Genomic DNA, 115,343 nt, shown 5'->3' with positions numbered 1-115,343 from the left:
AGCCATGACCTCCAAGTCAGCCCAGGTCGGAATGATGCGCTCCATGCCCATGAGCGAGATTTGCGTTTTCGGCACAGTGCTGACCATCCGCGCATTGCCCTCGTTTTCAAACAGGACGATGGAGCCTGACTCGGCGATGGCGAAGTTGACGCCCGTCATGCCGATGTCTGCTTCGAGGAACTTTTCGCGCAGCTTCCGGCGCACAAACCCGGCGAGCACGGCCGTATCGGGGGGCAGCGCCTCGCCTGCTTCTTTCGACAAAAGCTCCGCGATTTGCGTCCTGTTTTTGTGGATGGCGGGGATGATGATGTGCGACGGTCCTTCTTTCGCTAATTGAATGATGTATTCGCCGAGATCGGTTTCGATCGACTCGATGCCTTGTGCTTCCAGCGCTTCGTTGATGTGTACTTCTTCGGACACCATCGACTTTGACTTGACGACGGTGCGCGCTCCGCGTTTCTCGGCGATGGCGAGCGTGATCGCCGCCGCTTCTTCCGCCGTGTAGGCAAAATGAATCTGGGCGCCGTTCGCGCGGGCGTTGTCGATGAACTGATTGAGGTAATAGTCGAGGTGGGCGATCGTATGCAAGCGAATTTGCCGTCCGCGCTCGCGCCACTCCTCCCAGTTGCCTTGCTCTGACGCTGCTAGCTGCTTACCGTCCCGCAGCCGCTCGGTGGTGTATTTGACCGCATTGCGCAAAAATTCGTCCTGCAAAGCCGCCCTGGCCCTGTCTGCAACGGATGCTTCCTTAGCGCTTTTCACCGTTTTTCACTCCCTCGTACAGTAATTCAGCCAGATGCATCACGCGCACAGGCTCTCCGCGAAAGCGCAGGTTGCCCGAGATGTTGAGCAGACAGCCCAGATCAAGGCCAACGAGCACCTCTGCTTCTGTCTCCAGGACGTGATCGGCCTTTTCCGTCACCATCGCCCCTGATATTTCGCTCATTTTCACGGCAAAAGTACCGCCGAAGCCGCAGCAATCTTCGGCAAACGGAAGCGGAACCAAATCGAGTCCCCGAACTTGCTGTATCAGTTGCAGCGGCTCCTCGCTGACGCCGAGCAGGCGGCTCCCGTGACAGGAGGGATGGTAGGTAACCTTGTGCGGAAAAACAGCCCCCAAGTCCGTGATGCCCAACACGTTCACGACAAACTGGGTAAACTCGTACGTTTTGTCGCGCAATTGCTCCGCTTTTTGCCGCAACACAGGGTCGTGCTCGAACAGCTTCGGGTAGTAATGATGAATCATGCCCGTACAGGAGCCGGACGGAGAAATGACAAAGTCGCTGTCGTCAAAAGCCGCAAGCAATGTTTTGGCCGCAGCTCTGGCCTCGTCCCAGTATCCGCTGTTAAAGGCCGGCTGACCGCAGCACGTCTGTACATCGGGAAACTGCACTTGCACGCCGTATCCGGCAAGCAGGCGAACCATCGCTTCTCCCACCTGCGGATACAGGGCGTCACTCAAACAGGTAATGAACAGAGAGACTTTCACGCGATCACCTTCTCAAACCAATTTTTTACTTATCAGCTTATTATACATGTCGGGAGGTTAATAGTCTGAAAAATGAAACGATCGACGCGTAAAGCGGAAAAGCTGGCAGAAGCGTTCGTATTGGGCGTTGGGATGCGCACAGGACGTACCGGGGCAGGGGGCGACCAGGGGATTTTTTCCTGCCTGATTTTTGTGCTGCCGCAAGGGTTGAGCTTGGGTAGCAGCTTGTGTAAACTGTTCATAATTAAGCGGCAGGAAGCGACGAAAGCGGGAAGCCGTTCAGCGAAAAAAGCAGGCAAAGAAGGTGTTGCGCATGGCGAGACAAAAACTGCACATCGACGAGCTGTACGAAGTGTCGGGCAAGATACTCGTGGAAAAAGGCTACGCTGGCTTTCATTTCAAGCTGGTAGCCGATCAATTGAATGTGAGCCGCAGCACCATCTACGAGTATTTTTCCAACAAGGACGAGCTGATCGCCTCTTTGATGGTCCATTTGATGGAAAAAGTCATGAGCGAATACGAGCGACCAGACAGCGAGCCGGCTCCTTTGGCGAGATTGCGGAAGATGTTTGACTCGTTTATGAAGTACGCGGACATTCACCAGATTTTGCTGTTTGCTCCGTTTGTGAACGGCGAGTCGTCTCCCGGCGTGAACGAGGCGATGACGACACTGCGCCAGCAGCATCATTTGCTGAATCGGCGGCTGATCGAGCTGATTGACACCTGCAAGCAGGACGGAGCGATTCGGGGCGATATTCCGAGCGAGCTGATCGCCAGTCTGTTGTTTCAGGCCATCCAAATCCCCAAGCATCCGGGAGTGGCCGAGACAGAGTGGAATCGCCTGATTTTTCAGGTGATGCTGGAAGGCTACGGGGCAAAAGTCGGGCGCGATTTACACAAACGAGAGCAAAGCTCAACACTCTCTTAACACTTCCCTGCTATGCTTGTCTTAAAGTCACCAAGTGAATAACGTCTGTAAGTGGGCCGAGACGTGGAGAAAGCCCTCATGCAGCGACAGCTTTGGCAATGCGGACCGATGGTATCGGTTTGTTGTTTGCATGCTGTTGTCTTGCGTGAGGGCTTTTTGTGTTTCCCCAAAAAGAAAGGAGCGAGCAGGAGGCTTTGTTAGATACCGCTTTGTATGACGCGTATTTTTTTGATCTGGACGGGACGATCTTCATTGGGGATCGGCTGCTGCCCGGCGTGGGAAAAACGTTTGCCGCCTTGCGTGCGAACGAGAAGAAGATCATGTTTTTGACGAACACCACGGTGCAGACGAGAGCGGACTGCCAGGCGCGGCTGGAAAAGCTTGGCCTCTGCGTGGAGCGCGAGGAAATCATGACGGCAGCTTATGCGGCGGGCCTGTATTTTCAGCAGCAGGCAGACAGCGCGCGTGTGCTGGTTGTCGGGGAGCGCGCGCTTGCCGCAGAGCTGGCGAGTTTTCAGATCAGGCAGGTGCAAGCGCCGTCGCAAGCTACGCATGTGCTGGTCGGCATGGACAGAACGTTCACCTACGAAAAATTGCTGCTGGCGGCCGATGCGCTGCGAAACGGAGCCAAGCTGATTGTAGCCAACCCTGACCCGGTATGCCCCGTACCAGGCGGTGCGATTCCGGATACGGGAGCGCTGGCGCAGGCGATTGAAACCGCAGGCGGCGCGACTGTCTGGGCCATGACGGGAAAGCCGTCCCGCTTCTATGCGGAGCAAGTTTTTCAGCAGTTGAACGTCCGGCCGGAACAGTGCCTGATGGTAGGCGATCGGCTGGAGACGGATATTTTGCTCGGCAAAAACAGCGGAATGAAAACCGCGCTCGTGCTGACAGGGGTGACGACGTGCCATGAGCTGGAGCGTGCGGGCATCCGGCCGGATTTTGTCCTGCCTACGCTGGATGGCAGCGCGCACGACAGGCAAGAGCAGCAGCAATGTAGATAAAAGCTTTACATTTTCCAAATATTTGCTTATCAAGCGGTTGATATGATCGGGTGATGAAGCACCAACGCCAGAGGTTCAGGGGGGATTGTCGTGGCAGAAGTGGAATTGCGACGCATTTCCAAAATGTACGAGCGGCAAAAGGTCGTCAATGAAGTCAGCGCGCTCATTGCGCCGGGAGAGTTTTTTGTGCTGGTCGGTCCTTCGGGCTGCGGCAAATCGACGACGCTGCGCATGATTGCCGGACTGGAAGACATCAGCGAAGGAGAGCTGTTGATTGGCGGCAAGCGAGTCAACGAAGTCGCGCCGAGCGGGCGAAATATATCCATGGTCTTTCAAAATTACGCCTTGTATCCGCATTTGACGGTCAAAGATAACATTTTGTTCGGCTTGCAGGTTCGCAAAGTGGACAAGCAGGAGCAGGCCAAGCGGCTGGAGCGGGTGGCCGAGATGCTCGGGATCGCCCAGCTTTTGCACAGAAAGCCAAAAGAGCTGTCGGGCGGTCAGCGGCAGCGGGTGGCGCTCGGCCGGGCGATTGTCAGCCAGCATCCGATCTGTCTGATGGACGAGCCGCTGTCCAATCTCGATGCCAAGCTGCGCGGGCATATGCGGACGGAGATTCGGCAACTGCAACAGGAGCTGGGAATCACGATGATTTACGTCACGCACGACCAGGTCGAGGCGATGACAATGGGCGACCGGATGATGGTGCTGCGCGACGGCGAGGTGCAGCAGGTAGGCAGGCCGCTCGACGTGTACAACCGTCCGGCGAACCTGTTTGTGGCCGAATTTACCGGGGCGCCGCCGATGAATACGACAGAGGGCGTTTGGCGAAGCAATGGCGCGCAGTCCGGCGTCGAGCTGACGAATGACCCGAGTAGACGGTTTTTGCCGCTCGGTCTACAGGCAGGCATCAAGGGCGGGACGCCCGTTGTGCTCGGCGTGCGCCCCGAGGCGTTGCAGCCGCTGGAGGCAGGCAGCCCGCTCGATGAGAGCCGTTCGTTGCTTGTCAGCGTGCAGGGCGTGGAGATTCTCGGTTCCGAGACGATTGTGGAATTCAGGCTGGGCGACAAGCTGTGGAAGGCAAAATGGAACGGGCAATGGCCGTGCCGCCGGGGAGATGTGCTGCGCGTCGGCTTTGCCGCAGAGCAAGTCAGCCTGTTTGATTCGCAATCGGGAAAAAATTTGGCCATCACGGCCGGAACAGAAAAGGGAGAGATACTGCGATGCGTACAGTAGTGAAAAGTCTGTTTTCAGTCGCCATGAGTCTGGCGCTTATTACAGGGTGCTCCAGCGGGACTTCCACCACAAGCGGCAATTCGTCGGGGCAGACGGGACAAGCTGCGCAGACGGGGACGCCGGAGACAAAGCCCGCGGAAAATACCGAGCTGTCCTTCTTTTATCCGGTGGCAGTCGGCGGTCCCCTGACCAAAATCGTCGACGGGATGGCAGAAGAGTTCAACAAGGCGAACCCGGGCATTACCGTCAAGCCGGTCTACACAGGCAGCTACCAGGACACGACGACGAAAATCCAGGCGGCCGTGCAAGGAAAAACGCCACCTGACGTAGCTGTCATGCTCTCGACCGAGCTGCACACGATGATGGACATGGACGCCATCCTGCCGCTGGACGAATTTATTGCCAAAGACGGCGGCAGCGAGTACGTGAACGATTTCTTCCCCGGCTTCCTGGCCAACTCCCAGGTCGACGGCAAGACGTACAGCATTCCGTTCCAGCGCAGCACGATCGTTTTGTATTACAACAAGGAAGCGTTCAAGGAAGTGGGCCTCGATCCGGAAAAGCCGCCTGCGACGTGGGAGGAGTTGGCCGAGTACGCGAGCAAGCTGACCAAGGACGGACGCTGGGGTCTGGAAATCCCTTCCTCCGGCTTCACCTACTGGATGTATCAGGCGCTGGCCTTGCAAAACGGCAAAAACCTGATGACCGAGGACGGCAAAAAAGTGTTTTTCGACACGCCGGAAAATGTAGAAGCGCTGCAATACTGGGTCGACCTGGCGAAAAAGCATAAGGCGATGCCGGAGGGCGTGATCGAGTGGGCGACCGTTCCTTCCGACTTCCTCGAAGGCAAGACAGCGATGATGTTCCATACGACCGGAAACTTGACCAACGTGAAAAACAACGCCAAGTTTGACTTCGGCGTAGCGTTTTTGCCAGCGAAAAAGAACTTCGGCAGTCCGACGGGCGGCGGCAACTTCTACATGTTCAAAGGAACGGATACGAAGAAGCAGGAAGCGGCCTGGAAGTTCATCCGCTTCATGACCGAGCCGAAGCGCGCGGCACAGTGGAGCATCGACACGGGCTATGTCGCGACGCGCAAATCTGCCTATGAGGAAGAGATCATGAAGCAGTACGTCAAGGACTTCCCGGCAGCGGCAGTCGCGCGCGACCAGTTGGAGTACGGCCATGCCGAGTTTTCCACGCACAATAACGGCAAGGTGACAAAAGCGCTGAACGACAACTTGCAAGCGGTCATTACCGGAAAGGCGAGTGCTGCGGAAGCGCTGAAAAAGGCGCAGGAAGAGGCAGACAAAGTGCTTGCGCCATTCAACAAATAAGCGAAATCGAGCGAGGCATATGGAGGAGCGACGATGGGGGAACTACGAGCAAAATGGAAAGTGAATATGTACGCCTGGTTGCTGCTCCTTCCCTCCCTCATCTTCCTGCTGCTGTTTACCTTCTACCCTGTGTGGCAAACGGTCATTCTCAGCTTTCATCAAGCGGATCTGGGTTCCCCAGAGCCGTTTTTTAACGGGGTAGACAACTACAAGCAGATGCTGGAAGATGATGTGTTTTGGAAGGTGCTGACCAACAATCTCTGGTTTGCGTTGGGAACGGTTCCGACGAGCGTGGCTCTGGCGCTCGGCATGGCGCTGTTTGCCAACAAAGCGCTGCGGGGCAAAAGCTTCGTCCGCACCGCCTACTTTTACCCGACGGTGGTTCCGATGATTGCCGTCGCCAACATCTGGCTGTTTATTTACACGCCGGAGTACGGGGCGCTCAGCCACGTGATGGAGTGGTTCGGAAAAGGCGATATCAACTGGCTCGGCGATCAGGCGAACGTGATGTGGGCGATGATTTTCATGGTGATCTGGAAGGAAGCGGGCTACTTCATGATCTTTTACTTGGCGGGGCTGCAAAACATCTCTCAGGAGCTGTACGAGTCTGCCGCGATGGAAGGAGCATCGGCGTGGACGGTGTTTCGCCGCGTGACGTTTCCGCTGCTCATGCCGACGACGATGTTTGTCAGCATTATCGCGTTTACGAACTCGTTCAAGCTGGTCGATCACCTGGTCATCATGACAAAGGGCGGCCCGGACAATGCCAGCAACCTGCTGCTGTACTACATTTACGAAACGGCGTTCTCCTTCTGGGATCAAGGGATGGCGTCCGCTTTGACCATCGTGATGGTCGTGCTGCTGCTCGCGGTGGCTGCTGTGCAATTTTTTGGTCTGGATAAAAAAATTCACTACAACTGAGGGGGAGAGCAGATGGCCCGCAAAATTACAACCGTCGGCATGTACGTCCTGGCTGTACTCTGGCTGTTCCCTTTGCTCTGGGTGCTCTGGACGTCGCTTCGGCCGAGAGAGCTGGCGACTTCTTGGACACTCAGCGCCGACTTTACGCTGGCAAACTTCGCGAAGGTGTGGGACGCGGCTCCTTTTGCCCAGTATTACTTCAATACGTTTTTGATCGTCGCAGGCGTGTTGATCGCGCAAATGATTACGGCTACGCTGGCGGCGTATGCCTTTGCCAAGCTGCGCTTCTGGGGGCGGGATGTGCTGTTCGTGTTGTTTCTCGTGCAGCTCATGGTTCCGGCTGACATCCTTATTTTCCCGAACTACAACGTGCTGCGCGACTTGGCGTTGCTCGATACGAAAATCGGCATCATGCTGCCGTACTTCGCTTCCGCCTTTGGCGTGTTCCTGTTGCGGCAAACGTTCAGGACGATCCCGCACGAACTGGAGGAAGCCGCGCGCATGGAAGGCTGCTCCTGGCTGCAAATTTTGTGGCGGGTGTACGTTCCGCTGGCGCGGCCGACCTACATTGCGTTCGGCCTCGTTTCGGTCAGCTATCATTGGAACAACTTCATGTGGCCGCTGATTGTCACCAACTCGGTAGAAAACCGCCCGTTGACGGTAGGGCTGGCGATTTTTGCCCAGTCGTTTGAGACCGGGGCACAGTGGGCAGAGGTCAGCGCGGCTACGATGATGGTCATTTTTCCGTTGCTGCTCGCCTTTTTGCTGTTCCAACGCCAGTTCATCAACAGCTTCATCCATTCCGGGGTGAAATAAAGGAAAGGGGAACGATCCATGAAGGAGCAAAGTGCTTTTGCCATATCCAGCTACGCCTTGTTTGACCTGCCGCTGCGCGAAGCCGTCGCCAGGCTGATGGACGCGGGCTGGACTTCGATCGAGATCATGTGCGAAGCAGGCCATGCCGAGCTGTTGGCCTGGTCCCGGGAGCAGCTTGCCGAGCTGAAAAAGCAGGGAGAAAAGCGGGGCATCACCTGGTCGATTCACGCGCCGATCAGCGGCTGCAACCTCGCCGCCGGCACAGGCCCAAGCCGGGAAAAGACGTTGGAGACGATGAAGCGGTGTCTGGCGATTGCCCGCTTTTTGGACAGCACGCACGTAGTCATGCACGCAGGGGAAGTAGCCGACGCTCACGATGCGGACAGCCGTGCGCGCGGGGTCGAGCATGTCAGCGAGGCTGCTCGGCTGCTGACGGCGGAAGTCAGCGACGGCAGAACGACGCTGGCGTTGGAAAACGTGCCGCCTTATCCTCGCGTGCTGGGCTGGAATGTCGATGATTTGCTCGCGGTGTGTAAGGCCGTCGATTCTGCGCATCTGGGAATTGCCTATGACGTCGGACACGCCCACCTGATCCGCCCAGGGTACGCACTTGAAGCGCTGGAAACGGTATTTCCTTACGTCTCTGTCTTGCACATCAGCGACAACGGCGGCGAGACAGACGAGCATCTGGCGGTAGGGGAGGGGACGATTCCGTATGCGCAGGTGTGGTCGGCTTTGCAAGCCGGAAGCTTTGCGGGAAGCCGGGTGATCGAAACAAAGCAGCTCGCCTGCGCACGGCGCAGCGTGGAGCGAATCATTGCGCAGCTTTAAACGAACAGGAGGCTCCTATTATGGATATGGAGACGATTTTGAAAACGAATCGGATTATCGCTGCGACGGAGCAGGATCGGCTGGCAGAGGCGATGGATTCGGCGGCCTGCGCGATTTTGCTCATGTACGGGAAGCTGACTCGGCTGATGGCCGAAGCGGACGCGATCAGCCAGGCGAGCAAGCCGATTTTTTTGCACACAGACCTGATGAACGGCCTGTCCAATGACAAAGAGTCGTTCCGCTTCCTGTCTGCGTATATCAAACCGACCGGGATTGTCACGACGAAAGGCCCGATGATTCGCGCGGCAAAAAAAGAAGGGATGCTGACGATCCAGCGCGTGTTTTTAATTGATACGACCTCGCTTACGACGACGATCAAAAACGTGCTGGAAAACCAGCCGGACGCCATCGAAATCATGCCGGGCATCGCCCCGTCGATTATTGCGTACATCAAGGAGCATTTGCCGCAGCCGATCATTTTGGGCGGGCTGATCTGGAACAGGCAGCAGGTCGCGGAAGCGCTGGCGAATGGCGCGGATGCCGTTTCTTTGAGCAGGGCGGAGATGTGGAATGACATAACCGAGTAGGATGGGGGAAAGCCGCAGTTTTCCGGTACACATATGCACATTTGCGCATAGACACTTGCTGGCGGATCAGGTAAAATTGTTGATAATTGATAACAATAATCATTTTCAATAAATAACCAGTTTACTTTTTATGTGCGTCTTTCGCGGGGTGCTGCTTATGAATACGCTGGAAAAAATGGAAACCTTCATCGTGCTCGCGGAATGCGGCTCTTTTACCGAGTCTGCGAAGCGGCTTTTTTGCTCACAGCCAACCATCAGCCACCATATTCAACAACTGGAAGAGTTGTTTGAGTCGCCGCTCGTGCAACGGTCGGGGAAGCAGGTGCAACTGACGCGGCAGGGCGAGATTTTGCTCCGCTATGCCAAGCAGATTTCGCATCTGGTCGAGGAGGTGGCTGTGGAGCTGAAGCGCATCAGCGAGCAGGAGCGGGTACTGTCTGTCTACGTCAGCAACTACATTGCCGGGTACTTTTTCTCCGACATTCTCAATGAGTTTCATACGATTTTGCCGCACAAGCCGTTGGAGATCAATACGTACTGCTACAGCGACCTCATCCGCTGCTTTCAGGAGGGCCGGACGCACTACGCGTTAATGCCGATCTATCCCGAGGATGATTATATACGCAAAAACTTTGAGACTTCTGTTTTGTTCGAGGAGGAGCTTCTGCTCATCTTGCCTGTCGACCACCCTTTGGCCAAAAGAAGGCTGCTGTACGCGCGCGACTTGCACAACGAAACCGTGCTGCTTCCGAAAAGCGAGTATTTGCAGCAATACGTCATCAACCATTTGAGCAGCCGCCAGGTGAAAACGCGCTTTTTGCAAATGAGCAACTTCGAGACGATCAAGCAGGCGGTCAAGTCGCGCCACGGCATCGCCTTCCTTCCATCCGGGGCGGTAAAGGAAGAGCTGAAAAGAGGCGAGCTGGTCAATGTGCCCGTCTCGTCTTTGCAAATCAGACGGCAAAACGGCTTTGTGTTCCGCAAAAATGCCGAGTTGAGCCAGGCGGATCGCGCCTTTTGCCAAAACGTCGAGCAGTATTTGCGGACGGTTTAGGTTTAGTGGACATTGGCATTGCCATAAAAAAGACGGCCTGTTTCCCGCACGTATCGGTGTGGGGGACAGGCTGTTTTTCATAAGCGCAACATGGCGAGACTGCGAACGAAGCGAAAAAGCAAGGCTTGTGCTCTGTGGGCACCAAGGCTTTGCCAGTAGCTTGGCGCAGCCGGGTTTGCTAATGCGCGACGCTTGCGGGACAAGCGTTGGAAAGATTTATGCTATCAAGAAAATGAATAGATAGATTCAAAAATATTATGTGAGAACAGGCGCGGTTGAAGCGCGCGGATTTTCAAAAAGGGCCCCTCTTAAGTGGGATTGATATTCATTATCAATTAAATTAAGATGGACCTAGTTTTCGGATACAAACACATACAGTCAACAATGGAGGGGTTTTTTCATGTCTGTGATCTACGTACGGGATCGCAACGAAGTATTGGAACTCAGCTTTCAGGATGTGACGAAATACCACGGAAGTCTCGCCTTGATGGCCGTCGCGGTTGGATTCCGCACGTTGCAGGCTGCTTTTGCCGAGCTGTTTGGCGAGGAGGCGCCAGACCGCAAAGAGCTGTCCATTCTCTCCGGCCATGCCGGGCCAGGGTTTCGGGACGTGTTTGAATATGTGACCCGGGCGGTGACGCGGGGAGCCTACCGTGTAGATGTGGACTATCCCGTCGCGCAATACGATCCGCATCGCCCGCAGTCGTACGCGTTTGTCATCACTGCCGCAGACGGACGGGCTGTAGAAGTGTCGCTCTCCGCCAGCTTTTTGCCAGCGGAATTTTACGACTACTTGAAAAAAGGCCGGGAGCAAGCCATGACCGAGCAGGACGTCGAAGCTTTCGACAAACTGAAGCTGGCTTTATCCAGGCGGGCACTGGCTCTGCCGCAGGACGAGCTGTTGGCGATCAAACGAATCGCTTGATGGAACGGATCACAAATCAGGAATGTAGGAGGTTATTTCCTTGTTGAAGCGCAAGTCTTTCGGACTTTTTCTCAGTTATTTGCTAGTGCTGTCGACCTTCGTGCTTGGCTGCCAGTCCAATCAGGGCGCCGCACCGAGCCAGCCCCAGAACGACGCGGCCAAATCCGGCGAAGCCGCGAGCGCCGCACCGCAAACAGTGCCAGAGTTGAAAATCGGCTTGCCGAGCGACGCCGGCCCGCTGAACATCTACACCGGAAACATCGACTATTTGACAGAGCTTGTGTTTGACAAATTGTTCTCGCCGTCGCCTTACGTGGAAAAGCCGCAGCCGTGGCTGGCGGAATCGGCCCAGCAACTGGACGATGTGACCTGGGTGGTCAAAATCCGCTCCGGCATCAAGTGGCATGATGGGACGCCATTCACTGCGGAGGACGTCAAATTCACGTACGAATACTATCGCGACGGTCCAGCCAACCGCCACACGCACCACGTAAGCGAAGTGCCGCACATCTCCAAAATCGAGCTGGACGACCCTTCGACGGTCCGCTTCACTTGCGCCTACGCGTGCCCGACGCTGGAGCGGATTACTTTTGCCGACCTGCCGATCTTGCCCAAGCATATTTGGGAAAAGGTGCAAAACCCGCGCAAATATACAGATTTGCCGATCGGAACCGGGCCGTACAAGCTGGTCGAGTACAAAGCCGATCAATACTACAAGTTTGAAGCGAACAAAGACTACTTCATGGGCAGCCCGCTCGTCGACACGCTCGTGATGCCGGTCATCAAAGACCCGACCGCGATCTTCAACGCACTGCGTGCAGGAGAGATCGACATTTCCGCCAGACCTGTCCCGGCCGAGCTGGAAGCATCCTTCCAAAACCAGGCCAACATGAAAGTGGTACAAACCGCGCCGCTGTCGCTGGTCGAGCTGAAGCTCAACTACGAAAAGGCGCCATTCAACCAGGAAGCGTTCCGCAATGCCATGTCGCTCGCGGTGGACCGCCAGGCGATTACGGATACGGTCTTGCTTGGAAAAGGGCGTCCGGGCTTAAAAGGCTATCCTCACCCGGATTCGCCGTGGACCAACCCGAACTTGAGCACGCCGTATGACGCAGAAAAAGCAAAAGCCGTCATGGACGAATTGAAGCTGACAGACAAAAACAACGACGGCGTCCGCGAGATGGCAGACGGCAAGCCGCTCGCCTTTTCGCTGAAAGTGCCTTCCACAGAGCCGGCGTGGATTCGCGCGGCCGAGATGCTCAAGGAGCAGTACGCCAAAGTCGGGATCAAAATTACTGTCGAAGTGCTCGACTCCGGCACGATGGCGACCGTATCGCAAACCCGCGACTTTGACCTCGTGATCGGAACCATCGGGGCGCACGGGGTAGCAGACCCGGATCAGTTTGTCATGTCTCACCGTTCTTCTTACCTGTGGAACAAAACGATTCCGTATCCGGCGATGGACGAGCTGACCAAGCAGTGGATGGCGGAAACAAGCGTAGACAAGCGCAAGGAAATCGCGTTCAAAATGCAGGAGCTGTTCAACAAGCAACCGACCAGCATCGTGCTGTACTACCCGGAAGAGAAGTTCGCCTACAACGCGCAAAAGTTTGACAAATGGGTAGAGTCGCCCGGGTTTGGCGTCATCAACAAGTTTTCCATGCTGCCAGACGGCGCGAAAAAGGCTGTAGCCAAAGAGTAAGACGGGGGGAGCTGTGATGAGTGGGAGCGGGTTCTCCGCGGCATTCGGCAAGAAACTGATTCAATATGTGCTGGTGCTCGCCGTGGCGTTGACGATCAACTTCGCCCTGCCGCGGCTCGCACCCGGCGATCCGCTGGAATTTTTCTTTGGCGAAACGACAATCAACGAGCTGACGCCAGAGCAGCGCCAGCAAGTGGAGCGGGAGCTTGGGCTGGATCGCTCGCTCTGGCAGCAATACGCGGATTTTATGACAGGAGTGTTCCGGTTTGATCTCGGCAGCTCCATCAAATACGGAAAGCCAGTGACGGAAGTATTGGCAGACAGGCTGCCGTGGACTTTCCTGCTGGTAGCTCCCTCCCTCGTTCTGAGCGCGGTCATAGGCATTGCTATCGGTGCCTATGCCGCGTGGAGCCGGGGGAAGCGGCGCGACCTGCTTTTTTTGACGGGGATGCTCACGATTGAATCCATTCCCGGCTTCTGGATCGGCATGCTGCTGATTGCGGTGTTTTCCGTCAGCATGGGCTGGTTCCCGTCCTTTGGCGCGGTGCCGATCGCCTTTTCCGGAGGCGGTGCCGACTACGCGCTGGCCGTGCTCAAGCATATGACCCTGCCTGTGATGACGATTACCGTCGCTACCGTCGGAGGCAATTTTTTGCTGACCCGGTCGTCGATGCTCGACACGCTGGGCCAGGATTATGTGCTGATGGCGGAGGCAAAAGGGGCGAGCAAGCGCAGCCTGATTTTCAATCATGCCCTGCGAAACGCCCTCTTGCCCGTCTATACGCACATTACGATGAGCCTCGGTATTTTGGTGAGCGGCGCTGTTGTCGTGGAGACGGTCTTTTCCTATCCGGGCGTCGGCCGCTTGCTCTATGAGAGCGTGATCGCACGGGATTACCCGATGATGCAGGGGGTATTTTTAATCATTACGCTGGGTGTGATTGCGGCCAACCTGCTGGCGGATGTGACTTATCCGCTGTTTGACCCGCGCGCCCGCCAAAGAAAGCAGGTGGAGGAGTCCCCATGAGTCGGATTGGTTCCAAAATGATTGGCTGGCTTGGCGTTGTCTTGCTGGCAATCGTCCTGCTGCTCGCGCTCGTGGGACCTTACGCAGTTCCGTACGACGCCAGCGAGCAGTCTGGCGCCCCGTTCCAGCCGCCTGGCCGAGAGCATTGGCTTGGCACAAATGACATGGGGCAGGACATCCTGGCCGAGCTGGTAGTGGGCGCGAGGACCTCGCTTACGGTTGGGATTGTCGCCGCCTTGCTGGCTACGCTGATCGGCACGGTGGTCGGCCTGGTCTCCGGCTATTCGGGAGGTTGGCTGGACGCTGTTTTTATGAGAATCGTGGATATTTGCCTGACGCTGCCGTTTTTGCCCCTGATGATCGTGATTGGCGTGTACATCGGCCCGAGCCTGTTTACGCAGGTGCTAGTGATTACCTTGGTCATGTGGGCGGGAAAGGCGCGGAAAATCCGGGCGCAGACGTTGTCGCTGCGCACGCGAGGCCCGGTCCAGGCTGCGCGGTCGATGGGCGCAGGGCATCTCTACATTTTGCGTCGGCACGTTTTTCCCAGCATCCTGCCTTTGGTGATTCCGCAGTTCGTGCAGGCTGTCAACGTCTCGATCATGATGGAATCCTCGCTGAGCTTTTTGGGCATGGGCGATCCGTTGTCCAAAAGCTGGGGCAGCATTTTGTTTTACGCCAACTCGCGCAGCGCCTTTTTGACGGAGGCGTGGATGTGGTGGGTAATTCCGCCGGGGCTGTGCATTGTCGTGACGGTGCTCGCCTTTTCGTTGATCGGCTACTACTTGGAGGAGCGGGTAAATCCGCGGCTGCGCGCTTATCAGGCGACTTCTGCCAAGGGAGGCCAGACGACGCCGCAAAACGGACCGTCCGCGTCCGCTGCGAAGATCGCGACAGCAGAGGCGCTGCTGGAAGTCCAAAATCTGACTGTTCGCTATCCAAAAGAGAGCGGAGTGGTCAATGCGGTGGATCAGGTCAGCTTCACGGTGTCCAAGGGCGAGGTGCTCGGCCTGGTCGGAGAGTCGGGCAGCGGCAAGAGTACGGTAGCTTCGGCAGTCATGCAGTTGTTGAAGCCGCCAGCGCTCGTTTCGCACGGCGCGATTTATTTTGCGGGCCGTGATCTGACTGCGCTTTCCCCAGAAGAGATGAGGAAACTGCGGGGAAACCGGATTGCCTTGATTCCCCAGGCGGCTATGAACGCGCTCAACCCTGTGATGAGCGTGGGCGAGCAGTTGGCGGAAGCGGTCAGCTCGCATCAGCAAATGCCCAAGGACGAGTTGCAGAAACGAATCGACGAGGTGCTTGCGCAAGTCGGACTCGCTCCGAAGTGGGCGGCCGCTTTTCCGCATGAGCTGAGCGGCGGCATGCGCCAGCGGGTCGTCATCGCGATGGCGCTGATGAACAAGCCCGATCTGGTTATTGCCGACGAGCCGACGACGGGGCTCGACGTCATGGTTCAGGTGGAGATCATCAAGCTGCTGAAGGACTTGCAGCGCACGCTCGGGCTGTCCATGGTGTTCATTTCGCACGATCTTCCTGTCGTTTTGAGCCTGGCTGACCGCACGATCATCATGAATCAGGGCAAAATTGTCGATCAGGGCGACACGCTCGCCTTGGCGAAGACGTCCACCCATCCGTACACACGGCGGCTGATCGATTCGATCCCCAGGCTGACGCCTGCGCCGGAGCGTTCCTTGCAGGAGCAACGATAATCTCACGGAGGCATGAAGGATGGAAGCGCAAAAACAAGAGCGGGATATGCTGCGGCAAAAGGAACTGCTGCAGGTGTCCGGACTGTACAAGACCTACGAGGGCAAAAGCTCCGGCAAACAGGCAGCGCCTGTCATTAATGGGGCCAGCTTTTCCATACAGGCAAACGAAACGGTCGGGCTGGTCGGTTCGAGCGGCGCCGGAAAAAGCACCATCGGGCGAATCGTCGCGGGGATCGAGCAGGCTGACAGGGGAAAGCTCATCTACCAGGGGCAAGACCTGCTGTCGATGAAGCCCAAGGCGCGCAGGGAGGCCACGCGGTCTATCCAGATGATTTTTCAGGACCCGTACGAGTCGCTGTCCGCGCGCATGACGATTGCACAGTTGATCGCGGAACCGTTGGTCATCGCCCGGCTGTACAAAAATGACCCGGCAAGACGGACAGAGCTTGTTCGGGAAGCGTTGCAGGAAGTCGCGCTGCCGCCTGAGCGCTACATGCACCGCTATGCCCATGAGCTGTCTGGCGGGGAGCGGCAGCGTGTCGGCCTGGCGCGCGCTTTTGTCACCCGCCCGCAGTTGATCGTGGCGGACGAGCCGACCTCGATGCTGGACACGTCCCTGCGGCTTGATTTGCTGCGGCTCATGCGCGAGCTGAGCCTGCGTCACGGGATCGCCTATTTGTTCATCACCCACGACCTGGCGCTGACGCGGGGCTTTTGCGATCGGCTGCTTGTGCTCGACCAGGGCCAGATCGTGGAGACAGGCACGCCGGAGGAAGTGACGGAGAATCCGCAGCATCCTTTTACGCTGCGGCTGATCGGGGCATTGCGGGAGCTTGACCAGTTTTAACCGAAACGGCTGTACCGGATACAACGACGATCGAGGAGGCATACATGAATCAACCAACCGATTTTTTGATGCTCGATTCGGGCTGCTGCTTTGGCGAGCCGCGTCTGAAAGACCCGAATTATCAGGATTTTTTTACCTTCATTGATGTGTACGATTTGCCGGAGCACGACTTGTCGCCGTACAAATGCCTCGTGATTACCGGATTGATCGACCAGGAGCTTTTGTACAGGCAAAAAGACAAGATTCGCCGCTTTCTCGACGAGAAAAAGGTGCTCGTTTTCAGCGGCAACCTGTTTTTGCCCTGGCTGCCGGGCGGGTCTCGGTTCGTGCCGAAACAAATTCGCAGCCATGCCGACTACGAGGTGCGGATTGCCAAGGAACACCCGATTTTTGCCGGGGTAGAGACGTACGATATGACGTACAACAAAGGCGTTGCAGGCTTTTTCGCCAGAGGACACCACCCGCTCCCGGAAGGCGCCGAGGTGCTGCTGACCTTGCCAGGCGGCGAACCGATTACGTACATCGACCGGAACAGCACGCGGGGAACGATTCTCGTCCATGCCGGAAACGACCTGTTCGGCTACAACCACCCGGGAAAATCAACCGGACGCATCGCGGTCCAGCTCACGAAGTGGGTGCGGGATGAATACCGACAGCTTCAGCAACTTCAAGAAGGAGGCGCGTACGTATGAGAAAAATCGCAGCCCTGTACGGCGGCAGCTCGCAGCATTTTCGCAGCCTGAACGAACCAAAATACCGCCGCTATTACGAAAAGCTCATCTACCTGCCCGATTTGGAGCGTACGTCTCTCGATGAATTTGACGCATTAGTCGTCCCTTCGCAGTTGCACATGGGCCTGGTGATGAAATCGCGCGACAAAATCAGGGAGTTTTCCGAGCGGGACGGGATCGTCGTCGCATTCGGGCCGCAGCCGCGCGAATGGATTCCCGGACAAAACTGGGAGCTGCGCCCGACGAATTTCTGGTGGTGGCTGGACAAAAACGCGAAGAGCGGACTGGTGCTGCAAAAGCCGGACTACGACCTGTTTTCCTACATTACCTTAGAGGATGCGACCTGGCACCAGCACGGCGTCTACTGGCCGCCGGAAGGGGCGGAGGTGCTGATCTCGACCGAGGATGGCGGAGCTGTACTCTACGTCGACAAAGTCAGCACGGCGGGGACGTGGATCGTCACCACGCTCGACCCGGACTTCCACTTCGGCTCGTACTTCATGCCAGCGACAGAGCGGTTCCTCGACGGCTTCCTCCCGTGGCTGGCAGAGGGGAACGTCTGATGATTTTGCTAGAAAATGTGTACAAGAGCTATGGGAAAAGAGTGATTTTACAAGACCTTCACCTGCATTTGGAAGCAGGGGAGTTCGCCTTTTTGCAAGGGCGCTCCGGTTCGGGAAAAAGCACGCTGCTCAAGCTGTTGTACCGGGAGCAAACCGATTTTGCGGGACGCATCGAAATAGATGCCGTCCCGATCGGGCAAATTCCGAAATTCGAGCTGCGGCGCAAGATGGGCGTCATTTTTCAATCGTTTGAACTGCTCCCGCGAAAGACTGTCATGGAAAATGTCGCGCTTGCCGGAGAGGTCGTCGGCAAGACATGGGCGGAGATCGAGCCTGAGGCGAACCGGCTGCTGGAGCGGGTCGGGCTGTCCGACGTGAAGGATTGTTTTCCTGACCAGCTTTCCGGGGGCGAGCAGCAGCGCGTCGCCATCGTGCGGGCTTTGCTGAATCGCCCGCGCCTTCTGTTGGCAGACGAGCCGACAGGCAATCTGGACAACGAGACGGCTTTTGAAGTCTTGCAATTACTAAAGGAGCTGCACGTGGAGGAAAACATGGCGATGCTGATCGTTACGCATTCGGAGCGTCTGATTGAACAATTTCCGGCAAAGACGTGGATCATGGAGCAGGGGCGGGTACGTGTCGTATGAACAGACAGTCGTGCATGTACATGCTCAGGGATGCGCGCGAAGGCATTCAGCGAAACATCGGGGCTGCGGCGGCAGCAGCCGTCCTGATTTTTGTCGCAATGCTCATCGCGGGCATCCTGCTGCTCGGACGGTTCGGCGTCGGGGATTTGCTGGGCTATCTGGAGTCACAGGTAGCGATGAAGCTGTATGTAGACCCTGCCGCGGACACGAAGGCGATTGCCACCATTTTGCGGGAGAAAAGCTTCGTCCAGTCGGCTGAGATCGAGACGAAGGAGCAGATGCTGGACCGATTGGCGGCGTTTTTTACCGGGAGAGAGCACCTGCTCGTCTCGTTTCAGGAGAGCCAGATTCCCGACGCCATCCGGCTGGAGCTGCGAGACAAGACGCAGATGAAGCTCGTCGCGGAGCAGCTACAGGCGATGAACGGCATCACGAAGGTCGTCTATCCGCAGCAATTCGCCGAAACGATCCTGCACTGGTCGAGCGAGCTGAACCGCTATGGGCTGGGGCTTCTGCTCGGCATGGCGGCGCTGGCGTTCGGCATGGTGTTTATCGCGATGAATCTGGCCTTGTACCAGCGGCAGCAGGAGATTCGCGTCCGGCTGCTGCTCGGCGCGAATCCGTGGCACGTCAGGGGGCAGTTTTTGTTTGAGGGCTGGCTGATCGGCTTCGTCGGCAGCTTGCCCGCGGCGCTGGCTGTTTACGCGCTGTTTTCGAGCATACTGCTACCTTTGCAAAAAAGTTTTCCGCTGGTGTTCCACTTTTCGCAGGGCATGGTGTACGAAATGATGGGCGGCATGGCGGTCGCAGGCTCTCTCGTGGGACTGTCGGCCAGCTACGTGTCGACAAGGAAGCTGATCGATCATGCGTAAAAAGCTGTTCATACCAGCGGCAGTCGCGCTGCTTTTGTGCGCCACAGGGGCGTACGCTCATTTGACGGGGGCGTTTGCGAATTTTCTCGTCACGGTCAACGACGAGAGCACCACCGAACGGCTGAAAGAGGAAGTAGCCCAGACGAAAAAGCAGATTGCCGAGCTAATGCCGCAGATCGCGAAGCTGGAAGCAAGCTACAAGGCCGACCAGCAGGTAGCGGTCGACAAGCTGCAATTTTACAGCGAGCTGGGACTGGATACGTGGGTCACGCTGTTGCTGCAGGAGCAGGAGCCAGTCGATATTCTCGGCAGCCAATGGCTGATCGAGCGCAATCTGGACGCTTACATGGCGGAGCTGGACAAGCTGTACCTCGCTTACAAGCAACTGGTCGCGACCAAAGAGACGCTGGAAGGACACGAAAAGCTGCTCGCCGTCATCGAGGAGAATCTGCAAGCGAGAGGGGCGTTTCTCGCGGACAATCCGGAGCTGCCGATTGAGCAGTTGGCCAATTATTTGGACATCGACTGGATGGCCGAGGTCGAGCCGGCTTTGCTTGCGATATTGGCAAAAGACCGCGCCTTGACCGAACACGAGGCAGCCGCCTGGGCTTCTGCGCGAGCCGTTTCCGGGCCGAATCCGTATCGGCTGGACGAGAGCTGGCTTAACGAACGCAGCGAGCTGCGCTACTTTTTCCGCTCAGATCATGTGTACGTCGTGTTTCAAAAGCCGGACTTGCACGTCATTTTGATCGGGCAGGTGCTGGAAGAGTCGCCCGCTGCGGCTGCGCTTGTTTTTGAGGCGGGATTTTTCAACGGCTTTTTGATGCCGGAGACGTTGATCGAGGAGTTGCAAGGCTTCCGCATTCCGTACGCGCAGCTTGGGCAATTGCCGGACGCACAGGTGCCTTTGTACCTCCAGCAAACGAGCGGAGGGCTGATTGTACGGACAAAAGAGTAGCCGCAACGGGCACACCATCTGGATGGGAGAGAAAGACATGAGAAGGAGCTTGTGTTTGCTGGCGATGCTTTTGCTGCTGTTGCCAACGGTCGTATCGGCGCACATCGTCAACGAACAAAATTTGTACGACGACCTGCAATATTCCAAGGCCACGCCGCAGATCGTGCAATTGAGCGGGCTTGGGGTCATTGCCTACGATCACGGTTCCACGCTGTTTTCGCCACAGGAAAAGCTGACGCGCGAGGAACTGGCGCATTGGGCAGGAGCTTTTTGGAAGCTGAAGGAGAGCGGGGCTGCCCGCGAGCAAGTGACGGCGGCTGCGCTGGAAAAAGGGCTCGTGCCTTCGCTGGACGGCAATGCCACCTATGCGGATGTCAACCAGGCGTATTTTGCGGGCAAGCTCGCTGTACCTGAGCAGGATGCCGCGCGCGAGTTGACCAAAGAAGAATTTGCCGTGTTTGTCTTCGAGCACAGAAACGATGCCGTCGAGGGCAAGAGCCTGTACGACCGGGGCGGTTTTGTGGCCGGGCCGACAGGCAAAGTGGAAAAAGTCGCGGTCCGGGAAGAAAAAGATACGGCAGGCAAAACTTCCAAGGTGTACTCGCTGACTATCTCCGGCACCGTGCATGATCTCTCTGCGCATCCGCGCGTGCTGCAGGCTGCGGTCGATCCGGCGCAGTGGGAAGGAAAAACGGTTGAGGAAGCGTGGCTGATGAACGTGGCAGGCAAGCCACAGCTTCAACTGATCCTGTTTGCCAAAAGCGCAGACGCTTCCGGGCAATCCGCGCGACCAGAAAAGGCGCCGACAGCCGATCACGCGCACGCAGGCCATGCCGATCACGCAGCGGCAGCGAGCGGCGACGAGACAGGGGCGTCAATGGTTCCGCTGGTTGTGGCGGTCGTTTTGCTCGCCCTCGTCGGGGGCTGGCTTTTTGCGCGGAGACGAAAATAACGCCGCTGCTATGGTGTTGACGTAGTGAAAGCGAACGCGAACGGGAAACGGGCGGGCTTCGGAAAGCGAGGCCCCCCTGTTTTTTTCTGGCAGCCCTATGTCAAATTAAGCTGAGCTACTTTATGACATGCCAAGTGCGCCATAAAACAAAAAGCAACTTAATAGAGCTGGAATCAAAAATATATTTCCTTGTACTTCTTGCAATACTTATAGATGAATTTTTTGTGAACACAAGATTTTGACAATGTTATTTGGTTGAATTTTTGTTAAAAAATGTTATTATTGTAAGTATCTTCGTGAGATGGGTTGGCTAACCTTTACTATCCTGAAAAAATTCAATTATGGTAAAGGAGTTTCAAAATGAAAAAAGCGATATTTTTAGCATTGTCAATTTCTTTGTTTTCCAGCTCTCTTTATAGCGCTAGTTCCGCTCATGCTGCCACAGTAAAATCGTATAATCTCGATATTTCGAGCATAGACGTTTCTCAAATCAAAGACCCGCAAGAAAAAGCTGCTTTTGAGAAGTTTAAGCAAATGCTTGAATCTGAGGATGCGAAAAAATTAATCGATGGATAAAAAGCGTATCGCGATTATTATCAAGTTGACAGTAATGGATATCATTTTGTCAAAGAGGCAGATAAATATATTCCAGCCGATGTTTACAAACTTATGTCAGAAACTTTCGAATCGGCCAACGAGGAATTGAATAAACCCGAAGCAAAGAAAGTGAAACAGATATCGAGTTCTAAAGTAGAAGGACCTGTCTATTATCCTGATCCTGGGGAAACAACGAAATATTATGGATACCATTCAAAAACCTACTATTTTCAAGGAAGTAATTGGGATGTTGGAGATTGGCTGTATCTTAGTGACGAAGATACTAGATGGGTTGTCAATGTATTGATAGCTAGTACGGTTTTCTCTTACGTACTAGGAAAAGTGCTTTCTTTGTTCCCACAAACTAAAGGCCTTGCTTTGTCAGCAGATGTAATTACATTTATGTGTGGGGCAGGTGCTGCTTACCTAAGCAATAAAAATGAGGGAAAGGGCATTTACATTCGAGCCTACAGTGGAGGAATTTATTGCAGGGCTAGATAAACAGGGGTGATTTATTATTCAAGCCTACTTTACCTACATTATCTTTGGAATAATGATTGTGTCCACTTTAGTATCCATGGTAAAAAAAGAGAACTTGTTTGGGTACATTAATGGCGGAGTTCTCTCAATCATTATTTATGTGATTGATCCAGCGTATTGGTGGATTAGTATCTGTCTATTGTTAATAACGTATCTTTTCCAATTTATAGAAATCCAATTTCCTAAAAGGTGACCACGGTTGTGGGTTAACCCCCAATAGCCAGGATAAATCTGCAAGCACAGAAAGGATTGACAGCGAAGCGGGCTTTCCCTTACGATAAATCATAATTCACTACGGTTTTTCAAGGAGGCTCTTTTATGTACTCTGTACGCATGCGCTAATCAGGCACGGACGACTCGCCCGTTTTTCGATGGGTTATTTGTCATGCCTGCATAGTTAGCTTGCGTATGTACCTCCAAAGCTCCTCGCTGCCTGATTCTGATTCGTCAGGCAGTCGGTTTCATGTGCTTGGATTGAGCAAGCTTTTGCACGGATGGCATCCCCTCGGACGGGACGTTCTCCGTGCTTTTTTGCGTCCAAAAACGGATGTCGCACATGAATGTCCACATGAGGAGGATGTATATGAGTACGAAAAAAGAAAGCTGGAAGCAAACCTTTTACACGATTTTTGCCGGGCAGGCCTTTTCGCTATTGGGCAGTGCCGTTGTGCAATTCAGCATCATCTGGTGGCTGACAGAGAAGACGGGCTCGGCGCTGGTGTTGACCATCGCTTCGATGGCCGGCTTTTTGCCCCAGGCTTTGGTCGGCCCTTTTGCCGGAACGATTGTCGATCGGCTGGACCGCAAAAAAATCATGATTGCCGCCGATATGTTCATCGCCCTCGTCAGTCTCGCCCTGGCGATTCTGTTCCTGAGCGGGATCGAGCCGCCTGTTTGGGTCTTTTACGCCGTTCTTGGCTTGCGTTCGATTGGTACGGCGTTTCACATGCCGTCAATGCAGGCTTCGATTCCGTTGATCGCGCCGGAGGATCAGCTCATGAAGGTGCAGGGCTGGATTCAGACGCTGACTTCTGCTGTCAGCAGGGCTGGATTCAGACGCTGACTTCTGCTGTCAGCATGGCTGGCCCGATGCTCGGTGCGTTTTTGTTGGCTTATTTTTCGATGGAAACCGTGCTTTTGCTTGATGTCGCAGGGGCGCTGCTGGCAAGCGCCGCCTTGCTGCTCGTGCATATCCCGAATCCCGAGCGCAGCGTGCCGGAGGAAGGCGAGCGCGGCATGCGCAGCGAGATCAAGGCAGGGCTGCGGGAACTGATGAAGTCAAGAGGCTTGGTGGTCATCACGGCCGCCATCGGGTTCACGAGCTTCGTGTACGTGCCGGTAGGGGCGCTGTTTACGCTTATGGTGTTAAGCCACTTTGGCAAAGGGGCGTGGCATGCCGGAGTGGTCGAGTTTTCTTTTGCGGCAGGCATGCTCGTCGGCTCGATTTTGTTGGGTAGTTGGGGGGCCAGGCAAAATCGCGTGTACTTGCTGACGGGCGGAATAGCGCTGTTGGGGCTGGGACTGTTCTTCTCGGGGCTTTTGCCTGCGTCCGGTTTTGTCGGGTTTGTGCTGCTGTCGGGGCTGATGGGGATATCGGGGCCATTGTTTGGCGGCCCATTTGCCGTGCTGCTGCAAACGACGATTGACCCCGCTGCTCTGGGGCGAGTGATGTCGCTCGTCAACAGCTTGATGCTGATTGCCACGCCAATCGGCTTGCTGGTGGCAGGCCCGGTAGCTGAGGTGATCGGGGTCAACAACTGGTTTTGGCTCTCCGGTATTGCCATTGTGCTTATCGGAGTGTTCACCTCGCTCGTTCCAGCGGTGAGAGAGCTGAAGGCAGCCCAAGCAAACCAGTAGACGTCTGCATAGAAACAGCCAGGGTCACGTCAGGTGGTTCTGGCTGTTGTTGTTCACAAAGATGGCACGAGGTTTTACAGTTATGTGTCGAAACGCCTGGGAGATTGGTAATGCAAGTTGGGGAAAATTATAATGAAGGTACATACGCAGCGAGCAAGCGCCTTTTCAGCGGGAAAGAGGGTACTATGGAACCAAATCAATTGATGGAAGCAGCTCAACGTTTTATCCGCACCTGCTACAGCGAGTTGAACAAGACGGCGGCCGAGACAGAGCAGCGTTTGCAGGAAGTCCGGTACCAGATCGAGTCACAAGGCTATTACGAGCACACAGAGGAAGAACTGCGCCACGGGACGAAGATGGCCTGGCGCAATAGCAATAGATGTATTGGACGCTTTTTCTGGGAATCGCTCATTGTGATGGACGAGCGCCATGTCCAGACAGAGGAGGAGATGGCCCAGGCGTTGCTGCGGCACATCGAGTTCGCGACGAACGGCGGGAAAGTGCGTCCGACCATTACCGTTTTTGCCCCTGCCATACCAGGGCGGCCGCAGATGCGCATTTGGAACCATCAGTTGATTCGCTACGCCGGGTATGAGACGGAGTACGGCATTCTGGGCGATCCGGCTTCGCTTGAGCTGACGAAGCTCTGTTTGAGCCTGGGGTGGCAAGGGGCTGGCACGCACTACGACATATTGCCGCTCGTCGTGCAGATTGGGGATCGGCAGCCGCAATTTTTTGAGATACCGCCAGAGCTGGTCATCGAAGTGCCGATCACGCATCCGGAAATAGCGGGCTTTGCAGACCTTGGCCTGCAATGGTACGGCGTGCCTATCGTCGCGGACATGCGTCTGGAAATCGGCGGCCTGGATTATGTGGCGGCTCCTTTTAACGGGTGGTACATGGGGACCGAGATCGGGGCGCGCAATCTGGCGGACGAACAGCGCTACAACATGCTGCCAAAAGTCGCGGAGGTCATGGGCCTAGACACGAGCCGGGAAGCGACGCTCTGGAGAGACAAGGCGCTGGTGGAGCTGAACGTGGCCGTGCTGCATTCCTTCAAGGAAAAAGGCGTTTCGATTGTCGACCATCACACAGCCAGTCAACAGTTCAAGCGCTTTGAGGAAAGAGAAGCCAAAAACGGCCGGGAGATTACAGGGGACTGGACGTGGCTGATTCCGCCGATTTCTCCTGCGGCTACCCACATTTTTCACAGCACGTACGACAACAAGATGGAGTCGCCGAATTTCCACTATCAGGCGAAGCCGGATTTGCCCAAAAAATAAGGGAAACAACAGGCAAAATGTCGCGGACGACGGTTCGCGGCATTTTTTTGTACAGATAAATGGGCGCACAAGCTCCCGCCAGGAAGTTTGCGCAAAAGCAGGGCCTGTAAAGGATTTACAGTTATTTTCTTGCACAGAATAGGTGGCGAAATCGGCAAGATGTGATAAAATTAGTCGATAATGATTATCATTATTATAAAAATGTGGGGGAGATTCATTTTGCGCAAAACCGGATCTTTCAAAGTCATCTTACTGGCATTTATGCTGGTTCTCGTCGGGGTTCTGTCGGCATGCGGACAAGCTCCGGCCAATAATGCGGCCCAAACGGAGCAAGAGCAACCGGCTGCTCCAGCCAAAACCGAGAGCAGCGACGAATTTATCACCTATCAGGCACAAAACGGAGAGGTGAAAATCCCGAAAGACTTGAAACGGGTGGTCGTGCTGGCAGACAGCTACGTCGGTGATTTTCTCGCGTTGGGCATCAAGCCGATCGGGATTACCGATCATGTGATGAAAAACCCGTACATGAAAGGCAAGCTGGACGGCATTGAAAGCGTTGGCGACGGCTCTTCCGTAGAGAAGGTGCTCACCATGAATCCAGACTTGATCGTCGTGTTCGAAGGCGACAAAAATCTGGCGGAGCTCTCCAAAATCGCGCCGACCGTTGCGATTCCGTACGGCAAGAAAACGTTCCGCGAGCAGCTTCAAGAGTTCGGCAAAATGACGGGCAGAGAAGACAAAGCCAATGAGTGGATTGCTTCCTGGGACAAAAAGATCGCTGAGCTGAAGCCAAAAGTACAGGCGGCGGTAGGCGACAAAACGGTTGCCATCCTGCAGCCTTACGCGAAAGGCATCTATGCATTCGGACACAACTACGGCCGAGGCGGCGAAATCATTTACGGCGAATTTCAGTTGAAGGCTCCTGCTGCTACGCAAAAGGCTGCCATTGACAGCGGCACCGGTTGGGCGGAAGTCTCGCTGGAAACATTGCCGGACTTCGCTGGCGATTACATTTTCACAAGCGCATGGAGCGGAGATGACGCCGATCCGGAAGCTGTCTACGGCTCTAATGTCTGGAAGGGACTTCCCGCTGTGAAAAACAACAAAGTATTCCAGCTCGACCGCGATGGTTCTTACTTCAACGACCCGATTTCGCTGGAGGCCCAGCTTGATTTCATCGTAGAAAAACTGACGCAAAACTAAGCCGATCAATAGAAAACCCCCGAGTCAGAAACAGCACAATCGCTGTCTGACTCGGGGGTCTTTTGCTGTTAACGGCTGTAGTAGCTGCTGAGTGCTTGCAGCAGGCCCAGCGGATTCTTGCGCAAATCTTTGGCGCTGAAGAAGACGCTGCCCTGGACTTCAGGGATTGTCGCGTTGAAATTCAGTTGATTGATAATCTCCTGAGAGCTTTGCCAGCCTGCTTCGGCTGTGCCCAGCTTGTAAGGAGAATGGCCGATGAACAGCTTGACGTTGGTGCCGCGTACCTCGTTCGCCCACCAGGTGACGAGCTTGTCGTACTGGGCCGGGGCAAAGGAGAGGCTCCAGTAAATTTGCGGCGTGACATAGTCCATCCAGCCTTGCTTGATCCAGGTGCGGACGTCGGCGTACATATGGTCGTAGGCAGTGACGCCTGCTTTTGTATCGGAGCCTGTCTTGTCGACGGCGATGTTGCGCCAGACGCCAAACGGGCTGATGCCGAACTGGACATGCGGCTTGGCGCTTTTGATCGCCTGGTTGAGCTGCTGCACGAACTGGTTGATGTTGTCGCGGCGCCAGTCCGCTTTTGTCGCGATTTTTTTGCTGTTGTAGCTTTTGAAGGTCGCATCGTCGTTAAAGGTGCCGTTGGACGGATAGAAGTAATCGTCCAGATGCACGCCGTCGATGTCGTAGCGCTGCACGACTTCCATGATCTCGGCAATGATTTGCTGGCGGGCTTGCGGGATGCCCGGATTGATGTACAGCTTGTTGCTGGAATTGACGATCCATTCCGGATGTTTTTTCACGACGTGAGTGGCGGCGAGCTGGTCTGTTTTCGCGTCCACGTTGGCGCGGAACGGATTGAACCAGGCGTGGAACTGCATGCCGCGGCGATGTGTTTCCGCCACCATGAAGGCGAGCGGGTCGTAGCCGGGATTTTTCCCTTGGGTGCCCGTCAAATATTTGGACCACGGCACGAGGGAGGACGGGTACAAGGCGTCTGCCGAAGGGCGCACCTGCACGAACACGGCATTCATTCCCATCGCTTGCAGCTCGTCCAAAAGCTGTATGTATTCCTGCTGCTGCTTGGCCTGGTTTCCGTAGGAGCCAGTCGAAGGCCAGTCCAGATTGTACACGGTCGATACCCATACGCCGCGCAGCGAACCGCTATTGGAGACGGGAGGCGTTGGCGGAACGACGACGGAGCTGTCGTTTCCACCCGGAATGTCTTGCGGCGGCGGAGTGACGGCTACGGGGCTTCCCGTCGACAGCGTGATCGTTCTCGTTTCCTGCGTCCAGCCTACCTGCAGGCCAAGCTGCTCGGAGACAAAGCGGAGCGGAACCATGACCCGGCCCTGTTTATTTTGGACAGAGGCATCGAGAGGCACGGTGCTGTCGTTGACGAGCGCGTAATTTTGGTTGATCGTCATGGACAGCACGGTATCGCCTTTCAAAATCGTGGCCGTCTGCAAGTTTTGATCCCAGTAAACTTCTGCGCCAAGACTTTCGCTGATGACCCGCAGAGGGACCATCGTGACATTGACTTTGGGGATGATGTACGGAGCGACATCGCTTCTGACTTGCTGCCCGTCCAGAAAGATGCTGATCGCAGGAGATGCCTGCGCAGCCTGCACAGATGTCCCCATCGCTGGAATGCACAGCACGAACGTAAGCAAAAGCATAAACCACTTGCGTAACTTCATTTTGTGAATCCTCCGACACGTATTATTTGCTGCAAAACTCTCGCTAATCGTTAGACGTCTTATTATATCGTTTGTTACGGTGGTGTGGGAGGAGAATTGATTCGATTCTGTTCATTTCGACAAAAAAGCTGGCTGGAACCACCCAAGCCGACGGGGAATAGGCAAAGACATAGGCCGTTTTTTAGGGAGAGGAATAGCTGCATGAGTTCTTTTCTTTCGCAAAAGGTGCCGATTGTGTTTGTTCCGGGGCTGTTTGGGTCGATGAACGATCAGATTATACCGGGGACGGGGGACTGGAGCTTCGGTCTTGCGCGAACCGCATACGAGCCGTTCATTCGCATGCTGGAAAATATGGGGTACAGACTGAATGAACAGTTGTTTGTCGCTTTTTATGACTGGCGCAGGCCCATTGGCATTTCCGCGGAGCACTCTCTCGTGCCCGTCATCCAATGGGCGAAGCAGGTGACGGGTGCAAGCCATGTCAACCTCGTCTGCCACAGCATGGGCGGCCTGGTAGCCAGAGCGTACGTGCAAGGCGATACGTACCAAAACGACGTGGACCAACTGCTTGTTTTTGCCACGCCCAACGCAGGCTCGCCGATCAGCTATTGCTACTGGGCAGGAGGAAAGCTCCCGCGCCCGGTTCCGGGAAAAAGAAATGTGCTGGAAATTTACATGAACGTATATCTCGCTTATTTGGAGCAGGGCAGGCCGTTTAAACGCGTCCAGGCGATCCAGAGGCATTTTCCGAGCCTGCTTGACCTGGTGCCTGCCGCCGACTACGGGGACTACTTGCTGGAGAAGAAAAACGGGGCGGAGAGCTTTGTTCCGTACAGCAGCATGGTGGTCAAAAATCATTACATGGACCTGCTCAACAGCACGATGGGGCTGATTTACGAGCGCAACATCCGCATCACGGTTGTGGCAGGGATTGGGCAAGAAACGATTCATTACTTGCGCACGGTGCCGTCGCTTTCCCCGACCAAATGGGTCGACGGGAGAGTCGTTGGTTCCATCAGCAGCTCGGCAGGCGACGGCAGCGTCATGGCCAAAAGCGTGTTTACGCTGGAGGGAGACAAATATTACGTCGAAGCAACTCATTTGGATATTTTGTACAAGAGCGAGCCGCTGCTGAGACAGCTTCTGGGATCGTGAAGCGAATGTGGCAGGTGCTTTTCGACAAAAAAAGAGGATTGGGCCAGGGGGAACCGGGCACAAGTCCTCTTTTTCCAGTATAAGGGCAACCAAGGCTGCGTCAATGGCTTGGCGCAGCCAAGTTTTCTAATGCAGAGCAGAATGGATGCGAGGCGTAGCCAGTATTCGTGCAACGTAGGCTACGGTAATTTTTCGGCCCATACAAATTCTCAACATGTGTCTGGACAGCTTTGGCATCGGGGCGGACAGGCTGCGCACAGTAAAAAGGCCGGGCGAAGGAAATCTCCAGCCCGACCTGCTGTTTTCTTTTGACGAATGTGTGGTTCGTCTGCTCGCTGTCAGTAAGCGACGCTTTTGGAGACGAAGCCGACCAGGACATTTCCTTGCGCGTCCTGGGTGGAGCCGTAATACCAGTCGCCGTGCTCGCCGACGACCTGGACCAGCGCATGCTGTACGGCATAGCCTCTGCCGCGGCTTTCCGCAGAAGGCGTAGCGAAGAAGTAGCCTTTTTCTGCATGAATGCTGACCGTTTTAGGGGTGATGGGAGTATAGCTGGTAATGACTTTCTTGGAGACGAAGCCTTGTCCGATGGCGACGAATTCCGGGTGAGTGCCGGAGTCGACAAGCTCAAAGCCATACCAGAGCGTCGTGGTCACCGGCGAGTCGGCAGAGGGAGCGGCAAAAACATTCGCTTGCTCTACCGCTACAATGACTTTGGGTGCGACTGGCTTCGGCTGCTGCACTGGTTTGGCCGCTGGCGGCTTGGGTGTGGCGGGCTTCGCCTGGCTGTTGCCGGAAGAACGGCCGCCGGAAGAGTTGCTTCCTTTGTTGTGGTAGTGGTACTCGCCGTACTTCAAGCCCCATTTTTCGCAATTCGTTCTGCAAGTATGTCCGCCGTTTGCATCTGTGCGACCGGGATGCGCTTCCAGCGATTGAAGAGGGAATAAAATAACGGCAAGAATGAGAGCGAACAAAAATGCTGCTTTTTTCATGGCTATCCTCCAAAAGTATCATTTTGAATATTATACCAATTTTTCTGGCGTTTGGACGAGGACAGACGCAAAAAAACCGGGTAGTTTGCCCTACCCGGTGTAAGTCCGAAATGTATTTTGCCAATGACCGCAGTGGTCAAGGAGTAGCTTTGGCCCGCAGCAGGTTCAACCCCATCCCGATAAAGACGATCCCGGTCAATTTGTTCAGGATAGAGGAAAAATGCGGATTGTTGCGCAGCTTTTGCGTGACGAACGAAGCGAACAGTGCGACCAGGCTGAACCAGATTCCGCCCGTCAGCGTGAAAGTCAGGCCCAACAGGAGAAAAGGCAGCGGACCTGTGTGGGTCGCGTCGACGAATTGCGGCAAAAACGCGATGAAAAACAAAGCGACCTTCGGATTGGTAACGCTCGTGACAATCGCTTGCCCGTACACCTTCCCCGCTTTCCGGCCAGGCGAGGCCGTGGAGTCGAACGACAGCGCTTCCTTGGTCATGAACATGCGCACGCCCAGGTAGACGAGATAGGCGACGCCGAGAATTTTGACGATGTTAAAAAGCACGACCGATTGGGCCAGGATGAGCGACAGGCCGAAAGCAGCCAGCACGGTGTGAATGAGCGAGCCTGTCAGGATGCCGAGAACAGAGAGGATGCCAGCCTGACGTCCCTGCGAAATGCTGCGGCTGATAATGTACATCGTGTCGGTTCCGGGAATCAGGTTAAGCATGATCGCTGTCAGTACAAACGCTTCGTAATGAACAATGCCAAACATCTCTCTTCACACTCCATTCATCGTAAGACAGGACGGTCACCATGCCTGTCTGGGCGCGCGTTCCCCTATTTTTGCTTAAACAACTGCTCTTATTTTGCCAACACTGCAAAATCTGTGTCAATAACAACATGGTTTGCGAAACAGCCCGTAATTCAATCCGAGTACGAAAAAAAGCCCCTGACGACAAAATCGGTGACAGGAGCTTTTCTCATATCCGTGCCGACTGCCATGGCCGAAGCAGCGACAAGTTGCTTAGTGCGCTGATGGAACGCCTTACGGAGCGGTTTGCGGAGTGCGTATCCACCCCTCTTGTCCGTCCAGTGTAATCTGGGACCAGCCGTTCAGCTCTGCGCCGATGGCGAGAGACTCGTCTGCCACCACTTCGCCGATCACGTCATACTCTTCGCCTGGCCCCGCAAACACCTGCACGGTTTGCGGCTCGGCGGCAGGCTCCTCAGCGGCCGGGGCGTCAACGCCAGTGCCAGTGCCGGAGGAATCCGTATCCGTTTCAGCCTCGTCCGCGTCAGGCGCCATGTCGGCGACCTTTTCGACGTAGGCCAGCCCTTCGGAAGTGAGCTTGAACCGGGCGTACTCCTGCTTGCCTTTTCCTACCGCATTCTTAATGATGGCATGCTCGGCATCTTCTACCGCAAATTCGTCCGCTTCGATCGCAAAGCGCTGCTCCATCGTCTTTTGCGACAAGTCAGGCAGCAGGCCCGTGTAGGAAAACTCCCGCTCTTTGCCCGCCGCCTGCACGAGCATGACAGGCGCTTTGGCGCCGCCCAGAGCGTCCGCGATATGGACGCGCACCGATTTTATGTCAAGGCCGTCAAAGCTGTGCTCCAGATAGACGAGCGAATCATCCTGCAGCTTGGCTGCAACGTACAGACGCTGATCCTCTTCCACGAGGCCATACGCATACAGCTTGGCTCCCCATAGATCGGTACCGGAGAAGATTTCTGTAAAAATTTTGTCCGGGTATTTGACCGCAAGCAAACGGCCTGGGTCATAGTCGAGCCAGCGATTCTCCACTTCCGCTACGAGCGTCGCCGTGTCTTCCAGTGGGCTCAGCTCCTGATACAACTCAATCGCTTTGGAAAATTGGCGCGACTTGGCGTACTGCTCCGCCTCCCGCAAGCGAGCTTTCAGATGGTCGCTGATCGTATCGAGCGCACGGGAATCATCCGGGAGCACATCCTGTATTTTCCGGTAAGCGGCCGCCATTTTGACGAACGAGGCGAGGTCCTGCTTGCGAATTGCTTCTTTCAGTTCGTCCTGCGCGTACTTTTCCAGCCGCGTCAGCAGCCAGTCTGCCGCAAAGCTCTGCTCGGCATAGTGGCGCAGACTGCTCGCCGTCCTGAAAATCACTTCCTCAAAAGAGGCGTTGTTTATCAAGGAGCGCAGCTTCGTTTTTTCATAGTGCTCAAACAGCGCCAGCAGCGCTTCCTGCTTTTGGGGCTGGCCGCCGTAGTACTCCGCGGGAATGGCGAGCAGCGTATCAATGAACGATTCGTCGCGATAGCTTTCTTTGTCCAGATTCGCCTGCGACTGGCCGCGGGCAGCCTGCATCGCCTGCTGGTAATAGTCGGACCAGCCTTTTTCCAGGCGCAAATGAGCGGACAACTGCTGGAAAAACGCAGCCGCTGCGCCAGGCTGGTTCGCGTATGTCTTTCGCATGGCCTGGTATGTCTCATACGTCTCCAAAACGTCCGCGTCCTGTTTGGCCTGCATGGCGGTTTGCGCTTTTTGCTGAAGCCCCTCCATTTCCAGACGGATCGAGGTCAACTGCGACATGAGCGCGCTCCACTGCTCGTCCCCGTAGGAGATGGCGCCGATGTCGCTGGCCCGGGCAAAGCTTTCCTCGGCTTGCAGCAGGTTGTTGGCTTCATAATAGGCTTTGGCCTGATCGTACAGGGTCATCTGTCTGTACCCGAGCACAAGCTTGACGCAAACAGCGACAAGCGCGACGGAAAACACGATGAGCGCCACATTTCGGACAAACAGCGATTTTTGATAGGATGAGATTTTCATCAAAGGCGGCTCCTTCACAGTACGCCTTTAAAATCAGGATCAAAGGCGAAATGCGTATCTACCCTGTTTTTGGTAGAATGATATAGTTGCTCCCAGCCTTCGCTTCGATGCGTCTGGAGCATTTTGGCGAGCCGCAGCAGCCGTTCGCGAGGCAAATAATCCATAAATTCGATAATCAGGTCCTGATACTCGTCCACATACGTCCTCATCCGCAAAGCCGCGCCAGCCACTTGCCCAATCAGTTGCTCCCCGTTTTCCAGCAGCAAAATTTGCTTTTTGTAGCGCCGGACGTAATCCAGTACGGCTTTTTTGACCAGCGACGGCTGCACTTTGACGACTTCACGCACGTATTCCATGAAGTCTTTGTCATAGGTGGAGGGGATCAGCGTTTCCAGTTCAAGCTCCATGTCCTTGCGCAGCACGAAGTGATTCAGAAACATGATTTTGCGAATTTTGATCGTATCAGAATCGACAAAATAGCCGATTTCTCGCGTTTTTTCGTAGGCTTCCTTGATCCGTCCGGCCTTGACGTCGGCTCCGACCTGTTCCAGATGCTGCAGCAGCGATTTTTTGAGCGCTTCTTCCTCGCGGGTGAAAAACGTCAGCAACTGGGCGTCTCTCTCATACGAACCGTACTTTTTTTGCATCGCGAAAAAAAGGCAAACGAGCAGCAAGCCCACGCCAAAAGCAACGGCTATCTGCACCAGCGTGTCGGCACAGAGGATCGCGAGGCAAATGAACAGGCCGAGCAGCAAAAAGCGCGTCTGCACATAGCGGCGCGTCACGGCAGCGGAGACTTCGCGAACCGGGGTGTAGGCTCTGCCGCACGCGTCACAGTGCGTATCCCAGAAGACGTGGTACGTGTGGCATCGTTTGCAGGCCATGATCCGTTCAAAAGCGTGCGCCGTTTTCCGACTCTTTCGAAATTGAACACCGATTCGTTTTCTCATGGCTGGTTCCTCTTCTCATTTAACAGACGGTGAAGATGCTGATCGATTTCGGCTGCGGAGAGGTTGCGCCGTTTCAGTCGCAGCAGCTTGAAGAAACGCACTGCCAGCAGCAAAAAAGCGGCAAAGAGAAGGAAATAAGTTAACATAAAAATTCTCCCTCATAAAAGTGTCGAAATCTGTAACAAAGAATCACGTCGTATCGTATTACGAGTAGGAGCGCAATCATCTACTACTTTTTCACTATTCTTTAATCTAGTGGTATAGTGTCACAGTCTTACTTTGTTTGCAATAGTACTTAAATTCTGTACGCAGAGGGGTCCTCATGAAAAAGTTACGTTTTGGCTTGTGGTATCGATACGCATTGTGTCTCATGGTTCTGTTTGTGTCAGTCATCTACGGTGCGCACTCAGGCTTTGCGCAAACCGCCGGAAACAGCATGGATGCGGTACTCGTCGTGGACGTCAGCAACTCGATGACGCAGAGCGACAAGAACAAGGTCAGCAATGAAGCGATGAAAATGTTCGTCGACATGACCTCGATTCAGGCGAACAAGATCGGCGTGATTTCGTACACCGACAAGATCGAGCGGGAAAAAGCGCTGATTCAGGTCAATTCCGAGGAAGACAAGAACGATATCAAGGCGTTTATCGACAGCCTGCAAAAAGGGGCGTACACCGATATTTCCGTCGGGGTGACCGAAGCGGTGAAAATTCTCGACGCCGGGCGCGATCCGGCCAATGCGCCGATCATCGTGCTGCTTGCTGACGGCAACAACTATTTGAACAAGGCGTCTGGCAGGACGCAGGCCCAGTCTGACCAGGACCTGCAAAAAGCGGTCAAGGAAGCAAAAGACAAAGGCTACCCGATCTACACGATCGGCCTGAACGCGGACGGCCAGCTCAACCGCACGACTTTGCAGCAGATTGCCTCCGAGACGAACGGCAAGTTTTTTGAAACAAGCACAGCGGACAGGCTCCCGCAAATATTGAGTGAAATTTTTGCCAATCATTTGAAGCTCAAGGTCGTCCCGGTCAAAAGCTTTACAGCGAACGGCCAAGCCCAGGAAGTTCCGATCTCCATCCCGAACGCGAGCGTCCTGGAAGCGAATATTTCGATCATGTCGCCAAAAGCGGTGGAAGTGAAGCTGTTTGACCCGGCGGGCAAGCCAGTGGCGATTCCGTCCGATCAGGTGCGGCTGAGCAAATCGAGCGCGTACACGATGGTCAAGCTGGTGAAGCCGCAGCAGGGCGACTGGAAGCTTCAGGTAAAAGGCGCTCCCAAGGAAAAAATCGACATCAATCTGATCTTCAACTACGACTTGCAACTGGAGGCAGAGCCGCTCCAGGCAACCAGCTTCAAAGCCGGGGACGTCGTGCCGATCAAGGCCGCTCTCGTGTCCAACGGCCAGCCGATCACAAGCCCCGACCTGTACAAGCAGATGAAGGCGACGCTGATCGTGGAGGACAAGACGGACAACAAAACGAGCGAAGTTGCTTTGAATAACACTGGCAGCGGATTTGCCGGCAGCTTCACGATTCCCGCCGACCATGCTTACGAGCTGAAAATCAAGGCGGAGGATACGAGCTTTTACCGCGAGACGAAGCCGTTGGTCGTGGATGCATCGCAGACGGCTGGCGCAGGAACGACGAAGCCGCAGCAGCCGACAACGACCGCGCCTGGCGAACAATCGAAACCATTTCCGTGGCTGACCGTAGTAGGAGGTGCGGTGCTCCTTACCCTCCTGATCGGAGCCGGGCTGTACGCGCTGGCGCTCTGGCGCAAGGCCAACAAAGGCTTCATCGGACAGATCGCGATCGAAATCGTGGACGAGGACACAGGCGACAAATCCAATCCGCAGTACAAAAAACTGAGCGCGTTCAAAGGAAAAGTGAAGCTGCACCAGCTTCTGCAGCTCGCACCGGAGTTTGCGGAGACGGAGAAAGTCATCTTTTTGCCGGGAAGAAATGATACGCTGATTATCGAGAACCGCTCCACCTGCCGGATCGAAAAGGCGGGACGCGTGCTGGATGTCAGCCGTGGCAAAGAACTGAAGAAAAACGATCGCATCAAAATTTCGTTAACGAATGTCAACAAGTCCGTTTATGTAGACTACATCGTCTAGGAGTGGATCGGTATGAAAGCAGTAGTGAGAGAACATATTCAGCAACTGGACGTATCGCTTGGCGGCGGTATCGTCAGCGACAAGATTCGTGTAGACACCATCGACAACCCGATGCTCGTCATCGGGCTGGGCGGGACAGGCATCGACGCGCTCTTGCGCCTCAAATATCAGGTGAACAGACGCTTCAAGCTGCCAGTCGATGCGCTGTCGAAAAAACGCAAGGAAAAGCCGGACAATATTGAATTTATCGCGTTTGAGACGAACGAGCACGACCGCAACAAAAAGTACAAAGGCATCGGACTCGATCCGGTGACCGAGTTCGTCCTGTTGTCCAATCCGGAAATCGGGGGCGTGCTGCAAAACCGCAGCATTCTGGAGCCGTACATAACGGAATGGCTCTCGCCCGAGCTGACGATTACAGACGGCATCAGCGGGGCATCCGGCGTGCGCCAGGCAGGGCGGCTGCTGCTGTTTACCAAAATCACGCAAGTCGTCCAGACGATTGAGAAAAAGATCAAAATGCTCTGCGAGGGCACGAACAAAAAGCTGACCGTCTTCCTGTTGAGCGGCTTGTCCGGCGGGACAGGCAGCGGCTGCTTCCTCGACATCGCCTACATCGTGCGCGGAATTTTGGAGCGCGACTTCGGCAGCGCCGGGGTGGACAAGGTCAATACGCTCGGCTACCTGTTTACGCCGGACGTCAACCTGTCGAACAAAAGCCTCAGCTCGCACACGCGCGACTACATCATGAAAAACGGCTACGCCGCGCTCAAGGAGCTTGACTACTGGATGAACGCCGACGAGCGCCAGGAGCGCTTTCGCCAGCAGTACGGCAATGTGCTGACGGTGCAATCGCCAATGCCGCCGTTCAACCTGTGCCATCTGATCTCGGCGACGAACCTCGAAGGCAAGGCGCTGGAAAACGCCTACGACTACTGCATGAACGTGACGGCGGAGAACATCACCAACTTCATGGCGAGCGAGGAAAAGCGCTCCGGCGAAGAGTTCGCCATTCACGACTACATCAGCAACATCCGGACGAACATCAACCAGATGCCGAAAGCGTACGCGGCCAACTACCAGTACAACGTGATCGGCGCTTCCTCGGCAGTATTGCCAATCGAGGAAATGACGACCTACCTGGCGTACCGCCTGTTCAAAAAGATGGAGAAAATGTTCCACGTAGCGCCGACGCAGGAGGATGCGGAGAAGTTCGCCCGCAAGCTGGGAATTGATATCGACTCGGTCTCCCGCAAATTCGAGGAGCGAGTGCCGGAGCCGCTGCCAGGCTACGAGAACAGCGAGCGCCTCAGCTACAGCAACGTGATTTCGCAACAAGTCGTGAGCATCGACCACGAGCTGGAGCAAGGCTACCTCGCCAAAGCGCGCGAGGCGTACATCAAATGCAAGAAGCAGACGCCAGGCGAAATGATCGGCGTATTCGGGGAGATGATTACCCGCGTCTTCCTGCACCCGCAGCAAGGGCCGTTCTACGCGTCGCGTCTGATTCATTCGGACAAAGGCTTTTGCCTGATGAAAATGATCCTCTCCTACGTGGAAAGCTTGAAGGCCACGCTGGAAAGCTACCCGCGGGAGATCGAGGCCGCGCGGGAAAACGCCAACGAAAAGCTCGGCGATGCTCGCAGCGCGTTCATCTCCAAGGAGAAAAAGAAAAACCTCTACATCGAGGCGAAAATCAACGAGTACCAGCTCCTGGCCGACCAGGAGAAGCTGGAGCAGATGATCGAGTTTTACGAAGAGCTGCACCGCCTGCTGAATGCGGAAAACAACCGGATTTACAACGTGTTCACGGAGGTTTTGAACGCGCTCAACCAGATTTTCGAGCAAAACGGCGACATCCTGATTAACGGCGGAGAAGAGATGGACCGCACAGGCAACAAGACGTACTACTGGAACATCGTCAGCGTGCCGGATATCGCCAAGGTGGTCGGAAACATCCTGGAGCAAAAAGACGCCGACGACCTGATCCGCGACTTCACGAGCGAGCTTTTGCGCCACTCCGACAAATGGGTCAAGGAGCAGGAGCTGGATATCGTCAGCTCGATCTCGGAATTTCTCTCGGAGAAGTTCGGCGAGCTGATTACCAAATCAATGGAAGAGTTCCTCGTCATCAAATACGGTCAGGACGAGACGCTCGATCGCATCGTGGAGCGCAAGATCGCCAGCAAGCTGGACGAAGAGGCGATTCCGGTCTTCCATCTGAGCAACAATCTCGGCAACATGCACTTCCCGTCGTGGGGCTTCGTGTCTGTTCCGCTGAAAGCACCGTCGATTTTGAAAGGAATCAAAAACTATCAGAATACGGCGATTAGCGGCTCGCGCTTCACGGTTAAGGAAAGCGAAGTCAAAAACCGCATTTTCTGGCTGAATACGAAAAACGGGGTGCCGCTGTTTGCCTACACGCCGCTGAAGGTGTACGAGGAAAGCTACGAGCGCACGATTCTCGACCGCGAAGGCATCGGCCGCCACCTCGTGCAGACGGAGAAAAACAACTGGGCGTACCTCCCGTCGCCAATCCCGGAAAAATCGTGGGGCGACACGTACCAAAACGAGCGGATCAAAGCTTACAACGCCAAGGTTCGCGAGCTGTTTGCGCAGGCCATGCGCTACGGCTGCATTCGGGAAAAAGGCCACGACAGCAAGACGAGCAACCGTTACGAGTGCGTAGTGTCCAAGCCGTTTTCGATCAACGCATTTATGGAGAAGTACCAAAGCGACACCGCCAAGCTCAGTCCCGGCGAAATCAAGCGGGCGTTGGCAGAGCTTAGAGGCTTCATGAAGGACGGGCTTGCGCAGGAGAGCGTTCGCGACATTTTCGGCAGCATCAACGAAGAGCTGGCGAAGGAAAATCTGATCCGCTCGCCGCAGCTCATTCGCTTGCTCGAAGAAGAGGTGCGCAAATACGCGGAGATCGAAGCGAAAATCCAGGAGCTGGAGCAAATCGTCAACGCCATCCAGGGCGAGGAGGAGCTTTTGACCCGCTATATCGAGGCGCTGTACACCGGCACGATTTGCAAGCGCGGCGCCCTGTACGTCTACGACAAGGACGAGGAAGAAGAAGCGTGGGAGCCGTTCGTCAACCTGATGAAAGTGAACAAGCACGTAGAGTTCGCCATCTACGAAAAGTTCCGCGCCCTCGACCACAAGAGCATGGCGGCGATTCAGCGCAAGTCGGCCAAGCGCAGCGACGCGTTTGTCTCGGCGGAGGATACCGAGCAACTCGTGAAAAAGCTGGATGAAATCGCAACGGCGTTCCAGAGCGTGAAAAACGATCTGGAGTACGACCGCGACGAGTACGTAAACGGCGAGGAAATGTACCAGTTCTACAAAAAAGTGTGGGCAAAAGTAAACGACATGCGCAAGACGCTGCAATAAACGAGGGAGGAAGCATGAGGGATTTGATTAACGAGTTCGCGACCCAATACGTGGCGGATTTACAGCGGCAACTGGATAGCGGATACGGGCAGCGCAGCCTTCAAAACCCCGTGCTTTTCCTCTTTATCGGGGACAAGAGCGTAGAGGCGCTGCGAGCAGTCTGCGCGAGCAATGAGCGCGACTGGCAAAACAGCCGCGGCGTCCTCTACATGCACGCCTATCAGGAGAAGACGTGGGAACATCCGCAAGTGCTCGGCTGCCGGCTGCCGCAGGCGGATGCGGACAAGAAGACGATGCGCTCATCGGTCCACGAGCGTTTTGTCGAGGACGAAGCCAGCAAAATGGAACTGAACAAGGCGATGAAGCTGGCGAGCGTGCGCATCGCGGAAACAGGCAAGCTGTTTTCTGCCTTTCAGCAGGTGAACATCGCCGTCGTGACCAGAGCGGACGACCCTGCCGCGATTCTTTTGCCAGAGCTGACCTTGCTGTTGAAAAGCTACCTGAACGAGCTGTTCAAAAACGTGTCGGCTGACCTGTACGTCTTGCTGCAGGAACGGAATAACGGAGAGGCGTTCGGCTTTTCGGCGGCGCTCTCCGTCAGCTTCCTGGAGGAGCTGAACCGCTATCAGCGAAGCGATTACAGCTATCGCGCCAATTTGCTCGTGACCGAGGATCTCGTCAAGCTGCCGGTCGAGCACGAGAAGGCGCCTCTGTTTTCCATCGCCTATCTGCTCAGCGACAAGACGGAGCACGGCCTGTTTCTCGAAGGCGGGATGCAGGAAAATTACGAGCTGATTAGCAAGCTCGTGCTGCTCAACAACAAGCAGGCAGAGCACGAGTTCAGCGAGGGCAACGAAGGCTACAACAAGCTGCAGTTCATTCGCAGCATTGCAGGCGACGGCGGGCAGACCCGATTCGCGTCTGCGGGGCTGTCCAAGGTGAAGCGCCCGACTCACGCGATTGCGCTGACAGTGCTTGCCGCTGTTTTTGACCGTTACTGGGAGCGGCTCAAAGAGGGAGAGCTGGTGCCGAAGACAAAAGCGCGGGAAAAGCTGGGGCTGTCTGCGCATGAGCTGGAGCGGAAAATGGCGGCGATCATGCCCGAACCGCACATGCTGGAGGAAATGACGGGCCTCATGACCTCCGGGGTCAGCTACAGCGAGCTGTCCGGCATGACGATGCGCGAGGCAGAGCTGGCGCTGTTTGACGGCAGCAGCCAGGCTTTTTTCGAGACGAATATGGCATCCGTTGCGAAGGAGAGGCTGGAACGCCTGCTGGTGCAGGAGCCTCTGGCGGATTTGATTCAGGATCGCGTCATGGCAGATGAACGCTTCGGCCTGTACGCCGCGTATCAGTTGACGGCGGAGCATGCCAACGGAGCCAATCTGCTGGACGAGCTGCGCACGGGAATCAGGGAGGCTGCGCGGCAAGTGGAGCTGATTCGCGCTGAGCTGGCCGAGCTTTACCAGCAGCGGGTAGATCGGCAGGACATTCGCGTTGGCGGCTTTTTCACGCGCGACAAGGAGCGTGTCCGCACGCTCGTCCGCCATCTGCTGCACGTCGTGTACGAGAAAAAGCTGGAGCTTTTGGAGTGGGAGCTGCTGCACGCCCTGCTCGTCGACTACGAGCGGCAGACGGAGGTCATTCACAGGCAGATCAGCGAGCAGGTCGACCAACTGGAAGGGCTGCAAAAGCAACTGCGCGAGATCGCCCAGGCGAGCGTCCGCGAAGCGACCGACTACCTGGGGAAAAACGTGGACGAGTATTACGAGTCCGTCGTCCGCGACACGATGCGTTCCCTGGAAGCGGCCAAAGGCAGCGGGTTTTACATGGAGCAGCGCTACATCGGCAGCGGTGCCCTTTTGTTCCAGAACCGGATAGCGGGACTGGTGGAGCGGCTGTGCCAGTTTTGCCGCAACGAGATTTTGACCCGTTCGCCGTTCGCCCTGTCTTTTGAAGCGGAGCTGCTGGCGCGTGCCAACGTCGGGGCCGCTTACGACAACAGAAGCGTGCTGACCCGCGAGGATTTGTTTTTCGATCTGTCCCAGGTGCTCGAACAGCGGGCGGCTGTGCACATGGAAGTGTTTCACTTCCTGCAAAAGCACCGCTACGAGGAAAAGTATCTGTTTGCGGATATTCACAACGACTTCGTCCAGTACGTGCTGCGCAAGGATGAGGGCATTCGGACGTACAAGCAAGGCTGCATCCACGAAGAGCAAAAAAGCGGGATAGAAAAAATGAACCTGATGGGTGGATTCGGCATGGAGGACCTGATGTTTTACCGCAATAACAAAAAGTACCACGCCTCCTACGTGGAGAGCGGATTTGTCTTTGACCGTGCGGGAGAGGAGGGAGCGTCATGAGCCAGAGAAAGCTGAGCCTGCTCATGGTTGTGTGCAGCCTGGTAGGTGGTGTGATCGGCTTTTTGGTAGGAGAGGTCATTCTGGATCGCCTGGCTGGCGAGATCGCGCAATGGCTGTTAATTGGACTTTATTTTGGTCAATATGCATTTTTCGTTGGACTGATGTGCCTCATTGCGGAAATGATCTCGCCACGCCTGAACGGTACAGGCTGGAAGCAGAGATATGCAGGTTTTTCCTGGAAAATGCTCGTCCCCAGCACGTTTGTGATGGTAGGCGTGGCAGCGATGCTGCTCCAACTGCTCTACGGATCGTCGTTCCAGGCGCCCAGCGGAGCCAACAATATCGTCATGCTGCTGGACACCTCTGGCAGCATGCGGCAGTCTGACCCGGACAACCAGTTGTTCAAGGCGGCAGCGGACATGGTGCAAAAAATGGACAGCGACATGAAGATTGCCGTCGTTACGTTCAACGACGAGACGTACGTGCTGCAGCCGCTCGTGGCGCTCAGCAGCCAGGCAGTCAAGGATGACGTCGTGCAAAAGCTGCTCAATCATTCGGGGACGGACGGCGGGACGCGGATCGAGCTGGCGCTGCAAACGGGGTTAGAGCAGCTAACGGCAGCCCAGCAGGTGGAGAACAGTACCGTCGTGCTGATGTCGGATGGCTACACCAGCCTGGATATTCCGGCAACGCTGGCTCCTTTCAAGCAGCATCAGGTGCTGGTCCATACAGTCGGGATGCGGAATATTGATGAACAAGGCACGCGTCTGTTGGAGCAGATTGCGGCAGAAACCGGGGGCCGCTACTTCAACGTCGAGCACGCCAATGAAATGACAGGCATCTTTGGGCAGATTTACGATATGAGCCGCCAGGACCGCAATCTTGTCTCCGAGCGGACGGGTGCCACGGCAGACAGCACGTTTTACGCGATTTTGCGGGTAGCGAGCCTGCTTGTGATCGGCGCTTTGCTCGGCTTGTCACTGGGACTGATTTTTGACAATCGCCATCTGGCAAAAAGCTTCACGATCGGAGGGGCGGTATCCGGTCTTCTGGCCGGGATCGTGCTGGAGACAGGGCTTTCCTCGATCTACTTGCTCGACATGGCGGTGCGACTGATCGCCGGCGCCTTGCTCGCCGTCGTTCTGACGCTGTTTACAGTCTTCATCCCAGTTCCGGCCAGCGGCGGATCGTCTTTTCAAAAGCGGAGGCTGGCCGCCCAGCAAAGTCCGCGCGCTCTCGGGGCAGGGAACGAAACCAGCAAACGGTTTGATCTGTAGAGGGAGCCTGATGAACCATGATGAACCGGGAGGAAACAGTTGAAACGCTGATTAAGAACGTTTCGTGCCAGCAGCAGGGAGGCGACTTCGTGCTGACCTGGCATTGGGGGCAGGATATTCCTTGCGTGTACGTGCACAAGTCGCTGTACGGCGCTCCGTTTGATGCCGGTCTGATCGAGGATCAAGAGCTGAAGCTGTACACGCGCGAGGAATACAAGGTACACAAAGGACTGCGCGAAAAAGCCGAGGGCATCGGCCGATATACGTACCGCATCTTTCCCTGCCGCCTGGAAGACGGCAAGCCGATTCTGCTCATTCCGCAGGGCGACGCGCACGTCATCCATGTCAGTACGGGGAAGGCGAAAATTTACTACTCGTTCAAGCGGAGCGGAAGCTGGTTTCGCAAGCAGCAAACGTTGCAAATCCGCATTTTCTCCGAAATTCCGATCGCCAAAGACGTCCTCTGCTATGTGAAAAAGGAAGGCTCGCCCCCCGCGCACAAAGATGACGGGACGCAATACCCGTTCATTCGCGATCTGGTGCCAGGCGTCAATCTGTTGCCCGAAATCGAGGTCAGGAAAAAGGACGTCATCCGCCTCTTTTTTACGGACGGAAAAAAATACGGGGAAATGTACGAACTGATTCCGGAATAGGAGGGTGAAGCCATGCTGTCGTTTTTGAAAAACATGTTTGAGAAAAAGCCGCAAGTAAGCGAACGGCTTCCTTTTTACGATATTGTCTGCCCGTACTGCTTTGCCAAGTACGGACCGGACGAGGTGGTGTTCCGCGCGACACACTACCGCCAGGACGACGAGGACTACGCCTTGCAGGAGGATGAGATTCTCAACGCCTATCGCGACAAATTCGGCCTGGATGCCATCGACGAGCTGGAAGCGGTCATCGACCCGGACTCGATCCCGCCGGAAAATCACCTGTACGTCGACAATGTGCTGGCAGGCGTGACCGACCGCTACGGAATGGTGTCCAAGCGCAGGCTGTGCCCGAAGTGCCACAACGAGCTGCCGATTACGGCGGGCAAAGCGCCGAGCAACATCATTTCGATCGTCGGGGCGTCGCAGGTCGGCAAATCCGTGTATATGACGTCGTTGATTCATACGCTGCAAAACTCGACGGCAAGCCGCTTCAACGCTGCCTGCATGCCGCTCAATGCGCAGATCAGCCGCAAGTTCCGCGAGAACTACGAAGCGCCGCTGTTTGAGCGCGGCCAGTTGCTCGATTCCACGCAAAAAGAAAAGCGTCAGGAACCGTTTATTTTTCAGTTCATTTTCAAAGACAGCCAAAAAGCGCCGCTCATCCTCGTCTTTTTCGACGTCGCAGGCGAAGGCATGGTCGATCGCGAGTATTTGGAGCTGTACGCCGCGCATGTGAAAAACTCGTCCGGCATCCTGTTTCTGGTCGATCCGCTGCAAATCAAGACGATTCGCGACCGGGTCATGCTGCGGGCGGGCGACGAGCCGGGCGAATTCACGGCGAGGTACGACGAGCCGCGCGAGGTCGTCATTACGTTGTTCGAGAACTTCATCGGCTATCAGGAGCAGAGCAAGACGGACATCCCGACGGCGGTCGTGCTGACGAAGAGCGACATGCTGCATCTCATCAAGGAAGACGACGGCGAATACATCAAGTCCAACAGCAATGTGTTCCGCAATTTCGTCCATGAACAGTATTTGAACACGGCTGAATTCGAGAACATCAACGGAGAGATCAGCCGCTTTATCGAAAAAGTGGATCGCCCGTTCAAAGACGCGCTGGAGGTCTACTTTACCAATACGGCCTACTTCGCTGTATCAGCGCTGGGCAGCAATCCGGTCAATCAAAAGGTGAGCGGCGTCGTGACGCCGATTCGCGTCGATGAGCCGTTCATCTGGTTGATGCATCAGCTTGATTACATCGAGGGGAGGGAGCAGTAGTGAACCGTCAGCCCATTTTGCAGCAATTCTACACCCGCGGGCGACAGGGGGTTTTCCGCTCGAACGAAGGCTACGATACGGTAGCCAGGACGCCAGGGCTGGACAACCAATTCATCAAAAAGACACTCCATCCTTTTTGCGTGTACGATGCCCCCAGACAGCTTCAGGAGCGGGCGGAGAGCGACCTGTCCGCCTACCCGGAAGCGCTCGTCTGCTTCCACGCCGAATCTGGCGAGATGGTGCTCGGCAGAAGCGTGTTTGTCGGGGCGGACTTTACCGGGCAGCGAAACACGTTTTTCAGTCACAACTACGTCATTCCGGCGGGGCGGCGGGACGAGTTTATTACGAATCCGGAGAAAATTTTCGGCGTGCGCGCCTTTGCCGACCGTCACGACGATACGCAGGGCAAGGAGCTGCCGCCTGTAGCGGAGCTTCCGGCGCAGTCGACCTTGCCCGCAGACCGGAAGCGGCTGCTCGGACAGCTCGGGTTCGACGAGCGGCTGTTCAAACAACTGCTCTATGCCGTCATGACTTCGCTTACGGCGAAAAAGAAAGTATTCATCAGTCTGGACGTGGACATCAGCGCGGCCGCAACCAGCGCCAGCCAACTGCTCGAGGTTCTGTACAGTTGCTTGCCGTATGAGCTGCGCAGACATTTTGGCTTTCTCACCTACAGCAGCGAGCCGCAGAGCAAGAAGCATATCCACGTCATGTTTGTGGAAAAAGGCAGCATTCGCCCCGGCGGCGGACACAGTGACAAAGACTTTTTGTTTGATCTGGCGCTCGGACGTGTGCAGAACGTCGACTTGCAGGAGGGGGCGCACGAATACCTCGATTTTGCCTGGGAGTACGTGAACGACCCGCAGGCTCTGGCGTCGTTCCATGCTTTTTGCGAGGAAGTGCTGGCAGGGGCGGAGACGGCGCTGGCCTTGCAGGTGCGCACGTATTACGAGCTGTGCGCCCTCTACCTGATCGAAAAAGGCCGGACGGCTGTCTACGAACGCAATCCGGCGGGCGTATGGCAGGCGTTGAACGGCTATTTGCGCCAGCCGGCGCTGGCGAACAACAAACGGCTGCTGGAGCTGCAAGTGCTGCTGTTTCACGGCGAAGTAAGCGCGCTTGCCGCCAAAAAGTTGCCCGGGGGCGAGACGATCCGGCAGATGCTGGACTCCTGCGGATTGAGCAAGCAGGACCGTATGCGCATGGACATGGTCCGCTATTTGCTGAATGTGTTGGTGAGAGCGAAGTCGTCGGGGCAGCGCGGGCTGGCAAGCGAAGTGTACAAGCATTTGTCCGCCCATCCCGAGCTGTTTGGCATGACGATGAAGACGATTTTTCACTCGGAGCAATTGGTGAAGCAGCTTTTCGAAGGGTACGCGAGCGAGCGGTTGGCAGCAGTGACCGCGCTATCCGGCATGCTGGAGGAAATTCGCTTTTGGACGAAAACAGCCCCGGAAGCTTTGCGCCATCCTTTTTTTGTCGCCGAATCGACGGAAAAGCTGCTCCGTTTGTTCGCCCGCGAAAAAAACAAGCTGGAAGCCGCGATTTCCATTCACCAGTTTTTTGACAACCTCGACAGAGCGCGCAGCTATGCCGATCCGTTGCTGGACGAGCTGGACAAGTCGCTCTTGAAGCTGATAGAGCTGGAGAAGCTGTCCAGGGAGGAATTTCAGAAAATGATCGCGCTTCTGGAGGAAAAGCCGCAGAGCTTTTTCGGGACGCTTGATGTGGCGAGCAGGCAAAAGCAAGAGATGCTCATGCATGTAGCGACGCTGCGTGAAGCGAGAGGCGGCTTGCACCCGGCGGAGTTTTTCCGCAAATGGGAGCGCGACGAGGTCAGCGTGCAGCAGCAGATGATCGCCAACATGCTGGCGCGGCCGCTTGACGCGGACTGCTTTGCCCATGTGCCGCTCGTCTACTATCGCGAGGACCATTTTGGCCAGGAAGGCTTCCAGTTTGCAGAGATGCTCGACTTCGTGCAAAAAAATGGCGGCGAGGAAACATTGCACGCGTTCATCCAGTGGACGATGACGCAGCGCATGTTTGTGGAAGGAAGAAGTTTGCTGCCAGCGTATCGGCAAGCGCTCCGGTCGCTTTTCCTGGAAAACAAGGCGGCAAGACTGCGCAACAAAGAGTGGCGCAAGCGGTGGTACACGGTCCGCCATGCCGATTTTCGCAAGCTGCTGGAAGAGGTGCGCAGCGAGACGGCCAACCCGCTGGTCAAGCTGTTTCGCCACAAGACGTTGATGATTTCCGCGATGGTTGTCCTCGTGGCGGCTGGTGGAACGGCAGGCTATATGCTCTCGCAGCAAAAGCCGGTGGCCGAGCCTCCGCAGGAGCAACCGGGAGATCAGCAGCCCGTGCCGCCCGATGTGGTCCAGGCGCAATTCGTCCCTGTCTATCGGCTCATGCTGGAGGAGCCGCACATCCAGCCAGTGAGAGAAGCTGCCGGGGAAAACGGCCAGCAAGCCCCGGGTGCAACGGATCAGCCAGCTACGCCGTAGAAGCGGGTTTTTGTGCGCGTGCTCCCGGAAGCTTCGGGCATTCGGGCAGAGCGCAGGCCCTATAAATAGCGGGACCGATTTTCCCTGACATCGCGCTTTTGCAAGCGGCAAGCTGGTAAATCGGTCCTAGAAAAAATTTGCAGCAATGGAAAACGATTCAGTGATTTGCTATTATGGAGGTATCTGCCAAAAGACGTGCAGGGGCAAATTCAATCACTGAACGGGTAGCGCTCGATGAGCAAAAAATGTGTGAAAATAATCAGCATTTGCAGACACCCTACCGGATTGGACAGTTAGGGTGTTTTTTGCAGCGGTTCTTGGGGCAAAGCTTCTTTGGCGACGGAGCCTTTGTAGTATTTTTCCAGGGATTTGTCGGAGCCTGTCCAATGCGCCAGCTTGGCGAGCAAACCAAACAGCGCTTTTTGCAGGAACAGCGGCAGGTAGGGGACGTAGAACTGTCCCATTTTGAACAGCGTGCCCAAAAGCAGGATGTTTTTCGGCAAGTACTGCTTCAAAAATGGCATGTAAAAGCTCCGTCCGTCCGTATCCAGGCCGTATCCGCAGCGGACGAACGACTCGAAAGTGCCGGCAGGGCGGATCTCCGCGGTGAAGCTGACGAATTCATTGGAAGGGTTGTAAAACCCGTGAATATGGTCGCGAGGGATGTCCAGCTTCTCGCCAGGCTTCAAAATGATTTTTTTTCCGTCAATTTTTACCTCCAAATTTCCGCTTATCCCTTCAAACGTCTCCGTAAGTTCGGTATGATAATGTAGAAAAATTCCATTGTCCGGTGGCAGGTCTGTGCGGAAAAGCAAATATTCCCCATTGGTTTCTTCTGTCGTCTTCAGAAAGGTAACCGTTTCATTTGTGTAAGGGTTGCTTACAACTCGACTCAAATTTGCCATAGAGATACCTCCATAAGTATTAGTAGAAAAATAGCATTTTATGACAGAATATATATTCAATATAGATTATTTGTCCTGAAGCAACAATATAAATGATAGGATGTTCTGCCTAGATGGAGTGGATAGTATGAGCGGCATGATCGTGATTCCGGGATACAGAGTGACAGAGTTTCTCTCAACACATTCAAATATGGGATTTTACCGCGGTTTTCGTAACAGCGACAACCTGCCCGTCATCATCAAGAAGCCGCGTGAAGGTCCCACGCACAAAGAGTCGCTTTGGAGACTGAAGCACGAGTATCGCATTTTGCAATCTCTCGAATCACATGCTGTGGAAACTGCCGTTGAGCTGATCGATCACAATCGGGAAACTGCGCTTATCACGGAAGATTTCGGGGGAGTGCCGCTCTCCCTGCTCTGCAAAATGAAAGAGCTGTCATTAAAAGAAATCCTGACCATTTCGATTCGTATCGCTTCGTGCATCGAGGACATTCATCAGCAGCGCATTATCCATAAAGACATCAATCCGGCCCATATACTGGTGCACCCGGAGACGTATGAGGTCAAGCTGATTAACTTCGGCCTGGCGACCAGGAGATACCAGGAGCACCAGGGCGTTATGAATCCGAAGGAGTGGAGAGGCAACCTGCGCTACGTATCGCCTGAGCAGACGGGAAGAATGAATCGGACGGTCGATTACCGGACGGATATTTACTCGTTTGGCGTGACGATTTACGAGCTGCTGACAGGAAAGCCGCCTTTTCTCACATCGGACATGCTTGAGTTGGTACATGCCCACATGGCCCGAAAACCGATCGCTCCCGTGCAGGTGAAACCATCTGTTCCGCCAGTTTTGTCGGACATCGTGATGAAGTGTCTGTCCAAAAATACCGAAGACCGCTATTTCAGCATGGCTGGCCTGGTGGCCGATTTGCAGCTTTGCCTGGACCAGCTTGTGAACAACGAAACGATCGGGCTGTTCCCGCTGGCGCAGCACGACCGCGCGGACCGCATGCACATCCCGGAAAAGCTGTACGGACGCGAGCAGGAAATCCAGATGCTGATCGACGCGTTTGAAGAGGCGTCAAATGGCGCGTCGCGAATGGTCATGCTGAGCGGCAGTGCAGGTGTCGGCAAGTCCGCTCTCGTTTTCGAGGCGCAAAAAGTTTTCCTGAAGGGCAGAGGGCGCTTTATTTCCGGCAAGTTCGATCAATACCGCCAAGGCGTGCCGTATTCGGCCATCATTCAAATCTTTCAGGATTTGATAAAGCAGCTTTTGGCCGAAAATGAAAGAGAGCTGGCGACGTGGCGGGAAACGATTCTCGAAGCGATGCAAGGGCTTGGGCAGGTCATCATGGACGTGATTCCCCAACTGGCCGCGGTGATCGGCAAGCAGCCGCCCGTGCCGGAGCTGCCCGCCGCAGAGGCCAAAAACCGTTTTCAGTTGGTCATGCAAAGGTTTATCCGCATCTGGGCAAGCCCCGAGCATCCGCTGGTACTTTTTCTCGACGACCTGCAATGGGCGGATTCGTCGTCGTTGTTTCTCATCCGCGAGCTTGTCGCCGATTTGCCGCTCAGCCATTTTTTGCTCATGTGCGCCTATCGCGATCAGGATGGAGGCGCGATCAATCCTTTGATCGCGATTTTGACGGAGGCGGGAGTCAAAAGCAGGATGCTGCGCCAAATCACGCTGTTGCCGCTGCGGCTCGCCCAGATCAACGCGATGCTCTCCGACGCGCTGCATACAGACCCTGCTGTCACGCAGCCGCTGGCGATGATTTTAATGCGGAAAACGGCAGGGAATCCGTTCTACTCCAGGCAGTTTATTAAGTCTTTGTACGATCAGAACCTGCTGCGGTACGTCCCGGAGGAGCGCGGCTGGCAATGGGATCTGGCTGAGATTGAGAAGCTCAGCACCACGGAGAACGTCGCTGATTTTCTCGTGGAAAAAGTGCGGCGCCTGCCTGAAGTGACCCAGAAGCTGCTGGCTTACGCGGCGTGCCTCGGTAACTCCTTTTATTTGGGGATGCTGGCAAAAGCGCAAAATCGGAGTGAATCCGAAGCGGTCCGGGATATTTGGCCTGCCATGGAGGAAGGGCTGATCTATCCCTTGGAAGGCGCAGAGTATTTGGCCTATGCGGCCGTTGAGGAAGAAGAAAATCTCGCGCAGGTCACGATCCAGTTCAATTTTGTTCACGACCGAATTCAGCAGGCGGCGTACTCCTCGCTGTCGGTGGAGGAACAGAAAAAGGCGCACGTAAAGCTCGGGAGAATGTTGTGGAACATGTCCCACTCGTATGAATCGGTGCTGCTGTTTGAAATATGCGAGCACATGTATCGCGGCGCAGACATGATTGAAGATTCGGCGGAAAGAATCCAGGTCGCCCACTGCCATCTGCTCGCCGGCCAAAAAGCGATGGCCTCTACTGCCTTCGATGCGGCGCTGCAGTATTTCCAGCGGGGGACGATGTTCATCGGCGAAGCGGCGTGGGAGCAGCACCATCAACTGGCGATGGAGCTGTACACGCTCTATGCCGAGTCGGCGTATTTGTGCAACCAGATGGAGGACGCGAATCGGCTGTTTGACCTTACCCTTTCGCATGCCAGGACCAACCGTGAGCGCGTGCGGGTCCTGGAGCTGCAAATCCACATGTACACCCGCCTGGCCGAGTTTTCGCGGGTGATGGATATTGCGAGCGAAGCGTTGGGGCTGCTTGGCGTGCCCATTCCGCACAAGCCAGGGAAGCTCGATATCATCAAGGAAATGTGGCAGATCAAGCGGCGGCTGAGAGGGCGCAAAATTGACGAGCTGCTCTATTTGCCGGACATACCGGATGAGAACTACCAGTTGGCGATGAGCATCATCAGCGACGCAGGACCTTCCTCGTACTTCGTCAATCCGAACTGGTTTGCGCTGACGATCTTGCGCGTGCTGCACCTGTCGCTCGTACACGGCAATGCGGTTGCGTCAGCGAACGGCTATACCGGCTACGGGATCGTGCTCGGCTCGCAGCTCGGCAACTACCGGGAGGCGTACGAGTTCGGGCAACTGGCCTGCCGGGTGGCGGATGGCTTTGCGGACCCGATCGCGATGACGAAGGCGTACGGAGCGTTTGCCCTGCTCATCAACCACTGGTGCGACCATGCGCGGACAAACATTCCGCTGCTGAAAAAAGCGATCCAGCTCGGGATGGAAGGCGGAGGAAACATTTACGCTGCCTACAATGCCCACGGCTTGCTGGAAGCCATGCTCTACTGCGGGCTGCCGCTGGAAGAGCTGGAGCAGCAAATCGAGGAGCATGCCGACCTGATCTGCCAGATGAAGGTGGTCGATCACGATGATCGGCTCTTGTTGTTGCGGCAAGCGTTGTACACGTTTACACACTGGACAGAGGGCGCAAAGACGGCGTTTTGCCGGGACGGCTTCGATGAGGCGCAATACGTGAGCAGCCTGCAAACAGAAGGCACCAGCTACAAGCGCTACATGTACCACTTTTACAAGTCGCTGGCGCATCTCATGTACGGCAACTACGCGGAAGCCGCGCAACTGCTGAGCGAAGCAGAGCAATGGATGGAGTCGGTCAGCGGCCAGGTGCTGGTCAGCCAGCATGTTTTCATGCACGCCCTGTCGTTGACGAAGCTGTACGAGCACGCCAATCGCCGCGAGCAGTTGCGCTACGCGAAAAAGATCAAGGCGCATTTGAAAAAAATGAAGACTTGGGCCGACAATTGCCCGGAAAACTTCCAGCACAAATACTTGCTGATGAGCGCCGAGTGGAGCCGTGTCAACGGCAAGCGGCAGGCAGCGGGAGAGCTGTACGATCAGGCGCTGCAACTGGCGAAAAAGGATGGCTTTTTGCAAAATGAGGCACTGGCGAGCGAACTGGCTGCCCATCATTATTTGGCATTGGGCCTGGAGACAATCGCCAGGGTGTACATGACGGAAGCGTATGAGACGTACTTGCAGTGGGGAGCTTTGGCCAAGTCCAGAGAGATTGAAGAGCGCTACCCGCATCTTTTGCAGCGGGGGAGAGGGCTGGAAGCATCGGCAGAGCTTGCGGCGACAGACCAGTCCGCCGATCTGGTCGATCTGATGAGCGTGATTAAGGCGTCGCAAACAATGGCGAGCGAGATCAGGCTGGAGCTGCTGCTCGCGACCATGCTGCGCACCGTCATGAGCAACGCGGGAGCGGAAAAAGGCATCCTGATCCTGAAAAACGAGAGCGAATGGGTCATCGAGGCAGCCGGGTCTGTCGATCTGGACGTGGAAATCATGCAGTCCGTCCCGTACGAGCACAGCGGGATGCTCTCTGTCGCCGTGGTCAACTACACGATCCGGACTGAAGAAATGCTGGTGCTGCACAACGCTTCGGTCGAAGGCGTCTTTTTCCGGGATACGTACATCACGAAAAACAAGCCGAAGTCGATTTTGTGTTCGCCACTGTGGCAGCAGGGCAAAATGATCGGCGTCATTTACCTGGAAAACAACGAGACGACGCACGTCTTCAACGAAAAACGCTCGGAGCCGCTGCGGCTCATTTTCTCGCAGATGGCGATCTTTATTGAAAATGCCCGGCTGTATCACCAGTTGGAGCAATGGAACCAGTCGCTGGAGATGATCGTCGCCGAGCGAACGACGGAGATTCAATCGCTTTTGCAGGCGAACAAAAACTTGCTGAACAACGCAGGCCAAGGCTTCCTGTCGTTTTCCAAAAATTTGCTCGTCCATTCCGAATACAGCCGCGAATGCTTGCGGATGTTTGGCAGAGAGCTGGCAGGCGAATCGGTGGCAAGCCTTTTGTACCCGAACCGTCCGGAAGAGCGGGCGTTTGTCGAATCGCTTCTGGAAAAGTATTTTGAGACGAAGGACCAGGGACAAAAAGAGCTGTATTTGAGCCTCTTCCCTACGGAAATTTACATCAACCAGCTTCCCCTCAAGCTGGAGTGCAAGCCAATCCATGAGGATCGCCGCGATTCTCCCGAGGGTTTGATGCTGATTTTGACCGACTTGAGCGAACAAAGGGCGCTGGAAAGCAAAATGGAGCAGGAGTGGCAAAGGCTGAACATGATTTTGACCGTGGCGATCAGCTTGCCGCTTTTCCAAAAAGTATATCGCTCCTTCACGGCTTTCTTCGCGGGCGGTTGGAAAACGCTGTTCAGCGCGGGCGTGGACGAGTCCGACAGCCTGTTCAAGCTGGCGGCGCAAATCCATCAGTTCAAAGGGGATTTCAGTCAATTCCATCTGATCCACACGCCGCAAAAGCTGCACGATCTGGAAACGTGGCTGATGGATCCGGACAGGCAGCAGGAGCGCTTCACCGACGGAGATTTCCCGAGCCAACTGCCGGTTGCGCAAGTCCAGGCTGCCATGGAGCAGGATTTGGAGATCATCCGCAACAAATTGGGCAACAGCTTTTTGGAAAGTGGCGACGGAGACATGACGATTGCCAAGGACAGGTGGGAGCATTTTGTCGAAAAGGTGAGCAAGCTGTTGCCTGACAGCTCTGCTGCCCAGCTCGACCAATGCATTCGCGAGCTGCACCAGCGTCCGATCAAGGAATTGATGGCGCGCTATCAGGAGTATGTAACGGAGCTTGCCCAGCGCCTGAACAAAACGATCCATCCGCTTCGGCTGGAGGCAGAGGAGATTTTGGTGGACCCTGAGCGCTTTGAGCCGTTTGTATGCAGCTTGCTGCACGTATTTTCCAATGCGATCGTCCACGCCATGGAGCCGGAAAGTGAGCGGCTGGCGCAAGGCAAAGAAGGCCGGGGAACGATCAGTTGCCGGATTTGGCAGGAGGACGCTGCGCTGCTGATCGCCATCGAGGACGACGGCAGAGGGATTGATATCGACAGGCTCAAGCAGCAGGGGCTGGAAAAAGGCTGGGAGGCAGAGCAGGACGAAGAGGAGCTCGGCTTCCTGTTTTACGAGCAGGTCAGCGTCAAAGAAGAGGCCGACATTTATTCGGGCAGAGGATTAGGGCTGCCGATTGTCAAACGGGAGGTCGAGAGACTGCGGGGCACAGTGAGCGTTACTTCCCAGACCGGGCAAGGCACCCGCTTTCTTTTCCGGATTCCGCTGGAAGACAAGCTTCCACAAATATCGAAGCAAAGAAAAAACTGAGGCGCGAACAAGCCCTCAGTTTTTTTGTGCTCCGGCCGACTGTTCAGTGCGTGTTTTGAATAGAATCCAAAAGGCGCTCTTCATCAATCGGCTTGGTGATATAGTGACGCGCTCCCGCATTGATCGCTTCAAAGACCAAATGCTTTAAACCGTAGGTGCTAATCATGATGATGTAGGCATTGGGGAATTCGCTAATAATTTTTTTGACAGTGTCGATACCGTTCATGCCTGGCATGTTGATATCCATCATGACTACGTCAGGTTGGTGCGTCATGTACTGATGGTAGGCGTCTAATCCATCCGCCGCTTCTGCAATGACTTGATGGCCAGCCCGTTGAAGGATGATTCTAATGTATTCTCGGACAACAATCGAGTCATCAGCAATTAATATACGAGCCATAAAACCTCCTGTGTCGAAGCGGTGTGATAGTGTTGTGTAGTGTATGGTGTGCCTGCCTTAACCATAACATTGTTAGGAAAATGGTCGCAATCCCATTATTAGAAAATTTGAGCGATCTTTGACGGAAACGTCACAAATCAGTCAACTGTGAGTCCTTGACGGCCAGGATCGCTCCCGTGAAGCCGCTCCTGCCGCAAAGGAGCGGCTGAAAACGTTGTATCCTTTCGCCAGAATGACATTTCTTTCGTGATGATCTTGTAAAAAAAGCGATGAGTTCGCCGCACCTGAAAGGGTAAGGTGTAAAATGTCGCTAGGATAACAGGGGGTACATGACAGGAAAGGTGACACTATGGATGCGAAAATAGCCGAGCGGCAAACAGGCCGACGAGAAATCAGCGCGTACAATCTATTTGCGTTGACTTGGCCTATCTTTTTGGAGTTGCTGCTTTTTTCCCTGATCGGCATTACCGACACGTTTATGCTGAGCGGGGTGTCCGATCAGGCAGTATCGGCAGTTGGAGCTGCCAATCAACTGATCTTTATTGCGATTTTGATTTTGGAGGTGGTGGGCAACGGCGCTTCGAATGTCGTCGCGCAATACATCGGCTCGAAAAAAATGGTCGATGCGGCGAGGGTCGGGGCAGTTGCCATCACGCTCAACCTGCTGATCGGCATCGTCATTAGCGTAGGCTTTGTCCTGTTTGGCAATGCCTTGCTTACCCATGTCAATTTGCAGGGAGAGATTTTGGCGCTGGCCCAGTCGTATATCGCCATCGTCGGGGGCGGCTTGTTTTTGCAGGCGCTCATCAATACGTTGGCGAGCATGATTCGCACTTACGGCTTCACGAAGGAGAGCATGTTCATCTCGCTCGGGATCAACGTGATTCACGTAATCGGGAACTATTTGCTGATCTTTGGCCGCTTCGGCTTTCCCGAACTGGGCGTGGAGGGGGCGGCGATCTCTACCGTATTGAGCAGAGCGTTGGGGCTGATCGTCTTTTTCTGGGCGTTTTATCGGCTGATCGAGGTCAAAGTCGGGTTCAAAGAGTACGTGGCGATCAAACGGTCGTACGTCGGCAAAATTTGCCGGGTGGGCATTCCTGCCGCATGCGAGCAAATCATGTACCACGCCTGTCAGCTCGTCTTTTTTTACTACGTGACGTTTCTGGGCGCAGCGTCGCTCGCCTCCCGCCAGTACGTGCTTCAGCTCTCCATGTTCATTTACTTGTTCAGCGTCGCGATCGGGATGGGGACGGCGATCATTACCGGCAAGCTGGTCGGGGCAGGCAGGCCGGACGAAGCTTACGGCAGGGTGTGGAAAAGCTTGCGCTGGGGCTTGCTCTACACGGCTGTAGTCAATACGCTCATCATCGTCTTCCGCGAACCGATTATGGGCATGTTCACGACTGATCCGCAAGTTTTGCAGATCAGCTCGACGATCATTTTGCTCAGCATATTGCTGGAGACGGGGCGTGTTTTCAACATCGTGCTGATTAATTCCTTGCGCGCGGCGGGAGATACCCAGTTTCCGGTGTATATGGGCCTGATCTCGATGATCGGGATCAGCTTGCCGCTTGGCTATGTGCTCGCTTTTTACGCGGGCTTGGGCTTGGCTGGGGTATGGCTGGCAGTCGCAACCGATGAATGGATACGGGGCATCATGATGTTTTTCCGCTGGCGGAGCAGGGCGTGGGAGCGAAAAACGCTCATCGACCCGTAGCGCGTGCCAGCACAACGAACGACTCCGTCTGCAGACCGACTGGAAAACAACCCCAGAGGCGGATTCTACTTCTCGGTCTGTCGAGTACAATGAATAGCAAGAACAGATAAGCTTGCGTATAGAGGAGATAGAGATGAAAAGTTGGATAGGAGCTGGATTTTTGGCTTTGGCCATAGGTCTTGCGGGCTGTAGCAACGGAAGCTTGCAGACTGTAGAGGAAAAACGGCATTTGGAGCTGCCGATTGCGGCGATAGAAACGCTGGAGATAGCGACAGCGTCGGGTGATTTGATCGTGAAGGGAGACGACAAGGCCACCTCTATCCAGGTAGACGCTACGATCAACAGATCGCCAAATATCAATCCCGAAGATATAGAAGTAACGCTCGCCGAGGACGGGGCTGTCGCCCAGTTGACGTCAGAAAGTCGCGCGCAGTTCGGCGTGGCGTATATGAAGCTGAAACTGGAGGTCACGGTTCCATCCGGTTTGAAGGTCGCGATCACGGACGGTTCAGGGGATATCGACGTATCCAAGCTGGCGGGGCCGCTCACGATTGCGGATGACTCCGGCGATATCCGGCTGAAGGATGTCACTGGCGAAGTGGAAATCAACGACCAGTCCGGTGATATCAAAATCAGCAAGGCGACTGCCCTCAAGCTGATTGAGGACGATTCCGGCGACATTTTGCTGGAAGATACGGTTGGCGATGTGGAGATTCGCGATCAGTCGGGCGATATGAACATCGTCCGGCACAAAGGCAACCTGAGCATATCGGATGAAAGCGGCGATATCGACATTTACACAGTCGATGGAAACGTGGAAATCGTAGAGGATGGCTCTGGAAAGCGTTCGGTGAAAAACGTCAGCGGATCGTACACGGAGAACTGAAAAAAGAGTGCCGTTGCCTTTGGCGCAGCGGCGCTTTTTTATTAGGAAGACACAGGCCGGAAAATTCTTACTTTTGTCAATCCAGAGAAATTTAGTCGACTAATGAAAAAATGCTTTTATCCAGGATAAAGAAGTGCTAATATAACAAATGGAGAAACGATTGAGAATGAGATTCTTTATTATTGAGAATGAATCCCTTTCTCAATAAGCACAATAAAAGCAACGCATCATTCACGTGAACAAAGAGAAGAGTAGGGAAGCGATGAAAAAAAGATATTTGGTTGTGGCCCTGATTCTGCTATCAATGGTATCCCTGTTTATCGGCGTGAAGGACATTTCGCCCCTGGAGCTGTTCAATCTCAGCGACGACAAGGTTCAGGTGATGTGGATCAGCCGGATTCCCCGCCTGATTAGCATCATCATCGCCGGTATCAGCATGAGTGTGGTCGGCCTCATCATGCAGCAACTGACCCGCAATAAATTCGTCTCGCCTACGACGGCGGGGACCGAAGATTCTGTCCGCTTCGGGATTCTCGTCTCCTTGCTTGTGTTTGTCGACGCCTCTGTATGGGTGAAGCTGCTCGTGGCATTCGTTTTCGCTCTGCTCGGAACGTTTGTCTTCATGAAAATTCTCGACAGAGTGAAGTACAAGGACTCGATCTTCATTCCGCTGGTCGGGCTAATGTTCGGGAATATCGTCGGGTCGATCACGACGTTTTTCGCCTACAAGCACGACCTGATCCAGAACATGTCGTCCTGGTTGCACGGCGATTTTTCCTCCATCATGAGGGGCAACTACGAGCTTCTATACATAAGCATTCCGCTGGTCGTCATTGCGTACCTGTTTGCCAACAAGTTTACGATCGCAGGGATGGGCGAGGAATTTGCCATCAACCTCGGGCTGAATTACAAGCAGGTCGTCAATATCGGGCTGGCGATTGTCGCGATGGTTTCGTCCGTCGTCATCCTCACAGTGGGAACGATCCCGTTTTTAGGGCTTATTATTCCTAATATTGTGACGCTTTATCTCGGTGACAACCTGAAAAAAAGCTTGGCCCATACCGCCTTGCTGGGCGCGGTGTTCGTCCTCTGCTGCGATATTTTGGGACGCCTCATCATCTTCCCGTACGAAATTTCGATCGGTTTGATGGTCGGGGTAGTGGGCAGCAGTATATTCGTGTACTTACTCATGAGAAGAAAGGCATATGAACGATGAAAGCTAAGATTGGTGGCATGGCGATAGTCGCCGTTGCTCTGATAGCCGTATTCATGCTGATTGACGCTGGAGGCAACTGGGATTACGTGCTTCCCCGGCGGGCGAAAAAAATTCTCGCCATCATCTTGACCGGGTGCATCATCGCATTCTCGACAATGGTCTTCCAGACGATTACCAACAACCGCATCTTGACGCCCAGCATCATCGGCCTTGATTCCCTTTACATGTTCATTCAGACGTTCGTCATTTTCGTGTTTGGCTCTACGCACATGACGATCATGAACAAAAATGTCAACTTTCTCATCTCGACAGGCTTGATGGTTTTGTTTGCCGGCGTGCTGTACAAATTCCTGTTTAAACGGGAAGGCCAAAACATCTACTTCCTGCTGTTGATCGGGCTGATCTTCGGCACGCTGTTCGGCAGTCTGTCGACGTTCATGCAAGTGTTGATCGACCCGAATGAATTTCAGATCGTACAGGATAAAATGTTCGCCAGCTTCAACAACGTGAACACAGACCTGCTGATTCTCAGCTTTGTGCTGGTGATCGCGATCGGGATCTACTTCTGGCGCTACACCAAATATTTGGATGTGCTGTCGCTGGGACGCGATCAGGCGATCAACCTGGGGATTCCTTACGATTTTGTCGTCAAGCGCTTCCTGATCGTGATTGCGATTCTGGTGTCGATTGCGACCGCATTGGTTGGACCGATCACCTTCCTGGGGCTTCTGGTGGCGAACCTGGCTCATCAGTTCATGAAGACGTATCAGCACAAGTATTTGCTGGCAGGCTCGGCGTTAATCAGCGTCGTGGCGCTGGTAGGCGGTCTGTTGGTCGTAGAGCGCGTGTTCACGTTCTCGACGACGCTCAGTGTGATCGTCAACTTTATCGGTGGGGTTTACTTCATCTATCTTCTGTTAAAGGAGAATAAAGCGTGATAGAAGTCCGTAACGTCTCAAAACAGTATGGGAACAAAAACGTCGTGGAAAACGTCTCGGTGAAGATTGCCAAGGGAAAAATCACGTCTTTTATCGGGCCGAACGGAGCCGGAAAAAGTACGCTTTTGTCCATGGTCAGCCGTTTGTTGACGAAGGACCAGGGCGAGGTATTGATTGAGGGGCAAGAGATCGGCCAGTACAAAAGCAACGACCTGGCGAAAAAGATTTCGATTCTCAAGCAGTCCAACCACATCACCGTTCGCCTGACGATCCGCGAGCTGGTCAGCTTCGGGCGCTTCCCGTACTCGCAAGGCAACCTGACCAAAGAGGACTGGAAGTATGTAGACGAAGCGATCCGTTACCTGGAGCTTACGGACATTCAGCACAAATACCTCGACCAGTTGAGCGGCGGGCAGCGGCAGCGGGCGTACATCGCCATGGTTGTCGCGCAAAACACGGAGTATGTGCTTCTCGATGAGCCGCTGAACAATTTGGACATGAAGCATTCGGTCCAGATCATGAAGGTGCTGCGCCGCCTGGTGGACGAGATGGGCAAAACCGTCGTGATCGTCATTCACGATATCAATTTTGCTTCCTGCTACTCGGACTATATCGTGGCGCTCAAGGATGGCAAGGTCGTGAAGGAAGGCACTACCGACGAGATCATCGACCCGCAAACCTTGAAGGATGTGTACGATATGGACATCCACATCGAGGACATCGACCAAAACAAAATATGCGTATATTTCGCGTAACGCTTTTCTTCCCTTCGATAAAATTATTTTGATGGCATGCAAGGGGGTTCATCAGCAAGCTATCAATAATTTTATATATATTAAAAAACTTATAGAGGTGAGAGAAATGAACAAAAAAATCCTTGTGCTGTTCATGGCCGTACTGTTGGCAGTCTTTACAGCGGCATGCGGTTCCGGCTCCAATAGTGCAGCTCCTTCCCAAACGCCAGAGGCTTCCAACGGCGCCGCGAAGGAATCCGAAGAAATCACGATCAAACATAAATTGGGCGAGGCAAAACTGAAGAAGAACCCGCAAAACGTAGTAGTCTTTGACTACGGTGTACTCGATTCCCTGGACAAACTGGGCATTGAAGTGAAAGGGGTAGCGCAATCCAGCATTCCTCCTTACCTGGAGAAGTTCAAGGACGCGAAATACACCAACATCGGCAGCCTGAAAGAGCCTGACTTTGAAAAAATCAACGCGATGAAACCGGATGTAATCTTCATCTCCGGCCGTCAGCAAGACGCTTATGAAGAACTGAACAAAATCGCCCCAACCATCTTCCTGGGTGTAGATACGACCAAGTACATGGAGTCCTTCACCGAGAACATGAAAACTCTCGGCACTATCTTCGGCAAAGAAGCGCAAGTAGACGAAGAACTGGCAAAAATCAACGACTCTATCAAGCAACTGAATGAAAAAGCGACTGCAAGCGGCAAAAACGCGCTGATCGTTCTGGTGAACGAAGGCAAGCTGAGCGCTTACGGTCCTGGTTCCCGCTTCGGCATTTTGCATGACGTATTTGGCTTTGCTGCTGTAGACAAAAACATTGAAGTTTCAACACACGGTCAAAGCGTATCGGCTGAGTACGTGGCAGAGAAAGACCCTGACTACCTGTTTGTCGTAGACCGCGGCGTAATCTCCGGAAACCAAGGCGTTTCTGCTGCAGCAAAAGAAGCGGTAGAAAACGACCTGGTGAAAAACACCAAAGCGTTCAAAAACGGCAACATCATTTACCTGGATGCCAACTACTGGTACCTGTCCGGTGGCGGACTGGTGTCTACAGCGAACATGGCTGATGAAATCCTGAAAGACATCAAGTGGTAATCAAACCTCGTTGACAGATAGGCAGCAGCCCGGGGCAGATCAAGCCCCGGGCTGCTTGCTTGTTTTTCTTTGCACCAAAAAAGCCATTCTCCTTTTGGCCGATCAGGAGAATGGCTTGTGCTGTCGATGATAGAGAAAATTAACGAGTGCCGACCAGCTTGCGTTCTTCTTCTTGCACCGCTTGGGCGGCTGATTGAACTGGGCTGGATGCAGGTTGCTTGTTTTCAACGGCATGGCTCAGCTCGTAAGGGAGGCAAAGCGGCACGCCTGTGCGCGGGTCGGTCAAAATGTCCGCTTCGATGTTGAATACTTTGCGCAGCATCTCGGGAGTCATGACTTCTGCCGGAGTACCTTCTGCCATGACGGTGCCGCGAGAGATCGCCACCATGTGCTGGGCGTAGCGTGTCGCATGGTTCAAATCGTGGACGACCATGACGATCGTGCGGTTTTCTTCCTCGTTCAGCTTTTGCAGCAGCTTGAGCACTTCCAACTGGTGTGCCATGTCGAGGAAGGTGGTCGGCTCATCCAGGAACAGAATGTCGGTCCCTTGCGCCAAAGCCATGGCGATCCAGGCGCGCTGGCGTTGACCGCCGGAGAGCTGGTCTACAGGACGGTCGTAGAAGTCGACCATACCCGTCATGGAAATGGCCCATTGGACGATTTCCTTATCTTCTTTGGTCAGGGAGCCGAAGCCTTTTTGATGCGGGAAGCGGCCGTAGGTAACAAGCTCAGACACGGTCAATCCATCGGGAGCAGTTGGGTTCTGCGGAAGAATCGCCAGTTGCTTGGCGACTTCTTTGGTCGACTGCTGATGGATAGACTTCCCGTCCAGAAACACCTGTCCGCCTGACGGCTTCATGATTCGGGCCAATGTTTTGAGGATAGTCGATTTGCCCGAGCCGTTTGCGCCGACCAGCGCGGTGATTTTGCCGGAAGGGATGCTGATATTCAGGTCTTTGACAATGGAAAGCTCGCCGTAACCGATGTCCAGCTTTTGCGTGTATAAGCGTTCCACAATAGGCCAACTCCTTTATAGGAAAGTATGTACATGTATGAGTAAAAGCAGACAATGATAATCATTTTCATTAAAGTATATAACGGAATGCAGGCAATTTCAATACTTGATCGCTTGATCGCGTGCAATCGAGGCATGAGAAAAGCCAACCTGCTCTCTAGTGTGAGCAAATTGGCTTGGGAATAACAAGCTTATGAAAATAGGCGACTAGCTTTGGTACGTGATGTGGGCGATGATGCCTTCCTCGTCATCCAGTACCAGCTCGATACCCGCAGAGTACGGGTTGCGTTGCATTTGCGTCTCCAGATAGAAGCGGATGGCTTCGATCAGGTTGATCTCGACGAACACCTGCTTGCGACCGTTGGCGTAAACTTCAGCGGAAAAGCCGTAGTCTTCGTCCCACATCAGCTCAACTTCTACGTCTTGCGGCTGAACTTGCTTTTTGCTCGCCACATGCAGGCAGATGGCGTTGATGAGCATTTGCTCCGAAAATGTTATCTTTTCCATGCGTTCAGTTCCTGTTTCTTCGCGCGTTGCGTTTTGAAGTAGACGAAGATTTTGCGGATCAGGACGATCACAGCCACAATCGCCAGCATGTTAATCAGGAAGCCGAAGATTGCGCCCAAAGCTCCCATGTCGCCAAACAGGCTACCGAACAGCAATCCAGCCAGTCCACCGACGAGAAGGCCTTTCATGAAGCCGCCGCTGCTTTTGGTCGGAGCAGCAGTTGCCGGTGTATTGGTTGTCGTGCTTTTATTGGTAGAGGCATTTACATTCGAATCGGCTTTGGTTGGAGTTTGCGTGTTCGTTGGAGCTGTATTGGAATTGAACGACTTTTTGCCAGACTTGTAGCCTTTTGCATCGGCGTGATCTGTGAATCCGCCAGGAGCGAGTACGAGCATAACGGCGACCAACAGCATGATGAGTTTTTTCATGTGATTTGAGTAGCCCCTCTCTATTCATTGAGTTACATATAAGTGTACATGAATATTTGGAGCTTTTCCACCAAACATTCGGTGAACATTGCTGGATGGAAGAAGAAAACAAAACGAAAGCCCCTGACGTGCAGCAGCAGCCAAGGGCTTTCTCGCTATGCGCTTTTTTTCAGTTTGCGAGCCGCCCAGTTGCCGAGCGACTGGATCAGTTGCACCAAAACGACGAGGATGATGACGGTAATTATCATGACCTCGATATCCCATTGCTGGTAGCCGTAGCGCAGCGCCAGATCGCCCAGCCCGCCCGCTCCGACGGCTCCGGCCATCGCGGTCGCGCCGATCAGGCCGATGGTGGCAATCGTCAGGCAGAGCACGATGCCCGGTCTTGCCTCGCGCAGCATGATGCGAAAAATAATTTGTCGGCGCGAGGCTCCCATGGCCTGGTACGCCTCGATGACGCCGCGGTCCACGTCGTGCAGCGCCGTCTCCATCAAGCGGGAAATATAAGGAGCCGTGTAGACGATCAACGGGACGATGGCGCCCTCGATGCCGATGGAGGTACCGACGATCAGCTCGGTGAACGGGATGATCGCGACCATCAGGATGATAAAAGGCAGCGAGCGCACGATGTTGATGATCGTATTGAGTGCGTGGTAGATGAATTTGTTCGGAAACAGATGGTTGCCCTGGGTAACGACGAGAAGAATCCCCAGCGGAATGCCGATGAGCGTCGCAATGAACAGCGCGATGCCCACCATGATGACAGTTTCCTGCAAGGACTGTCCGAAGACAGGAATCATTTCAGTAAGGCGGTCCATGAGTGCGTGCCCTCCTCTCGTTCGACGATGTCCACTCTGTAAACCGATTCGCGCAGAAAAGCAATGCCGTCCTCAATCGCCCGTTCCTCCCCGGAGATATGCAGCAGCAGAATGCCCAGCGCCGTTCCTTTAATGGAAGTAATCGAGCCGTACAGCAAGTTGGTGCTGACCGGAAAACGCGCGGACAGCGTGCCGAGCACCGGATCGAGCGCGGCATCCCCGCGAAAAGCTACGCGAAGTATTTTCGAGACAGGCCCGGACGGCTTGATTTTGGCCAAAATTTCACCCGGCACTTCATCGTCAAAAATCGTCTTGATGAAATTGCGCGTCGTCTGCTGCTGCGGATTGCTGAAAATATCAAGCACAGTCCCTTGCTCGATGATGACGCCGTTTTCCATGATCGCGACCTGGTCGCATATTTTTTTGATAACCTGCATTTCGTGGGTAATCAGCACGATTGTCAGATTGAACTTGCGGTTAATGTCGAGCAAAAGCTCCAAGATCGATTCGGTCGTCTGCGGGTCGAGAGCAGATGTCGCTTCGTCGCACAGCAAAATTTCCGGATCGGTGGCGAGTGCCCGGGCAATGCCTACCCGTTGCTTTTGCCCGCCGGACAGTTGGGAAGGATAGGCGTTTGCCTTGTCCGCCAGACCGACGAGGCGCAGCAAGTCTTCTACCTTGCGCTTGATAACGTCCTTTGGCACTCGGTTCATCCGCAATATTTCCGCCACGTTGTCAAAGACGTTGTAGGAGGAAAGCAGATTGAAGTGCTGAAAAATAATGCCGATCTTTTTGCGCGCCTGGCGCAGCTCTTTTTCCTTCAGCTCAAGCAGATTTTGCCCGTTGACGACTACGGAGCCGCTCGTCGGCTTTTCCAACAGGTTGATCGTGCGGAGCAGGGTACTTTTCCCCGCTCCGCTAAAGCCGATCACGCCGTAGATTTGCCCTTTTTCCACGTTCAGAGATACGCCCTTCAAGGCTTCGACCTGCCTGGCTCCTACCTTGTACGTTTTATGAATATCAGTTAGCTGTATCATCACGAGTGTCTCCTTGTTGTCGGTTGTTCCCGGCATGTTTTTACCAGGACGGCAGCACGGCTCCTTCAAAGTGTTCGTCGATAAACTTCTTCACTTCTTCCGAGCGGTAGATGTCCACGAGCTTTTTGTAGGTCGGGTTGTCTTTGTCTGCTTCTCTGACGGCGATGATGTTGACGTAAGGAGAATCAGACGTTTCCGAGAAGATCGCGTCTTTTTTCGGCGAATAGCCTGCTTCCATGGCGAAGTTGGTGTTGATCGAAGCGACTTCCACGTTGCCGAGCGAGCGAGCCAAAAACGCTGCCTCCAGCTCCTTGAATTGCAGTTTTTTCGGATTTTCCACGATGTCCAGCGGAGTCGCGTTGTCTTTCACGCCGTCTTTGAGCTTGATAAGTCCGGCAGCCTGGTAGAGCAACAGAGCGCGGGCGCGGTTCGTCGGGTCGTTTTGGATGCCGACCACGCCGCCTTCCGGGATGTCCTCTACTTTTTTATGCTTGGTGGAGTAGAGCCCCATCGGGAAGGTTACGCCTTTGCCGATCTCGACGATTTTGGTTTTGTGGTCCTGATTGAACTTGGCCAGGAACGGGATGGTCTGGAAGCTGTTCATATCGAGATTGCCTTTATCGAGAGCCTGGTTCGGTTGCACATAGTCGTTGAACACGACCAGCTCCACGTCGATTCCTTGGCCTTTGGCGACTTCTTTTACTTTGTTGAAAATTTCTTCGTGAGGGCCGCCTGTCACGCCGACCTTGATTTTGGTTTGCTGTTCAGCAGCAGCTCCACCGTTTGCGGGAGCCGCTTCCTGTTTGCCGCCGCACGCCGTAACGAGAGAAGCAGCTAGCAGAAGCGAAGTGAGAAATAAGCCTGTCTTTTTCATGAAAATTCCCCTTTTCTTTGGTGTTTGTATATCTTGAAAATAGTAACCGGGAAAACAAAAAGCCTCTTCCGCTAAGAAGAGGCTTGTAACTGCGCATGCAACATTCACAGTGGTCAATGCCTCTCTTATCTGTCGGAATTGATTTCCGCTGGATTTGGCACCATATCGGTGGGATAGGTTGCCGAGGTGTCATAGGGCCAGTCCCTCGACCTCTCTTTATAAGAGAAGTGGCTTATGAAATTCGGTCAAAGCAAATTGCCTACAATTCATATTAGGTTAGTTGGATTATAGCTTGCCGATTTCGACCTGTCAATTGTTTTTCCGAACGAATTTTTGACTGAAAAATGTAAAAATGATCTAAATACGAATGTTTGCTTGCTCTAGCCAGAAATCATATGTATAATGGGAGCAACGAATCCGATAACAGCTCTCGCGGGTGATGTCATGAGTTTAACAGACACGAATGAAACGAGAAAAAAGCTGTCTGCCATTTATAATGAGATAGCGAAAGAGTTGTTCGGATTTGGAACGACTTTGCTGAGAGTGACCATTGAGAATCAGTTGATTACCTTCCACGCCAAGCATCGCCGTTCACCGCGCTCTGCCGCGCTTGAAGGCGAAGCCCCGGCCCTGAAGCTCGAAGTCGATTTTCGCATGTCTCTTCTTTATAAGAGGAAACTGAAAGAACGGCTGGAAGAAGAGATGGGTCTGAAGCTGGAAGCTGTGCTAAGAGACTATGATGCGCCTACGCAGTGGGCGATCACGAATGTGATTGTGAGCGGCTCGGAAAATTAAATACTTGCCCCATTCGTTCGGATTTTCCCTTTTGATTTATCTCAAGGGAAGACCGTGAAAATGGTGTGAAACGGGTGTCGCTTCTCTTTGTTTACGAAGAAAAGTGCTCTTGTTTAGAATGTATCGTTCTATTCAAGGGTGCTTTTCTTTTTTCTTTTTCAGCTTCTCAACGCTTTGCAAAGGGGGTGGTTGATGAATAAAATCACCGAACGAGGGAAACAGTAGGGGGTTTCACGACACGCAGTATAAAAACGAGAAAACACTTCATTCTATGAGATGGAATCATTCGTCATTTATAAGCCGAACGGGAGGAACATTACGATGAAAAAAATGCTGACAGGAATACTTTCTGCTTCCATGCTGTCTCTGGTGCTTGCAGGCTGCGGCAGCAGCGACAAACCGCAGGAGGGAGCAGCAGGCGAAGCTGCCAAAGGCGAGCCGCAAAAGCTGGTAATCTCTACATGGGGCTTTTCTGAAGACTTTTTCCGCAAAGAAATCTACGAACCATTTGAAAAAGAGCACAACGTGAAAATCGTGCTCGAAATCGGAAACAACGCCGAGCGTCTGAACAAAATCCGCCAAGGCAGTTCCGACGTCGATCTGATCTATCTCTCCGACTACTATGCGCAGCAAGGAATCGACAGCGGCGTATTTGAAAAAATCGACCGCAGTCGCATTCCGAACCTGAACCAGATTTACGATATCGCCAAAGCGCCGCTGGGCGAGGACTACGGTCCAGCCTACACGATCGGACAATTCGGGATTGCCTACAATCCGAAGCTGGTCACAACCGAGATCAAAGATTGGAAAGACCTGTGGAGCCCTGAGTTGGCAGGCAAGCTGACACTGCCGAACATCACGTCCACCACAGGCCCGATGATTCTCGACAGCGCTTCGATGGTAGCAGGTAGCGCAGAGTTTAACGAAGACCAGGCGTTTGCAAAAATGAAAGAAGCGAATAAAGGCGTTGTGAAGTATTACGACAAAACTTCCGAGTACGTGAACATGTTCAGCCAGGAAGAAATCGCAGTGGGTCCGATCATGGAAATGTACTTCAAAGACATCCAGGCAGCCGTGCCAGAAGCGGTATTCGTCGCTCCGGCAAGCGGTGGCTACGCCGTAATGAACACCGTCAACATCGTCAAAGGCAGCAAAAACAAGCAACTGGCCGAGGACTTCATCAACTATCAGTTGAGCAAGGAAGTTCAGGAGAAAACAGCGAAAGCAAAAGTAGACTCTCCTGTAAACACGTCTGTGGAGCTGACAGCCGAAGAAGCAAAAGGCGTGACTTACGGCGAAGAGACAGTGAACAAGCTGCGCAAGCTGGACATGAAGTTCGTCAACGAGCATTCCAAGGCGTGGATTGATCGCTGGAACCGCGAAATTACCCAATAACAAGCGCTTGAAACAGGACAAGGGTATAGACGTCAGGCGGATATACCCTTGTTTGTTTCAACTGAAGGAGGACCACTCGTGGAGCAAAAAATCATTCTTGATGTCGATACCGGAATTGATGACGCGCTGGGAATTATTTTGGCTATCAAGAGCGGTCAATGTGAATTGATCGGAATCACTACCGTAAACGGCAACGTATCCCTTGGCAAAGCGACAGAAAATACGTGCAAAATTCTCGATTTCCTGCAAGTGGGAGCAACGATTCCTGTCGTACGCGGAGCCTCCCAGCCGCTTTTTCGTCCGTTGTTTTTCGAGCATCGCATTCATGGCGAGGACGGGCTTGGCGGGGCACTGCGGGATGCGGAGGTGCTGACGCAGCCGCGGGAAGGCTTTGCGCCTGATTTCATTTGCGAGCAAGTGCTGGCTCGTCCCGGGCAAGTCACGCTTGTCATGACAGGGCCGCTGACGAATCTGGCCTTGGCTGTCAGAAGGTGCCCCGAGCTGGTCAAGCAGGTGAAGGAAGTCATTTTTATGGGCGGGGTATTGACCGAGCACGGAAATGTGACCCCGGTGGCGGAGTACAACATGTACGTCGATCCGGAAGCAGCCAAGGTAGTGTTTCACGCCGGATTTCCGCAATTGACATTGGTCGGGCTGGATGTCACACGACGAGTCCTGCTTACCGAAGAACATATCAAGGAACTGGGCGATACGCCCATCGGCCGCTACGTGAAGCAAAGCACGTCCGATTACCTGGACCGCTACTTTGAACGCAACGGCGTGCGCGCCTGCGCCATGCACGATCCGCTGGCTGTTGCGGTCGCGCTCGACCGCTCGCTGGTGACGACGAAGAAGCTGTACGTCGATATCGAAACGAAAAGCGAGCTTTGTGACGGGCAAACGGTTTGCGACTTTCAGAACCGCCTGAAAAAAGAACCCAACATGAACGTCTGTCTGGACGTAGATGCAGATGCGTTCTTTGCGCGTTTTCTCGGCGCATTGAAAGCCTGACGATACCGTGAACAGGAGTTAATTGAATGAGAAAAAAGGGTCTTTATTTATTGCTGCTGCCTGGTGTGCTGTTTTTGACGCTGTTCATGGTCATTCCGATCGTGCTGACGATTGCGTCCACGTTTTTCCATGAAGGAAGCTTTACCCTGCAAGGCTACATGCAGTTTTTGACGGACAAGTATTTCATGAAAATTTTGCTGACGACGCTGCAGGTCAGTCTCGTCACGACCATTGCCTGCATCCTGCTCGGCTTTCCGGCTGCGTACTACATTTCCAAGTTAGGCCCGCGCAAAAAGGGGATTTTGCTGGCATTGGCGATTTTCCCACTGCTGACCAGCTCTGTCGTGCGCTCGTTTTCCTGGATGATTATTCTCGGCAAAAAAGGCTTGCTGAACAGCTCGCTGTTGTCGATCGGACTGATTGAAAAACCGCTGGAAATCTTGTACACCCCGACTGCGATGATGATCGGTCTGATCCATCTGTTCCTGCCGCTCATCATCATTACACTGGTGGGCGTGATGGAAAACATCGACCCGGATTTAATCAAAGCGGCCGAAAGCCTGGGCGCGTCCAAATTTACGGCGTTCCGCCAGGTGATTGTACCGCTTAGTGTGCCAGGGCTTATCATCGGCAGCATTCTCGTGTTTGTCGGCAGCCTGACCGCCTACACTACACCTGCGCTGCTGGGCGGGAAGCAACGCGTCATCTCGACGTTTCTCTACCAGAACGCGATTACGCTAAACGACTGGTACATGGCTTCGGTCATTGCCACGATCATGATCGTCATTACGTTTGTCGTCATTTCCTTCATGAACAAGCTGGCGACGAAACTAAATCCGAAGGGGTAGAAGCTATGCAGGAAAAAAATCGCGGGTTGGCCCTGTTTACCCTTCTCGTCTTTGCTTTTTTGCTCGGGCCGCTCATTATCATATCCTTTACATCGTTTGAGCCGGGGAGCGTCCTGAAATTCCCGCCGGAAGGCTTCTCCCTGCGCTGGTATGAAAACATCTTTAACGTAGAAATGTTCATGACGACGTTCCAGACGTCGATGCTCGTATCGTTACTGGGCAATCTGCTGGCGCTTTTGCTCGGGATTCCGGCGGCGTATGCGCTCAGCCGCTTCCAGTTTCGCGGCAAAGGGCTGTTGAACGGCATTTTCATCTCGCCTGTCCTGATTCCGGGAATTGTCATGGGCTTTGCCATGCTGAAATACGTCATTGTCGTCTATCATTTGCCGATTTACGCCGGGCTGCTCGTCGGCCATACGGTGCTGATGCTTCCTTTTATCATTCGCGTCATCGCGTCCAGCCTGTCCAACTTCGATTTCGCCATTGAAGAGGCGGCGCTCAGTCTCGGCGCTGGCCGGCTGGAGACGTTTTTCAAGGTCGTTTTGCCTAACATTCGCTCCGGAATTATTGCGGCGATTCTGATTGCTTTTCTGGAGTCTTTCAACAACGTCGATATCTCTGTGTTCATGACCGGACCGGGAGTAAGCACGCTGCCGATCCAGATGCTGACTTACGTGGAAAACAACTTCGATCCGACGATCGCTGCGATTTCTGTCGTGCTCATGATGATTACGGCTGTTCTCATGTTCATCATCGAACGATTGATGGGGCTTTCCTACTTTACAAAACGATAACGGAGGCATCAAACATATGGCATTGCTCACGCTGGAAAACGTATCGGTTGCCTATGACAATCAGTACATTTTGCAAAACTTCAATCTGAATATCGAGAAGGGCCAGCTCATCTCCTTGCTGGGGCCGAGCGGCTGCGGCAAAACGACGACGCTGCGCCTGATCGCGGGGTTTCTGGAAGCAAAGGACGGCCGCTTCCTGTTTGACGGCAAGGACTATACGCGGGTGCCGGTCAACAAGCGCAACTTCGGGTTTGTGTTTCAGAGCTACGCCTTGTTTCCGCACTTGTCCGTCTTCGACAACGTGGCGTTCGGCCTGCGTCTGCGCAAGGTGAATGAAGCAGAGGTCAAGCAGCGCGTCCTGCAAATTTTGGAGGTTGTCAGTCTTGGCGGTTTTGAAAAACGGTTCCCCAAGGAGCTGTCCGGCGGGCAAAGACAGCGCGTGGCGATTGCCCGTGCCCTGGTGATTCAGCCTGATCTGCTGTTGTTCGACGAACCGCTAAGCAACCTCGATGCGAACCTGCGGATCAACATGCGCGTGGAAATTCGCCGCATCCAGCAGGAGCTGGGCATTACGACAGTGTACGTGTCGCATGACCAGGAGGAGTGCTTCTCCATCTCCGACCAGGTGGCGATCATGAACAAAGGAATTATCGAGCAACTGGACGACCCGGCGACGATTTTCAAATATCCGAAGACCGAGTTTATCGCGCGGTTTATCGGCTTTACCAACTTCATCGACTTCGCCGAGCGCACGGAAGCGAACGGAGAGATCGGACTGCGCGTGGGCGGCCATCAGTTCGTAGCAGCCAAGCACCCTGGAACAGCAAGTCCTACCGGCAAAAAATGCGCGATGCGTCCGGACGATCTGCTGGTGACGACCGAAGAGGCCGATCAGCCAGGCATGAACCGTTTGCACGGCAGCGTCAAAGTCAGCACGTTTTTGGGCCGCAGCTATCAGTACGTCGTGGAAACAGAGCTGGGCGACTTTACCGTCAACCAGGAAATGGAGACCCCTTATCGGAGCGGCCAAAAGGTCAACCTGCTGTTCCCGAAAGACAAAGTGGTGCTCGTGGACTAAAGACAGGAGGGCTTTTTGTGAAAGTTGATTTATTGATTCAAAACGTACAAGTGTTCAACAGCTATTTCAAACAGTTCCGGGAAGGAAACGTCGCGGTTCTGGACGGGCGCTTTCTCTACATCGGCGAGCGGAATGCCGAGACGTTTGAAGCGAGCGAAATCATCGACGGCCAAGGCCGCTACATGATCCCTGGCCTGGTCGACATCCATCTGCATATCGAAAGCACGATGGTAACCCCGGAGACGTTTTCTTACGGATTGATTCAAAACGGAGTGACGACAATCGTCCCGGAGCCGCACGAGATGGCGAACGTGTTCGGAATCGAAGGGGTCAAGGAAATGATCCGCGCCAGCCAGGACTGCGTAGTAGACATGAAGTACGCGATTCCAAGCTCTGTTCCGGCGACCTCGATGGAGACGACCGGAGGGTCCGTAGAAATTGCCGACATGGACGAGCTGTTGGCCTCCGGCGACATCGTCTGCATGGGCGAGATCATGAACTACGTGGATATCATCCGCGACGAGAACTGCAAAACGAACCGGATTTTGGAGCACATTCGCAAAACGTATCCGAAGCTGGTCGTCGAGGGGCACGTGCCGAAGCTGCTTGACCTGGATTTGCATCGCGTCATTTACGCGGGCGTGGACTCCGACCATACGCACCAGACGGCGGAAGGTATGGAAGCGAGAATCGCGGCGGGCATGTTTTTGGAGATTCAGGAAAAGTCAATGACAGAAGAAGTCATGGACTACTTGATCCGCGAAGATGTTTCCGAGCATTTTTGCTTTGTGACGGACGATGTGATGACCGACTCGCTGTACAAGCGCGGTCATCTGAACCATATCGTGAAAAAGGCGATCGGCATGGGCATGCCGCCGGAGCGCGCTATTTACGCCAGTACGTTTACACCAGCAAGACGCATGAACATGACGGATCGCGGGGCGATTGCTCCGGGCAAGATTGCCGATTTTGTACTCGTGTCCGATTTGCGCGAGCTTGTGATTGAGCAAGTGTACAAAAACGGGCAAAAAGCGTTCGACGCCCGCGAACAATACCGTCAGGTCGCGCGGACGAAGCAGTTCCCGGCGCATTTTTACGAGAGCATCAAGCTGTCGCCGCTCACAGAGAGCGACTTCCAGGTCACTACAGATGCGCCGGACAACCGCTATCCATGCCGTGTCATGCTCGTCCAGAATGGCTCGACGTTTACCGAGGATCACCGCGGGATCGTCGAGGTGCGGGAAGGAAAGGTGTGCTGGGAAGAAAGCCCGTACGGCCTGATCGCGGTCTTTGAGCGCTACGGCAAAAACGGCAACCGCGGCTACGGGCTAATCAGCGGCGACACGATCAAGCGCGGAGCGGTAGCGACCAGCTATTCGCACGATAACCACAACTTGCTCGTCGTCGGCCACAATCCGCACGACATGATGGTGGCAGCCAACGAGGTCATCCGCAACCAGGGCGGTTTTTGCGTAGTCGAGGACGGCAAAGTAATCGCCAACCTGCTCTTGCCTGTCGGCGGTATTTTGACAGAGGAACCGTTGGAGAAGACGGCGAAGGAAGTCGAGAAGCTGCGCCGGGCCATGGAATCGCTCGGGTACGAGCACTACAACCCAATCATGTCGATCAGCACGCATTCGCTGCCAGTCAGCCCTGCGCTGAAGCTGACCGATTTGGGCCTGATTGATGTGAATGCAGGAAAAGTCGTGCCGCTGCTTTTGATGTAGGACGACATAGCAAACCCCGGGAACAGCAGATGTGCTCCCGGGGTTATTTGCATATTTGCATGTGCATCGGCAATGCATTGTTCATGCCAGCAGCGCCAAGAGGTGTGCCGTATCGGCCTCTGACGCGAGCGAGGCAGTCGTGCTCGCCAACCGCTCGGCAAGCGTGGGATCGGCTGTCAGCACGTCAGCGAGCTTTTGCTGCACTTCTGCTGCGGTCAGCGCATTGCCCGGAGCGCCGCGCGGACGATCGACGCGCTCGCAATACACCTGTCCGGCTTTTGTCGTGATCTCGACGATGGTAAAACGCCCTTTGGGCACCGCTTCCGGCGCGGGCGCGATCTGGCTGTCGTAGGCCCGCTGTACACGCGGCAAAAAGGCGAGAATGTCCGGGGCAATCGGCGCTGCCGTGAAGCTTTCCAAAGACAGCGAGCGTCTGTGCAAAGCGAGGCTCGCCACATACTCGACGCTGAAGCGCCCTTGCTCGCCCGTGCGCGGCTCTCTCTCGACGAGCGCAGCGTCCCCCTCGGGCGGAAAAATGATGCGAACCGCCTCCAGCTCAGCAGGCGCAAAGGCGTGGCGCGCCGCCAGGCGAACAGCCGCGTCCGCAGCGTGATGGGAAGCGGAGCAAAACGGATAAATTTTGAACCAGAGTCCCGGCGTGACGATTCGCCAGGAGGCGCCCCAGTCTTGCAGCAGCACGGAGTTTGCCAGCTCTGGATCTCCGTAGACGGCAAAAAAGCCGTGTTTCCCGTCCAGCGCCTGCGAGCTGCCTCCGAAGTCTGCTTCCGCCAGTCTGACTGCAAGCAAGGCAGACTGGGCGGCGAGCCCTGCGTGCAGCGGCTTTGTTTCCGTGCCGAATTGCGCGCGCAGACCGCTCGCCTGGGTGGCGGCAAAGCCGATCGCTTTTTGTAACTGTTCGGCAGAAAAGCCTTTGGCGTAGCCTGCCGCAACTGCGGCTGCGATCACCCCGAGCGTAGACGTATTGTGCCAGCCTTTGATGTAATGGGCGTCCCCAATCGCGCGCCCGAGACGGGCCATGACTTCGACGCCGATGACATAGGCGGCGAGAAACCGCTGGCCGCTGACGGAAGACACGGCGGCAACGGAGATGAGCGCAGGCAAAATCACTGTGCTGGGATGGCCGCGCACATCGGAATGCACGTCGTCAAAATCGAGCGCGTGCCCGATGTAGCCGTTCAAGAGGGCAGCCGAAAGAAAGCTGGCCTTGCGCTGTTGCCCGATGACAGGAACTTCGGCGCGGCCGCCTTCTGCTTCGGTAATGCTCCACAGCTTCGCCAGGCCCGCATCCTCGCGCGCGGCAAAGCTGGCAGCCAGGTAGTCCAGAATTCCCAGCCGCGCTGCTGCCATGGCGGCAGCGTCGTTTTCCGGGCGAGAAGAAACGACGAGATCAGCCAGCTTCTCTGTCAGCCGTCTGTCTCGTCCTGTGCTCGCATGTACATGTGTCACGGTAGGGCCACTCCCTTTCCCCGCCTACGAGATGAAGGAGGCCGGGGCGTTTATTTGCTGCAAAAACCGCTGCGTGCGCTGGTTTTGCGGGCGGTCAAACAGTTCTTCGGGGGTTCCTTGCTCGACGATTTTGCCATCCGCCATGAAAATGATGCGATCCGCTACATGGCGGGCAAAAGCCATCTCGTGCGTGACGATCAGCATGGTCGTGCGCTTTTCCGCAATCGCCTTGATGACTTGCAAAACCTCTGCCACCAGCTCGGGATCGAGCGCGGAGGTCGGCTCATCGAGCAAAATCGCATGCGGGTCGACAGCGAGCGCGCGGGCGATGGCAACGCGCTGCTGCTGGCCCCCTGACAAGGTGATCGGGTAGCTGTCGGCCTTGTGTGCCAGACCGACCTGCTCCAGAAGCGCCCTGCCGATTTTGTCCGCTTCGCTCTGCTTCATCTTTTTCGTGATGATGAGCGATTCCGTGACGTTTTGCAGCGCGGTCCGGTTTTTGAACAGGTTGTAGTTTTGAAAAACCATCGCGGTCTGCTGGCGCAGGTGGTGCGCTTCCTTGCGCGAGTATTTCTGGGCGTCCAGTGTGGCCTGCCCGATTTCGATTCGTCCGGCGTCCGGGCTTTCCAGTAGGTTGAGGCAGCGCAAAAGCGTTGATTTTCCTGAGCCGGAAGGGCCGATGATGGCGACGACCTCGCCCTGCGCCACTTCGATGTCGATGCCGTCCAGCACGACCAGATCGTTAAACTGCTTGCGCAGATTCGTTACTTTAATCATGGCAATCCCTCGCTAGTTTTTATATGGCCTGCTCAGTCGTTTTTCCAGCCATTCCTGCAGGAGACTGTAGACGATCGTCAACGCCCAGTACACAATCGCGACGGCGAGGTAGATTTCGAAAAACTTCAGCGACGCAGACGCCATCATTTTTCCTTGGGCGAACAGCTCGGCGACCCCGAGCGTAAAGGCGAGAGACGTCTCCTTCACCAGCCCGATAAACGTATTGCCCGAGGCGGGGATGGCATTGCGTGTCGCTTGCGGGAGGATGATGCGACGGTACGCCTGGGCCTTGGTCATGCCGACAGCCAGACACGCCTCAAGCTGGCCGTTGTCGACAGAGTCCAGGGCGGCACGGAAAATCTCCGCCAAATAAGCCGAATTTTTGATGCTCAAGCCAATAATCGCTGCCGTCAAGGCGTTCATCGCGCTAAACGACGGGAAAAGCTGCGGCAAGCCGTAGTAGATCAGAAAAAGCTGAACGAGCGTAGGCGTGGCGCGAAAAAAGGAAATGTACACGTTGGCGAGCTGATAGAGCACGGGTACCCGGTTTTTCGTGATGAGAGCGAGCACAAGCCCAATGGCAATGGCGAAAATCATTGCGACGATCGCCATTACCAATGTGAGCGGCAAATATTTGAGCAAGGTAGGGAAAACCTCTAGCATGTATTGCCCGTCAAAATTCATCGTGCACGCACCGCCTATTTCTGGATTGGCGCCGTAACATCAGCCTTGAAATATTTTTCTGAGAGCTGCTTCAGGGTGCCGTTATCGCGCAGCTCTGTGAGCACTTTGTCAAACTCTGTGCGCAGTTGGTCGTGTTTCTCGTCTTTCGGGAACGGGAAGGCTACTTCCTCATAGGTGATCGGATCTCCGGCCAGCTTCAGCGGCAGCCCGGTTTTTTCGATTTGCGCCAGGAGCACGCTGCGTCCGTTGATGTAGGCGTCGATCCGGCCGTAGGCGACGTCGTTGAGCGTGCCTTCTTGCGTCTCGTAGGTGCGGATGTTGATTTCGTTGTTCGGGTCCTGTTTTTGCAAGTTTTTCGTATGGTTCGAGCCGAGCACCGCTCCGACGGTTTTTCCTTTCAGATCGGCGACGGAATGGATGTCGTTGTTGTCGTTTTTGACGATGATTTGCGTTCCGGCGTAAGCGTAGGTTTGGGAAAAGTTGAACTTCTGCTTGCGCTCATCCGTAACGGCTACCTGGTTGGCGACCGTATCAATCCGGCCTGTTTCAAGCTGGCCCATCACGCCGCTGAACTCGGCGAGGTGCCATTCGATTTTGTAGCCGAGCTTCGCTGCGATTGTCTCTGCAACTTCGACGTCGAAGCCTTGCAGCTTTTCCCCTTCCTTGTAAGCGAACGGGTAGCTTTGGCCTGTTGCGCCTACGCGTAAAACTTTTTCCTCCTGGGTGCCTGATGCAGCCTGCTCGCCGCCACTGCCGCAGGCAGCGAGCAGGAGGGAGAGGCCGAGTGTAATCGCGAGGATGCCTTTATGTTTTTTCATGTGAATCTCTCCTAGTTGGTTGATTTTTTGGGCGAGTGCTGCGCCCGTTGAGCTATGGCAGTGGCGTGTACAGCTCTTTGCGGAAAAAGATCGTCGTGTGGCCGCGGCCGAGATCGGCTTCTCCGGCACGCACATAGCCTCTGCGCTCGTACATGGCGGATAGCCACGGATGCTTGTCGGCCGTGCCGAGCGATACGGCAGGAGCCTTCAATGTATCCCGGACAATGCTTTCCTCCACCCATGTCAAGAGAGTGGAGCCGACGCCTTTTTTGCCGATGGCCGGATCGACGGCGAACCACCATATATGGGGAAGGCCAAACGGTCCGGGCTGAGGTCCCCAAGGCATGCGCAGCGAGACGGTTGCCTGAATCCGCCCAGCTTCCTCCAGGACGTAGCAGGCGTTGTTGTGGATATTTTTCTGGACGAGTGCCAGGTCGGCTGTGGCTGCGGCAAAGTGAATGCCCAACTCGCGGATGGGAGCGTAGGCTCGCAGCGTCAGGTCCAGCAGCTCTGCTGCATCGTCAGCGGTTGCCAGACGGAAAGTTGTTGTCATGTTGTCTCCCTCGCACTTCTCGCGGCAAACGGGTCCAGGCGATACGTTTGTCGGCATCGGCTGGCCGTTTGCGGCGTTTATGTTTTAGCTGGATACGTGTGTCCCGTTGGCTTGCCGGTTCGTATAACGATTGGCAGGGCGCTTTAAGCCGAGATGCTCGCGCAGCGTATTGCCTTCGTATTCGGTGCGGAACAGCCCGCGCTGCTGAAGGAGCGGCACGACCTCATCGACGAACACGTCCAGACCCTCTGGCAAGAGAGGCGGCATCAGATTGAAGCCGTCGCAGCCGCCTTGCTGCACCCATTCCTCCATCTTGTCCGCAAGCTGCTGTGGCGTCCCGACAAAGATGTGGTGGCCGCGCGATCCGGCGATGTACTGATAAAGCTGGCGGATCGTCAGCTTTTCCCGGCGCGCCAGGTTCAGCACCAGCTCGAAGCGGCTTTTTACGCTGTTCGTCTCCGGGATGTCGATGTCTGGCAGCGGACCGTCGAGCGGATACGGCGTCAGATCGAAGCCGCCGAGATAGCTGGAAAGAATTTTCAACCCGACAGAGGGCAAAATCAGCTCTTGAAGCTGCTGGAATTTGGCCTGTGCGGCTTCTTCCGTATCGCCGAGAACCGGGAAGATTCCCGGCATGATGCTCACCTCGTCAGGAGAGCGGCCGTAGGAGACGACTTTTGCCTTCACGCTTTGGTAAAAGGCTTGGGCGTCCGGCAAGTTGTTTTGCGCCGTGAAAATGACTTCCGCTGTGCGGGCGGCCAGGTGCTGACCGGGCTCGGAAGACCCTGCCTGAATGATGACGGGATGCCCCTGGGGCGGTCTGGCTACGTTCAACGGTCCGCGAACGGAAAAGAACTCGCCGCGGTGCTGCAACTCATGCAACTTGGCCGGATCGAAAAAAACGCCGGATTCCTGCTCGCGAATGAGGGCGTCGTCTTCCCAGGAATCCCACAGTCCTTTTACGACCTCGACAAATTCTTCTGCGCGCTGATAGCGCAGGCTGTGCTCGGGATGCTTTTCTCCGCTAAAGTTCAAGGCCGTCGATTCGATCGAGGAGGTGACGACATTCCACGCTGCACGGCCGTTGCTGATGTGATCGAGCGAAGCGAACTGGCGGGCGATATGAAAAGGCTCGCTGTACGTCGTAGACGCTGTGGCGGCCAGGCCGATTTTCGAAGTGACGGCAGACAGCGCCGACAACAGCGTAAACGGTTCAAAGCGTGCCAGCACATTCGGATGGGAGTCGGGACTGATCGACAGGCTGTCCGCGAGAAACAGCATATCCAGCTTTCCGCGTTCGGCTGTTTGCGCCAGTTGCTGAAAATAGGCGAGGTTCATGCTGCCGTCGGTTTGCGCATGAGGGTGACGCCAGGATGCGACGTGATGACCAGTGCCGGCGAGAAAAACGCCGATTTTCAGATGTTTGGGGGCCTGTGCCATGTCCTTCTACGCTCCTTTGGTTGTGGGTAGGAATTAAAGTGCACAATTCCAATTTAAATAGTCGGTTTTAGTTTTAAAATATACGCCTGTTCGCGCACCATTGTCAATGTATATAAAAAATTTTAACAGTGAGTTTTCTTTCGCGATGTCTGCAATTTTCTTATGCTAGACTTTCATTTTGTGCTAAAGTGCATAGAGAAGCTTTTTGCAGTGCTTTTCAACACGTTTCTACTATATTAATGGTGTAGATATTTCTAATGTAAATGAGGAAGAACAATCATGCATGAGACTTATTCGTTAAAAGAAAAGTGGCGGCAGTTTCTGATGGTGTTGCTGCCCATCCTTATATCGCAGTTGGCGCTTTTCTCCATGACTTTTGCCGATACGATCATGTCCGGGCACGCCAGTCCGACTGACTTGGCCGGAGTGGCGATCGGGGCCAGCCTCTGGACGCCGATTCAAGCCGGATTGACGGGTATTCTCATGGCAGTGATGCCGATGGTGGCGCAAATGATCGGAGCGCAGCGCAAAGACCAGGTGCCCTACACGGTCATGCAGGCACTGTACCTGGGAGTGGCGATTGCCATCGGGGTGCTGATCGTCGGCGGCTTGGCGCTTGAGCCGGTGTTGAACAGCATGCAGCTCGAAAGCGACGTCAGACACATTGCCCGCGGCTTCCTGCATGCGATAGCCATCGGGATTGTGCCTTTGTTTCTCTACACGGTCATTCGCTGCTTCATCGACGCGTTGGGGGAGACGAGAATTACCATGTTCATTACGCTGCTCTCGCTGCCAATCAACGTCGTGCTGAACTACGCCCTGATTTTCGGCAACTTCGGTTTGCCGCGCCTGGGCGGAATCGGGGCGGGCTACGCCTCGGCGCTGACTTACTGGTGCATTTTGCTGATTAGCCTGGTTGTCGTGCAGCGCGTGCAGCCGTTTACCGATTTCGGGGTGTTCCGCAAGTTTTACCGCGTCTCCATGAGCGCGTGGAAAGAGCTGCTCAAGCTCGGCTTGCCGATCGGCTTTTCGATCTTTTTCGAAGTGAGCATTTTTGCCGCTGTTACCTTGTTCATGAGCGAGTACAGCACGATTACGATTGCGGCGCACCAGGCGGCGATGAACTTCGCTTCGTTTATTTACATGGTTCCGCTCAGCATCTCGATGGCTTTGACTATCGTGGTCGGCTTCGAGGTCGGGGCGAAGCGGTTTCGCGACGCCAAGCAGTACAGCTATTTGGGCATCGGCATCGCCACTGGACTTGCCCTGCTGTTCGGCACAGGCTTGCTGCTGTTCAACAGGCAGGTCGCCGGATTTTATACGACGGACATCGAGGTTTTGGAGCTTACGCAGCACTTTTTGATGTACTCGATTCTGTTTTTGATTTCCGATGCGGTGGCGGCGCCGATCCAGGGGATTTTGCGCGGCTACAAGGACGTTACGGTCACGTTTATCGTCGCCCTTGTCTCGTACTGGGTCATCGGGCTGCCGCTCGGGTACGTCCTGGCGCAGTACACCTCGCTGGCTGCCTTTGGCTACTGGATCGGGCTGATTACAGGCTTGGCGGCAGGCGCGATCTTCCTGTTCGGACGCCTGCTGTCCCTGCAAAAACGCATGATACGCAGCGTCTCGTAACCAAGCGTGGCGCAAGCAAAGCGGGAAAACTCCGGATGAGGGGTTTCCCGTTTTTTGCATGAAGACAGAAGGGCCAGCTTACACTATGAGCAGCCATGAAAAATTTCTCTCCTATTTTTCAAGGAGAGCGTATATACTTTCTAATAGAGTGATGGGAGAAAAGCTGACATTGAAAGGGGGAGGAGAAGCGAATGACGTATGATTTTTTGATGAAGCTGGGGATAGCGATGTTTCTGGGCTTGCTGATCGGGATGGACAGACAGCTCAAGCATAAGCCGCTTGGCGTGAAAACAAGCATGGTCATATCAGTGGCGAGCTGTCTGATTACGATTGTCTCGATTGAGTCGGTACATCGGTTCTCCTTGCCTGGACACACCAACATGGACCCGCTGCGCCTGGCCGCGCAAATCGTGAGCGGCGTCGGTTTTCTCGGAGCTGGCGTGATTTTGCGCAGAAGCAACGATGTAATCTCCGGGCTGACCACGGCTTCCATGGTCTGGGCTGCCTCCGGACTGGGTATTGCCGTAGGGGCGGGGTATTACTTTGAGGCGGTGACAGCGACCATCCTGATTATTTTGGCGATCAACCTGTTTCCGCTCATTCTCAAATGGATCGGTCCCGAGTCTTTGCGGCAGCGGGATTTGTCGATCAAGATTGTCGTCGAAGGGGGCGGCGATCTGGACGGCGTTTTCAAACAGATCAAGCACATCGACCTGCAGGTAAAACGGGTCAAGGTCAAAGACCTGGACAACGGATTGCAAAAGTTGGAAATGATGATTACCGCTTCGGAAAACACATATACGACCGACATTTACAGCTTGCTGAAAGCTGTCGATCACGTCATTTCTGTTGAGGTAGAGAGTAGATAAGGGGTAGAAACAAAGACCGTAGCTGACCGTTTGCAGATGGCGCTGCGGTCTTTTTGCATGCGAGGAACACTTCTGCTCTTGATAACAAGAATGAAAATCATTATCATTTTAAATGAATACGTCTGCTCTCATTCCAAAATGGAAAAAGTGGACATGATAAAAGAGGCAATCATTCATAGAGGAGGATGCGAGATGGAATTTCGGATCGAAAAAGACACGTTGGGTGAAATGAAAGTGCCTGCGGACAAGTTGTGGGGGGCGCAAACGCAGCGCAGCTTCCAAAACTTCGAGATCGGCGAGGAGAAAATGCCGCTTGAGGTCATCCGCATGTTTGCCATCCTGAAAAGAAGCGCGGCCCTGGCGAACCAAAAGCTGGGCAAGCTGGACGCGGAAAAGGCCGAAGCGATCGTAACGGCAGCCGACGAAGTCATCGCCGGAAAATGGAACGAGCACTTCCCGCTGGTTGTTTGGCAAACCGGAAGCGGCACCCAATCCAACATGAACGTCAACGAAGTCATCGCTCGCCGCGCCAACCAGTTGCTGGAGGAAAAAGGCAGCAGCGCGCGGATTCACGCCAACGACGATGTGAACAAATCGCAAAGCTCCAACGATACGTTCCCGACTGCTATGCACATGGCGGGACTGGTAGCCATTGAGGACCAAGTGCTGCCTGCGCTGGCGCTGCTCAAGCAGACGCTCAAGGAAAAAAGCGAAGCCTACATAGACATCATCAAAATCGGCCGGACGCATTTGCAGGATGCCACCCCGCTGACACTGGGCCAGGAAATCAGCGGCTGGGTGCGCATGCTGGAAAAAACAGAGAAAATGATTCAGGAAAGCAACGAATATTTGCGTGAGCTGGCGATTGGCGGTACGGCCGTCGGAACCGGCATCAACGCCCATCCGCGCTTTGGCGAAATGGTCGCTGCGGAAATCAGCGAAGCGATCGGCAAAAAATTCGTGACCGCCGAAAACAAATTCCACGCGCTGACCAGCCACGATGAGCTTGTTCACGTACACGGAGCGTTGAAGGCGCTGGCAGCCGACCTGATGAAAATCGCCAACGACGTCAGATGGCTGGCGAGCGGACCGCGCTGCGGCATCGGCGAAATCGTAATCCCTGCCAACGAGCCGGGCAGCTCGATCATGCCAGGAAAAGTCAACCCGACACAAAGCGAAGCGATTACGATGGTGGCGTGCCAGGTGATGGGCAACGATGCCGCGATCGGCTTTGCCGCAAGCCAAGGGAACTTTGAGCTGAACGTGTTCAAGCCTGTCATCATCTACAACTTCCTGCAATCGGCCCGACTGCTCGCAGACGCCATGAAGTCGTTCAACGACCATTGCGCGGTCGGCATCGAGCCGAACTTGCCTGTCATCCAGGAAAACCTGAACAACTCCCTGATGCTCGTAACCGCGCTGAACCCGCATATCGGCTACGAAAACGCAGCGGCAGTAGCCAAGCTGGCGCACAAAGAAGGCATCACGCTCAAGCAAGCGGCTATCAAGAGCAGCCTGCTGACCGAGGAGCAATTCGACCAAATCGTGCGTCCTGAGCAGATGATTCATCCGAAGGAATAGTGGGATTCACAGAGCCGATGATGGCAAGAAACAATAAAAATTTTGGCTGCTAGGCCACTTGGCTGACTCCATTCATAGGCGTCAGTTTTTTTTATTATTCTCTCTCAGTGATCGCCTTTCACTGTAGAACTGAAACACTCGTTAGTTCTCAGTGGAATGTAGATTACTAGTATCGAGGCTCTATACCGTGGGAAGGATTTCAAAAACTTTTGCCGCTTTGTATCATTTTAGAAAAAAGGGTTTTTTTAATGTAATTCCAAGGATTTGGGAGCATATTATCATTTTTTGGAATTAATAGCTGAAATTGTCTGAAAAACGCTTTTTTGGAGTTGGAAAAATATTGTATAGCATTGGTACACTTCAAAGTAAGGTCTACGAAAAGAGAGATAGAAAGAGTAGGAATAAAAGTTGCGTGAGATCATATCGAATCGAAAAGAGGTTATAAAAATGAAAAAAGCTTTTAAAAGTACTGCTGCAGTGCTCTCCTTAACCCTTGGAATCACTGGTGTTTTGCCTGTAGCTAATATAGCTAATCAAAGCGCATACGCCGCAAGTAGCGACGAGTACATTGTACTTGGGTCTTATTATCTTTCAAAAGATCAAGTAAAGTATATGGCTAGTATTATGAGAGGTGCGACAAGTGGAGGTGCGACAATTGCTGAAACTCTGATCGGGTTTTTAGGGCCTGGAGCAACAGTAGCAATGGCGGCTACAGCACTTTCTGCTAATGCACAACTTCAAAATGAAGTATTGTATGCAGCAGATCATAATATGAGGGTTCAGGTTGTGGTTAAAGATAAGAAAGTGCATACTTCATATTCAACTGTTGTAACATTTACAGCGGTAAAATAATAGAGAGAATGTTAGCTGTCGTCGTAGTAACAAATCTGGCTTCGACCTTTTTCAAACTATATTCTTCTATCTCTTGATATCCTCATTTTCTAAGACCTGAGATGTTTCTTAAAACCATCAACTCGTTTCGAAGTTTTCATAGTAAAGGAGCCCCTTTTTGCTCCAAGATTTTTCGGAGATAAAAGTGTATTGGGGCTCCTTGCTTTTTTCTACAATGGAATAAACATACTACACAGGAAATTACCTCTGTGGATCGAAGTAATGGAGTAACCATTCCTTGATGAACAGAGGTTTTTATGCGTCCAAAAAATCGAATTATTCCCCAGAATCACATGACCCGACAAGAGATTGCGGAAGAGTTAAACAGACGTGGTGTGAGAACGACAGACCGCAATGTTCAAATGCTTTACGAGCGTTATCTTACTCTCCTTGGAGCCAGTGTAGACCAACATATACGCGAAGTGTTGCATCATGTAAGTTCACAAAACGGAGGATTGATGCTTTCCATGGATGGTGTGCAACCAAAAAAAGGGAATGAAACTTTATATGTCATCCGTGAAGTGTTTAGTGGGACGGTACTAGCTGCCAAGAATCTGAAAAGCGGATCATCAGAGGAACTACAGAACCTGATTCGCCCTATCGTAGAATTGGGTTACCCTATTATTGGCATTGTAAGTGATGGGCAACAATCCATTCGACTAGCCTTTGAAACATTGCTCCCCGACGTCCCGTATCAATACTGCCAGTATCATTATCTGAAAGACATCGCTACACCGGTTATGGACTTGGACCGAAAACTTAATAACTTCGAAGAGCATTACAAAGAAGTATGAGCGTCCAACTCTGAGCGGCTACCTGAATCAACCACTTTTGGACGCGGTTTCGCTTTTTCCCCGGAGCCGGGCAGTCCAACCCCCAGCAGGGAGCCCAAGAAGCTACAGCGATTTCACCTCTTTCCTCGCCCACCGAAAGTCCCGATCAAGCGAACTACATCGTAGCAACAACTTACATCATCCTCCCAAGCCCCTACCCCGCATCCCACTGCCAGAATTAATCTCTCCCACGCACTCTTTAGATTTTCTTTAAACATTTCTGCTATAGTGTTCAGTAATGACTCAGATTCGTGCGGAGGTGCAGCCGATGAGAATATTAATCGTAGACGACGACAAGGAAATCGTAGACCTGCTCGCCATCTATTTAGGCAACGAAGGCTACGAGATCGAAAAAGCCCACGACGGCGTACAAGCGCTGGAAAAGCTCGCCCAAAAAAACATCGATCTCGTTATTTTGGACGTCATGATGCCGAACCTCGACGGGTTGGAAGTGACCAAACGCATACGAAAAGACTCGACAATCCCCATCCTGATGGCCAGCGCGAAAACGAACGACATGGACAAAATCATGGGGTTGATGACCGGGGCCGATGATTACGTCGCCAAGCCGTTCAATCCGCTGGAGGTGATCGCGCGGGTCAAATCCCTTTTGCGCCGAGCCAATTACAACCAACAGCAAAAGCAGGATCACGTCATCGAGGCAGGCCCGCTGATTATCGACAAGCAGAGCCACGTCGTTGAGACGAAGGACGGCGTTCCGATCAAACTGACCGCCCTGGAATTTTCCGTGCTGTTTTTGCTGGCCAGCCACCCGAACCGGGTTTTTTCCTCCGAAGAAATTTTCGACCGCTGCTGGAAAATGGAAAACTACGTCTCCTACAAGACGGTGATGGTGCACATCAGCAATTTGCGCGAAAAGCTGGAGAAGGCGACCAATGGCGAAAAAGTGATCCAGACCGTCTGGGGGGTAGGCTATAAAATTGAAGCTTGATGCCAAAGATTTTTTGCGCATTTTCCTCGACCTGATCCTGAGTCTGGCAATCTTCTATGCTGTTTTGCAGACCGCTTCCTTTCTCGCCCAAAACTATTTGTACAACATTCGGGAAGTCAAAGAGTACGTCTGGTTTTTGCGGCGCAGCTTCGGCATTGAGTCTTTTAAAATCCCGATCATTCTGTTGGGAATCGGGTTGTTTGCCGCCTGGACGTTTGTCCGTATCCGCAAGTACATCGAGCAAAAACAAATGGAGCAGATCATCTCCGAACTGCACTACATCGCCAAAGGGAATTTTCAGCACGTCATCTCCATCCGGCCGAGCGGCAGCCTGGGAAATGTAGTCGACAGCATTCATGCGCTGGTCAAAAGCACGCGCGAAGCGATGGAGGAGGAGCGGCGGCTGGAGCAGTCCAAGGATGAGCTGGTGACGAACGTGTCCCACGATTTGCGCACCCCGCTGACGTCGATTATCGGTTATTTGGGACTGATTGAAGAGCGCAAGTACAAAAACGAAGAGCAGCTCAGGCAGTACGCCCACATCGCCTATGAAAAGGCCAGGCAGATGAACGTGCTGGTCAATGACTTGTTCGAGTACACCAAGGTCCGCAATCGGGGCGCGCATGTGACCCGGACACAGTTTGACCTCGTGGAGCTGGTGGAGCAAGTCTCGGTGGGCTTTCGCATTGCGGCGCAGGAAGCGGGCTTGTGCCTGCATGTAGACACGCCGGACGAAAAAATCGAGATGATCGGCGATACAGACAAGCTCGTCCGCGTGCTGGAAAACTTGCTCTCAAATGCGGTCAAATACGGGCGGGACGGCACGGACATTTTCATTCGCCTATTCGAGCAGCAGGGCGGGGTTGCCATATCTGTTGCCAACAACGGAGCGCCAATTCCAGCCGAATATATCCCCAATCTGTTCGAGCGCTTTTTCCGGGTAGAAGGGTCGCGCTCCAAAGAGACGGGCGGCTCGGGACTGGGACTGGCCATCGCCAAAAGCATCATTGACCTGCACCATGGCAGCATTTCCGTGGACAGCACGCCGGAATGGACGACCTTTACGATCTGGCTTCCTCGTACCTCTCCCTCTTCATAAATCCTTTCCTTTTTCTTTACTTTTCGTTTCCGTTTTTTTGATTTCAAAAGCCTATCCTTGTTGCATGAAGAACGAATGTGTTCATGTGTGATGAGGAGGGCTTGTTTTTATGCGGAGAGGAACACTGCTGCTGCTTCTGCTCGTTGTGGCTGCGGGTTATGCCTGTTGGAGCGACATGAGGCCGGCAGTAGCAGATTTGGTAAACAGAAGAGCTGAGACTGTGCTGGGGAAAATAACCGGCAGTGTGGAGGCGCGGGCGGCTGTTTTGCTCGACAGCGAGACAGGCGAAGTGTTGTACGCCCAAAATGCCGATACCCCCTATCCGGTGGCAAGCATGTCGAAAATGATGACCGAGTATTTGCTGCTGGAAGCGATCCGGGAGAAGCGTGTCGCTTGGGACGATGAAGTGCCCGTTTCCGCAAATGCCGCCGGGGCCGGGGGCGCGCGGGTGCAGCTTGAGCCGGGCAGAGCGTACCCGCTTCGCGATTTGTACGAAGCGATGGCGGTCGGCTCCGCAAACAACGCGGCCGTGGCCATCGGTGAATACCTGGCGGGCAGTACGTCTGCTTTTGCCAGACAGATGAACAAAAAGGCAGCCGAGCTGGGGCTTGCGTCCTCGTCTTTTGTCAACGCGACAGGGCTGGATTACGACTACGGGCAAAATGAGATGTCGGCAAGAGACGTAGGCATGCTGGCGCACTATCTGCTTCGCGACTTCCCGGAGATTGTGGAGCTGACTGCCGAGCCTTTTGTGCAGCTTTCTTTCGGGGAACGGGTGGACAACACCAATCTGATGGTGCGCACCGATCACGACGAAATGAACGTGCCAGGGCTGGACGGACTGAAGACAGGGTTTACCGATAAAGCGGGCTACTGTTTTACAGGGACGGCCAGGCAGGGTGACAAGCGTCTGATTTCTGTGGTGATGGGGGCGGCAAACGAAGTGGTCCGCTTTACAGAGACAAAAAAGTTGTTGGAGAGGGGATTTGACATTGCATACAGCGCCGAAAAAAGGTAGGGCATGGACGGTTCCGCTTTTTCTGGGGTACGCCGTTTTCGCGGTGTATTTGTATTTGGTCATAAAAGTACTGTTGTTAAAATTCAGCAGTCTGGATATAGAGCTGTTGCAGATACAATGGCAAATGCTTTCAAACGACCCGACGAGCATCGTGGAGCGGCTGCGCTACCGGGGCAACCTCGTGCCGTTTCATGAAATTCAAAACTACGTGTCACAGATTCGAAACGGCCAGAGTGGGCACAGCTTCGTGAATCTCGTCGGAAACATCGTTGCATTTATGCCCTTTGGCTTGATGCTGCCGCTGTTGTTTGCGAAAAAAGCAGGCTCCGTCGGCAAAGTCGCATGGCTGTCGTTTCTGTTTAGCCTTGGGCTGGAAACGACGCAGCTAGTGCTGAGCTGCGGCACGTTTGACGTCGACGATCTTTTGCTGAATACGGTGGGAGGGATACTCGGGTATGGCGTTTATTTGGTGCTGTGGTTTGTCTTTTGGCGTCATCTTTCCAGTGACCGTTCTGCAAGAGACTCGACGACGTACCCTGATAAAAGCTATGGCGTACAAGGCTGACCAAGCCTGCCAAACGAAATACAGAACAAGAGGGCACCTGCAAGGGTGTCCTTCGCGAGGTGGAGTCTGAAGGAAGCCAGCGGCAAAGTCCCGAACTGAGTACACGAACCCAATTTGAGGCTGTTGTATTCGGGCGAGTCTGCGCAACAAGGCAGTCCGAAGATCAGCGCTGCTTGCTTTAAAATATCGTTCTCCATTTTTAATCGTTGAATTTCCTAGCGTAGCGCAAGGAGTTGAATTTGTTCCTCCGTTCAGTTATCTTTTTCTTTGAAAGAACCTGTATTTCTACTCTGTTTGATCCAACAGTCAAACGCAGATGCACTAAGATCGTATTCTCTCATAATATTTGCACGAGGCTTCCCATTCTCATAAAGTTGAACCATCTGCTGTTTGAACTCGTCTGTAAATGACCGACGCTCACGTTTCGCCATGACATATTCTCCCCGTTCTCTATCGATTTGATTTCAATCTACTAGACCTTACGAGAATTGTCCAATTCAGTGTAGCCGGTCCACCACAAAGTCTTTAAAATATGTTAAAAAATATAACTCTCCGCACTTATCGGAGAGCTATATTATATGGCACTAAAGATCAACTGGTGTTTGTAAAGTATATCTACAAACTTAAATTTTTGATTAGGGAATTAAAAGGCTACAGATTAATGGAGCTTTAATAGTCGTTTCCTATCTTAAAAGTGTTTCTCCAAGAATATACCCAGTTAGATCCTTTAATTGTAATAGATAATGGCCCATAGCCTATACTAAAACCATCAATATATTTAGGTGCACTTGAGTGTACATATTTAGATACAAACTGCCCTGTTTGGCCTTTGTGAGATTTAGGTATACGCACCTTGTCTTTTACGTAGCCTTCATGTATTCCTTCATGATAGTCAATATCAATTTCTGCCATTGAACCATAGACGTCCTGCTCAATGTCTGGATCAAAATCAAAACTTCCAAGTTTTCTACCGCTACTGCTAAAATGAGTCACATCATAATCGGCGGTTGTTTTTACAGATGTTGTATGAGATTGCCAAGCATGCGCTACTCGATCAGTAAAATAAAGTATAGGGCGTGAACTCCATTCAAATTTAGTGTAGTAAGAATATTCATATTCGCCATCCTCTATACCATGATAGACAATATAACCCCAGCCTTTAAAATCTCCTTCCTTATAATCACCAAGATCAGTTCCAGCAATCTTTACATCTCCCGTAATTTCTTTGTTTACCAATTCATTTTCTTGTAGTCTTTCAAAATCTTTCCTTGCGATTTTTTGAATTTTTTCTTTGTTTTTTTCAGTGACGATGTGTTCAACTCCATCTAGGTCAGTATAGAAAGTTGGTTCATACTCAACTTCCGAGTCCACTTTAACGCCACCATCAGCTATCAATTCCTCTTGCATTTCCTCTGGTAAAGTATCAATTTCTTTTTCAGAAAAACCCATTATCTTAAGTATTTTTTTTCGATCATTTTTTGGGACTTTTTCGGATTTTGATTTTCCGAGACCTTTAACCCGTCCGTCTTCATAAACCCTTACATCGAGATCGCCGACCTTAACCATGTCAAAATTAACCGCTTCCTCAATCTCTTTAAAGTCTTTGCTTGCAGCAGCTACAGTAAATGGGATCAAGCTAGTCAGTGTAACAGTTGCAATTAGAGAAGCTATTATTTTTTTTCTTGCAAAGGGAAGCATTTAAAAAACCTCCTAATGTATGGTATATTAGAATAGTAACAATACTTGTATAAAATTATCAATATATGTAAATAAAGGAGATAATGTAAATGGAAAAGAAAAAACTTATTGTTTACTTGGGCATATTGTGTCTTGTAATGATGGGGTTTTCACTAATATGGAGTATTTATTTTAAGGAGAAGACAGCAGCCGTCGTAAAAGTAAAAGAGGTTAGCAATGACTTCATCGTAATTGAGGATCAACTCAACATGAAAAGAACGATTGATGTCCCGAGGGTTATTACGAAATTAATTAAAGCGAACGAAGAGTATTTTGTAGAGTATGAGTCTAGCTTGATAGGATTGCCGAAACTTGTTTCTATAGAACCCCTAAACGAAAGATGAAACATTTTTATTGGGTTATGTTTTGTCTAAGTCGTTGTGGTTCTGATCGTTCTGGGTAAAGCATGGCCGGCTCTGATGGTTCTGGGATATGCAGTTTTTGTGTTCTATCAGTGACCGTTCTGCCAGAGACTCGACGACGTACCCTGATAAAAGCTATGGCGTACAAGGCTGACCAAGCCTGCCAAACGCAATACAGAACAAGGGCACCTGCAATGGTGCTCTTTTTCATCTGCTGTGCTTCCTCTTGTTTTGTCCCACCACCTGTGTTTACACTAAATAGAATCAATAATCAATTGAACCAATTTATTGAAAGAGAAGGTGATTCTCTTTGCTCCATAAAGCACAGGAAGTTTTGCAAAAATATTTCGGCTACGAATCGTTTCGCGAGGGACAAAAGAAGATTATCGAGAGCCTGCTCGCAGGCCATGACACGATCGGCATCATGCCGACCGGCGGGGGAAAATCCATCTGCTATCAGGTGCCGGCCATGCTGTTCGACGGCGTCACCATCGTTATTTCGCCGCTTATCTCGCTGATGAAGGACCAGGTAGATGTGCTGGTCAACATGGGCATTGCGGCAACGCAGATCAACAGCTCGCTCGACTACAGCGAGGTGCGCGAGCGCTTGCGGATGGCGGCGCGCGGGGAGTACAAGCTGCTTTATATCGCGCCTGAGCGGCTGGAGTCGGAAACGTTTCAAACTTTGATCCGCAATGTGCCGATTTCGTTCGTCGCTGTCGATGAGGCGCACTGTGTCTCGCAGTGGGGCCACGACTTCCGCCCCAGCTATTTGGAGATCGCCCGCTTTTTGCGCACGCTGCCAGAGCGTCCCGTCGTCGCAGCCTTGACCGCGACGGCAACACCGGAAGTTACCGCCGACATCAAGCGCCAGCTTAGCCTGGAGGACGAGCGCCTCTTTATCACTGGCTTTGGCCGGGACAACCTCATTCTGTCGGTGCGCAAAGGGGAAAACCGCCGCGAGTTCATCCAGGCGTATTTGAAAGCCAACAGGCAGCAGTCCGGAATCATCTACGCCGCCACGCGAAAAGACGTCGATGCGCTGCACGCCGACCTCGCGAAGCGCGGCTTTTCCGTGACCAAATACCACGCCGGGCTGTCCGAGGAAGAGCGGGCGGCGAATCAGGAAGCGTTCCTGTTCGATGACGTCCGCACGATGGTCGCGACCAACGCATTCGGAATGGGCATCGACAAGTCCAATGTGCGCTACGTCATTCACTACAACATGCCGAAAAACCTGGAAGCGTACTACCAGGAGGCGGGCCGCGCCGGACGCGATGGCGAGCCGAGCGAGTGCATTTTGCTGTACCAGCCGCAGGACATCCAGACCCAGTCTTTTTTTATCGAGCAAAACCAGCTAACCGACGAACGCAAGGAGCACGAGTACAAAAAGCTGTACGCCATGGTCGACTACTGCCGGACGCCGCGCTGCCTGCAGCAGTACATCGTGCAGTATTTCGGCGAGACGGATGCGCCTGAGTGCGGCCGCTGCCACAACTGCACCGACAACACGGAGCTGACCGACATTACCCTTGAAGCACAAAAAATCTTTTCCTGCGTCAAGCGGATGCGGGAACGCTTCGGCGCAACTCTGGTTGCCCAGGTACTCAAAGGCTCGAAAAACAAAAAGGTCACGCAGTTCCAGTTCGACCAGCTTCCTACCTACGGACTGATGAAGGAGTACAAGGAAAAGGAAATCGCCGACCTGATCCAACTGCTCATTGCCGAAGGATACTTGCAGGTGACAGAAAGCCAGTACCCGATTGTAAAGCTGGGAGCGCGGGCGCTGCCAGTGCTCAAGGGCGAGGAGCGCGTCGTGCAAAAAATATCGCTCCGCCCGGCAGCGCTCGCAGAGGACGACGAGCTGTTCGAGCAGTTGCGTGCGCTGCGCAAGGAAATCTCACAGCGCGAAGGGGTGCCGCCATACGTCATTTTCCACGACAGCACATTGAAGGAAATGAGCAGCCTCTGCCCGACCGACAAGCAGGCGATGCTCAAGATCAAAGGCGTGGGCGAAGCCAAGTTCGAGAAGTACGGCCAACTCTTCCTGGAATGTTTGCAAAACTACGCCGCAGTCAAGCCGTGACGGTCATGGTCACGGCTTTTCGCTATTGTAGCGGTGGTCAAAACAAAAGCCGTGACGCTGACTATCACGGCTTTTGCTACTTTATACACTGGCGCCATCCACTCACGCACGCAGCAGTCTTCTCTTTCCCCCGCTTTAGCCCGCGATTCGACTGCGATGCTTCATCAGATACAGCAGAAAAGCCAGAAGCAGCAACCCTTGGGCGACGATAGCAACGGAGATGGAGGCGCCCAGGAATACGACCAGGTAGTAAATCCCCGACCCGGCAGCCATCAAAAAGTTTTCGATAAAATTTTGAATCGCAATCGTCTTGCCGGAGCCGACCATCTTTTTGCCCTCGTCCTGCAAGATCGTATTCATCGGAATGATGAACACCCCGCCCATGAACCCGACCAGAAGCAGCAGGCAGATCGCAATAACTGTTACGTGAATCCACGGAAACAACACGATGATGAGAAACATGCCGAAGCCGTAGCCGACTGAGCGGGTGAACCGGGACAGCGGAATCAGCCGCGGGGCGAGAAAAGCGCCGATGATGATCCCGATTGAGGTCGTAGCCAGGATCAGCGAGACGGAAAAGCTTTGCGGGTTAATCCCGAGTGCGGCGGGTATCCAGGCCAGCACGGCGACCCGCAGCACAGCCGAGCTCATCCAGAAGGCCCCGGTTCCGATCAGCGCAAAGCTCGTTTCCGCACGGTTCATCAGGTGCTGGAAGTCGATGAAAAAGCGGCGTGCTTCCGTACCGTAACGAATCGAGGCGTTCCCCCGGATGCGCGGGATGAAAAAGGTCATGCCCAGCGACAACAGGTAGAGGGCAAGACAGATGCTCGAAGAGAACTGCGGCGCTGTCATGGAGGCGATCGCTCCGCCCCCGCCGATTCCGGTCAAGATCGCGACGATCGTGTACGCCTCAATCCGCGCGTTGGCCTGGAACAGCTCCTGTTCATTGCGAGTCAGCTCCGGCAGGATGCCGTACTTGGCAGGCGAGTAGACAACCGCGCCGACCCCCACCGTAAAGTAGCAGAGCATCAACAGCAAAATGCTGGAGTGATCGATGACGAACAGCAGCACGACACCGAGTGCTTTTATCAGGTTGCCGATCACCAGAACGAACGATTTGGCGTGTTTGTCGGCAAAAGGCCCGACGAGCGGAGCGAGAAAAACGTACGGCAGAAAAAAGGAAATGGAAACGAGTGCGAGCATTGCGGGAGAAAAACCGTTCTCCCGCAGCAGGTTGGCAATGACAAACAAAATCATGTTGTCGGCAAAGGCCGAGAGAAATTGCGTGAAATACAGGGCTTGGAGCGGTTGTAGTCGCATCTTCACATCAGTTTCCTCCACTTTCCGCCAGTTGCTTCAGACTGACGTAGTCCGTTTTTCCGCTCCCGAGAAGTGGCAGAGCTTTGATGACCTGCATCGTGCCGGGAATGAGCAGCGGCGAGTATTGCTTTTCCGTCAAATACGCGCGCAGTTGACTGAGCTGAACGGTTTCATCTGTAGTAAACAACAGGACGCGCTCGCCTTTTCGCTGGTCGTTGACGGTGATCGCGGCAAAGCCGGAGTGACCGAAGCATTGCATTGCCAGCTCTTCCACCAGATTGAGCGACACCATCTCGCCGCCGATTTTGGCAAAACGTTTCAGGCGAGACTGAATGCTGAGAAAGCCTTCCTTGTCAGCCGTCACCAGATCGCCTGTGTGGTACCATTCCCCGGCGGGCACGAAGCCTTTGCCGTGAATCAGGTAGCCTTTCATGACGTTCGGGCCTTTGACGAGCAGCTCTCCGCCTTCGTCAATGCCTGCGACCGGGTCCAGCCGATAGCTCATGCCGGGCACGAGTCGACCTACTGTTCCAGGCTTGTTGGCGAGCGGCGTGTTGAGCGCGAGAATCGGAGCGGTTTCGGTCGCGCCGTAACCTTCGAAAATCCGCACGCCGAACTTATCCATCCACAGCTTGCGCACGTCGTCCTTCAGCTTTTCTGCGCCTGCAAACACGTAGCGCAAAGAGTAGAAGTTGTACGGGTGCGCCATCCGTCCGTAGCCAGCCATGAACGTCGAAGTCCCGAACAAAATGGTCGCATTCTGATCGTACACCAGCTCCGCAATCGCCTTGTAGTGCAGCGGGCTCGGATACAGATACACCGGAATGCCCTTGATGATGGGCAAAAGCGTGCCAGCAGTCAGTCCGAAGCTGTGAAACATCGGCAGCGCGTTGAAAAACTTGTCGCGGCTCGTAATGTCGATCATGCTGGTCACTTGCTGGATGTTGGCGTACAGATTGGTGTGCGTCAGCACGACGCCTTTTGGCTTGCTTTCGCTGCCGGAGGTGAACAGAATCAGTTCATTGGCACTCTTCGCGGCTTTTTTCTTTGTCACATACGCGGTGAGGGCAGCCAGCTTGTCAAAAGCGGTGGCCGATGCTTTCAAATCTTCCAGGTAAATAATCTGGATGCTCGGCGAAAGGCCCGCGATAATGTGCTCCAGCTTGCCTTTTTCGATGAAGGCGCGCGAGGTCAGGATCGTATCGATACGGGCTGTCTCGCAGCAGTCGAGCAGCGAACGGATGCCGAGCGAAAAGTTCAGGATTGCAGGTGTTTTCCCGATGCAAAACAGCGCCATCAAAGTAACCAGGTGCCCGACCGAGTTGGGGAGAAATACGCCGACGACCGGTTTCCCCATTAAGGGCTGTTGCAGTTTGTTGCCGAGCAGATAGCTGCCGATGAGCAGGGTGCGGTAATTGATGGCCGAGGTCAGGTCTTTGGCGATCTCCATTTTCGGCCCGTTGAGGCGGGCGGCTGCCAGCGCTTCATCGAACAGGTTGACGTTTTGCTTCATCCGGCTTTGGAACAGTTCCTCCTGCATCGTGCGCAGGATCAGGTCGTTGGCCGACGCCTTTTGTTCACGCATCGAGCGGTTTTCGTCGCGAGCGATGGTGAACGGTGTGCCGACGGTCATCGTAACAGCAGGGAACAGCGAGCGGCGCAGCTTGCCTTGCAAATAAGAGAAGATCGAGCGCTCCAGGCCGTTGATCGCGATCGGGTAGATGGTTGCGCCTGTTCTCATGGCGAGGTAGCCGACGCCGCTGTAGATTTTCATCAGGCCGCCTGTTGTGGTGATGCGGCCTTCCGGGAAAATCACCAGCGTCTCTCCTTTGCGGATGACCCGCAGCATGTGGCGGATCGAGTACGGGTTGAGCGGATCGATCGCGATGTGCTTGCGGAAGCGCAGGAAAAAGGCAAACCGCTTGGCGATCCCGGTGTTGACGACAAAGGTAGCTCCCGTAGGCAAGCAAAAGGAAAGGAGTACCGCGTCGAGCAGGGAGACGTGATTGGGAATGATAAGTGACGGCTTCGTCAGGTCGATTTTGTTTACACCGTGAATGCGAGGCCGAAACCACAGCAGCAAAATCATTTTCAGGAAGGCATGAATGAGGACCATGTAGACCACACCTTTTCAAAGGATAATGGCGTTGCTTTATAGTCCTCATTGTAAGGAGTGGGGGAAGTAAAAAAAGTACCAACATTCATTGGTACCTGGTCATAATACCTAGAATAGCTTTTTCTGGCTCGCTTTTGCGGCCGCTTCTTTGCTCGTTTTGACGCCCATTTTTTTCAGGATGCGGTTGATGTGGTTTTTGATGGTCCGCTTGGTGATGTGCAGGGACTGCTCGATTTGCGTCTGCGTCTTTCCCTGGTGGATCAGTTGCAGAATGTCCTTCTCCGCGGGGGAGAGCAGCTTCTGGTTTTCTTCGTTTTTCAGGCGCAAAAACTCGTTGCGCAAAGCAGCCGCTGCTGTCGGGTGAATCGCCGACTGGCTGTTGTGGGCAGCGCGGATGGCGTCGGGAATTTCCTTGAAGCTGGACTTGCTGATGTAATTGACGGCGCCAGCAGAGAAGGACTCGACAATCACATCCTCGGCGGTCAAGGACGTGAGCATGATGATTTTACAGTCTGCCTCAAGCGCAATCAGCTCCATCGCGGTTTCGATTCCGTCGAGGTTGTTTTCGGTCAGGTTGATGTCCATCAGGACGACGTCGGCTTCTGCCGCCAAAAAGCGCTCGGTCGCTTCCGCCTTCGTGCCCGCCTCGCCGACGACGGTGAGGTCTGCTTCTTTGTTCAGGTAGTCGACCAGTCCTTTTCGCCAGACAGGGTCGTCCTCGACGAGAAATACTTTGATAGTCTCCATGTTCATATCCTCCCTTCTGTTTGGGCAGAGCTTGTGATGACTCGTTTTTTCGGGAAGAACAAAAACACCGTCGTTCCTTTTCCTGGCTCGCTGTATATCTCCAGCATTCCCTGATGCTTTTGCATGACGTTATAGCAATAGGAAAGTCCAAGGCCGAAGTTTTGTCCGGTTCGTTTGGTAGAGAAAAAAGGGTCGAGCACATGCGGCAAATTTTCCTTGGAAATGCCTGTACCCGTATCCGCGACGGCGATGACGAGGTGACGGTTGGACAAAAACAGTTGCAGGGTGAGCTTGCCGCCGGACTTCATCGCTTCGATCGCGTTCATGCACAAATTGGTGAGAATTTCACGAAGCTGCACGGGATCGCCGTACAGGTGGAGGCTCTCATCCAGCTCGCATTCCACCAGCACCTGATGCTTTTCCATGTAAGGCTTCAAGTTTTGGATGACTTGCTTGATGATCTCGCCAGGCGCGCTGGGGGATTCGCGCAGCTCGACGTCGCGAAGCTGGTTTTGAATCCGGTTCATCATGTCCAACATGTGCTGGGACGATTGCAGGAGGACGAGCGCGTCTTCCTTCAGGTTCGGCTGGTTGGTTTCCTCCGCGTACGATTCGATCCGATCGGCGTACAGCGAGATTTTCCCCACTTCGTTTTTGATCGTGTGATTAATGATTTGCGCTCCTGACGTGAGAGCGCGCAACGTGCTGTCCAGACGTCTTTTTTCCACGCGGAGCCGGACGCCCAAAAAGCCGTATTTCAAACTGATGGCAACAATCAAAATGAACTGGATCGCGACGACCAGCATGTTGTAGCGCCATGCTTCGTAGTCATTCTGGATGCGCATGATGTAGATGAAGATAAAGACGAAAAAGAGCGGGACGATGATTAACACGTTCGTGAAAAAGCTGTTCTTTTTGACCAGTGGGTCTTTCTCGTTCCGGTACTGTACGATCAGCAGAGTGCAGGCGATCAGAAAAAAAGGAATGACCCATGCCACCATGATCCAGTAATTGAAGGCCAGTACAGGATAAATGGGGGTGATCGCGAGCATTAGCGCCGGGAGGCAGAGCGCGGCGAACTGGGCAATCAGCTTTGTTCTCCGGGTGAGAAACTCCGCCGAATGGACGGCGAACATGAGAAACGAATAAGGCAACCCGACCTGGCAAATAAAGGACGAGAGGCGGCTAAGAAAAAGCAAAGTCTGCTCCGTCCCGGCATTCATGGTAAAAGCATCGGCCCAGAGCGGCATGATCGTCTCGTCAATGACCGCCGAGAGGAAGCCGCCCCCTCCGATAAAGGCAGTGGCGCAGGCCCAGCGGATCGACGTGCGTTTCGGGTCCGTGAACAGGACCAATAGACCTAGCGCCCATATGGTGAATAAGATGAAAACCATCATGGCAAGCGATCTCCTGTGTCAGTCATGTTACACCCATTATAGCGTACCTGGGAGGCAGAAAACGAAAATGAATCGGTTTCCAAAAAATAGGCAAGCAGCCATCCTTTTCTCAGAGAAGGGTGGCTGTTTATTTTGCCGGGATGAGGCGTGTCCATCCAGCATATTCATAGGTAAGAAGGTTTTTCCAGTGTAGCGTGGAAATGAAAACGAATCAGTTGAGTGGCAGGTGAACAGTGGTGAAACGAGTCGATTTCATTTACCAGAAGCTGCTTGAGTCCGGTCCCGATAAAAAAATCAGCGCAGGCGAGCTGGCCGAGCTCCTGGGCCTTAGCCGCGCCAATGTCAGCAGCGATTTGAACCGCTTATGGAAGGAAGGCCGCATTGAAAAAGAAGAGGGGCGTCCTACCTTGTTTTATGTCAAAAAAGCGAATGACTCGCTTTATTTGGCGCAAACGGCATTGGACAGGCTGGCGAAGACGAACAAAAGCCTGATTACCCGCATCGAGCAGGCAAAGGCAGCGGTGCTGTACCCGCCGCGCGGGATGCACTGCCTGATTTTGGGCGAAACGGGAGTAGGCAAGTCGTGGTTTGCGGGGATGATTCACGAGTTTGCCGTCGATATTGGCCGGCTGGACAAGGGGGCGCCCTTTGTCGTTTTTAACTGCGCCGACTACGCCAACAACCCGCAGCTTTTAATCAGCCAACTGTTCGGGGTCAAAAAGGGGGCGTACACCGGAGCGGAGATGGACCGCAAAGGGCTGGTGGAAAAGGCGGACGGCGGGATTCTTTTTCTCGATGAGGTTCACCGCTTGCCAGCAGAGGGGCAGGAAATATTTTTTACGTTCATGGACAAAGGGACGTTCCGCCGGGTCGGAGAAACAGAGGTAGAGCGTTCCGCGCAGGTGCAAATCGTCATGGCAACGACCGAAAACCCGGAATCCAGCCTGCTCAAGACGTTCATGCGCCGCATCCCGATGGTCATCAAGCTGCCCTCCCTGGTGGAGCGGGGGATGGAGGAGCGCTTTGGGCTTGTCATGGAAATTTTTCGCGAAGAAGCGTTTCGGCTGGGACGGGAAATTCAGGTATCGGCAAGCGTGGTGCAAGCGTTTCTCTGCTATCATTGCCCGAACAATATCGGCCAGTTGAAGACGGATATCCAACTGACCTGCGCCAGCGCTTATGCCGAGTTTATTTCCTTGAAAAAAAATCTGCTGCACGTCTCGATTCAGGACGTTCCGCATCACGTCAAGCAAGGGCTGCTTTTGGCAAAAGACTACCGCCAGGAGCTGGAGGAGCTGATTGGCACCGAGCACAAATGCTTTGTGGTGCAGCCGTCCGAGGAAAGCATCTGGTTTGGCGGCGAGTCGGAGAATGCCGCCGACAGCGTCTACGAAAAGATCGAGCAAAAAATATACGAGTTGCAAAACCAGGGGGTCAGCGAGGAAGAACTGGAATTTGATATCGAGCATTACTTCACCACGTTTATCAAAGGGGTTCATCAGCGCATCAACAAAGGCGACATGGCGCGGATTATTGATCCGATCATCATTCACCTCGTCGAAGACATCGTGCGCTATGCCGAGGCGAAGCTGGAGAAAATTTTGAGCCAAAAGGTCATCTTCGGCCTGGCGCTGCACATCCAGACGTCCAAGGAGCGGCTGTCGCAAGGAAAGCAAATCGTCCATCCGCACATCAACAGCGTGCGGCTCAAATACAAAAAGGAGTTTGCCGTAGCGCTGGAGTGCGTGCGCATGATCGAGGAAGCGCTGCTGATGGACTTGCCCATTGGCGAAGCGGGCTACCTGACCATGTTTTTCGTGCTGGATGACGAGAGCATGCAGGAGGAGCGGGAAACGATCGGTGTCCTGGTCATCACGCACGGCAGCGGGGGAGCGACGGCGATGGTCGACGTGACCAACCGCCTGCTGGTCACCCAATACGCGCGTGCCATCGACCTGCCGCTGGAGGAAGACTCGCTGGTCGTCCTGGAGCAAGCGATCAAGACAGCGCGGGAAATCGGGAGCGCAGCCGGGCTGCTTTTGCTCGTCGACATGGGCTCGCTGCTTGGATTCGGGGAGATCATCGAAAAGGAGCTGGGCATTCCGGTGAAGGTGGTGCCGATGGTGAGCACTCCGCATGTGATCGAGGCGACGCGCAAAGCGATGCTGGGGCATTCGCTGGACGACGTGTACCGCGATGTCGTCGGCATTTCGATGGGGCAGCGGGAGGAGTTACCCAAAGAGGCGGCAGACAAGGCGGTGCCTGCCTTGACGATCGTAGCGGCCTGCCTGTCCGGCGAGGGCAGCGCGCTGTTTTTGAAAAAGCTGCTCGAATCGAAGCTGCGCTACGACGAGAAGCTGCTGGAATTTGTTCCGCTGCAGCTCATGGACAAAGCGCAGGCGAAAAGCCGGTTGAAAAAGCTCAAGGAAGAGCGGACGGTTCTGTGCGTCGTGAGCAACTACATGCTGGATCGCGACTTGCGCTGCCACAGCATGGACGATGTGGTGAACGGCGAGGCGCTGTCCGATATCCAGCAGTTGATTGATCTGGAAGAAGCTTATGTGAAGATGAAGGAATCGCTCAGGGAGCACCTGAAAATGGTGAGGGGCCAAGACGTTCTCGACGACGTCAGGACGTGTGTGGCGCGCATGGAGGAGCGGCTTGGCAACAAGCTGGTTTTCGATACGCGAATCGGGGCGTATTTGCACATCTGCTGCCTGGTGGATCGGCTGAAAGCCGGGGAGCGTTCCGTAGCCTATACCGACAAGGTGCCGTTTTTGGCGGAAAACCGCAAGCTGTACAGCCTGATTCGCCATGAGTTGCAGCCGTTGGAGGACAAATACGACGTGGTCTTCAGCGAGGACGATGTATGCTTTGTCATGAATTTTTTCATACACAACAAAACACTGGCGTAGCTAGTGTTTTAATTTTTGCCAATTTGTCCCTGTTAACAAAACACTACAGCGCTTACATTCAAACACTACTCGCCTGCCCAGAATGCGGCTGCCCGGCAAACGCGATAACGATGCGCTTTGTTTTGAAAGCGCATACAAAAAGGGTGTTTTGGCACGTGACTTGCTCTAGGAAAAGGACATAACCAACTGAGGGGAGGAAGCTGGATTGAATATTTTGCTATGCTGCGCAGCGGGGATGTCAACGAGTCTGCTCGTGCAAAAAATGGAGCAGGCGGCACGGGAAAAAGGGCTGGAAGCGAAAATCTGGGCGGTGTCGGCAGATGAGGTGAAGCACCATATTGACCAGGCACAGGTGCTTCTGCTGGGCCCGCAAGTCCGCTACAAGCTGGCGGAAATGAAAAAAGAAGGGGCGGCGAGAGGGATTCCGGTCGATGTGATTAGCACGGTTGACTACGGCTCCCTGAACGGGAAAAACGTGCTGGAATTTGCGCTTCGTCTAAAACAGTAGAGGGGGATGCGTATGGCAGGGTTTATTTCTTTTCTGGAAGACCGCGTGATGCCTGTCGCGGGCAGGATCGCGGAGCAGAAGCATTTGCAGGCGATTCGCGACGGAATCATTCTTACCATGCCTTTGCTCATTATCGGCTCTCTTTTCCTCATCATCGGTTTTATTCCCATCCCTGGTTACAGCGAATTCATGAGCGGAATCTTCGGCGATCAATGGCTGACCAAGCTGTTGTATCCGGTGAACGCGACGTTTGACATCATGGCGCTGATCGTCAGCTTCGGGGTGGCGTACCGATTGGCGGAAAAGTACAAGGTCGATCCGCTGTCAGCAGGTGCGATCTCGGTCGCTTCCTTTTTGCTCGCGACCCCTTACAAGACGATGTTCACCCCGGAAGGTGCAACGGCAGCGCAAGAGGTAGGCGGAGTCATTCCTGTCGCCTTGATGGGAAGCCAAGGGCTGTTCGTAGCGATGCTTTTGGCCGTGTTGTCCACGGAGATTTACCGCAAAATCATTCAAAAGAAAATCGTCATCACAATGCCGGACGGGGTTCCGCCTGCTGTCTCCCGTTCTTTCGTGGCGCTGATTCCCGCTTCGGCCGTGCTGCTGGTCGTCTGGTTGCTGCGCATCCTGATTGAAAACACCTCGTTTGAAAGCATCCACAACATCGTGTCTGACTTGCTGGTCGGTCCGCTGAGCGCGCTCGGCAGCAGTCTGATCGGAGCGATTGTCTGCGTGCTGCTCGTCCAACTGCTTTGGTCGCTCGGCCTGCACGGAGCGGCGATTGTCGGCGGTATCATGAGCCCGATCTGGCTCACCTTGATGGACCAAAACCGGGCGGCGTTCCAGGCGAATCCGAATGCCGAACTGCCCAACGTGATTACCACCCAGTTTTTCGACCTGTGGATTTATGCGGGCGGTTCCGGCGCGACGCTGGCGCTCGTCGTCCTGATGCTGTTTCGGGCGCGCAGCGAGCAGATGAAAAACATCAGTCGGCTCTCCATCGGCCCTGGCCTGTTCAACATCAACGAGCCTGTCACCTTCGGCATGCCGATCGTCATGAACCCGCTTTTGATTATTCCGTTTATCCTCGCCCCAGTCGTGCTGGTCATTGTCAGCTATGTGGCGATGTCGCTGGGATGGGTAGCAAAGCCGAGCGGTGTCGCTGTACCGTGGACGACTCCGGTCATTATCAGCGGATATTTGGCTACTGGCGGGAAGCTTTCGGGCAGCGTGCTCCAACTCGTGAACTTCGTCATCTCGCTGTTGATCTACTACCCGTTCTTCCGTCTGTGGGATAAGCAAAAGTTGAACGAGGAACAGGCGCATGCCGCTCCCGACAAAGTCGTAAATATGTAATTTCCCGGAGGAGAGGCATGATATGAAGCTGATTGTGAATGCAGATGACTTCGGGTATTCCAAAGGGGTGAATCTGGGGATCATCGAGGCGCATCGGGCGGGTGTCGTCACCTCTGCGACGGCCATGGTCAACATGAACGGGTTCGAGCATGCGGTTCAGCTTGCCAAAAAGACGCCCACGCTCGGGGTAGGCATCCATCTGGTGCTCACTTGCGGCTTCCCGGTCAGCCAAAACGTGCCGTCGCTGACAGATGAGCACGGGCGCTTTCGGCGCGGACACGATTATTTGAGCCTGGCGTCGCCGGAGGAAGTGGAAAGGGAGCTGCGCAGCCAACTGGAAAAGTATTTGCAAACAGGTCTTGCTTTGACGCATATCGACAGCCATCACCACGTTCATGCCCATGCCGCGGTCTTGCCGATTGTGCTTGGCCTGGCAAAAGAATACCAGGTTCCGGTTCGGTATCCGTGGTCGTTTTCGCCCGAAGCGCGGGCAGAGCATCCGGAGGTGATGACGACAGAAGGCTTTTCCGAACGGTTTTACGGAGACGGCCTGACTACGCAGTCGTTTATCGACGTGGTGGAGGAGCTTGCGGACTGCGATGTGGCGGAGATAATGACACATCCGGCGTATTTGGACGAAGAGGTGTTGACAGGCAGCTCGTACACGCTGCAACGCGCGCGGGAGCTGCACATTTTGACCGCACAAGAGATAAAGGAGTACGTGCAAAAGCGCAATGTACGGCTGGTAACTTATAAAGAACTCGGATAGGTGGAGATTGATGTGGACCATACAGACGTTATTTTTCAGTTGATTTTGCACGGAGGAAACGCGAGAAGCCTGGCGATGGAAGCAATCGCCCTGGCGAAAAACAAAGACATGGCAGGCGCACAGGATGCGCTGAGGCGAGCTGGCGAAGAGCTGAGCCGGGCCCATCATCATCAAACCGCTTTTATTCAAAAGGAAATCGCGGGAGAGAAGCCTGAGATCAGCATGCTGTTGATCCACGCGCAGGATCATCTGATGAATGCGATGACGATCAAAGATTTGGCCAGCGAGTTTGTCGAGCTGTACAGCCATGTCCACGCAGGGAAGGAGGCAGGAGTGTGAGCGGAATCAAAATCGTTACGATTGGCGGAGGATCGAGCTATACGCCGGAGCTGGTAGAGGGCTTCATCAAACGGTACGACGAGCTGCCCGTGCGCGAGCTGTGGCTCGTGGACATTCCCGAGGGCGAGAAAAAGCTGCAAATCGTCGGGGCGCTGGCAAAGCGCATGGTGGAAAAGGCCGGGGTGCCGATTCAGGTGCACCTGACGCTGGATCGGCGCAAAGCGCTGGCGGGAGCCGATTTTGTCACGACACAAATGCGCGTGGGGCTTTTGGACGCGCGGATTAAAGATGAGCGCATCCCGCTGAAGTACGGGGTCATCGGGCAGGAGACAAACGGTCCGGGCGGGCTGTTCAAAGGATTGCGCACGATTCCGGTCATTATGGATATTTGCCGCGACATGGAGGAGCTGTGCCCGGATGCCTGGCTGATTAACTTCACCAACCCGGCTGGCATGGTGACAGAGGCGGTACTCCGGCATGCGAACCGCAGCAAGGTCATCGGGCTGTGCAATGTTCCGATCGGGATGAAAATGGGCGTCGCGACGATTTTGGGTGTCGACCAGTCGCGGGTGCACATTGATTTTGCCGGGCTGAACCATATGGTGTTCGGGCTTGGAGTGTACGTGGATGGCGACAATGTCACTTCGCAAGTAATCGACAAGCTGACGGGCGAGCAATCGGGAATCACGATGCAAAACATACTCGACCTCGGCTGGGAAAAAGACTTCATCAAGGCGCTGGGCATTCTTCCTTGCCCGTACCATCGCTATTACTATCAGACCAGCACCATGCTTGCGCACGAGCAGGAAGAAGCGAGCAAAAACGGCACGCGTGCAGAAGTGGTCAAGCGGGTGGAAGCGGAGCTGTTTGCGCTCTATGAAGATCCCGACCTGAACATCAAGCCGCCGCAGTTGGAAAAGCGCGGGGGAGCGTACTACAGCGAGGCGGCCTGCAACCTGATCCACTCGATTTACAACGACCGCCGGGATATTCAGCCCGTAAACGTCCGCAACAATGGCGCGATTGCGAGCATTCCTGACGATTCCGCTGTCGAGGTGAACTGCGTCATTACGAAGGAAGGGCCGATTCCGTTGGCCGTAGGCGATTTGCCTGTGCCTGTGCGCGGGCTTGTGCAGCAGATCAAGTCGTTCGAACGGGTAGCGGCGGAGGCGGCTGTCACGGGCGATTACCACAAGGCGCTGCTGGCGATGGCGATTAACCCGCTGGTGCCGTCCGACGTGGTCGCGAAGCAAATTCTCGATGAAATGCTGGAAGCGCACAAGGAGTATCTGCCGCAGTTTTTCAAGCCGGTGACGTGAAGGTGGGAGACTGGTGGAACGGCGTAGCAGGCGGGGCAGGAGCATGAGATACAAGCTGCTTGCCCTGAGCAGGAACGGTATCCGCTCAAAATCCAGCCGGCGTCAGCGCTCGCGGAGTACGTCCGGGCCGAGCAAGTGTGCGCCCCCAAAATATTCGTTACCGGAGAAGCGGAGCGGATCGCGGCGGCCAGGCGGGAGCTGGAACGTGCCAGCCTGGAAAAAATCAGAGTGACGGCATCCGGCGAGCGCAATCTGGAGATTTTGCCGGAAGGGGTATCCAAAGCAAGCGGACTCGCGGTACTGACAGAAAAGCTGGGAATCGGTCCGGAAGAAATCGTAGCCGTCGGCGACAACTACAACGATGCGGAAATGCTGCAATATGCCGGAATGGGCGTGGCGATGGGCAACGCCCCGGACGATGTGAAGCGGCTGGCCCGCTACGTGACCGACACGAACGACCAGCACGGCGTGGCCGCTGTCATCCGCAAGTTTTTCACCATACACGATGCATGAGGCAGAAAAGGAGGAGTGCAATGGTCCGTTTTAGCGTCGAAATTACCGTAAGTGGCGGCCTTCATGCCCGTCCGGCTTCTGTCCTGGTAAACCTGCTCAACCAATACCGCTCGTCAGTCAAAATGATCTACAACGACAAGCAGGCCAATGGCAAAAGCATTCTCAGCGTCATGGCGCTGGGCGTGAAGACCGGGGACGAGATGACGTTTGAGGTGGAGGGCGTCGACGAACAGGAGGCGGCAACGGCTCTGCGGTCGTTGTTTGAGCGAAATTTCGCCATCTAGTAGCGTTAAAAGTGCAGGAGCAAATCAAAAAAGCCAGTGCCCGAACAAATGGGCATTGGCTTTTCGTCATTTTCGGGCAATGCTTCGCATGCGGGTTTGCCAGTGCAGCGCTGGGGACGACAGGGTCCCGACAAAAGGCAGGCAGGCACTAGGCGTTTTTGCGAAACACGACCATCACCTTGAAGTAATCGCCGTCAATTTCGATGGAGAGGCGGCCGCCTTGCAGCTCGACGATGCTTTTCGCAATCGCGAGTCCGAGGCCGGAGCCTTCGGTGTTGCGCGATTGGTCGGCGCGCTTGAACCGCTCGAAAAGCTCTTGGGCGTCGAAGTCGATTTCGTAGGCAGAGACGTTTTTGATCGTCATGATGACTTCTCCCGGCTTTTCGTACAGATCGATCAGGACACGCGTGTTGGGCAAGGAATATTTCAAGGCGTTGCCAATCAAATTCTCGAAGACGCGCCACGTCTTTTTCCCGTCAAGCGGTGCCACGATTTTCGGCTGCTCGACGTTGACGCGGAAGGTGAGGGACGACTGCTCGATCTTTTCGCTGAACTCCGCGATGGCCTGGTTGAGCAGGGATGCTACGTTCACCTGCTCGATGTGCAGCTCTACAGCTCCGCTGGACATTTTCGCCGCGTCAAACAGGTCGTCGATGAGCACCCGCAAGCGGGCCGTTTTGCGGTCCAATACATCGACATAGCTTTTGATCTCGTCTGCTGTCAGGTTTTCCCGTTTAAGCAGATCGACATAGTTGATAATCGAGGTGAGCGGCGTTTTCAAATCGTGCGATACATTGGTAATCAGCTCCGATTTCATGCGCTCACTCTTCATTTGTTCCTCCATTGCACTCTTTAATCCGAGCTTGATGTTGTTGAGCGAGTGAGCGAGATTGGAGAGGTTTCCTTTACGAATCTTTTCAATCGTTGCATCCAAATTTCCGGCTGACATCTCGGAGGCTCCCAGCATGATGCGGTTCATGAGCCCCAGGCGACGCAGGACGTAAGGGACGACGGTTGCCAGGTAGAACAAGCCGTATAAAAAAGAGAGGGAGAACAATTCCTCAGAGGCCTTTACCATGGCGACCAAGCCGAGCGCTACGCTCATGCCAAAGCCAACGGTCAAAATGAACAGCAGGGAGACTTTGAAAAACAGGCTTCGGTTGGTGTAGCTTTCCCGCAAGAGCACTTTTTGCCGGACGAACAAGCTTCTTTGCCATTGCTCGCGAAGCGATCCCGGGTGCAGGTACATATGCCATGCTTCCAGAGCTTGCAGCAGCAAATAGGCAGTGAACAGGGAGATGATCCCGAGTGTAAAGAAATGCTCGGCGTCAATCGGCAAGAAGAAAAAGAAAAAGCGCAAATTGAAAATCAGAGCCAGGTACGCGACCCCAATCGGGAGCAGCATGATAATCCGAATATCGAGCGGGATGCGCCGGAACAGTGCCAGGCTTTTGACGACAATCGGCTGTGCGGCGGCGCGGCTTAGCTTCAAATACCAGAGCAGCAGCGCAGTCACGAGCAGCGTCACCGTGAGCAGGGCGCATTCTCCGAGCAGCCGCTCCCGTTTGGAATCGAAATAGACGGCATCGGCATGAATCTGGCTGTAGCCTTCCGGGCTTTTCGGAACGTAAAAGATTCCGCTCCATTGACTCAATTGATAAGTACGGTTGATATCGGCAAACTCTCCGTATTTCTGATAGGAGTTTTCCGGAAAACGGATTGCATAGCGGGCGTTTTTACTCACTTCTGTTTCGGAAGGCTCGTGGGACATGTTGGTGTACACTTTGCCCGTCTTGTTGTCTCTGACATAGTATTTGAATGAGCCGGTTCGCAGCGCAAGGCTGTTTTTTCGCTCTTCGTACTCGGCGTCCTTTTCCGCGACCATCTGTTGGAACTGTCGATCCCAGTTGGCCGTTTCTTTCTCGAGCGCCTTTTTCAGCCTGGCTGCTTGTTCAGTCGCGAGCCTGTCAAGCTCCTTCGTATCGGAGGCGTTTCTGGCGTTCTCGATCTCGTGGGCGTATTCACTTTCCAGTCTTTCCCTGACTTCCCGCAAGGCATCCTCGCGCTCGCGCTGGAATTGCTCCACTGTCGCTTTGCCCAGCTTTTCTTCCGGTGTTTTGCGCTCGTAGCCGGCGAAGTCTACATGAACATCTTTCACCAGCTCTACGAACAGCCTGACTTCGCTGTTGAAGTTCTCGCTCTGGAAGTAGGAGTCTTTTTGCAAATACTCGCGGTTTTGGTAAACGTCTGCTGCGGTCAGCATCAGCAGCGAGAGGCTGACTACCAGGGCGAACAGGGCAGGCAGCGTAAAGCGGCTATTTTTCGATTTTGTATCCAATTCCCCATACCACCTTCAAATATTTCGGTTCCTTCGGGTTGATCTCGATCTTTTCCCGAATGCGTCGGACGTGGACGGCAACGGTGTTTTCCGCGTTCAAATACGGTTCGCGCCAGACGCGCTCGTAAATTTCCTCGATGGAAAAGACCCGGCCCTTGTTTTCCATCAACAGCTCCAAAATTTTGTACTCCGTAGCTGTCAGCCGCACCTCGTTGCCGTCGACAGTGACGGTTTTCGTGCTTTTGTTCAACGACAAGCCGCGGACCTGGATTTCATCCTCGGTCGTTTTGTAGTTGCCGAGGTTGGTGTAGCGCCGCAGTTGGGATTTGACCCGGGCCACCAGCTCCAGCGGATGAAAAGGCTTGGTCACATAGTCGTCGGCTCCGATGTTCAAGCCCAAAATTTTGTCCGTATCCTCCGATTTGGCAGAAAGCATGATGATCGGGATGTTTTTGTCCTGGCGGATTTTAAACGTAGCCGTAATCCCGTCCATTTGCGGCATCATGATGTCCAAAATAATGAGGTGAATTTCTTCCCGCTCCAAAACGTCCAATGCTTCCACGCCATTGCTTGCTTTATGCACGACTAACGATTCGTTTTTCAAGTAAATTTCGATTGCGTCTCGGATCTCTTCCTCGTCGTCGACTACGAGGACGTGATAAGTCGTCATTGTTTTCCCACCTTGTGAATGCATTCATGGTTCTATCTTAACGCCCAGGTTTGACAAAACAGCATAGAAATCTCTTACAAATTTCTTAATATACGCCCGAGATAGGATCTGGCCCGAAAATAAGGTAAGATGTGAGGAAGTCAAAACGAGAAAATGGTGATGGCCTTGCTGGAATGGACCGGGGAGAGGATTATCCCCAAGCTGCTGAAGCCGACGAATGGCATGCTGCTGGAACATATTGCCCGCTATTATTTTGCCACGCCGTATATCAAAGGTAGAGTGCTCGATATCGCCTGCGGTACGGGTTACGGCTGCCACATGGTGGCAAAGGATCGAAAGCGGGAGCTGACCGAGCTGATCGGCGTCGACAACGATGACGACACGATCACTTATGCGAAGCGGGAATACCATCATCAAAAGATTACGTATCAAAAGGGCGATGCCCTCGATCCGTTGCTCCCGGAGAAGCTGGGCTTGTTTGATACCATTTTGAGTTTTGAAACGATTGAGCACGTCGCCGACGACCTGCTGTTCATGAACAACCTGTACCGCATGCTGAAGCCGGGCGGAACGCTGGTCTTGTCCAGTCCGTTTGGCAGAGGGAGAGGCATGCAGACGAGCGAGCCTTTTCATGTGCATCAATTGACGCCCGCCGAGTTTGAGGAGCTGTTCGTCCGGTTTTCGCAGGTGGAGATTTACTACCAGCGAGGGCCGACGTTTGAAAAGCCTCGTGACGGCGTGCGTTATTTTATCGGGATGGCGGTTTGTACGAAATAATCCTGTATGGTTTTGGATACGTAATGAATGGAGATGGCGAAACTGGCTGATTTTTTGAGATTGGGCATACGAAAAGAATGGATAGACGCTCTGCAGGCGAACGGGATTGCGGAGCCGACCCCGATCCAGGAAAAAGCAATTCCTGTCCTCATGACAGGCAAAGATGCGATTTCCCAGGCACAGACGGGGACGGGCAAAACGCTTGCTTTTCTCCTGCCGATTTTGGAGAAAGTCGATCCCGAGACAAACGACGTTCAGGCGCTGATCCTCACGCCTACGCGGGAGCTTGCGCTGCAAATTACGGCAGAGGTGCAAAAGCTGACGGCGGCCGTGGACGAGGTGCATGTGCTTGCCGTATATGGCGGACAAGACGTCGATCGGCAACTGCGCAAGCTGGCGGGCAAAAAACAGGTCGTGATCGCTACTCCCGGCAGGTTGCTGGACCATATAAGAAGAGGAACGATTGATTTGTCGACCGTTTCCATGCTCGTGCTGGATGAGGCGGACCAGATGCTGCACATGGGCTTTTTGCCCGAGGTAGAGGACATTCTCGCGCAGACGCCTGCTGATCGGCAAACCATGCTGTTTTCCGCGACGATGACGCCACAGGTGCGTGCGCTGGCCAAGCGGTTCATGCAAAACCCGGAGGATATTCACGTGCAAGGCAAGCGGATCACGCTGGAGGATATCCGGCAGATCGTCGTGGAGACAACGGACCGGGCGAAGCAGTCTACCTTGCGCAGCTTGCTTGACGAGGAACGCCCGTTTTTGGCAGTGATCTTTTGCCGGACCAAGCGCAGGGCAAGCACGCTGAACGCCGCCCTGCAAGGGTTCGGCTATATTTCTGACGAACTGCACGGCGATTTGTCACAAGCGAAGCGCGAGGACGTGATGAAGCGTTTCCGCGAAGCCAGAATCCAGTTTCTCGTCGCAACGGACGTGGCGGCTCGCGGACTTGACGTCGAGGGAGTCACACACGTATTCAACTACGACATCCCAGAGGACGTAGACAGCTATATTCACCGCATCGGCAGAACGGGCCGGGCCAAGGAGAAGGGCGTGGCCTACACATTGGTGGCGGCGAAGGATCGGGCGCAGCTCGCAGAGATTGAAAAAGGGATCGCCATGACTTTGGAGCGGCGTGCGAGTGAGCGGACGGCGGATTTCGGGGAGCACGAGGAGCGTAAGCAGCAAAAGAGGCAGCAAAAGAAGCAGCATAAGGGGCAGGAGAGCGCAGGCAGAGGCGAGCATCGCGGGGGCAGGTCGGCCAGAGCTGGGGACGGGGATCGTGGCGGCAAACCAGCCCGAGCTGGGGACGGGGATCGTGGCGGCAAACCAGCCCGAGCTGGGGACGAGCATCGTAGTGGCAGGCAAGCCCGGGCTGAGGACGAGCATCGTGCGAGCAGACCAGCCAAAGCTGAGACTAAGCAACAGGCCAGCCAAGGGAAGCGAGGGAACGGAAAACGCGGGCGGCACGGTGACGATCGCCAGCAGCAAGGCGCTCGCATGACCAAACCGGATCGGGATGACCAGCGCAAAGCAGGGCGTGCGACGAAACAAGGGCAGAGCAGCGAGCGGGCAGCAGGCGGAAGCGCACGTTTTGAAGGCAAAAAAACATCAGGAAAACGGCCAGGCCCGGCGCCAGTAAAACGCGGCAGCACCGCTCGAAGGGCCAAGAAGCGCTGAGTGAAGCAAAGCGGGGAAAAAGAAAGACCGTTCCGGCCGTGAGACAGGCAGGAACGGTCTTTTGTTGTGCATTTAGCTGTCAGGAAAGACGCGCGAACGCGTAAGGAAGCGCACTCCTTCTGGTCCCTCAAGCGAGAACATGCCGCCGCGGCCTTCGACTACATCAATAATGAGCTGGGTATGCTTCCAATACTCGTACTGTGCTTTGCCCATGTAAAACGGGCAGCCGCCGATCTCACCCAAGAGCACATCCTGATCGCCGACGAGAAACTCGCCGAGCGGGTAGCACATGGGAGAGCTGCCGTCGCAGCAGCCCCCTGACTGGTGAAACATCAAGTCGCCATGCTTGGCGCGCAGCCGTTCGATCAACTGCAGGGCAGCATCGGTAGCGAGCACTTTCTCAGGCTGGCTCATCGATCAAAAGAAGCCCAGTGCCTGGTCGCTGTAGCTGACCAGCAGGTTTTTGGTTTGCTGATAGTGAGAGAGCATCATTTTGTGTGTTTCGCGACCGATACCGGACATTTTGTATCCGCCGAACGCAGCGTGCGCAGGGTAAGCGTGGTAGCAGTTGGTCCATACGCGGCCAGCCTGGATTTCGCGGCCCATGCGGTAGGCAGTGTTCATATCGCGTGTCCATACGCCGGAGCCGAGACCGTACAAGGTGTCGTTGGCGATGGAGAGCGCTTCTTCCGTGTCTTTGAAGGTCGTCACGGAGACTACCGGACCAAAGATTTCTTCCTGGAAGATGCGCATTTTGTTGTGGCCCTTGAACACGGTCGGCTGGATGTAGTAGCCGCCTTCGAGATCGCCCTCAAGCTGCGCACGCGCGCCGCCGATCAGGCAATCTGCGCCTTCCTGCTTGCCGATGTCGAGGTAGGAGAGAATTTTTTCGACTTGCTCCAGGGAAGCTTGGGCGCCGATCATTGTTTCTGTATCGAGCGGGTTGCCCTGCTTGATGCTGGCAACGCGTTTCAGGGCGCGCTCCATGAATTGATCGTAAATGCTTTCGTGAATGAGGGCGCGGGACGGGCACGTGCAAACCTCGCCCTGGTTGAGCGCAAACAGCACGAAGCCTTCGATGGCTTTGTTGAGGAACGCGTCGTCTTTTGCACACACATCCGGGAAGAAGATGTTCGGAGATTTTCCGCCCAGCTCCAGCGTCACCGGAATGATGTTTTGGGAAGCGTATTGCATGATGAGACGTCCGGTTGTCGTCTCACCCGTAAAGGCGATTTTGGCGATGCGGTTGCTCGATGCCAGCGGTTTACCCGCTTCCAGACCGAAGCCGTTTACGACGTTGACGACGCCTGGAGGCAGCAAGTCGCCAATCAGCTCCATCAGCACCATGATCGAAGCAGGTGTTTGCTCGGCAGGCTTGAGCACGACGCAGTTTCCTGCGGCCAGGGCCGGGGCCAGCTTCCACGTCGCCATCAGGAGCGGGAAGTTCCACGGAATGATCTGTCCGACGACTCCGAGCGGCTCATGGAAGTGATAAGCAACCGTGTCGTTGTCGATCTCAGCGAGAGAGCTTTCTTGTGCGCGGATAGCTCCGGCGAAGTAACGGAAATGGTCGATAGCGAGCGGAATGTCAGCAGCCAGCGTCTCGCGGACGGGCTTGCCGTTTTCCCATGTCTCGGCAGTCGCCAAAAGCTCCAAGTTGGCTTCCATGCGGTCTGCGATTTTCAGGAGGATGTTGGAGCGTTGTGTAACCGAGGTGCGTCCCCAAGCAGTTTTTGCCTCGTGGGCGGCGTCCAGTGCGAGCTCGATGTCTTCTGCCGTCGAACGGGCAACCTCGCAAAAGACCTTGCCGTTTACAGGAGAGACGTTTTCAAAATATTCACCCTTCACTGGCGGTACCCAATTGCCACCAATATAGTTGTCGTAGCGAGTCTTGAAAGTCACCTTGGATCCGGCTTGGCCGGGTTGAGCATAGATCATGCGAGCGCCTCCTCTTATATCACCTTTTTCTTTACAACCTTCTCTAAAAGCAAATCCTGTACCAAACGCCGGAAGGCTTGAAATGACAGCGTTTTCGCAGACGAAACACGCCAAAAATGTTCCAAAATGGAGCAGGCATTGTTCCGTTTTGAGACAGTTTGCAATAATTTTGGGAGCATCTGACAAATATCTGCTTTTTGCGCGAGGCTTCGCAGTAATCGCCTATTGAAAGCCTACGGTTTTCAGCGTGGGAGGAAAGACGGCTTTGCCCGAACATCCCCTCATAGGATGGGCAGGGCAAACACACAGGACCTGTGCGAGTGCTTTTCTTGTTATTTGGCTCTGTTGAATTTTAATGTTGTTTTAAATGCAAAAAAATAAACTGATTTTTCTGAGCTGAATTCCGCTTTCAAATGACTAAAGAACGGAATGACCTACAAAGGTAGTTCCATGCGTTAAGCTAACCAGTGAGGCAAGTCATGCAGCTTATGGCAAACGAGTCGATCCATGTAAAGCCGTTGTCTAACCGTCCATTTTCTCGTAAACGCTATATAAAAAGGCTAACGTTAGACTCTTGTCCTTTCGCCACTGACTAGTCCCGGACCAATCAACTTACTATTCTTCATAGGAGAAAAGGGGGGACAAGGGACGGAATGAATAGTTTTCCCAACCGAATATGCTTTTCTATAAGACGGATTGTAATATGAAGTGCGACACCAACAGCTAGATAAAAAAATGGCCCATGATTGATTCGTGTAAAATGAAGTTACCACACCACATTTACACAGGAGAATCAATCATGAGTTATTCACATCTT

General features: G+C 54.1%; 100 protein-coding genes, 1 pseudogene and 1 riboswitch (1 of these 102 running past the window's edge). Of the genes and pseudogenes, 69 read left to right on the top strand and 32 right to left on the bottom strand.

Features of this window, described 5'->3' with window-relative positions; all coding sequences use genetic code 11:
* Both AC27IT_RS12650 and AC27IT_RS12645 read right to left on the bottom strand, forming a co-directional pair.
* Positions 1 to 762, bottom strand: the 5' portion of a protein-coding gene (locus tag AC27IT_RS12650; protein WP_327944412.1) for a LutB/LldF family L-lactate oxidation iron-sulfur protein. 747 nt of this gene lie to the left of the window's left edge; the window shows 762 of its 1,509 coding nt (coding positions 1-762); it begins with the start codon at positions 760 to 762; its stop codon lies off the left edge, out of view.
* Positions 749 to 1,489: a (Fe-S)-binding protein gene (locus tag AC27IT_RS12645; RefSeq protein ID WP_005826890.1), complete on the bottom strand. Its 741-nt coding sequence runs from the start codon at positions 1,487 to 1,489 to the stop codon at positions 749 to 751. Before AC27IT_RS12645 ends, AC27IT_RS12650 begins: the two co-directional genes overlap by 14 nt.
* 313 nt (positions 1,490 to 1,802) lie before the next feature.
* On the opposite strand from AC27IT_RS12645, the gene AC27IT_RS12640 reads away from it, so the two are divergent.
* The 26 genes from AC27IT_RS12640 (at position 1,803) to AC27IT_RS12515 (ending at position 26,619) form a co-directional block, all read left to right on the top strand.
* The gene (locus AC27IT_RS12640; RefSeq protein ID WP_007778208.1) at positions 1,803 to 2,417 is read left to right on the top strand and encodes a TetR/AcrR family transcriptional regulator; all 615 of its coding nucleotides are present in this window, start codon (positions 1,803 to 1,805) and stop codon (positions 2,415 to 2,417) included.
* A gap of 194 nt (positions 2,418 to 2,611) precedes the next feature.
* The gene (locus AC27IT_RS12635) at positions 2,612 to 3,421 is read left to right on the top strand and encodes an HAD-IIA family hydrolase (RefSeq protein ID WP_206699357.1); all 810 of its coding nucleotides are present in this window, start codon (positions 2,612 to 2,614) and stop codon (positions 3,419 to 3,421) included.
* A 90-nt stretch (positions 3,422 to 3,511) separates the two neighbouring features.
* The gene (locus AC27IT_RS12630; RefSeq protein ID WP_005826896.1) at positions 3,512 to 4,657 is read left to right on the top strand and encodes an ABC transporter ATP-binding protein; all 1,146 of its coding nucleotides are present in this window, start codon (positions 3,512 to 3,514) and stop codon (positions 4,655 to 4,657) included.
* Positions 4,645 to 5,994, top strand: a complete 1,350-nt coding sequence (locus tag AC27IT_RS12625; protein WP_005826898.1) for an ABC transporter substrate-binding protein — start codon at positions 4,645 to 4,647, stop codon at positions 5,992 to 5,994. Before AC27IT_RS12630 ends, AC27IT_RS12625 begins: the two co-directional genes overlap by 13 nt.
* A 33-nt stretch (positions 5,995 to 6,027) precedes the next feature.
* Complete coding sequence (locus AC27IT_RS12620; RefSeq protein ID WP_327944413.1) at positions 6,028 to 6,915, top strand: carbohydrate ABC transporter permease; 888 nt, start codon at positions 6,028 to 6,030, stop codon at positions 6,913 to 6,915.
* A 12-nt stretch (positions 6,916 to 6,927) separates the two neighbouring features.
* Positions 6,928 to 7,731: a carbohydrate ABC transporter permease gene (locus tag AC27IT_RS12615; RefSeq protein ID WP_283858446.1), complete on the top strand. Its 804-nt coding sequence runs from the start codon at positions 6,928 to 6,930 to the stop codon at positions 7,729 to 7,731.
* An 18-nt stretch (positions 7,732 to 7,749) separates the two neighbouring features.
* Positions 7,750 to 8,562, top strand: a complete 813-nt coding sequence (locus tag AC27IT_RS12610) for a sugar phosphate isomerase/epimerase family protein (protein ID WP_283858445.1) — start codon at positions 7,750 to 7,752, stop codon at positions 8,560 to 8,562.
* A gap of 20 nt (positions 8,563 to 8,582) precedes the next feature.
* A complete protein-coding gene (locus AC27IT_RS12605; RefSeq protein WP_487091827.1) occupies positions 8,583 to 9,149 on the top strand; it encodes a glycerol-3-phosphate responsive antiterminator in 567 nt (188 codons plus the stop codon).
* 157 nt (positions 9,150 to 9,306) lie between these two features.
* Positions 9,307 to 10,203 (top strand): LysR family transcriptional regulator, encoded by an 897-nt coding sequence (locus AC27IT_RS12600; protein WP_235694721.1) that lies wholly within the window; start codon positions 9,307 to 9,309, stop codon positions 10,201 to 10,203.
* A 400-nt stretch (positions 10,204 to 10,603) separates the two neighbouring features.
* Positions 10,604 to 11,128, top strand: a complete 525-nt coding sequence (locus AC27IT_RS12595; RefSeq protein WP_005831116.1) for a hypothetical protein — start codon at positions 10,604 to 10,606, stop codon at positions 11,126 to 11,128.
* A gap of 40 nt (positions 11,129 to 11,168) precedes the next feature.
* A complete protein-coding gene (locus tag AC27IT_RS12590; RefSeq protein WP_007778231.1) occupies positions 11,169 to 12,830 on the top strand; it encodes an ABC transporter substrate-binding protein in 1,662 nt (553 codons plus the stop codon).
* A gap of 16 nt (positions 12,831 to 12,846) precedes the next feature.
* Positions 12,847 to 13,857 (top strand): ABC transporter permease, encoded by a 1,011-nt coding sequence (locus AC27IT_RS12585; protein WP_005831122.1) that lies wholly within the window; start codon positions 12,847 to 12,849, stop codon positions 13,855 to 13,857.
* On the top strand, positions 13,854 to 15,569 hold the full coding sequence (locus AC27IT_RS12580) for a dipeptide/oligopeptide/nickel ABC transporter permease/ATP-binding protein (RefSeq protein ID WP_487091826.1): 1,716 nt from the start codon (positions 13,854 to 13,856) through the stop codon (positions 15,567 to 15,569). Before AC27IT_RS12585 ends, AC27IT_RS12580 begins: the two co-directional genes overlap by 4 nt.
* A gap of 19 nt (positions 15,570 to 15,588) precedes the next feature.
* Positions 15,589 to 16,416, top strand: coding sequence for an ABC transporter ATP-binding protein (locus AC27IT_RS12575; RefSeq protein ID WP_487091825.1), 828 nt, complete (start codon positions 15,589 to 15,591; stop codon positions 16,414 to 16,416).
* 44 nt (positions 16,417 to 16,460) lie between these two features.
* The gene (locus tag AC27IT_RS12570) at positions 16,461 to 17,108 is read left to right on the top strand and encodes a phosphate starvation-inducible protein PhoH (RefSeq protein ID WP_487091824.1); all 648 of its coding nucleotides are present in this window, start codon (positions 16,461 to 16,463) and stop codon (positions 17,106 to 17,108) included.
* Positions 17,105 to 17,710 (top strand): hypothetical protein, encoded by a 606-nt coding sequence (locus AC27IT_RS12565; protein ID WP_487091823.1) that lies wholly within the window; start codon positions 17,105 to 17,107, stop codon positions 17,708 to 17,710. Before AC27IT_RS12570 ends, AC27IT_RS12565 begins: the two co-directional genes overlap by 4 nt.
* Complete coding sequence (locus AC27IT_RS12560) at positions 17,710 to 18,357, top strand: cell division ATP-binding protein FtsE (RefSeq protein WP_026557645.1); 648 nt, start codon at positions 17,710 to 17,712, stop codon at positions 18,355 to 18,357. The genes AC27IT_RS12565 and AC27IT_RS12560 overlap by 1 nt, the downstream gene beginning before the upstream one ends.
* Positions 18,354 to 19,229, top strand: a complete 876-nt coding sequence (locus tag AC27IT_RS12555) for a cell division protein FtsX (RefSeq protein WP_005831136.1) — start codon at positions 18,354 to 18,356, stop codon at positions 19,227 to 19,229. Before AC27IT_RS12560 ends, AC27IT_RS12555 begins: the two co-directional genes overlap by 4 nt.
* Positions 19,222 to 20,187, top strand: coding sequence for a hypothetical protein (locus AC27IT_RS12550; protein ID WP_122953018.1), 966 nt, complete (start codon positions 19,222 to 19,224; stop codon positions 20,185 to 20,187). The genes AC27IT_RS12555 and AC27IT_RS12550 overlap by 8 nt, the downstream gene beginning before the upstream one ends.
* 37 nt (positions 20,188 to 20,224) lie before the next feature.
* Entirely contained in the window at positions 20,225 to 21,139 is a 915-nt protein-coding gene (locus AC27IT_RS12545) for an LPXTG cell wall anchor domain-containing protein (RefSeq protein ID WP_283858438.1), read from the top strand.
* Between the two features lie 360 nt (positions 21,140 to 21,499).
* On the top strand, positions 21,500 to 21,715 hold the full coding sequence (locus AC27IT_RS12540) for a hypothetical protein (protein ID WP_487091822.1): 216 nt from the start codon (positions 21,500 to 21,502) through the stop codon (positions 21,713 to 21,715).
* Positions 21,716 to 21,841: 126 nt separating this feature from the next.
* Positions 21,842 to 22,237, top strand: a complete 396-nt coding sequence (locus AC27IT_RS12535) for a hypothetical protein (RefSeq protein ID WP_487091821.1) — start codon at positions 21,842 to 21,844, stop codon at positions 22,235 to 22,237.
* Positions 22,238 to 22,859: 622 nt separating this feature from the next.
* Complete coding sequence (locus tag AC27IT_RS12530; protein ID WP_487091820.1) at positions 22,860 to 23,339, top strand: MFS transporter; 480 nt, start codon at positions 22,860 to 22,862, stop codon at positions 23,337 to 23,339.
* 26 nt (positions 23,340 to 23,365) lie between these two features.
* On the top strand, positions 23,366 to 24,133 hold the full coding sequence (locus AC27IT_RS12525; RefSeq protein ID WP_487091819.1) for an MFS transporter: 768 nt from the start codon (positions 23,366 to 23,368) through the stop codon (positions 24,131 to 24,133).
* Between the two features lie 185 nt (positions 24,134 to 24,318).
* Positions 24,319 to 25,416, top strand: a complete 1,098-nt coding sequence (locus AC27IT_RS12520) for a nitric oxide synthase oxygenase (protein ID WP_429777291.1) — start codon at positions 24,319 to 24,321, stop codon at positions 25,414 to 25,416.
* A 219-nt stretch (positions 25,417 to 25,635) separates the two neighbouring features.
* Positions 25,636 to 26,619, top strand: coding sequence for an iron-hydroxamate ABC transporter substrate-binding protein (locus AC27IT_RS12515; RefSeq protein WP_487091818.1), 984 nt, complete (start codon positions 25,636 to 25,638; stop codon positions 26,617 to 26,619).
* A 68-nt stretch (positions 26,620 to 26,687) separates the two neighbouring features.
* Here AC27IT_RS12515 and AC27IT_RS12510 read toward each other — a convergent pair whose 3' ends face one another.
* Entirely contained in the window at positions 26,688 to 28,319 is a 1,632-nt protein-coding gene (locus tag AC27IT_RS12510) for a family 10 glycosylhydrolase (protein ID WP_005831151.1), read from the bottom strand.
* A gap of 201 nt (positions 28,320 to 28,520) precedes the next feature.
* Here AC27IT_RS12510 and AC27IT_RS12505 point away from each other — a divergent pair, with 201 nt between their 5' ends.
* The gene (locus tag AC27IT_RS12505) at positions 28,521 to 29,474 is read left to right on the top strand and encodes a PGAP1-like alpha/beta domain-containing protein (RefSeq protein WP_122953021.1); all 954 of its coding nucleotides are present in this window, start codon (positions 28,521 to 28,523) and stop codon (positions 29,472 to 29,474) included.
* A gap of 338 nt (positions 29,475 to 29,812) precedes the next feature.
* On the opposite strand, the gene AC27IT_RS12500 is transcribed toward AC27IT_RS12505, so the two are convergent.
* The 5 genes from AC27IT_RS12500 to AC27IT_RS12480 all read right to left on the bottom strand — a co-directional run bounded on the left by AC27IT_RS12500 (position 29,813) and on the right by AC27IT_RS12480 (position 34,362).
* Positions 29,813 to 30,466: a YHYH domain-containing protein gene (locus AC27IT_RS12500; RefSeq protein WP_005831155.1), complete on the bottom strand. Its 654-nt coding sequence runs from the start codon at positions 30,464 to 30,466 to the stop codon at positions 29,813 to 29,815.
* A gap of 136 nt (positions 30,467 to 30,602) precedes the next feature.
* Positions 30,603 to 31,235 carry a LysE family translocator gene (locus AC27IT_RS12495; protein WP_005831157.1) on the bottom strand — a complete coding sequence of 211 codons (633 nt, stop codon included), beginning with the start codon at positions 31,233 to 31,235 and terminating at the stop codon, positions 30,603 to 30,605.
* A 273-nt stretch (positions 31,236 to 31,508) separates the two neighbouring features.
* Positions 31,509 to 33,266 carry an SH3 domain-containing protein gene (locus AC27IT_RS12490; RefSeq protein ID WP_035987970.1) on the bottom strand — a complete coding sequence of 586 codons (1,758 nt, stop codon included), beginning with the start codon at positions 33,264 to 33,266 and terminating at the stop codon, positions 31,509 to 31,511.
* A gap of 14 nt (positions 33,267 to 33,280) precedes the next feature.
* On the bottom strand, positions 33,281 to 34,216 hold the full coding sequence (locus AC27IT_RS12485) for a hypothetical protein (RefSeq protein ID WP_221842894.1): 936 nt from the start codon (positions 34,214 to 34,216) through the stop codon (positions 33,281 to 33,283).
* Complete coding sequence (locus AC27IT_RS12480) at positions 34,213 to 34,362, bottom strand: hypothetical protein (protein ID WP_007778284.1); 150 nt, start codon at positions 34,360 to 34,362, stop codon at positions 34,213 to 34,215. Before AC27IT_RS12480 ends, AC27IT_RS12485 begins: the two co-directional genes overlap by 4 nt.
* Before the next feature lie 176 nt (positions 34,363 to 34,538).
* On the opposite strand from AC27IT_RS12480, the gene AC27IT_RS12475 reads away from it, so the two are divergent.
* Genes AC27IT_RS12475 through AC27IT_RS12445 form a run of 7 tightly spaced genes read left to right on the top strand, consistent with a single transcriptional unit; the run spans position 34,539 to position 47,809 of the window.
* Entirely contained in the window at positions 34,539 to 36,338 is a 1,800-nt protein-coding gene (locus tag AC27IT_RS12475; RefSeq protein ID WP_122952560.1) for a vWA domain-containing protein, read from the top strand.
* Between the two features lie 12 nt (positions 36,339 to 36,350).
* The gene (locus AC27IT_RS12470; RefSeq protein ID WP_283858436.1) at positions 36,351 to 39,734 is read left to right on the top strand and encodes a tubulin-like doman-containing protein; all 3,384 of its coding nucleotides are present in this window, start codon (positions 36,351 to 36,353) and stop codon (positions 39,732 to 39,734) included.
* A gap of 14 nt (positions 39,735 to 39,748) precedes the next feature.
* Positions 39,749 to 42,097, top strand: coding sequence for a hypothetical protein (locus AC27IT_RS12465; RefSeq protein ID WP_026557640.1), 2,349 nt, complete (start codon positions 39,749 to 39,751; stop codon positions 42,095 to 42,097).
* Positions 42,094 to 43,374: a vWA domain-containing protein gene (locus tag AC27IT_RS12460; protein ID WP_025848110.1), complete on the top strand. Its 1,281-nt coding sequence runs from the start codon at positions 42,094 to 42,096 to the stop codon at positions 43,372 to 43,374. The genes AC27IT_RS12465 and AC27IT_RS12460 overlap by 4 nt, the downstream gene beginning before the upstream one ends.
* A gap of 17 nt (positions 43,375 to 43,391) precedes the next feature.
* Positions 43,392 to 44,027, top strand: coding sequence for a hypothetical protein (locus AC27IT_RS12455; protein ID WP_005830179.1), 636 nt, complete (start codon positions 43,392 to 43,394; stop codon positions 44,025 to 44,027).
* A 12-nt stretch (positions 44,028 to 44,039) separates the two neighbouring features.
* Positions 44,040 to 45,305 (top strand): TRAFAC clade GTPase domain-containing protein, encoded by a 1,266-nt coding sequence (locus AC27IT_RS12450; RefSeq protein ID WP_007778303.1) that lies wholly within the window; start codon positions 44,040 to 44,042, stop codon positions 45,303 to 45,305.
* The gene (locus AC27IT_RS12445; protein WP_025848105.1) at positions 45,305 to 47,809 is read left to right on the top strand and encodes a GAP1-N2 domain-containing protein; all 2,505 of its coding nucleotides are present in this window, start codon (positions 45,305 to 45,307) and stop codon (positions 47,807 to 47,809) included. The genes AC27IT_RS12450 and AC27IT_RS12445 overlap by 1 nt, the downstream gene beginning before the upstream one ends.
* Before the next feature lie 293 nt (positions 47,810 to 48,102).
* On the opposite strand, the gene AC27IT_RS12440 is transcribed toward AC27IT_RS12445, so the two are convergent.
* The gene (locus AC27IT_RS12440) at positions 48,103 to 48,714 is read right to left on the bottom strand and encodes a cupin domain-containing protein (protein ID WP_005830173.1); all 612 of its coding nucleotides are present in this window, start codon (positions 48,712 to 48,714) and stop codon (positions 48,103 to 48,105) included.
* Positions 48,715 to 48,841: 127 nt separating this feature from the next.
* Here AC27IT_RS12440 and AC27IT_RS12435 point away from each other — a divergent pair, with 127 nt between their 5' ends.
* Positions 48,842 to 54,838, top strand: a complete 5,997-nt coding sequence (locus tag AC27IT_RS12435) for an AAA family ATPase (RefSeq protein WP_487091817.1) — start codon at positions 48,842 to 48,844, stop codon at positions 54,836 to 54,838.
* A 43-nt stretch (positions 54,839 to 54,881) separates the two neighbouring features.
* Here AC27IT_RS12435 and AC27IT_RS12430 read toward each other — a convergent pair whose 3' ends face one another.
* A complete protein-coding gene (locus AC27IT_RS12430; RefSeq protein ID WP_005830165.1) occupies positions 54,882 to 55,238 on the bottom strand; it encodes a response regulator in 357 nt (118 codons plus the stop codon).
* Between the two features lie 349 nt (positions 55,239 to 55,587).
* On the opposite strand from AC27IT_RS12430, the gene AC27IT_RS12425 reads away from it, so the two are divergent.
* From AC27IT_RS12425 to AC27IT_RS12400, 6 genes are all read left to right on the top strand, one after another.
* Positions 55,588 to 56,958, top strand: a complete 1,371-nt coding sequence (locus AC27IT_RS12425; protein ID WP_007778313.1) for an MATE family efflux transporter — start codon at positions 55,588 to 55,590, stop codon at positions 56,956 to 56,958.
* Positions 56,959 to 57,091: 133 nt separating this feature from the next.
* Positions 57,092 to 57,844 (top strand): DUF4097 family beta strand repeat-containing protein, encoded by a 753-nt coding sequence (locus AC27IT_RS12420; RefSeq protein WP_007778317.1) that lies wholly within the window; start codon positions 57,092 to 57,094, stop codon positions 57,842 to 57,844.
* Positions 57,845 to 58,106: 262 nt separating this feature from the next.
* Positions 58,107 to 59,060 (top strand): ABC transporter permease, encoded by a 954-nt coding sequence (locus AC27IT_RS12415; protein WP_238501119.1) that lies wholly within the window; start codon positions 58,107 to 58,109, stop codon positions 59,058 to 59,060.
* On the top strand, positions 59,057 to 59,998 hold the full coding sequence (locus tag AC27IT_RS12410) for an iron chelate uptake ABC transporter family permease subunit (protein WP_007778320.1): 942 nt from the start codon (positions 59,057 to 59,059) through the stop codon (positions 59,996 to 59,998). Before AC27IT_RS12415 ends, AC27IT_RS12410 begins: the two co-directional genes overlap by 4 nt.
* Positions 59,995 to 60,753, top strand: a complete 759-nt coding sequence (locus AC27IT_RS12405; protein ID WP_007778323.1) for an iron ABC transporter ATP-binding protein — start codon at positions 59,995 to 59,997, stop codon at positions 60,751 to 60,753. Before AC27IT_RS12410 ends, AC27IT_RS12405 begins: the two co-directional genes overlap by 4 nt.
* Before the next feature lie 106 nt (positions 60,754 to 60,859).
* Positions 60,860 to 61,840 (top strand): siderophore ABC transporter substrate-binding protein, encoded by a 981-nt coding sequence (locus AC27IT_RS12400; protein ID WP_007778327.1) that lies wholly within the window; start codon positions 60,860 to 60,862, stop codon positions 61,838 to 61,840.
* 139 nt (positions 61,841 to 61,979) lie between these two features.
* Here AC27IT_RS12400 and AC27IT_RS12395 read toward each other — a convergent pair whose 3' ends face one another.
* From AC27IT_RS12395 to AC27IT_RS12370, 6 genes are all read right to left on the bottom strand, one after another.
* Positions 61,980 to 62,855, bottom strand: a complete 876-nt coding sequence (locus AC27IT_RS12395) for an ABC transporter ATP-binding protein (protein ID WP_221842891.1) — start codon at positions 62,853 to 62,855, stop codon at positions 61,980 to 61,982.
* A 207-nt stretch (positions 62,856 to 63,062) separates the two neighbouring features.
* Positions 63,063 to 63,362, bottom strand: a complete 300-nt coding sequence (locus AC27IT_RS12390; RefSeq protein ID WP_005830153.1) for a YxcD family protein — start codon at positions 63,360 to 63,362, stop codon at positions 63,063 to 63,065.
* Positions 63,350 to 63,790 carry a hypothetical protein gene (locus AC27IT_RS12385; RefSeq protein WP_005830151.1) on the bottom strand — a complete coding sequence of 147 codons (441 nt, stop codon included), beginning with the start codon at positions 63,788 to 63,790 and terminating at the stop codon, positions 63,350 to 63,352. The genes AC27IT_RS12390 and AC27IT_RS12385 overlap by 13 nt, the downstream gene beginning before the upstream one ends.
* A 155-nt stretch (positions 63,791 to 63,945) precedes the next feature.
* Positions 63,946 to 64,608, bottom strand: coding sequence for a methionine ABC transporter permease (locus tag AC27IT_RS12380; protein ID WP_007778332.1), 663 nt, complete (start codon positions 64,606 to 64,608; stop codon positions 63,946 to 63,948).
* Positions 64,587 to 65,645, bottom strand: coding sequence for a methionine ABC transporter ATP-binding protein (locus AC27IT_RS12375; RefSeq protein WP_005830147.1), 1,059 nt, complete (start codon positions 65,643 to 65,645; stop codon positions 64,587 to 64,589). The genes AC27IT_RS12380 and AC27IT_RS12375 overlap by 22 nt, the downstream gene beginning before the upstream one ends.
* A gap of 40 nt (positions 65,646 to 65,685) precedes the next feature.
* A complete protein-coding gene (locus AC27IT_RS12370) occupies positions 65,686 to 66,519 on the bottom strand; it encodes a MetQ/NlpA family ABC transporter substrate-binding protein (RefSeq protein ID WP_005830145.1) in 834 nt (277 codons plus the stop codon).
* Between the two features lie 122 nt (positions 66,520 to 66,641).
* A riboswitch (SAM riboswitch) is annotated at positions 66,642 to 66,744 on the bottom strand.
* Between the two features lie 219 nt (positions 66,745 to 66,963).
* On the opposite strand from AC27IT_RS12370, the gene AC27IT_RS12365 reads away from it, so the two are divergent.
* From AC27IT_RS12365 to AC27IT_RS12335, 7 genes are all read left to right on the top strand, one after another.
* A complete protein-coding gene (locus AC27IT_RS12365) occupies positions 66,964 to 67,314 on the top strand; it encodes a hypothetical protein (protein WP_025848092.1) in 351 nt (116 codons plus the stop codon).
* 321 nt (positions 67,315 to 67,635) lie between these two features.
* The gene (locus AC27IT_RS12360; RefSeq protein ID WP_238501117.1) at positions 67,636 to 68,709 is read left to right on the top strand and encodes an ABC transporter substrate-binding protein; all 1,074 of its coding nucleotides are present in this window, start codon (positions 67,636 to 67,638) and stop codon (positions 68,707 to 68,709) included.
* A 78-nt stretch (positions 68,710 to 68,787) separates the two neighbouring features.
* Positions 68,788 to 69,720 (top strand): nucleoside hydrolase, encoded by a 933-nt coding sequence (locus AC27IT_RS12355; protein ID WP_025848090.1) that lies wholly within the window; start codon positions 68,788 to 68,790, stop codon positions 69,718 to 69,720.
* A 26-nt stretch (positions 69,721 to 69,746) separates the two neighbouring features.
* Positions 69,747 to 70,568, top strand: coding sequence for an ABC transporter permease (locus AC27IT_RS12350; RefSeq protein WP_005830136.1), 822 nt, complete (start codon positions 69,747 to 69,749; stop codon positions 70,566 to 70,568).
* Positions 70,569 to 70,573: 5 nt separating this feature from the next.
* A complete protein-coding gene (locus AC27IT_RS12345; protein ID WP_005830134.1) occupies positions 70,574 to 71,362 on the top strand; it encodes an ABC transporter permease in 789 nt (262 codons plus the stop codon).
* A gap of 16 nt (positions 71,363 to 71,378) precedes the next feature.
* Positions 71,379 to 72,440, top strand: a complete 1,062-nt coding sequence (locus tag AC27IT_RS12340) for an ABC transporter ATP-binding protein (RefSeq protein ID WP_005830132.1) — start codon at positions 71,379 to 71,381, stop codon at positions 72,438 to 72,440.
* Between the two features lie 17 nt (positions 72,441 to 72,457).
* Positions 72,458 to 74,167 carry an adenine deaminase gene (locus AC27IT_RS12335; protein ID WP_005830130.1) on the top strand — a complete coding sequence of 570 codons (1,710 nt, stop codon included), beginning with the start codon at positions 72,458 to 72,460 and terminating at the stop codon, positions 74,165 to 74,167.
* 81 nt (positions 74,168 to 74,248) lie between these two features.
* Here AC27IT_RS12335 and AC27IT_RS12330 read toward each other — a convergent pair whose 3' ends face one another.
* The 6 genes from AC27IT_RS12330 to AC27IT_RS12305 form a co-directional block, all read right to left on the bottom strand.
* A complete protein-coding gene (locus AC27IT_RS12330; RefSeq protein WP_283858431.1) occupies positions 74,249 to 75,634 on the bottom strand; it encodes an MmgE/PrpD family protein in 1,386 nt (461 codons plus the stop codon).
* A gap of 24 nt (positions 75,635 to 75,658) precedes the next feature.
* Complete coding sequence (locus AC27IT_RS12325) at positions 75,659 to 76,411, bottom strand: amino acid ABC transporter ATP-binding protein (RefSeq protein WP_025848081.1); 753 nt, start codon at positions 76,409 to 76,411, stop codon at positions 75,659 to 75,661.
* Positions 76,412 to 76,423: 12 nt separating this feature from the next.
* Positions 76,424 to 77,095: an amino acid ABC transporter permease gene (locus tag AC27IT_RS12320; protein ID WP_025848079.1), complete on the bottom strand. Its 672-nt coding sequence runs from the start codon at positions 77,093 to 77,095 to the stop codon at positions 76,424 to 76,426.
* A 14-nt stretch (positions 77,096 to 77,109) separates the two neighbouring features.
* The gene (locus AC27IT_RS12315; protein WP_283858430.1) at positions 77,110 to 77,913 is read right to left on the bottom strand and encodes an amino acid ABC transporter substrate-binding protein; all 804 of its coding nucleotides are present in this window, start codon (positions 77,911 to 77,913) and stop codon (positions 77,110 to 77,112) included.
* 52 nt (positions 77,914 to 77,965) lie between these two features.
* A complete protein-coding gene (locus tag AC27IT_RS12310; RefSeq protein ID WP_005830121.1) occupies positions 77,966 to 78,466 on the bottom strand; it encodes a GNAT family N-acetyltransferase in 501 nt (166 codons plus the stop codon).
* 84 nt (positions 78,467 to 78,550) lie between these two features.
* The gene (locus AC27IT_RS12305; protein WP_025848076.1) at positions 78,551 to 79,906 is read right to left on the bottom strand and encodes an LLM class flavin-dependent oxidoreductase; all 1,356 of its coding nucleotides are present in this window, start codon (positions 79,904 to 79,906) and stop codon (positions 78,551 to 78,553) included.
* 279 nt (positions 79,907 to 80,185) lie between these two features.
* On the opposite strand from AC27IT_RS12305, the gene AC27IT_RS12300 reads away from it, so the two are divergent.
* From AC27IT_RS12300 to AC27IT_RS12260, 9 genes are all read left to right on the top strand, one after another.
* Positions 80,186 to 81,541 carry an MATE family efflux transporter gene (locus AC27IT_RS12300; protein WP_005830117.1) on the top strand — a complete coding sequence of 452 codons (1,356 nt, stop codon included), beginning with the start codon at positions 80,186 to 80,188 and terminating at the stop codon, positions 81,539 to 81,541.
* 191 nt (positions 81,542 to 81,732) lie between these two features.
* Complete coding sequence (locus AC27IT_RS12295; protein WP_007778358.1) at positions 81,733 to 82,410, top strand: MgtC/SapB family protein; 678 nt, start codon at positions 81,733 to 81,735, stop codon at positions 82,408 to 82,410.
* A 192-nt stretch (positions 82,411 to 82,602) separates the two neighbouring features.
* Positions 82,603 to 83,991 carry a class II fumarate hydratase gene (fumC, locus tag AC27IT_RS12290; protein ID WP_005830113.1) on the top strand — a complete coding sequence of 463 codons (1,389 nt, stop codon included), beginning with the start codon at positions 82,603 to 82,605 and terminating at the stop codon, positions 83,989 to 83,991.
* 447 nt (positions 83,992 to 84,438) lie between these two features.
* Positions 84,439 to 84,843: a hypothetical protein gene (locus tag AC27IT_RS12285; RefSeq protein WP_005830112.1), complete on the top strand. Its 405-nt coding sequence runs from the start codon at positions 84,439 to 84,441 to the stop codon at positions 84,841 to 84,843.
* Positions 84,844 to 85,139: 296 nt separating this feature from the next.
* The gene (locus AC27IT_RS12280) at positions 85,140 to 85,676 is read left to right on the top strand and encodes a transposase (protein ID WP_007778362.1); all 537 of its coding nucleotides are present in this window, start codon (positions 85,140 to 85,142) and stop codon (positions 85,674 to 85,676) included.
* Positions 85,677 to 85,974: 298 nt separating this feature from the next.
* On the top strand, positions 85,975 to 86,667 hold the full coding sequence (locus AC27IT_RS12275) for a response regulator transcription factor (protein ID WP_412679496.1): 693 nt from the start codon (positions 85,975 to 85,977) through the stop codon (positions 86,665 to 86,667).
* Positions 86,657 to 87,766 (top strand): sensor histidine kinase, encoded by a 1,110-nt coding sequence (locus tag AC27IT_RS12270; protein ID WP_122905565.1) that lies wholly within the window; start codon positions 86,657 to 86,659, stop codon positions 87,764 to 87,766. The genes AC27IT_RS12275 and AC27IT_RS12270 overlap by 11 nt, the downstream gene beginning before the upstream one ends.
* Positions 87,767 to 87,875: 109 nt before the next feature.
* Positions 87,876 to 88,784 (top strand): D-alanyl-D-alanine carboxypeptidase family protein, encoded by a 909-nt coding sequence (locus tag AC27IT_RS12265; protein WP_025848069.1) that lies wholly within the window; start codon positions 87,876 to 87,878, stop codon positions 88,782 to 88,784.
* Entirely contained in the window at positions 88,753 to 89,349 is a 597-nt protein-coding gene (locus AC27IT_RS12260) for a VanZ family protein (protein WP_235694753.1), read from the top strand. Before AC27IT_RS12265 ends, AC27IT_RS12260 begins: the two co-directional genes overlap by 32 nt.
* A 153-nt stretch (positions 89,350 to 89,502) precedes the next feature.
* Here AC27IT_RS12260 and AC27IT_RS12255 read toward each other — a convergent pair.
* Both AC27IT_RS12255 and AC27IT_RS12250 read right to left on the bottom strand, forming a co-directional pair.
* Positions 89,503 to 89,780, bottom strand: a pseudogene (locus AC27IT_RS12255) (transposase); the annotation flags it as partial.
* A 238-nt stretch (positions 89,781 to 90,018) separates the two neighbouring features.
* Positions 90,019 to 91,047: a hypothetical protein gene (locus AC27IT_RS12250; protein WP_283858428.1), complete on the bottom strand. Its 1,029-nt coding sequence runs from the start codon at positions 91,045 to 91,047 to the stop codon at positions 90,019 to 90,021.
* An 89-nt stretch (positions 91,048 to 91,136) separates the two neighbouring features.
* On the opposite strand from AC27IT_RS12250, the gene AC27IT_RS12245 reads away from it, so the two are divergent.
* Positions 91,137 to 91,430 carry a hypothetical protein gene (locus AC27IT_RS12245; protein ID WP_025848064.1) on the top strand — a complete coding sequence of 98 codons (294 nt, stop codon included), beginning with the start codon at positions 91,137 to 91,139 and terminating at the stop codon, positions 91,428 to 91,430.
* Between the two features lie 328 nt (positions 91,431 to 91,758).
* Entirely contained in the window at positions 91,759 to 93,534 is a 1,776-nt protein-coding gene (gene recQ / locus AC27IT_RS12240) for a DNA helicase RecQ (protein ID WP_327944415.1), read from the top strand.
* Between the two features lie 135 nt (positions 93,535 to 93,669).
* Here the strand turns inward: recQ and lplT are convergent, their stop codons facing one another.
* The 4 genes from lplT to AC27IT_RS12220 all read right to left on the bottom strand — a co-directional run bounded on the left by lplT (position 93,670) and on the right by AC27IT_RS12220 (position 99,114).
* Positions 93,670 to 94,860 carry a lysophospholipid transporter LplT gene (gene lplT / locus AC27IT_RS12235; protein WP_327920282.1) on the bottom strand — a complete coding sequence of 397 codons (1,191 nt, stop codon included), beginning with the start codon at positions 94,858 to 94,860 and terminating at the stop codon, positions 93,670 to 93,672.
* Position 94,861: 1 nt separating this feature from the next.
* Positions 94,862 to 96,970, bottom strand: a complete 2,109-nt coding sequence (locus AC27IT_RS12230) for an AMP-binding protein (protein ID WP_327944416.1) — start codon at positions 96,968 to 96,970, stop codon at positions 94,862 to 94,864.
* Positions 96,971 to 97,078: 108 nt separating this feature from the next.
* Positions 97,079 to 97,717: a response regulator gene (locus tag AC27IT_RS12225; protein ID WP_005835181.1), complete on the bottom strand. Its 639-nt coding sequence runs from the start codon at positions 97,715 to 97,717 to the stop codon at positions 97,079 to 97,081.
* Between the two features lie 2 nt (positions 97,718 to 97,719).
* Positions 97,720 to 99,114 (bottom strand): sensor histidine kinase, encoded by a 1,395-nt coding sequence (locus AC27IT_RS12220; protein WP_221843667.1) that lies wholly within the window; start codon positions 99,112 to 99,114, stop codon positions 97,720 to 97,722.
* Between the two features lie 236 nt (positions 99,115 to 99,350).
* Here AC27IT_RS12220 and AC27IT_RS12215 point away from each other — a divergent pair, with 236 nt between their 5' ends.
* The 8 genes from AC27IT_RS12215 to AC27IT_RS12180 all read left to right on the top strand — a co-directional run bounded on the left by AC27IT_RS12215 (position 99,351) and on the right by AC27IT_RS12180 (position 107,117).
* On the top strand, positions 99,351 to 102,029 hold the full coding sequence (locus tag AC27IT_RS12215; RefSeq protein ID WP_025848052.1) for a sigma-54-dependent transcriptional regulator: 2,679 nt from the start codon (positions 99,351 to 99,353) through the stop codon (positions 102,027 to 102,029).
* 205 nt (positions 102,030 to 102,234) lie between these two features.
* Positions 102,235 to 102,537 (top strand): PTS sugar transporter subunit IIB, encoded by a 303-nt coding sequence (locus tag AC27IT_RS12210; protein WP_005835177.1) that lies wholly within the window; start codon positions 102,235 to 102,237, stop codon positions 102,535 to 102,537.
* A gap of 12 nt (positions 102,538 to 102,549) precedes the next feature.
* Positions 102,550 to 103,893: a PTS cellobiose transporter subunit IIC gene (gene celB, locus AC27IT_RS12205; RefSeq protein ID WP_026557623.1), complete on the top strand. Its 1,344-nt coding sequence runs from the start codon at positions 102,550 to 102,552 to the stop codon at positions 103,891 to 103,893.
* Positions 103,894 to 103,915: 22 nt separating this feature from the next.
* Positions 103,916 to 104,662: a chitin disaccharide deacetylase gene (gene chbG / locus AC27IT_RS12200; protein WP_007778400.1), complete on the top strand. Its 747-nt coding sequence runs from the start codon at positions 103,916 to 103,918 to the stop codon at positions 104,660 to 104,662.
* Between the two features lie 12 nt (positions 104,663 to 104,674).
* Positions 104,675 to 105,001: a PTS sugar transporter subunit IIA gene (locus tag AC27IT_RS12195; protein WP_005835173.1), complete on the top strand. Its 327-nt coding sequence runs from the start codon at positions 104,675 to 104,677 to the stop codon at positions 104,999 to 105,001.
* Complete coding sequence (locus AC27IT_RS12190; RefSeq protein ID WP_026557622.1) at positions 104,998 to 106,320, top strand: 6-phospho-beta-glucosidase; 1,323 nt, start codon at positions 104,998 to 105,000, stop codon at positions 106,318 to 106,320. The genes AC27IT_RS12195 and AC27IT_RS12190 overlap by 4 nt, the downstream gene beginning before the upstream one ends.
* A gap of 135 nt (positions 106,321 to 106,455) precedes the next feature.
* A complete protein-coding gene (locus tag AC27IT_RS12185) occupies positions 106,456 to 106,833 on the top strand; it encodes an HAD-IIB family hydrolase (protein ID WP_007778407.1) in 378 nt (125 codons plus the stop codon).
* Between the two features lie 20 nt (positions 106,834 to 106,853).
* A complete protein-coding gene (locus AC27IT_RS12180; protein WP_005835170.1) occupies positions 106,854 to 107,117 on the top strand; it encodes an HPr family phosphocarrier protein in 264 nt (87 codons plus the stop codon).
* 148 nt (positions 107,118 to 107,265) lie between these two features.
* Here the strand turns inward: AC27IT_RS12180 and AC27IT_RS12175 are convergent, their stop codons facing one another.
* On the bottom strand, positions 107,266 to 109,455 hold the full coding sequence (locus tag AC27IT_RS12175) for a sensor histidine kinase (protein ID WP_007778412.1): 2,190 nt from the start codon (positions 109,453 to 109,455) through the stop codon (positions 107,266 to 107,268).
* On the bottom strand, positions 109,433 to 110,125 hold the full coding sequence (locus tag AC27IT_RS12170) for a response regulator transcription factor (RefSeq protein WP_005835167.1): 693 nt from the start codon (positions 110,123 to 110,125) through the stop codon (positions 109,433 to 109,435). Before AC27IT_RS12170 ends, AC27IT_RS12175 begins: the two co-directional genes overlap by 23 nt.
* Before the next feature lie 153 nt (positions 110,126 to 110,278).
* On the opposite strand from AC27IT_RS12170, the gene AC27IT_RS12165 reads away from it, so the two are divergent.
* Both AC27IT_RS12165 and AC27IT_RS12160 read left to right on the top strand, forming a co-directional pair.
* Positions 110,279 to 110,902 carry a class I SAM-dependent methyltransferase gene (locus tag AC27IT_RS12165; protein ID WP_005835165.1) on the top strand — a complete coding sequence of 208 codons (624 nt, stop codon included), beginning with the start codon at positions 110,279 to 110,281 and terminating at the stop codon, positions 110,900 to 110,902.
* A 27-nt stretch (positions 110,903 to 110,929) separates the two neighbouring features.
* Entirely contained in the window at positions 110,930 to 112,588 is a 1,659-nt protein-coding gene (locus AC27IT_RS12160; RefSeq protein ID WP_283858423.1) for a DEAD/DEAH box helicase, read from the top strand.
* A 72-nt stretch (positions 112,589 to 112,660) separates the two neighbouring features.
* Here the strand turns inward: AC27IT_RS12160 and AC27IT_RS12155 are convergent, their stop codons facing one another.
* On the bottom strand, positions 112,661 to 113,002 hold the full coding sequence (locus tag AC27IT_RS12155) for a DUF779 domain-containing protein (protein WP_005835162.1): 342 nt from the start codon (positions 113,000 to 113,002) through the stop codon (positions 112,661 to 112,663).
* 3 nt (positions 113,003 to 113,005) lie between these two features.
* Positions 113,006 to 114,526 (bottom strand): aldehyde dehydrogenase, encoded by a 1,521-nt coding sequence (adh, locus tag AC27IT_RS12150; protein WP_005835161.1) that lies wholly within the window; start codon positions 114,524 to 114,526, stop codon positions 113,006 to 113,008.
* Between the last annotated feature and the right edge of the window lie 817 nt (positions 114,527 to 115,343).

The sequence above is a fragment of the Brevibacillus sp. YAE8 genome (genome assembly GCF_057543335.1).
This window is presented reverse-complemented; position numbering and strand designations above follow the sequence as displayed.

Bases quoted from the DNA above. Each gene is read 5' to 3' on its own strand.
- AC27IT_RS12640 (WP_007778208.1), top strand. From the start codon at position 1,803: ATGGCGAGACAAAAACTGCACATCGACGAGCTGTACGAAGTGTCGGGC.
- AC27IT_RS12625 (WP_005826898.1), top strand. From the start codon at position 4,645: ATGCGTACAGTAGTGAAAAGTCTGTTTTCAGTCGCCATGAGTCTGGCG.
- AC27IT_RS12620 (WP_327944413.1), top strand. From the start codon at position 6,028: ATGGGGGAACTACGAGCAAAATGGAAAGTGAATATGTACGCCTGGTTG.
- AC27IT_RS12615 (WP_283858446.1), top strand. From the start codon at position 6,928: ATGGCCCGCAAAATTACAACCGTCGGCATGTACGTCCTGGCTGTACTC.
- AC27IT_RS12610 (WP_283858445.1), top strand. From the start codon at position 7,750: ATGAAGGAGCAAAGTGCTTTTGCCATATCCAGCTACGCCTTGTTTGAC.
- AC27IT_RS12605 (WP_487091827.1), top strand. From the start codon at position 8,583: ATGGATATGGAGACGATTTTGAAAACGAATCGGATTATCGCTGCGACG.
- AC27IT_RS12600 (WP_235694721.1), top strand. From the start codon at position 9,307: ATGAATACGCTGGAAAAAATGGAAACCTTCATCGTGCTCGCGGAATGC.
- AC27IT_RS12595 (WP_005831116.1), top strand. From the start codon at position 10,604: ATGTCTGTGATCTACGTACGGGATCGCAACGAAGTATTGGAACTCAGC.
- AC27IT_RS12585 (WP_005831122.1), top strand. From the start codon at position 12,847: ATGAGTGGGAGCGGGTTCTCCGCGGCATTCGGCAAGAAACTGATTCAA.
- AC27IT_RS12580 (WP_487091826.1), top strand. From the start codon at position 13,854: ATGAGTCGGATTGGTTCCAAAATGATTGGCTGGCTTGGCGTTGTCTTG.
- AC27IT_RS12575 (WP_487091825.1), top strand. From the start codon at position 15,589: ATGGAAGCGCAAAAACAAGAGCGGGATATGCTGCGGCAAAAGGAACTG.
- AC27IT_RS12570 (WP_487091824.1), top strand. From the start codon at position 16,461: ATGAATCAACCAACCGATTTTTTGATGCTCGATTCGGGCTGCTGCTTT.
- AC27IT_RS12565 (WP_487091823.1), top strand. From the start codon at position 17,105: ATGAGAAAAATCGCAGCCCTGTACGGCGGCAGCTCGCAGCATTTTCGC.
- AC27IT_RS12560 (WP_026557645.1), top strand. From the start codon at position 17,710: ATGATTTTGCTAGAAAATGTGTACAAGAGCTATGGGAAAAGAGTGATT.
- AC27IT_RS12555 (WP_005831136.1), top strand. From the start codon at position 18,354: ATGAACAGACAGTCGTGCATGTACATGCTCAGGGATGCGCGCGAAGGC.
- AC27IT_RS12550 (WP_122953018.1), top strand. From the start codon at position 19,222: ATGCGTAAAAAGCTGTTCATACCAGCGGCAGTCGCGCTGCTTTTGTGC.
- AC27IT_RS12545 (WP_283858438.1), top strand. From the start codon at position 20,225: ATGAGAAGGAGCTTGTGTTTGCTGGCGATGCTTTTGCTGCTGTTGCCA.
- AC27IT_RS12540 (WP_487091822.1), top strand. From the start codon at position 21,500: ATGAAAAAAGCGATATTTTTAGCATTGTCAATTTCTTTGTTTTCCAGC.
- AC27IT_RS12530 (WP_487091820.1), top strand. From the start codon at position 22,860: ATGAGTACGAAAAAAGAAAGCTGGAAGCAAACCTTTTACACGATTTTT.
- AC27IT_RS12525 (WP_487091819.1), top strand. From the start codon at position 23,366: ATGCTCGGTGCGTTTTTGTTGGCTTATTTTTCGATGGAAACCGTGCTT.
- AC27IT_RS12520 (WP_429777291.1), top strand. From the start codon at position 24,319: ATGGAACCAAATCAATTGATGGAAGCAGCTCAACGTTTTATCCGCACC.
- AC27IT_RS12510 (WP_005831151.1), bottom strand. From the start codon at position 28,319: ATGAAGTTACGCAAGTGGTTTATGCTTTTGCTTACGTTCGTGCTGTGC.
- AC27IT_RS12505 (WP_122953021.1), top strand. From the start codon at position 28,521: ATGAGTTCTTTTCTTTCGCAAAAGGTGCCGATTGTGTTTGTTCCGGGG.
- AC27IT_RS12500 (WP_005831155.1), bottom strand. From the start codon at position 30,466: ATGAAAAAAGCAGCATTTTTGTTCGCTCTCATTCTTGCCGTTATTTTA.
- AC27IT_RS12495 (WP_005831157.1), bottom strand. From the start codon at position 31,235: ATGTTTGGCATTGTTCATTACGAAGCGTTTGTACTGACAGCGATCATG.
- AC27IT_RS12490 (WP_035987970.1), bottom strand. From the start codon at position 33,266: ATGAAAATCTCATCCTATCAAAAATCGCTGTTTGTCCGAAATGTGGCG.
- AC27IT_RS12485 (WP_221842894.1), bottom strand. From the start codon at position 34,216: ATGAGAAAACGAATCGGTGTTCAATTTCGAAAGAGTCGGAAAACGGCG.
- AC27IT_RS12480 (WP_007778284.1), bottom strand. From the start codon at position 34,362: ATGTTAACTTATTTCCTTCTCTTTGCCGCTTTTTTGCTGCTGGCAGTG.
- AC27IT_RS12475 (WP_122952560.1), top strand. From the start codon at position 34,539: ATGAAAAAGTTACGTTTTGGCTTGTGGTATCGATACGCATTGTGTCTC.
- AC27IT_RS12470 (WP_283858436.1), top strand. From the start codon at position 36,351: ATGAAAGCAGTAGTGAGAGAACATATTCAGCAACTGGACGTATCGCTT.
- AC27IT_RS12465 (WP_026557640.1), top strand. From the start codon at position 39,749: ATGAGGGATTTGATTAACGAGTTCGCGACCCAATACGTGGCGGATTTA.
- AC27IT_RS12460 (WP_025848110.1), top strand. From the start codon at position 42,094: ATGAGCCAGAGAAAGCTGAGCCTGCTCATGGTTGTGTGCAGCCTGGTA.
- AC27IT_RS12455 (WP_005830179.1), top strand. From the start codon at position 43,392: ATGATGAACCGGGAGGAAACAGTTGAAACGCTGATTAAGAACGTTTCG.
- AC27IT_RS12450 (WP_007778303.1), top strand. From the start codon at position 44,040: ATGCTGTCGTTTTTGAAAAACATGTTTGAGAAAAAGCCGCAAGTAAGC.
- AC27IT_RS12440 (WP_005830173.1), bottom strand. From the start codon at position 48,714: ATGGCAAATTTGAGTCGAGTTGTAAGCAACCCTTACACAAATGAAACG.
- AC27IT_RS12435 (WP_487091817.1), top strand. From the start codon at position 48,842: ATGAGCGGCATGATCGTGATTCCGGGATACAGAGTGACAGAGTTTCTC.
- AC27IT_RS12430 (WP_005830165.1), bottom strand. From the start codon at position 55,238: ATGGCTCGTATATTAATTGCTGATGACTCGATTGTTGTCCGAGAATAC.
- AC27IT_RS12425 (WP_007778313.1), top strand. From the start codon at position 55,588: ATGGATGCGAAAATAGCCGAGCGGCAAACAGGCCGACGAGAAATCAGC.
- AC27IT_RS12420 (WP_007778317.1), top strand. From the start codon at position 57,092: ATGAAAAGTTGGATAGGAGCTGGATTTTTGGCTTTGGCCATAGGTCTT.
- AC27IT_RS12415 (WP_238501119.1), top strand. From the start codon at position 58,107: ATGAAAAAAAGATATTTGGTTGTGGCCCTGATTCTGCTATCAATGGTA.
- AC27IT_RS12410 (WP_007778320.1), top strand. From the start codon at position 59,057: ATGAAAGCTAAGATTGGTGGCATGGCGATAGTCGCCGTTGCTCTGATA.
- AC27IT_RS12400 (WP_007778327.1), top strand. From the start codon at position 60,860: ATGAACAAAAAAATCCTTGTGCTGTTCATGGCCGTACTGTTGGCAGTC.
- AC27IT_RS12390 (WP_005830153.1), bottom strand. From the start codon at position 63,362: ATGGAAAAGATAACATTTTCGGAGCAAATGCTCATCAACGCCATCTGC.
- AC27IT_RS12385 (WP_005830151.1), bottom strand. From the start codon at position 63,790: ATGAAAAAACTCATCATGCTGTTGGTCGCCGTTATGCTCGTACTCGCT.
- AC27IT_RS12380 (WP_007778332.1), bottom strand. From the start codon at position 64,608: ATGGACCGCCTTACTGAAATGATTCCTGTCTTCGGACAGTCCTTGCAG.
- AC27IT_RS12375 (WP_005830147.1), bottom strand. From the start codon at position 65,645: ATGATACAGCTAACTGATATTCATAAAACGTACAAGGTAGGAGCCAGG.
- AC27IT_RS12370 (WP_005830145.1), bottom strand. From the start codon at position 66,519: ATGAAAAAGACAGGCTTATTTCTCACTTCGCTTCTGCTAGCTGCTTCT.
- AC27IT_RS12365 (WP_025848092.1), top strand. From the start codon at position 66,964: ATGAGTTTAACAGACACGAATGAAACGAGAAAAAAGCTGTCTGCCATT.
- AC27IT_RS12360 (WP_238501117.1), top strand. From the start codon at position 67,636: ATGAAAAAAATGCTGACAGGAATACTTTCTGCTTCCATGCTGTCTCTG.
- AC27IT_RS12350 (WP_005830136.1), top strand. From the start codon at position 69,747: ATGAGAAAAAAGGGTCTTTATTTATTGCTGCTGCCTGGTGTGCTGTTT.
- AC27IT_RS12345 (WP_005830134.1), top strand. From the start codon at position 70,574: ATGCAGGAAAAAAATCGCGGGTTGGCCCTGTTTACCCTTCTCGTCTTT.
- AC27IT_RS12340 (WP_005830132.1), top strand. From the start codon at position 71,379: ATGGCATTGCTCACGCTGGAAAACGTATCGGTTGCCTATGACAATCAG.
- AC27IT_RS12325 (WP_025848081.1), bottom strand. From the start codon at position 76,411: ATGATTAAAGTAACGAATCTGCGCAAGCAGTTTAACGATCTGGTCGTG.
- AC27IT_RS12320 (WP_025848079.1), bottom strand. From the start codon at position 77,095: ATGAATTTTGACGGGCAATACATGCTAGAGGTTTTCCCTACCTTGCTC.
- AC27IT_RS12315 (WP_283858430.1), bottom strand. From the start codon at position 77,913: ATGAAAAAACATAAAGGCATCCTCGCGATTACACTCGGCCTCTCCCTC.
- AC27IT_RS12310 (WP_005830121.1), bottom strand. From the start codon at position 78,466: ATGACAACAACTTTCCGTCTGGCAACCGCTGACGATGCAGCAGAGCTG.
- AC27IT_RS12305 (WP_025848076.1), bottom strand. From the start codon at position 79,906: ATGGCACAGGCCCCCAAACATCTGAAAATCGGCGTTTTTCTCGCCGGC.
- AC27IT_RS12300 (WP_005830117.1), top strand. From the start codon at position 80,186: ATGCATGAGACTTATTCGTTAAAAGAAAAGTGGCGGCAGTTTCTGATG.
- AC27IT_RS12295 (WP_007778358.1), top strand. From the start codon at position 81,733: ATGACGTATGATTTTTTGATGAAGCTGGGGATAGCGATGTTTCTGGGC.
- fumC (WP_005830113.1), top strand. From the start codon at position 82,603: ATGGAATTTCGGATCGAAAAAGACACGTTGGGTGAAATGAAAGTGCCT.
- AC27IT_RS12285 (WP_005830112.1), top strand. From the start codon at position 84,439: ATGAAAAAAGCTTTTAAAAGTACTGCTGCAGTGCTCTCCTTAACCCTT.
- AC27IT_RS12280 (WP_007778362.1), top strand. From the start codon at position 85,140: ATGCGTCCAAAAAATCGAATTATTCCCCAGAATCACATGACCCGACAA.
- AC27IT_RS12265 (WP_025848069.1), top strand. From the start codon at position 87,876: ATGCGGAGAGGAACACTGCTGCTGCTTCTGCTCGTTGTGGCTGCGGGT.
- AC27IT_RS12250 (WP_283858428.1), bottom strand. From the start codon at position 91,047: ATGCTTCCCTTTGCAAGAAAAAAAATAATAGCTTCTCTAATTGCAACT.
- AC27IT_RS12245 (WP_025848064.1), top strand. From the start codon at position 91,137: ATGGAAAAGAAAAAACTTATTGTTTACTTGGGCATATTGTGTCTTGTA.
- AC27IT_RS12230 (WP_327944416.1), bottom strand. From the start codon at position 96,970: ATGGTCCTCATTCATGCCTTCCTGAAAATGATTTTGCTGCTGTGGTTT.
- AC27IT_RS12225 (WP_005835181.1), bottom strand. From the start codon at position 97,717: ATGGAGACTATCAAAGTATTTCTCGTCGAGGACGACCCTGTCTGGCGA.
- AC27IT_RS12220 (WP_221843667.1), bottom strand. From the start codon at position 99,114: ATGATGGTTTTCATCTTATTCACCATATGGGCGCTAGGTCTATTGGTC.
- celB (WP_026557623.1), top strand. From the start codon at position 102,550: ATGGCAGGGTTTATTTCTTTTCTGGAAGACCGCGTGATGCCTGTCGCG.
- chbG (WP_007778400.1), top strand. From the start codon at position 103,916: ATGAAGCTGATTGTGAATGCAGATGACTTCGGGTATTCCAAAGGGGTG.
- AC27IT_RS12180 (WP_005835170.1), top strand. From the start codon at position 106,854: ATGGTCCGTTTTAGCGTCGAAATTACCGTAAGTGGCGGCCTTCATGCC.
- AC27IT_RS12170 (WP_005835167.1), bottom strand. From the start codon at position 110,125: ATGACGACTTATCACGTCCTCGTAGTCGACGACGAGGAAGAGATCCGA.
- AC27IT_RS12165 (WP_005835165.1), top strand. From the start codon at position 110,279: ATGGTGATGGCCTTGCTGGAATGGACCGGGGAGAGGATTATCCCCAAG.
- AC27IT_RS12160 (WP_283858423.1), top strand. From the start codon at position 110,930: ATGGAGATGGCGAAACTGGCTGATTTTTTGAGATTGGGCATACGAAAA.
- AC27IT_RS12155 (WP_005835162.1), bottom strand. From the start codon at position 113,002: ATGAGCCAGCCTGAGAAAGTGCTCGCTACCGATGCTGCCCTGCAGTTG.
- adh (WP_005835161.1), bottom strand. From the start codon at position 114,526: ATGATCTATGCTCAACCCGGCCAAGCCGGATCCAAGGTGACTTTCAAG.